This is a genomic window from Pseudalkalibacillus sp. JSM 102089 (assembly GCF_041366475.1).
In the GTDB taxonomy this organism is placed as follows: domain Bacteria; phylum Bacillota; class Bacilli; order Bacillales; family Guptibacillaceae; genus Guptibacillus; species Guptibacillus hwajinpoensis_B.
Genome location: NZ_JBEWYW010000001.1, coordinates 1 through 115,343 on the forward strand (window position 1 = coordinate 1; position 115,343 = coordinate 115,343).

Consider the following 115,343-nt stretch of genomic DNA (forward strand, 5'->3'; position numbering starts at 1 on the left):
CAGGAAGGATGCAAAGATAGCAGCAATTATTTCTTTATGTTTTGTGATTTTTCTTTAGCTAACGGATACGCTAGTTTAATATTTGTGTCAGAATCTCTCGGAATCGAGTCTTCAACATTTTCGGAGCATTAATCTAAAAAGGAATGCGCTCCTTTTTGTTTAAGTTAATAAAAGGGCAGTTTAACGGAATAAGAGGTTGTTATATTTAATCCATAAAAGGGCCAGAGATTGTTGAAGAAAAACCTGTTCAGTTTATGCTAGAAACTAAATGGAATACTAATCATAAAATACATTAAAAAGTGGGGATATCAGTGGTTGCAAAAACTAAAAAGGATTTTGAAGGATTGAAAATAATTGGTGGAATTTGTGGAGCGATTCGTGATGAATTGGTCCTTAGTACAAAACCCGGAATTACCACAAAAGAACTCGATGAAATGGGAAGAGAGATGTTTGAAAAGGCAGAAGCTCAATCTGCGCCAAAAGGAGAATACAATTTTCCTGGGTATACGTGTATTAGTATAAATAATGAAGTGGCGCGTGGGATACCGAAGAGAAAACGGGTCATCCATGAAGGAGATTTAGTGAATATAGACGTTTCAGGTTCAAAAAACGGGTATTATGCAGATACTGGAATTTCATTTGTCGTAGGGAAAGGAGACGCGGCATTACAAAAAATATGTGACGTTTCTAAAGAGGCATTCCATGCTGGACTTAAGCAGGCAAAGCCAGGTTCAAAAAAAGTGCTCTTGGAAAGGCTGCACATAATGTAGCGAAACGCCATGGGTTAACAGTAATAAAAAATCTTACAGGACACGGTATTGGACGTTCGCTTCATGAAGAACCTGAACATATTTTTAATTATTTCGCTAGTTGGGATGATGAAATTTTAAAAGATGGTGCGGTAATTGCCTTTGAGCCTATGATCTCTACATTTGAAGAGGAAGTTTTCCAATCTGAAGATGGATGGACCTTCTTAACCAATGAAAGCTTTGTGGCTCAATACGAACATACGGTTATTCTTACAAATAAAGGACCCCTTATTACGACATTATAAAAAGCACAACACGGCAATCGAGCGCTATTCATGAATATTAATTAAGTCCTGTTCCGATATCTCGGAGCATTAACCTAAAAAGGAATGCGCTCCTTTTTGTTTAAGTTAATAACAGGTCAGGGTGCTTTAGGAAGGATTAATGCTCATTTATGTGAAATATACTAGATAATGAAAGACAATTAACTTTCTACAAGAGTGGAGGGGTATCAAATGCAGAAATGCAAAAACTGTGGTAGAGATTTATTTGTAAAAATACCAGAGTATGAAAAAGAACTCACTGTCTGTTTGGAGTGTGGGGAGGTGGGTTCAATAAGGTTCGTAAACCCAAGTATATTAAAGAAATATGCTAATTCAGATATTGTAAAATAAACATATATTAACATAGATAGATTTGATATTATAATTGCCTTTTCTAAATAAAATGGTCATTATAACCAAGAAATATTCTATAATCGAGGCAACTTAAGAATATTGAATTGAATCCATTGTTCTATTAAATAAGAGCTATAGCTTATTTTGCTAACGAAGCAGGTTAAGCTAATGATTATGTTCATTAGCTTTCAAAAATCGGTTCAGTTTATTGTTTTGCTTATTAACTAAAGCAATAGGTTAATTAAGTGGAATATCATTTCCTCTCAATCATTGAAGATATCCTTCATTTCATTTTTTTCTTTTTTTAATCGTTGAAAATGCCTTTCTATTCGTCTTGCTATAAAAGGCAGAAATATAACTATTAACATAAGCCAAAGCATAAAAGTCCACCTTCATTTAAGATTTTCCCAGTCAAACTCCCCTAATCCTTCCGTTTAAGGAAAAAAGAAATGTTAGATATTGAACTTATTTAATCTAAGTGTATCATAAGTTTTGTACGAAATTTACCATCAGACTTAAATTGATATAACTCCATCCTTTTTCAGTGGCATAAGTTTTAAGGTTACGCCAAGAGCACAAGACATTTTTCTGGAAAGCTTATGACCGATGTTTTATTTAATTGATCTTTTGTTAACCGTCCCATACCCATTGTCTAAAAGAAGGTCATCTTATCACGGTCTCTTGCAACTAAAACACATACTTGCTTATTACTTATACCATGTTTTTTGCGATGTTCTTTTAAGCCGTTAACTATATTATAACTACGATTATTATATATGGTAATGTACAGTAGTGGACTGTTAGGATCGTTATTTACTATATTCTAGTATCTGGGAGTTCATCTGTAATAAGATGGGCTCCTTTTTGTGAAATAAGCATTGGATTTATTAGAACTGTTTTGAAATAATTGGGATTGACGAGTAGAGCAGGATTATCTAAGAGAGTTGTTACTGTTTGAATAACAATTGTAACATTTACTAGAGGGGTATATTTGTGATTAGTTTATTAGAGATTATATTTCAAGTATCAGGAGTTGTGTTGCTCATATGTGCAATTTATTATTATTTTCATTTTAAGAAAATCAAACGGGAAAGGAAACTGACTCCAGTTGAGTTAACAGTTTTCGCTGTAACTCAACTGGCATTTCTTCTTTTAGGAAGTAGCTATTTACTACTACTTTTGAATAAAAATTATTAAACAAACTCAGAACTTTTGTGTAATAAGGCAAGTTTAATTCTTAATGAAGAAATGGGATGGAGGGAACTAGATTGATTGATGAATAAAAAAAAATCGTAGAAAGTTCTACCGAACAAGAAGTGAAATCATTGTTATTTCAATTTTTATTGCGGATGAATATGGCTGAAGAAGTAGAACAATACTCTGATACACAATTGGTGAAGGATTTGAGAAAGGCTTGTAACTCGTTTCTGGAGTATAAAACAAATCAAATCAACAGGGAAGATGTAATCCGGTATCAAGCAGTTCATATAGTGTTTGGTGCTTCTCTCTCAGGAAGTTTAAACATAGTTTTCAAAAAAATGAAGTTAAAAGATACCGAAAAAATCATTTCCTTTTCGGACTTGTTATCTATTGGTCCAGTGTGGCGTTTACATGAAAAGATTGGTCTTAGAAAAAGGTATGAATGGTTAAAGAACCATATAAATTTTGATGATGAAGATATAGATAATTATCAAAAGAATTTCAACGATACGACTTTGGAAATTAGCGCTATCCCTGAAAATACGCCAATTATTATCTGGATGGGTCATAACGCACATGAACAAACAGCTCTAAGGTACGTTCTTTATCTTTTAAAAGGAAAAACTAATGATGTCTCTTTAATAGATGCAACTACAAAATTCAAAGATCTATTTGTTACAACAGATACGAAATATACTTTGTTACATACAGGGGAAATTCCACCTGAGAAATTAGAGTTGATTTATAAAAGCAATAGCCAGAATTCACCGTTGTCTCAAGAGGAAAGGAAACAATTTGAGGAGCAATGGGAAGCGTTATCTACTAAACAAGAATTACTTAGGATTTGGAAAAATAGTGAGATATGTCATGTTGATGAAGCCTATTACGATGACTATATAATAAATGTAGCCAAAAGGTTACATAACGAGCAAGAGCAAGATGGATTTATGAAATCAGCCCGAGTTATTGGAGAGATCATTGGACATTTAGATCAGTATATCGGTGATCAGTATATTGAGTACAGGTTAAGGAATTTAATATTAGATGGTTCCTTAGAAATCCAGGGTATTCCAAAAGCTATGAGGTATTATAGTGTGAAACCCAGATAAAATCTTATTTAACTGTAATAGATTATTTTGATAACAAGTCTTCAAGAATCGCGGAGCATTATTATTAATAAGCTAGTCTGCGGCCGCTTTGTATAAATAAACACGGCTTAACAGGTTGGCCATGTTTATTCAGTTATCAATTATAATTTTTCTTAGAAAACATTAAGATTTCCTAGGTATTCAGCTGTATACTATAGGCTGATCGACTGTATTGCGTCTTCTGTAGATGCTTAATAATAAACCGACAGCAGTCATTTCAAGTAGTATATGGAAGCCGCCGAAACTCATGAAAGGCATGGCAGCGGTAGGGACCCCGGATAAACCGAGGTTTATAAGTATGCTTAGAATGAACTGAACCGAAAATGTGGTTGCTAGACCGATAGTAAGAAGTCGTCCATAGGAATGAACCATGTTCCTGCCCGTACTAATGATTCTCCAAATGAAATATACAATCAGCACGAAAACGATGCTGGCGCTAGATACGGACATAATGGCAATGGATACGATCAGGGTGATGAATGAGGCGGCCACTGCCCCGTTCGTTGAAAGCAAAAGGATCGGTACGGCAAGAAACCTTGTGATGATGGAATGAAATGGCAGATTTGAGGCGTTTGTTTAGAGAAGGATGGAAAGAGAGATGTACTTCCTTTATAATGAGGGATAATTCAACTGGAATTGGAGAACTTCTATGACGTACAACGATGAATATTTCATGAAAATAGCTATCCAACAGGCTTCAAAATCAAGAGCAGAAGGAAACGAACCTTTTGGTGCAATCCTGGTTAAAGGCAATGAAATTGTAAAAGCTGCTGAGAATAAAGTACATACCCAATCAGATCCTACCTACCATGCAGAAATAGGTCTAATCAGAGATTTTTGTTCAGAGAATCAGCTATTTGATTTGGAGGAATACACCCTGTACACTAGCTGCGAGCCTTGTGTAATGTGTTCAGGTGCAATGGTTTGGTCAAATCTAGGTAAATTAGTATATAGCGTTACACATGATCAATTAGCACAAATAGCAGGTGGCAACATAATGATTTCCTGTAAAGAAGTATTTACTAAAAGCCCACTAAAACCTTCAGTAGTAGAACAAGTATTGAATGAGGAAGGTTTGAAGGTATTTGATAGATACACGTTTAGATAAAACAGCTTGATTGTAAATAACCCCAGGCAAAAAATCTTTTGTCTGGGGTTTTTAACGCAGCAAGGGAGCGAATTAGAAGAAAGGATTGTAAAGTAGTATCATAGTTTCATAGTTTTCAATAAACTCGGAGCATACTTGTATTAAGATAAGTTCCATTTATCTGAAATAAAGATTGAGTTCTGTTCCCTGATTCGAAATATTTGGAATTAACACCTAGGAAAGTTTACTTTAGAAAAATTATGGAGGTGTCAAATATGTCTAAAGATGTTATTTTTATCTTAGTTCTAGTATCTATTGCTATATGGGTTACGGTTTCTAAAGAGGCTGTAAAACCTTCAAAGGAAATAAACTGGTGGAAAATGATAACATTACTGTCTGCTGGTTCTTTATCTACATTAGTTATAACTCTTACTCTTTTTCAAAGTCTGTCGTTTTAGTTCCGTTTATTCGGAAAATTGCTGTTATAAAGGAGCAAAGAAGAGGTTGAAGACCGATCTTCATTAATCGTGCGCTCAACGTTTTTTTACATATCAGATCAACTTAAAGAAAACACTAACCTTTCTTTTTGGTGATAAGGATACTTTCTACTATCTATGTGATCATATAAAAGTTGTTTTAAAACCTAATGATTTTTCTGAGAAGGAACAGGGAGTATTTATGATAAAAAATGGATGATGTTGGTGTCCACATACTCATACTTGTATCGCTCGATGAGGAATCATGAAAAACAGCGTTAATTCATTCACATATTGATAAAGCAAAGGTATTTGGAGAGGAAGTAACTGCACCATCGCCTAAAAACTTCAAACAAGTTAAATGTTAACGTGATAATAGATCAGGGGATTGAAACGTTATCATATGGTTTAAAACATAATAAAGTCATGAAAATGAAAATAAGTCTGCCGTTCAAATTGGATGGCGGGCTTATTTTCATTTTTATATTTATTACAGTACCTTAATCATTTTTTAATTATCTTAAAATAACTTAATATTTGAAATAGAAAAATATTTTTGTTTATAATAAAGAGTTTAAAACTTTTTTTGACTTTATTAAAATATTAAAATATTTTAGTAAAGGAATAAGGGAGGTAGTAACATGTCATCAATGAATAAACAGAAAATTGTGGATAGCGTCCCTCAAAAAGGTTTCTTTGGACATCCGAAGGGATTATTCACTTTATTCTTCACAGAATTTTGGGAGCGCTTTTCTTATTACGGAATGCGTGCCATCCTTGTATTCTACATGTACTATGAGGTTTCAGAAGGCGGTTTGGGTCTAGAGCAAAACACAGCTTTAGCAATCATGTCGATTTATGGTTCACTTGTATATATGTCCGGAGTAATCGGAGGCTGGTTGGCAGATAGGATATTCGGAACTTCGAAAGCCGTTTTCTACGGTGGAATATTCATCATGTTTGGTCATATTGCATTATCATTTCCAGGAAGTTTAGCTATGTTCTTTGTTTCCATGGTATTGATCGTTGTGGGAACAGGACTATTAAAACCGAATGTTTCAACTGTGGTTGGAGAGATGTACAGTGAAAGTGACACGCGTCGCGATGCAGCATTCAGTATTTTCTATATGGGTATCAACCTTGGTGCATTCATTGCTCCGCTAATCGTTGGTAAACTTATGGAAACAAAAGGATTCCATTGGGGATTTGCGGTTGCAGCCGTCGGTATGTTCGTAGGTCTTGTTGTATTTATGATAACAAAGAAGAAGAATCTTGGTCTTGCTGGTACTTATGTTCCAAACCCGCTTGCCCCATCTGAGAAAAAGAAATATGGATTAATCGTAGGTTTAGTTATTGTTGGTCTTACTATCGTTTTAGGTATTACGATTCCTGCGGGCTTATTTACATTAAACGTATTTATTAATTTAGTAGGTATCTTCGGAATCGTCGTTCCAACCATTTACTTTATCGTGATGTACTATAGTCCGAAAACAACGCAAACTGAACGTTCCAGAGTCATCGCTTATATTCCATTATTTATTGCAGCTGTTATGTTCTGGGCAATTCAAGAACAGGGTTCAACCATCCTTGCAGTTTACGCAGATAAACGAACTGAACTGGAATTCATGGGAATCAGTATATCCCCAGCTTGGTTCCAATCGTTAAACCCTTTATTTATCATTCTATTAGCTCCAGTATTTGCTTGGATGTGGGTGAAACTTGGCAATCGTCAACCGTCGATTCCGAAGAAGTTTTCATTTGGTCTATTGTTTGCCGGTTTATCATTTTTAGTGATACTACTGCCTGTATATTTGGGAGGAGAAGATTCACTAGTAAGTCCATTATGGCTCGTGCTTAGCTATTTTATCGTTGTACTTGGTGAGCTATGCTTATCACCTGTAGGTCTTTCTGCCACAACTAAATTAGCTCCAGAAGCTTTCTCTGCTCAAACTATGAGTCTATGGTTCTTAGCTTCAGCTGCCGCACAAGCATTGAATGCACAACTTGTCCGTTTCTATACACCAGAAACAGAAACGCTGTACTTCGGGGCAATCGGAGGTATGGCAATCATATTGAGTATTGCACTATTCCTACTTTCACCTAAGATCCAGAAATTGATGAAAGGTGTAAAATAATTGATTTAACCCTCTGAATGTTTTCAGAGGGTTTTTATATACTTGAATGGGGAATGGAGTGGCTTCTTCAATGCCAGTAAAGTAGAAAAGAATTCCGCTATCTAACAATTAGTAAAAGTCCCAATCACATGTTCTTTTACGTCTTCTTCTATGATTATCTTTAAAAAGATAGGCTTCTTTTAACAGGAATTAAAGATTGAGTTATGCGGAATTATTTGAAATAATTGGTATTATAAATTTGGGTAGTTTAGTAAAACAATTTACTTTCCTATCCTTAGATTGGACGCAAATAAATTGAAAGTTTGTAATGGAGGTATGAAAGGTGAAAGTTGAAGTTCTTATATTTGTGATAAGTGTATCGTTAATGGCTTACTTTTTGTTTGAACTTTTTAGTGGCATTAGTAATCAAGCAGGAATTAAATCACTAATCTCCTCAATTTTTATGTTGCTATTGTTAGTTTCCTCTGCAAGCCTTATTGTAAGTCATTGGAAAGAGAAAAAAGAGTCCAGAATGTAACATTGAAGGGAAATAAAAAGTATTTAAGCTAACAGGGGCGTTAGCAATAAGACAATAATATCAAACAGAACTTCCGTTTTATGGAGGTTCTGTTTTTTCTATAAATATCAACATTATACTTTCACAGTGCCTATGAAATATAGATTGATATAGTCTATGCGGTTTGAAATAAGTGGCATTAAGTTGTTGAGAAGGTTTTAGCGAATGCTAAAAAGAGTTCTCTTAATTGCATAAGTGCAGGGAGTATCATAAATGTATCTTTAAGGGGGTTACGAAGTGTTAAAAAGCAAGGTTTTCTTCATTATTGCAGTTTTAGCTATTACTATGATAGGTTGTTTACAGGTTGAAGAAGCAACATTTATGAAAAATCTATATTAAAAACCATGTTGCAAAAGTTGATTTACATCATACTCTGCCCTGTTGTAGTAGGAATTGTTATTTATATTATTACACTGATGGAAGGCGAGCCGTTTCGGTTAAAAGCTGAGTTGCCATTAGTGCTTGGAGTATCGATACCACAATGGATTATTATTCTGTTTTTTCCTCATTTTTACGGTTCACTAGGAAAGGAAGAAAGGCAAAAAAAGAATCAAATTCTGAGGAATACCATCTTTTGTTTGTTAATTTTAACTATCATTCTACTTATCATTTTGTTATTTAATTAACTTTAGGAGTGTAATAATTATTCTACAGTCTGCGGTTTTTTAACATCACCGAGTTAAAAGGATTGTAAAAGAAACGTCAGCAAGGGGGATGAACGGTGAGAAGGTTGCAAGCTGTAGATGTAGTCGAATGATCAGATTCTTTTTGATGAAGGAATAACCGAAATGTATGGGGAAGAATCACTTGCATTTGTAAGAATGGGGAAGGGGGATGTAAATACTGTTTACTCAAGAGAGGAAAGTTCATATAACGTTTACATTAGGCGTTTAAAGGTGAGTTTTATTGAGCGGGAGATCAAATGACAATAGAAGAGCTAAAATGTTTGAAGATTTGTTATGATAATAGCACGCACATGTATGTATTTATCTAATTGATTATCCATTAAAAATCGGAAAAAAGAACAACTATTGACTGTTTCTCTTTTCCGATAAGTAACATACTAGGTAGCAAGAAAAGCGGTGCTCTCTTTTAATTAACTAAATCGATCTGAAGAAAGTTTTCAACTGTAAAGGCTACTACGCCTAGGGCAGAAGAATGAGTTGAATGCTCAGAAAAATCAATCCTAAGTCCTTTCTGTTGAAATCTTTGTGTATGATCATTGATATGTTTGTTTACTGGTTTTTTTAGCCATTTTTTGGCTGAAGCGAGACGATTTCCTATGATAACTTGTTCTGGATTGAATATATTTATGATATTGTTAATGCCGATTCCAAGGTAAGTTCCTATTTCTTCAAACAAATCAGCAGAACGCTGATCCGTATTAGCCAGTTTAATCAATGCATCTAAACAAAGTTCTTTTCCTTGGTGTGGGTTTAACTTTAATTCTTTAGCTTTTTTAAGCAAAGTATTCTCTGAAGCATATAATTCCCAGCACCCCTTATTCCCGCAGCGACATTCGAGACCATTCACATCAATTGTCATGTGGCCCATCTCTCCTGAAAAACCCTCATGACCCTGATAAAGTTTACCGTTCAAGAGTAAACCAACGCCAATTCCAATTCCAGCACTAACATATACAATATTATCAAATGCCTGACCAACTCCGAATTTCTTTTCGCCATATGCTCCAGCATTTGCTTCATTCTCGATGATAACAGGAATGGCAAACTCATCTTCAATAATGGTTTTTAACTTAATGTTCTTCCACCCCAGGTTTGGAGCTAATAAAATTTCGCCGTCTTTATTCACAATTCCTGGTACGCCAATTCCAATTCCTATTACACCGTATTTGCATGAAGGAGTGTTCATTGAAAGACTCTTGATCATGGCAATGAGTTGAGACTCAATTTTATTATATGTTAAATCATAGAAATTCAACTTTTCCTCTTTGACAATGTTGCCATTTAAATCTGTTAAGATGCCTAACATATAGTTTACACCTAGATCAATTCCAATTGAAAAACCGGCAAGCTCGTTGAACAGAAGCATAACGGGTCTTCTGCCACCACTCGATTCTCCAGGGCCAGATTCATATATCAATTCTTCGAGAAGGAGCTCGCTGACAAGAGAGGAAACAGTACTTTTATTAAGCCCGGTCATTTTCGCTATATCCGCTCGTGAAATCGGAGTATTGTCTTTTATTACTTGTAGTACGATCGATTTATTCCCTCTTTTTACAACGTGTTGATTCCAAGTGTGGTTTAGTGTCATTTTCATTTTGTTCCCCTTTTCGATTAACTTCTTACCAATATTCTAACACAAACTTAGTTTATCCAGTAGACAAACATAAATGTATTTGCTATTCTGAATTTACGGAAAGCGGTTTATTAATTATAAGGGGGGATTTTAGATGGGTTATAAGAAAGCGTTTACATTTTTTGTGATGGTTTTATTCACGGTCTTACTAGCTACAGGTTGTGCTTCTTCAAGTAGTAATGAAGAATCGAGTGGTGATACGAAAACGATTGATTTCATGCACCTTTGGCCTGAAGGAAGTTCTAAAGATCACAACAGAATTGTAAGCGAAATCATTTCGGATTTTGAAAAAGAAAACCCGGATGTAAACGTTAACCTTGAGGTGCTTAGTAATGAACAATATAAAGATAAGTTAAAAGTATTATCTACGTCAGAACAGCTACCAGATGTAGGAATGACGTGGCCAGCAGGATTTTTGGAACCTTATGTGGATGGTGAGATGTTTACACCACTAGATGATGTTCTGGATGATGGATTAAAAGATCAATTCGTCTCAGGTACAACTGAGGCATATGAGATTGATGGAAAGACGTACGGACTTCCACTTGAATTAAATATTGCAACTGTCTTCTATAACAAAGCGATTTTTGAGAAGTATGGTCTTAAGGCGCCGAAAACGTATGAAGAATTAAAAAACGTAGTAAAAACATTGAATGAAAATAATGTGGAACCAATCGCATTAGGAAATAAAGATAGATGGACTGGCTCATTGTGGTACATGTATCTTGCAGATCGAATTGGTGGATCAGACATGTTAACTAAAGCGATTGATCGTTCTGGCACTTTTGAAGACCCGGCCTTAGTGTCAGCAGCAGAAAAGGTTCAAAACCTTGTAGACATGGGAGCGTTTGAGAAGGGGTTTAATGGCCTGTCAGATGAAGAAGCCAAAAGTATGTTTATGAACGGACAAGCTGCTATGTATTTAATTGCAACTTGGGATCTACCAAACTACACGACGAATGAAGATGTTCCTCAGGAGTTTAGAGATTCAGTTGATTTCTTTAAATTTCCAACAGTTGAAGGTAGTGGTGATGAGAATAGTTTCGTTGGTGGTCCAGGTGTTGGGCTTTTTGTAGCGGATAATTCAGATGTTAAAGAAGAATCGAAGGAATTTGTTAAATTCTTCGTAGAGAAATGGGGAGAGAAGTCTGTAGAAGAAGCGGGCGTAATCCCTGCAACAAAGGTGAATAGTGAAAATCTTGAGCTTCCAGATATGTACAACGATGTACTGAATGAATTAAATGAAGCTAGTAGTATCACGTTGTTTGCGGATGTGCAAATGAAGCCAGAGGTGGCCCAGGTTCACCTTGATGCCATTCAGGCGCTTTTCGGAGGAGAAATTACACCTGAAGAGTTTGCGAAGTTGCACGAGAAAGCACTCTCGGATTCTGAGTAATGGGAAATAAAAGTATAGCTGGCCTCTATTTCAAGTGAGGCCAGTTTCTTTCCTTTCTAATAACAAAAATAGCAAATAAAGAAGCGCCTCTTATTTCCTTTGTATTTTGGTTAAACATATTAATTTGTTTTTCATTGAAAATAATAAAGTCGTCCTCTCTAGCGAGTAGGTAGCATTTTCTAATCTGAACAGTATGGAGTTGTGGTTATGAATAAAGTTATGTCGAATAAGTTTGTCATTGCGTTATACGTTCTACCATCTCTGTTACTTATAGGGCTTCTCATTTTCATCCCTCTACTATTGAGTGGTTATTATGGGTTAATGGATTGGGATGGTATAAGTGCGATGAAATTTATTGGAATGGATAATTATATTAATGTTATTCAGGAGGATAAGTTTTGGGATAGTGCTCTACATTCTTTTCTCCTTGCATTGTTTTCAACACTCAGTTTGATTATCTATCTGGCCATTTCTCTTATCCTCGTATCGAAGATAAAAGGTGCCGATTTATTGAGGAAAATTTATTTGATCCCTATGCTTTTATCTTCTGTTGCAATCGCACAGCTATGGATTAAAGTCTACAATCCTAATAATGGTATTCTGAATAGTATTCTTATAGGGATTGGAATTGATAATCCGCCTTCGTGGTTAGCGGAGCCTTCGCTTGTATTATACGCCATTTTCATCCCAATTCTATGGCAGTATGCAGGGTTTTACATATTGATCTATTATGCTGCGCTCAAGAATATTCCAGATTCGATTATTGAAGCTGCAAGGATTGATGGGGCATCTGCTCTGCAAATCGCTTATAAAATAAAACTTCCACTTATTATGGGCGTCGTAAAAGTGACTGTCGTACTTGCCATTGTAGGTTCTTTAAAATATTTTGATCTCATTTACGTTATGACTGGCGGAGGGCCGAACGGGGCTAGTGAAGTTATGGCTTCCTATATGTATAAGCTAGCATTTTCAAATTATGAGTTTGGCTATGGAAGCGCGGTAGGTTTTATGCTTCTTCTAATTACGTTGATCGTGACACTCATCATTCGTAAACTGACGGAATCGGATGAAAATATCCAGTACTAGGAGGGCTTCTTTTATGAATCGTTTAGGTTATGTCTTGCTCTATCTCTGCTTAGGGATATTAGGTTTATTTCAAATATATCCAATCATTTGGTTGTTCTTATTCTCTCTGAAAGATAATCAAGAGATTTTTTCGGGATCTCCTTTTTCCTTTCCCAGCAAGTTTAATTGGGAAAACTACCAGAAGGTTTGGGATGGAGGGGTTGGCCTATATTTCTTCAATAGTGTATGGATTACAGCGGTAGCCATCCTATTAACAGTACTATTAGCCAGTATGGCTACTTTCGCGATTACGAGGCTGAATTGGAAATTAAGTAAACTAGTACTGGGGTTGTTTATGATTGGTTTGATGATCCCGATTCATTCAGCTCTCATTCCGTTGTTTAATATGTTTTTAAATGTGAATTTGATAGATAATCCATTGTCTATTGTTGTCACTTATACGGCATATAACTTACCGATCACAATGATGATTTTACTAGGATTTTATTATACGTTGCCCCGTGAGATTGAAGAAGCAGCGATTATTGACGGTTGTTCCATTCATCGATTGTTTTTTAGAATTATTTTGCCAATGACGATTCCAGTTATGTCTACAACCGTAATTATTAATATGATCTATAACTGGAATGAGTTTGTATTTGTTAACACGTTTATTAGCTCAGATAAGTACAAGACGTTAACGGTTGGTATTCAGAATTTCATTGGTCAGTACATGACGGATTGGGGGGCAATCGGAGCTACTTTGATCATTAGTGTGTTACCGATTTTAATTGCATTTATTTTTTTCAGTAACAAGGTTGTAGAAGGAATATCATCTAGTGCAGTTAAGGGATAGCTTATTATAGGAAAAGAGAGGGATAGTTATGCCAGAAAACAATTTTTATAATGCTCATCATTCACCGATCGGTGCTTTTTCAAGTTTTACATTAGGTTATGGGGGTAATGGAGGTGGACTCGATTTAGAACTAGGGCGTTCACCGAGGAAGAACATATACGTTGGACTGGAATCACTGAAGCAAAAAGGTCATTATGATGCTCTTCCATTCTTTGATGCGAATGACGATGAGAGTAAGCGGTATGATATTGAGAACCCGGATCCTAACCCAGACAATCCTGACATCATTCATTCCTTTCCCAAAGACCAAGTTGAACGAGATTTTCAACTATGTACAGATACCTGGAAAGCAGGTGATTTAACATTTACGGTGTATTCCCAGGTTCATCCAGTAGAGAATCCAGAAACAGCAAGCGAAGAGGAATTGAAACGAACGCTTGTCCCGGCAGTTCTAGCAGAATTAACCATCGATAATACAAAGGGAGAGAGAAAGCGTCGAGCCTTTTTTGGATACGAAGGAAGTGACCCGTATTCTTCAATGCGGCGATTGGATGATACGGCAGAAGAATTGGCAGGTATCGGTGAAGGAAGAATAACGGCTATTGCAAGTAAGAAGGCTGAAACGAAGTCAGCTATGCACTTTAGTATGGAAAATATCCTAACTACTCCTTTAGAGGAAAATTGGACGTTTGGTCTCGGACCAGTAGGTACGCTTATTGCCGATGTGCCACCAGGGGAAAAAGCCACGTATCAATTTGCCATCTGCTTCTATCGAGGGGGAATTGTGACAGCTGGTATGGATACTTCTTATTTTTACACAAAATACTTTTCAAACATAGAAAGCGTAGCAAACTTTGCTATTGAAAACTTTGATGAGCTGAAACAACGGGCACTGCAAAGCAATGGGATGATTAGTGAAGCAAATTTATCGAACGATCAGAAGTTCATGATGGCTCATGCGGTCCGTAGTTATTATGGAAATACTCAATTACTTGAACATGAAGGGAAGCCTTTCTGGGTAGTTAACGAAGGCGAATATCGAATGATGAATACATTTGATTTAACAGTGGATCAGTTGTTTTTTGAGTTGAAAATGAATCCTTGGACAGTGAAGAATGAATTGGATATGTTCATTAATAGATTCAGTTATGAAGATCAGGTTCGTTTTCCAAATGAAGAAGAATTGTATCCAGGTGGAATCAGTTTCACTCATGATATGGGCGTAGCGAATACGATCAGTCGTCCACACTACTCTTCTTATGAAGTGTACGGGATTGATGGATGTTTCTCTCATATGACAGGGGAGCAGCTGGTTAACTGGGTACTCTCTGCGTCAGTTTATATTGAACAAACCCATGACGAACAATGGTTATTAGACAACTTAACTATTTTTAAAAGCTGCTTCGAGAGTATGTTAAATCGCGACCATCCAGACCCAGTTAAGCGCAACGGGTTGCTAGGGCTGGATTCAAGTCGTGTTATGGGCGGAGCAGAAATTACAACGTATGATAGTTTGGACGTTTCCTTAGGACAGGCTAGAAATAATATTTACCTTGGAGGGAAAATGTGGGCGGCCTATGTCGCGCTAGAAAAGATTTTTTCAGATCAAGGGGAAAAAGAGCTGGCTACAATAGCTGGAAGACAAGCAGAGAAAAGTGCTCATACGATGGCAAGTCATTTGACGGATTCTGGCTATATCCCTGCTGTGATTGGGGAGAATAATGATTCTAGAATTATTCCTGCTATTGAAGGACTAATCTTTCCATATTATACGAATTGTAAAGAAGCTCTTGATACAGAAGGAAGATTTGGGGAGTACATTAGGGTTTTAAAAACACATCTCGATACGGTCCTAAAAGAAGGCGTGTGTAAGTTTGATGATGGAGGGTGGAAAATTTCCTCTACTAGTAACAACTCCTGGCTTAGTAAAGTGTATCTTTCTCAATTTATTGCTCGTGAAATATTGCATCACGTTGATGAAAACGGAGCAAAAGCGGATGCGGCGCATGTGAAATGGCTGACACATCCAGAATTGTCAGTTTGGAGCTGGAGTGACCAAATTATCTCTGGTGAAATAACAGGAAGTAAATATTATCCCCGAGGAGTTACAAGTATTCTATGGTTAGAAGAAAAGGAATAATACTGACAAAAGGACGAAACCGATTAGGTTTCGTCCTTTTGTTTTGCTAAGTGTGGGAGCATTACAATGAACAAGCTCCCCGCGAAGCGAGGAGCTTTCATGAGATTACGCCAATTTCTTTTCCTTAATACCTTTTTTTCGTAAAAGCATTTCTAATTCTTCTAATGATTTTCCTTTTGTTTCAGGAACAAACTTCCATACAAAAATGGCTGATAGAATACTCATAATTCCATAAAAAGAGTATGTCAGACCACCGCTTACTTCCATCATCATAGGATAAGTAGAAGAGATTAAGTAGTTAGCCGCCCATTGAGCAGCAACAGCGATTGCGACGGCTTGTCCTCGGATTTTGTTCGGGAAAATTTCTGAAATTAATACCCAAACGATCGGTCCCCAGGACATCATAAAGGAAGCTGTATAAATAATAATGAAAACTAACGTGGCTATACCGATAATGCCAGAGAAAGCCATTCCAGCTACGCCGAACATTCCGATTGTCATACCGATTGAGCCGACAATGAGAAGAGGTTTTCTGCCCCACTTATCAACCGTTAAGATGGCGATAATCGTAAAGATCACATTGACTAATCCCATGATAATCGTCTGAACCATTGAGGCGTCTCGTGCTGCTCCCATACTTTCAAATATTCGTGGTGCATAATAGAGAGCTACATTTATTCCTACAAACTGTTGAAAAATAGATAGCAAAATACCTACAAATACGATGGTTTTCCCAAAAGCAAAGAGTTTTGCTTTATTCGTGTCAAATGAATTTTTTATCTCATATAGGGTTGCCTTAGCCATCGTTTGATCATGAATTTTTGAAAGGATAGCAAATGCTTCTTCATTTTTATTTATAGATACGAGGTACCTTGGTGTCTTAGGCACCGTAAACAATAGCAACAAGAATAGTAGAGCCGGGATAGCTTCAGAAGCAAACATATACCTCCAGCCTATATCATTCATCCATTCTAGGGGTTGCCCCTTAGCGATGCCCCAGTTAACGAAATAGACGACGAGCATCCCGAAAATAATAGCGAATTGGTTAAGAGATACTAACGTTCCTCTTATATTAGATGGAGCGATTTCTCCAATATACATTGGGGAAACAGCTGAGGCTAAACCAACTCCGATCCCACCTATGATTCTATAAAGATTAAACATAATTAACAAAGAGTAAGTCGGCTCCTCACCATAGCCAAAAAACAAAAATTCGGGATAAGCTGAGCCGAGAGCTGATAGTAAAAAGAGTACAGCAGCTAGTATAAGAGAATATTTTCTGCCAATCTTTTTGGAAAAGTAACCTGATAAAACCCCACCGATGATACAGCCAATTAACGCACTTGATACAGTAAGTCCGTGAACCAGAGAGCTAAGCTGTAAATGATCTGAGAAGTATGTCTGTAGTGACCCTTCTGCCCCAGAAATTACTGCCGTGTCGTAACCGAATAAAAGTCCTCCTAAAGTTGCAACAAGGGTGATTAACATAATGTAAATGCTTCGGTTTAGTTCCATTTTTTACAGAGTAGAGAATATCTACTCTTTCCTCCCTTCGAATGAAATCGCTTGCAATGTTTTCATTTTATCAGAGGTTTCTTAGTTTGTATAGTGGATAAACTAACTATGGATTTTTTATTTATGATAGAAATCACTAGAGCATGTTTGTAGGTTCTCATAGATGTTTAATCGAATTTTTACTGGTTACTTTAGAAAATGCATGAAGAGATAGCCACATAAGAATGAAAGCTGTTGCACTGCCTCCAAAGATAAACGCTAGTGCGGGTAATAGTTTAATTATAAAATAGATAGACGTTAGACAAATAACCATCATTATCGTAGTTAAAGGGCTAAGCAACATTATAAAGAAAGTATTTTTGAAGACAGTGCTCAGCTTAATTTCGAAATGAACAAAAGTAGGGAAAATGTATAAGAATAGTAGTCCAATCAATAGAATAAAAGCGAACAAAGGAATATAAGTCCATTGATCTGGATGTATGTGCTTGATATAAAACAAATCAAGACAGATAAAGCCAATCAAGAAATATAAAATTGCTCCTAGAATATTTCCTTTCCAAAAATCTGCTTTATAATAGTGCCAGAATGATTTACTGATTGATAACTGTGTATTTCCTTTTAACCATTGTCTAATAACAGCAAACATAGCAAGCGTAGAAGGGAAGATCCCAAGTAGAATCCCTCCTCCTAATGAAAATAGTAACCAAAGCAAATTAAGAAGAGCGAGTTTCGTTATCCACTCAAAGGTACTATAAAAAGCATTAAATGTATTTGTCATTTCTATACCCCCGATAGCTATTAGCTTGTGTGCTTAGATTACTATAAGCTAAAAAAAAGTATATCACAATAGCCTGATACTCCTCGTTATTTGTTAACTGTTCTCGTAGTGTTTGAAAGGAATTTTCTATGAATTTGAGTAGGATAGATGAATGTTACATCGTCGTCTAAGTTAATATAGCAGCATTTACGACTTTCTGATTTGGGGGGAGGGATATAATGAACTCCGATTACTATAAGAACGTTGAGGCAAGCAGAATCAATATTGGAGGAGTATATATGGCTAGAAATACAAATATTTACAGAGGGGGCGAATAGCAGTCCACTTTTTTAAATAAAGAAGTCCGGTAGAAGCAGAAAATTGCGTTGAGTGTAAGTGCATTCGTGAAAGAGAATTACCATTGGATGAATAATCTCTTACTAGTGAAAATGTCTTATTTCTCCAAATCAACTATTAATGATATAACTGCCTCTACAAGTAGCATCTATTTGAGTAAATTATTAATATTGTTCACTTTAGTAATTATGAACTTTGTTTATCTAATAGACAAACTAATTTAGGGGTGCTATACTTTTGAATGAAAGCAGTTACATAAAGTCATTAGAAAGTAGATTAGTATTAAGGATTTTTTAACTATAGGTGACATCATGTTCTCTGCTTTACATCATGAAGTTCTTATCTAGTAACAAGTAGGGTTAAGCATTGGTTAGCTAATTTTATTTGAGGAGGAGATTATTTTGGGTTATTTTAACAACATTAATCGTATTCAGTATGAGGGAGCACAATCCACAAACCCATTTGCATTCAAATATTACAATCCTAATGAAAAAATTGGTCATAAAACGATGAAAGAACATCTTCGTTTTTCGGTTGCTTACTGGCATACATTCACTGCAGATGGTGCTGATCCATTTGGTGCTGGCACGATGATACGTCCATGGAGTGAATACAGCGGTATGGATCAAGCAAAAGCAAGGGTCGAAGCTGCATTTGAACTGTTTGATAAGCTAGATGCGCCATTTTTCTGTTTTCATGACGTAGATATAGCTCCTGAAGGAGAAACACTTAAAGAGTCATATAATAACCTCGATACTATCGTTAAGATGATAAAAGACTACATGAAAACAAGCTCTACAAAGCTGTTGTGGAATACGGCAAACATGTTCACCCATCCGCGATTCACTCACGGAGCTGCGACCACCTCTGAAGCAGACGTGTTTGCTTATGCATCAGCGAAAGTGAAGAAAGGACTGGAAGTTGGGAAAGAACTTGGCGCAGAGAATTATGTATTCTGGGGTGGGCGTGAAGGATATGAAACTTTGCTTAACACAGATATGAAGCTGGAACTCGACAACCTAGCACGCTTTTTCCACATGGCGCTTGATTATGCAAACGAAATTAATTTTACCGGACAATTTCTTATTGAACCGAAACCAAAAGAACCATCAAAGCATCAATATGATTTTGATGTAGCTACATCTCTATCATTTCTTCAAAAATATGATTTGCAGAACCATTTTAAATTCAATATCGAAGCGAATCATGCGACGTTGGCAGGTCACACGTTTGAACACGAACTTCATACCGCTCGAATAAATGGCATGCTAGGATCTGTGGATGCTAATCAAGGTGATACGCTTCTTGGGTGGGATACTGATGAATTCCCAACGGATTTGTACGCTACTACTCTCGCAATGTATGAAATATTAAAAAATGATGGACTTGGAAAAGGTGGCTTGAACTTTGATGCTAAGGTTCGTCGGAACTCCTTCGATCCTGACGATCTTTTCCACGCCCATATTGCTGGAATGGATAGCTTTGCAATTGGATTAAAGGCGGCTCATCAAATGTTAGAGGATCGAATTCTTGAGAATTTTATTTCGGATCGCTATCGTAGTTTCTCAGAAGGTATTGGGAAAGAAATTATCGAAGGAAAGACGGACTTTCATAAGCTTGAGAAATATGCTTTAGGACTTAATGACATTGAGACAAAATCAGGACGTATGGAAAAACTAAAAGGTGAGATTAACTCATACTTACTAAATGCTTTTTCAAATGTTCGTGTATAAGTTAAAGAATGAAACTTAAAGTAAAAGGTTGAGAGAAAGGAGGAAGCACCATGAGCTACGTTATTGGAGTTGATCTAGGCACAAGTGCAGTTAAAGTCATCGCTGTAGATCGAACTGGGCAAGTTCAAGCAGAAGTATCAAAGACATATCCACTTCATCAACCGAAGTCTGGATACAGCGAGCAAAAACCTGAAGATTGGGTGGAACAAACCCTTCATGCTTTGGAGGAGATTACCCGACAACTTCCTTCCTCGGCTATTATTGAAGGAATGAGTTTCTCTGGGCAAATGCATGGGCTTGTCTTACTGGATCAAGAAAATAAGCCTCTTAGGCAGGCCATTCTCTGGAATGATACAAGAACAACTGCACAATGCCGAACGATTGAGAAACTTGTGGGGAAAAAGAGGTTGCTTGAAATCACCCATAACCCTGCGCTCGAAGGATTTACACTTCCTAAATTACTTTGGGTGAAAGAGAATGAACCAGATTTATACGCTAGAACTAAGGTTTTCCTCCTTCCAAAAGATTATGTACGTTATCGTTTAACAGGTGAGCTCCAGATGGAGTATTCCGATGCAGCCGGGACCTTGATGATGGATATTAGTGGGAAGAAATGGAGTGAAGAAGTCGCTTCCAAGACTAACATCAGTCTATCCCTATGCCCACCGTTGATTGAATCTACTGCCAAAGTCGGTAATATAACAAAGGGATTAGTGAAAGGCTTGGATAATGTAGAAGTTTTTGCTGGTGGTGCTGACAATGCATGCGGGGCTATTGGAGCTGGGATTCTTAGAAATGGTAAAACCCTCTGTAGTATTGGAACTTCTGGCGTCATTTTGTCATATGAAGATCGCAATCAACTTGATTTTGATGGTAAGGTTCACTTTTTCAATCATAGTAAGCCGGGTGCTTATTATACAATGGGGGTCACGCTTTCCGCAGGTCAGAGTCTGAACTGGTTTCGGGACCAATTTGCCGAAGGAGCGACATTCGATGAATTGCTTTCTTCTATCGACAAAATCCCTGCAGGTGCGAATGGATTGCTCTTTACGCCATATTTGGCCGGAGAGAGAACGCCGCATGCGGATTCATCCATACGAGGAAGTTTTATCGGAATGGATGTTTCACACACTAGAACTCATTTTGTAAAAGCAGTATTAGAAGGGATCACTTTTTCGCTGAAGGAGTCACTTTCTATTTTTAGAGAAAATGGAAAAGACATTCATGAAATTGTTTCTATTGGTGGTGGGGCAAAGAATGACTCCTGGCTTCAAATGCAGGCGGACATTTTTGATGCTACTGTTGTAAAGCATGAGAGTGAAGAGGGGCCAGCACTTGGGGCGGCGATGCTAGCAGCTGTGGGTTGTAACTGGTTTTCTACACTTGAATCCTGCAGTGATTCCTTTATAAAAGTGAAAGAACGTTTCACTCCGAATCAAGCTAATGTAAAAGTATATAGAAAACTATTTTCGATTTATCAATCCGTATATGTTCAGACAAAAGAATTGAGTGAGCAGTTAAAATCAATTCGTCAATAAAAAATGAGTATGAGTAAACATTAGCTTAAATTGAATAAAAAAAAGGTCCCGTTCATCAGTAATGGATAAACGGGACCTTTTTGCCGAGTTTGTTCCTATTCTAGTATGTGCACTAAGGGTTTCCTAATACCTTCATCTTTTTTACACGAGTATAAAACCAGGCTGTTATATATGAAAGACGACACCTGATCCACTAAGGATTTAAGTGTCGTCTTTCTTTTGTATAAGATCTACTAGTCGATTCTGATACATCATATCCAACGAACTTAAGCAACTAACAGAAAAAACTAAATGTTGATATCTTTCTCTGAAGGAAAAAATGATGGCAAGATTCGTGAAATGCTGTTAAACCGTTTCAAAACATTACATCAAACGGGGAGGCTTTGGTAGATTAACGCTATATTTGAGAGTCTATGTCTGTTGATAAGAACCTTTGTCATCTGGCAGGAAAACTGGTGTAGAGGTATGGAATAACTCATTATAAAATCAACGGGGAGGAATGATGAAGATGAATAATACTTTGATGATTTCCAGGGTGGCTTCCATGTTGAACGTGTCTCGTCATACATTGAAATTATGGGAAGAGCAATTTGCTCCGTTTTTAACTATACCACGTGATGAAAATAACGCTCGGACGTATACAATTGGTGATATTGAAGTGCTTCAATTAATTAAGAATATGAAGGAAAGCCATGCCGAAGATGAGGTCATTATTAATGCATTGGATCAACAAGGAAAAGGGATTGAAAATACTCCTGAACCGATTAACAATCCTGCTGATCAGACTGATATTCAATCATCTCTCTCAAAAATTATCTCCTTTGTTGAATCTGATGAAGTGAAGAAACTACTGAAAATCGATGAAACGGTTAAACGATTGGAAAAGGATATTGTCCATCAGGTTCATGAAATTGTTCATGAAGAAATCGCGACTGCATCAGATGCACATGCAACCATTAATCAAATGGAACTCAATTCTATCGGTAAAAAAATCGATAACCTTGCTGATATTTCAGTTGATGAGCGTGAGTTTTATCAATTTGAAGTGACAAAAGAAAGAAAGATCGCTGAAGATCATATGTCAGCTCGAGAAGAAAGACTGATGGCAGTGGTACAGGATCGTTTCCGTGATGAAAGCAGATCACATGATCCTAAATGGGGCGTAACGAAAATTAAAAATATTTTTGGATTTGCAAAATAAGGAATCGTAATAGAGTAGAGAGAAATCCGAATGGGGGAAGATGAAATGGATCAGGTTAAGGTGATGTTTTCCATACTCAGTCTCCTCGTCGCTGCTACATTCGCGGCTCTCTATATTTATATTTTCTCACTGCATACCGCAGTGAATGGTACAAAGGTGAAAGCGCATGATCAAGTAGTATCTGCTGCATCATTCCCGGCCGAATATAAACAAGTGGAAGAGTTTGTCGGAGATTTTCATGCTTTTTACAATCGAACAACGGGTTATGGCATGATTGATCGTCCGATGGACATAGAAGCCCAACAAGTGCAAGCGGATGCTGCTGTAGCATATATCAATGTGTTTTTAGAAACTGGTGTAGATCATGACGATCTTAAGAAGGACTTAATGGCGATTAAGGGTCTTGCTGGTATGGAGATTACGAGGTCAGAGGTTCGAGAAATTCACAGGTATTTTCATGACCTTGATAAAGCACTGAACAACTACGACCACGAAGATACCTTTGGTGTCACCGTTACTTTAGGAGATCAATAAGATGAACCATTCCACTCATGCTGTATAGCCAAAAGCGATATCGATTAGCTTATGAGATATCGCTTTTGTTGCGTTAAAGATCAGAATAATAAGGGGAGGCTATGTCGTGATGAATACCAGACTAAGATTCATCATACTTGGTCTAGCTACAATAGGTAGCTTGGCCCTTACCATTTATGCCCTATTTTCTATAAACGAAAATGTGCAAACTTCAAGTAAGGAACTCGTATCGCCGGTTTTGGAGGATAGACAAGTTTATTCGAAGGAAGAAATGAAGGATATTGCCTCTCTTCTTCCTGAAAAGACAGATTTCGAAAACGTGAATGCATTTATTGCAGCGAATCATGCCTATTACAATCAGACAACAGGATTTGGAGAAATAACAAATTTGAATACAAATGATCAAACCGATAAAGCTATTGAAATCGTATCTTATATAAATTTTTATGCAAACAATGAGGAGAAGGATCTTGAAAGAGATCTTCAGGAGATCAAATCCATCGCGCTTCGTTACGTTGAGCATGCAAGTCAAAAGGATGTGCAAATGCTGCATCGCTATTTCCACGACCTCGATATTGGGTTAAATGGCTACGGAGCATACGATAAAGTATGGGGTGTCACTGCTGTGCTTGGTAAAGGTGAATGAAGAAGTCTTAGACTTATAATGGGGGATAAGGAGGATTGCTAAGTGACTAGCATGTCCTTTTTTTGTTTTGTCATAAAAGAGTTTATATGAATGATGAAAAAATATTGTGATATGTACATTATTTTGACAAAATGAATAATAAAGAAAGTTGAAATAAGTGGATTTGTTAACAAGTGATGATCCGCTGATGATGTAAGGTTGTTTAAACGAAATGGTAAGTAAAAAGTAGGTGAGAAAGGTCTATGTACAAACTATTAATTTCAGACCGTGATTTACAAGAACTGAGCGGATTAGAATGGTTAATTTCAAAGTATTCCTTTCCTATTTCCTTATTCATAACTGCGAACCATCTAACAGAAGTGATGTCTATGTTAGAAAGGGAATTACCAGATGTGTTTTTCATTGAATTAGATATGATTCCCCGGGGGAAGTGGGGTCTTATGAGAACTTTTATTAACCGGTATGCAGGTGAAGTTATTGCGATGACGGCAGAACCAACGTTTGAACGGGCAAAAGAAGCAATTGATATCGGTGCAATAGACTTAATTGTGAAACCGCTTTCTCCTCTAGAGGTGAAAACTTCTCTGCAAAAAGCTTTTCGTAATGCTAAAGCGGGAAATAGGAAACTGTCAGGAGAAGAGGCATATGAAAGAGTTTGGTATAAATCATTGTTTATTGATGATCAAGTAAACTATCACTTTCCAGTATATTTAATGAAGTTAGAGAAGAGCGATTATCTTGAGGATTTGCGTCAGTTTATTGATCAATTTGATTTTTATGACAAACCACTTGTCTTTTCAACGAGTGACCGAATCGTTGTTGTGTTTGAGAGTACCATTCCAGATTCAAATAGTCAGGCACAGCGCTTCTTACGGGAGTGGGAGCAGTTGAATGAATCGCCCCTTGTCATAGCCGTGCATCTTGGTAAGTCAGATCTGTCACTACACCAAATTTATATGAAGTTAAAAAAAGTTATGGAAATGGTGTTCTTCACTGGTTATCAACAAATCCTTCGTGCTGATCAAGGTGAAGCGTGGGAGGAGATAGATCCATTTTTGACGATTACAGAACAGCGGAAGTGGGTGTTCATGCTAGATGAATCTCGAATAGATGAAATGAAAAAGTGGATGTATGAGCAATTTTATGGAATGGAACCTCCATATCCAGAGCCAGGATTGCTGCGAACACGTTTAACAAGCATTCTTGCTCAAATTCGAAGGTTTATGGTTCGAAAAGGGCTAACGGATGTCCGTAATGAAACTTTGTATAAAGAAGTGTTTGAATCGATATTATATAGTTCTGTTCTTTACCGAATTGTACAGGACTTAATATTATTCATCACACAACTTCTTCATCAATTAGCCGATAACCCGCCTTTAAAAAGAAATATCATTGAGGAAACGCTCGCTTACATTGATGATCATTCCAATGATCCTAATCTATCATTAGAAGAAGTAGCTAATCATGTCCTTCGCAATCCAGCTTACCTAAGCCATACATTAACACAAAAATATGGGAGGTCATTTCGGGAAATATTAACGTCTACCCGTATTCAAAAAGCAAAAGAGTTGCTCATTACGACACAAGAATCTATTCAATTCATTGCGAGTGTATCAGGATTTAAGAGTGCGAACTATTTTAGTCGAGTTTTTAAAGAAGTCGCAGGGCAAACTCCAGGAGAGTATCGACGGCTTCAGTCAAATGAACCGAAAGTGAAGAAGTTCTCCACATAACAAACGGGTGCGAATACATTCTCGTATTCACACCCGTTTCGTATTGATCAGAAGAAATAAACTACTATATCTACTTGTTACTATTTTTTATTAACTGATGCATCATAAATGGAATCAACCGCACTTTGCAACGCTTCATTAAATTCTGCATCAGACTGATTCGCATTTAAATCAGCTGCTAATGCTCTCGAAAAGCTTGCGATCAGACCATCATTTTCTTTCAGCTTTTCATTGGCTTCATCACGAGAATAACCGCCTGAAAGTGCTACAACGCGAAGAACGCGAGGGTGTTCAATCAATTCTTTGTAAGCATTTGCTCGTGTTGGAATTGAAAGCTTTAGCATGACATTTTGATCTTCAGTTAAATCATTGAGTTGCTTCATAATTTCATCGCGCAAAATCTCTTCAGATTTTTCTTTGTTTTCACTATGGATATTAACTTCTGGTTCAATAATTGGCATAATATCAGTCGCTAAAATTCGTTTGGCAATTTCAAACTGCTGATCCACGACTGCTTTAATGCCACTTGGATTAGGCTCATGGATGACAGAGCGCATTTTAGTCCCGAAAATCTTTCGCTCAGATGCACGACCTAGCGTCTCATCTAAATCATGAATTGGTTTCATAAGCTGTACGCCATTCTCTTGATCTGCTAGTCCTTTATCCACTTTTAGGAAAGGAACGATCCCTTTGTCTGCAAGAAAGTCTGCTGTATACTTTCCTTCGATTTCGCGATCCATTGTTTGTTCGAATAAGATAGCACCTAGAATTTGATCTCCACTAAAAGCGGGTGAAGTAATAATTCTTGTACGCATTTGATGTACTCGGTCAAACATTTCATCTTCGTTAGAGTAGGAATCTTCAGGAACGCCATATTCTGCGAGCGCCTTAGGAGTACTACCACCACTTTGGTCTAACGCTGCGATAAATCCTTTTCCGTTCTTGATTTTGTCAAATTGACTGTTATTCATGTTCTCCACTCCTTTTTGATTCTAAACTATAAAAGCAACCACCTATACTCTTCCCATTATTACGTCATACATAACACGGAATTTCTTCGATAACAGAATACTAATAAAACCGATATAAAATATCGCTTTTTCTATTTTCATAGACTTTCATAAACAGATGGTTCCCTACATTCATGAAACTTACCCGACTGGGCTTACTTTTAATCATGTAATGGAAATAGCTTAATTACTCTTTACAAAATAATTACTATTCGTTTTGATAGCAGCATAAACTGATATTGTTTTTTATAAATAATTTGCTATTATTCGAAAATTGGTCATCTATTTCCATAGTGATAGTCATGCTACGATTTCAATATGAACGCATTTCGAAAGGATGGGGATTATGTCGGATATCAAATCAAAAAGAGTGACGCAGTATAGAGGCACAGAGCTTCATACAAAAGGCTGGGTTCAGGAGGCAGCTTTACGGATGCTTAGTAATAATCTACATCCTGATGTGGCAGAAAATCCAGATGAACTTGTTGTATATGGAGGAATAGGAAAAGCAGCACGTAACTGGGAGTGTTATGAGGCGATCGTGAATTCGTTAAAAGAGTTGGAAAATGATGAAACGTTGTTAATACAGTCTGGAAAGCCGGTTGCTGTTTTCAGAACTCATAAAGATGCTCCGAAGGTATTGATTGCTAACTCTAATTTAGTTCCAGCATGGGCCAATTGGGAGCACTTTCATGAGCTCGATCGAAAAGGGTTAATGATGTATGGCCAGATGACGGCTGGCAGCTGGATCTACATTGGAAGTCAGGGAATTGTACAGGGGACATATGAGACGTTTGGTGAATGCGCCAAACAGCATTTCAATGGAACTTTAAAGAATACGATTACCCTAACAGCTGGCTTAGGCGGGATGGGGGCTGCTCAACCGCTAGCTGTAACTCTTAATGGTGGGGTTTGTATTGCGATAGAAATGGATCCAAAGCAAATGGAGCGGAGAATTGAAACAAACTATCTTGATACTTCTACTAATAGTCTTGCTAAAGCGATTGAAATGGCGAAGAATGCAAGTGACAAAGGAGAAGCGCTTTCAATTGGTTTACTTGGTAATGCAGCAGAGATGTTACCTAAAATGATCGAAATGGATTTTATTCCAGATATTCTAACAGATCAGACTTCGGCACACGATCCCCTTAATGGATATATTCCAGTGAAATTAGATCTAATAGAAGCGAATAAATTAAGGATAGAAAATCCAGTCCAATATAACAAATTGGCAAAGAAAAGTATCGCTACACACGTTCAAGCTATGCTCGAAATGCAAAAACTCGGAGCCATCACCTTTGATTATGGAAATAACATTCGTCAAGTGGCAAAAGACGAAGGGATTCAAAATGCATTCGATTTTCCAGGTTTTGTACCGGCTTATATTCGCCCGCAATTTTGTGAAGGAAAGGGTCCATTTCGCTGGGTAGCTTTGTCGGGAAATCCAGAAGATATTTATAAAACAGATGAAGTGATTTTAAAAGAGTTTAGTCATAATGAACACTTGTGCAATTGGATTCGAATGGCAAGGAAGAAAATTAGTTTCCAGGGACTTCCCTCACGTATTTGTTGGCTCGGCTATGGGGAACGAGCTAAATTCGGAAAAATTATAAACGATATGGTAGCGAGCGGAGAATTGAGTGCACCAATTGTGATTGGACGTGATCATCTTGACTCTGGCTCTGTAGCTTCACCAAATCGAGAAACAGAAGCCATGAAAGATGGAAGCGATGCTGTAGCCGACTGGCCCATTTTGAATGCCATGATTAATAGTGTAGGTGGAGCAAGCTGGGTCAGCGTACACCACGGTGGCGGTGTTGGAATGGGATACTCTCTCCATGCAGGGATGGTCATTGTAGCAGATGGCACGAAAGAAGCGGAAAAACGTCTTGAACGTGTGTTAACAACTGATCCTGGTATGGGTGTCATTCGACACGTTGACGCGGGGTATGAACTAGCAAGGAAAACAGCAGTAGAGAAAGGGATTCAAGTCCCGATGTTACGAAAGAAATAGGAGGTGGATTGTAATGAAAAAGCGACTATTAATAAAGAATGCGGCCCAGCTAATCACGATGGAAGGTTATTCCAATCATCCTGCTAGAAAAGAAGAAATGTCGCAAATTGGAATGATTGAAGATGGTGCGGTTTATATGGAAAATGGAATTATTATTGAAGTAGGACCAAGCGCCGACATAGTTGATAAGTATCAAGATTCTATTCATGATGCGTCAGAGATCATCGATGCAATAGGGAAAGTGGTAACTCCAGGGCTAATAGACCCTCATACGCATTTAGTTCATGCAGGGACGAGGGAAAATGAATATGCGATGCGATTACAAGGGATGACGTATATGGAAATCATGGAAGCAGGCGGGGGGATTCATGCAACAACTCGCGCGACTCAAGAAGCGAGTCATGAAGAACTTTTCGAACAGTCTAAAAAACGCTTGAACAAATTTTTGTTACATGGTGTGACAACACTTGAGGCCAAAAGTGGTTACGGGCTAACGCTAGATCATGAGATAAAGCAATTAGAGGTAGCTAAACAATTAAATGAGTCGCACCCTATAGATATCGTTTCAACCTTTATGGGTGCTCATGCTGTTCCTTTATCAGAGAAAAACGATCCTGAAGAATTCGTCTCGAAAGTGATTACTGAAATGATCCCTGAAGTAGCGAAGCGGAAGTTGGCTACTTTTAATGATGTTTTTTGTGAACGGGGTGTTTTCACACCGGATCAATCAAAGCGAATCCTTGAAGCAGGTAAAGCACATGGACTAATTCCCAAAATTCATGCAGATGAAATTGAACCTTATGGCGGAGCGGAACTAGCTGCATCCGTTGGGGCCATTTCGGCAGATCACCTTCTCAGAGCATCGGATCAGGGGATAAAGGACATGACAGACGCTGGAGTTATTGGCGTATTACTTCCGGGAACAGCATTTTTCTTAATGGCTGATTTTGCAGAGGGGAGAAAAATGATTGATGCAGGAATAGCCATTGCGTTGTCTACTGATGCGAATCCAGGGTCATCTCCCACACTTTCTCTCCCATTTATTATGAACTTAGGCTGTTTGAAAATGGGAATGACACCTGAAGAAGTGTTAACTGCGACTACAATCAATGCAGCCCATGCAATTGGTTGTGCAGGTGTGGCTGGAAGTATTGAGTCTGGAAAAAAAGCAGATTTCACAATATTTGATGTTCCGAATTATCTAACTCTCTCCTATCAATATGGAATGAATCATGTCGATACCGTCATTAAAGGGGGAGTGCCACTCGTAGTAGGAGGCCATCTGCAATGAACGATTATCCATACCCAATGTTAAATCGCCCTAGTATGATTTGGTCAAAGCAAACAGATAAACGAGTTGACCTAAAAGTCCATGAATGGATTGAGACAATAGGGGAGATGAAACCACACTGGGAGGATTATGACGTTACCATTCTCGGGGTACCTTTATCTAAATCGTCTATTAGTACGTCTGCTGCTAGTGAAAATCCTGATGCCATGCGAAGAGCATGGCGGGCATTTGGCACTTATAACCTTGAAGAAGAGGTTGATCTAGCTCGTTTAAAAGCAATAGATCTTGGAGATGTCAAGCAGCATGTGACGGATATCAGGTATACACACCAGCAAATTCAGCAAGCGATGGTAGCCATGAGAGAATACCATCCACATACTATACCATTAATGATGGGTGGGGATCATTCGATTACTGCTATGTTAATTAAAGGCTGGAAGCAAGTTCATAACAACGAAACGATTGGCATTTTACAATTGGATACACACTTTGATTTACGAGATTTAGCACATATCGGTCCAGCAAATGGAACGCCGATTCGTCAATTAGTAGAAAGTCACACAGTTGAAGGAAAGCATGTTCATACGATCGGATTGCATGGTTTTTTTAATAGTCATGAGTTGAAGAATTATGCTGATCAACACGGCGTTCACTATACTACGATGAAGAAGGTAAGAAAAAACGGGATTCGACACATTGTGACGGAGGCCTTAGCTCAACTAGAAAAAGTGGTTGATACGATTTATTTAACGGTTGATATGGACGTCCTTGATATCGCTTATAACCCGGCAGCACCAGCAGCAACGCCTGGTGGTATGAGTACGGAAGAGCTGTTTGAGGCTGTTCAGTTAGCTGGTGAGCATTCGAAAGTAAAAGCAATGGACATTGTGTGCTTGGATCCTAGAAAAGATGTAGGGGAGATGGGGGTGAAAAGCGCCGTTCATACGATGCTCTCATTTTTAACAGGCGTTTGCAGAAGATATTGATCATGATCAAAACATCCTAAATCATCTTGACCGCACATATTGGTAGCGCTTACAATTAAGTGAGATATTAGTGAATAGTAGAATGATAGACAGGTGAGAGTATTGGCACAAAAAATTTTGATTGGAAAATTAGCGATGCTTGTGGCTTCTTTAACTCCTGAAGAGTTAGAACCATTTTTAGCTCAGCTAAAAGATGTTGATTACTGTCAGGGAAAGTCAGGATCTATGAGCATGCAAAAAGTAATATCAGCTGTCGAAACATCCGCAAAAAGGAATAATATTATTTCGGAAGACCTCTATCGAGAAACGCATGCGTTATATCATGCCATCTTAGAGGCATTAGAAGGGGTCATGCGGGGGCAAATTGGAGCAGGTGACATGATGAGGACTGTAGGATTGCGCTTTGCTATTGTACGCGGCTCTCCTTATGAGCATTATGACGAAGGTGAGTGGCTTGCGGTAGCATTCTATGGAACAATTGGTGCTCCGGTGAAAGGTCTTGAACATGAAACTTTTGGACTAGGGATTAATCATATAGGTTAAAAGCTGCCTAAAGCCATTAGCGATGAGGAGGCGGCAATGGAACAGTCTGTTCCATTGTCGTCTCTTTTTTTTGGCGATCAAATTACTGAAAGAAGGGGATCGACATGATTCAATTAAACGGATCTAATTTAACATTAATCGAAATGAAACAACTTATTTATGATGGAGAACAGATAACGATTGATCCAGTCAGCATGAATAAAGTGAAGCGGAGCAGAGAGGCTGTAGAAAGGATTGTTGCTAGTGGAAAGACCGTATATGGGATCAATACAGGCTTCGGTAAATTTAGCGACGTTCGTATACAGGATAAAGATGTTGATACACTTCAGCTCCATCTCATTCGTTCTCATGCGTGCGGGATAGGTGAATACTTCCCAGAATCAGTGAGTAAAGCAATGGTTGTACTCAGATTGAACGCTTTACTCAAAGGATATTCTGGCGTGCGTCCTTGTATTGTGGAGCGCCTTTGCCATCTTGCGAATGAAAATATCATTCCAGTTATACCAAGTCAAGGTTCTCTTGGTGCTTCCGGGGATCTAGCACCCCTATCTCACCTTGCGCTAGTTCTGGTAGGGGAAGGAAAAGTGCACTATAAGGGCAGCATCGTTCCTACAAAAAGTGTGTATGATGATCTCTCTTTGCCTGCTCTTTCCTTAAAGGCAAAAGAGGGGCTTGCACTAATTAACGGTACACAGGCAATGACGGCGATGGGAGTCATTAACTATATTGAAGCAGAGCGCTTAATAAATCAGTGTGATTGGATTGGAGCAATGACGTTTGAAGCGCTTGAAGGTATAGTAGATGCCTTCCATCCAGCGATACATGAAGCGCGTGGGTATCCAGAACAAATGGAAGTTGCAGAGCGAATACGAGCGCTCACGAACGATAGCAAACTCGTGACACATCAAGGAGAGAAACGAGTGCAGGATGCTTACTCGCTTCGCTGTATCCCGCAAGTACATGGAGCTTCTAGACAAAGTTTAGTGTATATTAAAGAAAAACTTGAAATCGAAATGAATGCTGCAACAGATAATCCTCTCATCCTAGAGGATGGACAAACGGTCGTGTCCGGAGGGAATTTTCACGGTCAGCCCATTGCAATTGCGATGGACTTCTTAAAAATAGCTGTAGCCGAAATGGCTAATATTTCGGAACGACGAGTGGAGAGACTCGTTAATCCTCAGCTAAATGATCTCCCAGCATTTCTAAGTCCGGACCCTGGTTTGCAGTCTGGCGCCATGATCATGCAATATGCGGCTGCTTCTCTTGTATCAGAAAATAAAACACTAGCACACCCAGCAAGTGTTGATAGCATTCCATCTTCAGCAAATCAGGAAGACCACGTAAGTATGGGGACAATAGGGGCTCGTCATGCTTATCAAATTATATTGAATGCCCAAAAGGTAGTCAGCATTGAAATGATTTGCGGGATGCAAGCATTAGAAATTCGCGGAATCTCGTTAGCTTCTAAATCAGCTCAGAAGCTTTATGAAGAAGGTCGATTAGTTGTCTCTTCCATCAAGGAAGATCGTGTTTTCTCCGAGGATATCGAAGCTCTTACAAAATGGTTAAAGACAGATCAGTTTGATTGGTCCATTAATCGTCAGTTAATTCCAGGATAAGGCGTAGCTAATCAGAGGAGAAAATAGTGAAATAAGCTAAAAAGGACAATGCCTATTAAATAGGATTGTCCTTTTCAATGTCATCTCTTAATCTTCGTAAAATTCGTGGTCCGTTTCAAAGAGAACTTCTTCCTGACAGGATACACAGTCATTGAAGCATCGTGTGAAGTCTAAAGGAAATAAACGACGACAAACGTTAGAGCAGTATCTAGAACAGCTCGGACCTGTTTGGCGACCTCTTGTGTCACTATCTCTTGATCCACATCCTCTAGATCTACGATCAGTTGTTTCACCTTCTGTTTGGTTGTTTCGTTTAACATATGTTCTAGGGTTACTTGTATTACGGCGATTTCCCATTTTAACACCTCCTGTCTCTCAATACTTTATGTCGAAAGAGCTGGACATGCTTATCCATTAGCCTAATAAAACATGCAAATATTCAAGTTTCGAATAAATTTTCAGAAAATAGTTTATTAACCTTGTATTTTTAGAAATGTATGTAAAAATAGGTATAAATGCCCTTTTGGACTTACAAAACGTTAAATCTAATCAATCCCTTTCCGATTTAAGAAGGATCGATTTGTTTAAGGAGTTGGAACAGTCAATGCCATCTACAAAAACATTAATCATTTCCATTTCTATTATTTTGGTCTTCATATTTGGATACACTTACTGGTTTATTTCTGATTTAGGTTGGGATTTAAAAGAAACAACGAATGAAGCGGATACCGTTGATGAAGCGACTGGATCATCTGTTGACCCTGCGCGCTATGTAAGTGACAGTGAAGAACCGATTAGCGCTGATGGCATACCAAAGGAAAGCAAATTTCAGGATTACATTCACGGTATGACTCATCAAAAAGTGGTTGCTAAAGATAAATGGGGAATCTATCAAATTTCAGAGGAACGCATCGATAATATGTTGGAAGTATTAGAGAAAGTACAGGGAACGAATGAAGAATATAAATATCAAGATTTTTACGTTGAAACATTAGAAGAATGGGACGAGGGAGATTTTTCTAATGCGGTAGAAGTTCATAATTACATATGGGATTTAAATGGAGGAACAATTGGAAAAGCAAAAAGATTAATGACAACCGAAGAAGAGCAAAAATATATTGATCAAACATATGATAAGCGGTAATTCCGCTTATTTTTGTTTTTTAGGATTATAGAGCCCATTTTGGTACACTGAAGATAGATAAACCAAGAAACGGAGGGTGTAAACGTGAAAAATCAAGCCAATCAGCCATACGAAAATAAGTTAATTCATGAAAAATCGCCCTATTTGCTTCAACATGCTCACAATCCAGTAGACTGGTATCCATGGGGAGAAGAAGCGTTTGAAAAAGCGAAGCGGGAGGATAAGCCTGTTCTCGTTTCGATCGGGTATTCGACCTGTCATTGGTGTCATGTAATGGAAAGAGAAAGCTTTGAGGATGAGGAAACAGCAAAGCTTTTAAACGATCGATTTGTAGCGATTAAGGTCGATCGCGAAGAGCGTCCAGAGATTGATTCAATATATATGAAAGTTTGTCAGGGATTAACGGGTCAGGGTGGGTGGCCATTGAACGTTTTTCTAACTTCTGATCAAAAACCATTCTACGCAGGAACGTACTTCCCGAAAGAAAGCAGATACAATATTCCTGGGTTTAAAGATGCTATCATACAGCTTTATCAGCAATATAAGGAAAACCCTGATCGAATTACAGGAATCGGAGATAAAATTACAGCCTCCTTGCAGGAGCGGATGAATGCAGAAGGTGGGGAATTAACAGAGGAACCTTTACATAATGCTTTTGAGCAGATGCAAAATTCCTTTGATACCATTTTTGGTGGTTTTGGTCAGTCTCCTAAATTCCCCTCACCTCATATGCTGATGTATTTACTTAGATATTATCGACAATACGATAATGATCTCGCATTAACAATGGTTACACGAACGCTTGACGCGATGGCAAAGGGCGGGATATATGATCATGTTGGCTATGGCTTCGCAAGATATGCGGTAGATCAGGAATGGCTAGTGCCTCACTTTGAGAAGATGTTGTATGATAACGCCATGCTTGCCCTTACCTACACGGAAGCTTATCAAGTAACGGGAGAAGAACACTATAAGAAAGTCGCTTGTGATGTTCTCGAGTATGTGACGCGAGATATGACTAGTGAGCAAGGTGGCTTTTATTCCGCTGAAGACGCTGACTCAGAAGGAGAAGAGGGGAAGTTTTATGTTTGGACAGAGAGTGAGGTCCACGACATCCTTGGCGATAAGCTAGGCTCCCTATATTGCAAAGCTTATGACATCACGTCAAAAGGGAACTTTGAAGGGAAAAACATTCCGAACTTGATTCAAACCGATCTTTCAAAGGTAGCTAAATCATTTAGCATGACAGAAAAAGATGTTAATAAGCAGTTAGAAGAGGCTAGAAAGAAGCTGTATGAGGTTCGTGAAAAACGGATTCACCCCTATAAGGATGATAAGATCCTTACAAGCTGGAATATGCTTATGATTGCAGCTTTCGCTAAGGCAGGAAGGGTGTTCGCTGAACATACCTACACACAAACTGCTGAGGAATCATTCAGATTCATCGAAGAAAATCTCGTCATAGACGGTAGATTAATGGCTCGTTACCGTGATGGTGAAGTGAAATTTAAAGCATACCATGATGATTATGCTTATGGATTATGGGCATTAAACGAATTGTATGAAGCTACGTTTAAGTCAGAGTACCTCCTCAAAGCGAAAAAACTGTCAGATGAGATGCACGATTTATTCTGGGACGATAGCGCTGGAGGTTTCTATCTTTACGGCCATGATGCAGATGAATTAATTGCACGACCTAAGGATGTGCATGATGGGGCGCTACCGTCTGGAAATAGTGTAGCTGTTCTTCAACTGCTCCGTTTGTCGAAGTTAACGGGGGAGGCAAAGTATGATGTGTGGGCTAACAAGATGTTTACCGCTTTTTCAGGTGATGTATCTTCGTATTCCAGTGGACATGCTTATTTCTTAATGAGCAAGCTTTATACTTTATCCTCTCCAAAAGAAGTTGTTATTGTTGGGGATAATGGTGATACAAGCAAAGAAAAGATTGAAGAGTTTTTACAGCAGAACTTTTTCCCTGAACTTACAGTGATTAGTACTGCAGATCCTACCTTGTTAAAAGAAGCAGCTTCGTTTGCAGCTGAATTTGAAAAGACAGATACGACAACGATCTATGTTTGTGAGAATTTTAGTTGTTCGCTTCCTGAGACGAATGTAGAGAAGGTAATAAAAGAATTGGATAATTAAACAAAGAAGCTACCCAGGTTGTGAGACCATGGTAGCTTCTTTGTCACTAATTAGGTTGTCGGATGAGAAAAAATATGGTGATGAAACATTTTCGATAGAAAACTTCTATTGCACCCTTAGTTGATATGTTTATATTTTGAAGATAAATACGCGTGCCTTAAGAGAAAAGTGTGTTCTCTTAAAGAAAGATATGAGCTCGATTCTAATAGCATTGGCGAAGGTTTTCGATTATTAGTTAGTAGGTAATGGAAAAGCTTTACTTTCAAATCAAAACGGTATCCATTCGAACGCATATTCGCTACAATAGAAATAGAATAATTTTTGAGGTGATCGGATGGAAAGAAAAAAGAAACTGCCCCAGCTACTGGAGATGTTTCAGCAGGAGGAAAAGTATCGATCCAATATTGTTAATTGGAAAACGATTGAACCGAAAGAAGCTAAAACAGCGTCATATCCTGCAGGATTGCAGCCTGAGTTAAAGAAAGCACTTGAAGATAGAGGAGTGCAACAGCTATATACTCATCAGGCTACAGCATATGAAGAAGCTTCAAAGGGGAACAGTTTTGTCGCTGTTACACCAACCGCCTCTGGGAAAACTTTGTGCTATAACTTGCCTGTTTTGGATACGATCTTGAAGGATCCGTCAAGTCGGGCACTGTATTTATTTCCTACAAAAGCCCTTGCACAAGATCAAAAAAGTGAAATTAATGAATTGATTGATGAAATGGAAGTGGATTTAAAAGGGTATACGTATGATGGGGACACTTCTCCAACCATTAGACAAATCGTTCGAAAAGCAGGCCACATTGTGATGACGAATCCAGATATGCTGCATTCTGCTATTCTCCCACACCATACGAAGTGGGTTTCTCTTTTTGAGAACCTTAAAGTGATTGTCATCGATGAGCTACATACGTATCGTGGTGTTTTCGGGAGTCACGTAGCCAATGTGATTCGAAGATTGAAAAGGATTTGTCGATTCTACGGAAGTAATCCCATATTTATTTGTACTTCGGCTACAATTGCGAATCCAAAAGAGCTTGCAGAGGAGCTTACTGGTGAAGGAATTACGTTAATTAATAACAATGGGGCTCCTACTGGACGAAAGCATTTTGTTCTTTATAATCCCCCTGTTGTAAATCAAGCCTTGAACATTAGACGATCGGCTACACTTGAAGCACGAAACTTAGCGGCGGAACTATTAAAAAACAACATTCAAACAATTGTTTTCGCACGTAGTCGTGTTCGGGTTGAGATCCTTCTCACGTACTTACAGCAGCTAGAACAGCGTGAATTAGGACCGCGTTCTATTATGGGATATCGGGGTGGTTATTTACCGAAGCAGCGAAGGGAAATTGAAAGAGGACTTCGAAATGGAGACATTAAAGGCGTGGTAAGCACGAACGCCCTCGAACTTGGTGTGGACATTGGACAGCTTCAAGCGTGCGTGCTGACAGGCTATCCAGGCACCATTGCGAGCACGTGGCAGCAGGCTGGACGTGCAGGTCGCCGTCAAGATGAGTCTGTTGTATTTGTTGTCGCTAGTTCTAGTCCGCTTGATCAATATATGATTACACATCCGGATTACTTTTTTGAACGGAACCCAGAAGAGGCGCGAGTGAACCCTAATAACTTAATTATTCTTGTGGATCATGTTAAATGTGCAGCGTATGAGCTTCCGTTTCAACAAGGGGATACGTTTGGTGGGGAAGACATTGAGGATGTTCTTGAGTTTTTAACAGACGAACAGCTGCTTCATCATCGGGCAAATCGCTGGTTCTGGATGAACGATGCATTCCCGGCTCATAACGTAAGCCTTCGTTCTGCCTCGCAGGAAAATGTCGTTATTATTGATCAAACAACGGTTGCTAATGTAAAAGTCATTGGAGAAATGGACAGATTTAGTGCCATGACGCTTCTTCATGAAGAAGCGATTTATCTTCACCAGGGTGTGCAATATCAAGTGGAGCTTCTTGACTATGACGAGAAAAAAGCTTGGGTAAGGGAAGTTGATGTGGATTACTATACGGATGCTAATCTTGCTGTTCAACTGAAGGTTCTAGAAGAAGATAAGCGTGAACCGCTCCCACACACAACCGCAACGTATGGAGAAGTTATGGTAAATGCTATGGCAACTATTTTTAAGAAAATTAAATTTGAAACTCACGAAAATATTGGATCAGGTCCGATTCACTTACCAGAAGAAGAGCTTCACACGAATGCTTGCTGGTTCGACTTTCCTGAAAGCTTTGTTCAAACAATGGGAGAAAATCGCTTAGAGGAGGGATTGTTAGGGCTTGGTAACGTTCTTCGTAACGTTGCTCCGCTGTTTGTCATGTGCGATGTATCCGATCTCCATGTGACACCACAAATCAAAGCTGTCCATTCAAACAAGCCTACCGTTTTCTTCTATGATCGCTACCCTGGGGGCATTGGGCTATCGGAGCGAGTTTACAAAGAGCTAGGGGTTGTATTAAAAGAAGCCGAATCCATTGTTGTTAATTGTGAATGTGAAAGTGGCTGTCCTTCGTGTGTGGGCGTTTCCGGTGAAACGGGTGAAAATAGTAAGCAAACAGCCATCTATTTACTTGAATATTTAAGAGGTGAACATTCTGATGTCACTGAAAGCTAAATTAAATCGAATGAAAAAGCATATGAACTTGAACGAAGGAGAAGAAGTGGAAGCGAAAGTAGAGCAGCCGATTCACGAAGTTCCTCATTTGAATAAGTGGCGTGATCTAGATGCTCATCCGTTTTTCTTTGACGGAGAATATGCGCTAGTGAGAAAAAAACAGTATCCAACTTCCTATCAGCATGGACGTTACACTTTCCAAGAACTTGAGCAAGTTGTCGAACGCTGGAATCGTCACTATCGTGCACATCCACTCTCCTCAAAACACCTTCAGCCCTCCGATTTATTGTTTTTTGATACAGAAACAACTGGCTTAGGAGGTGGGGTTGGAAATACTATCTTTCTACTTGGATATAGCCAGTATACAGAGGAGGGAATTTCTGTAAATCAGTATTTTTTGCCTGGCCCAGGTGCAGAAGTTCCGATGTATCAAGCTTTTCTAGAAGATGTAAAAGAATTGAAGAACCTAGTTACCTACAATGGCAAAGCGTTTGATTGGCCACAGGTGAAAACACGTCATACGCTTATTCGTGAACAAGTCCCTAAGTTACCGCAATTTGGTCATTTCGATCTGTTGCACGGAGCGAGGCGATTCTGGAAAAATGATATGGAGTCTGTTAGACTCGCGAACGTAGAAGAACAGCAGCTAGGTTTTGAACGGGAAGAAGATATTCCAGGCTATTTAGCTCCTATGCTTTATTTCGAGTTTGTAAAAGATCCAGATCCAGAGCTGATCGCAGGCGTGATGAAACACAATGAAGAAGATATCTTATCTTTAATCACGCTATATACTCGTTTGTCTAATCTCCTTCTTGATGTGGAAGGAAAGTCCTTAACAGCTGGTGAACAATACCAGTCTGCTCGATGGTGGGAAGCTGTTGGAGAAGAGGATCATGCGGCTTTACTATATGAAAAGACAACTGGTCGTCATGAACAGGACGCCAAAAAGGCGCTTGCTCGGATATATAAGAAGCAGGATAACGTTCAAGAAGCCATCGAGATTTGGCTGTCGCTATCACAATCCACAAATGATGAAGAGTGCGATATTGAATTAGCTAAATATTATGAGCATAAAGCGAAAGACTATGAGAAAGCCCTTCACTATGCTCTGTCTGCATACCAAAAATGGAAAGAGAAGAAACGGATTCTTAAAGATAAAGAAGAGAACGAGCGGCTGCAATATATGAAGCGAATCGAGAGAATTGAGCAAAAAGCAGCTCGCTAACGATAGGAGGTTGTTATGCAGGATTTCTATGAAGTGTTGAAGAAAAAGGAACCATTTCATTCTTTGAGCGATGCTGAAATCGAAAGTCTAATGGAATCAGCACATTTCGCAACTTATCAAAAGGGTGAATTTTTATATCACGAAGATGAAGATACGAATACGCTTTATCTCCTCGTCTCTGGTATTGCTAAAAACATTGTGCACAAAGCGAATGGGCAACAAACGACAATGCGTTTCTATTATCCCGGAGATCTAGTTGGGCTCATGATTATGCTTACAGATGAGTCTATGACGTTTTCTGTGCAAGCTAATGAAGATTGCCAGGTTATTCGAATCAAAAAAGAAGTCATGCTAAAGATCATGACAGAAAACCCTGCCTTTTCACATAATGTACTCGATACCATTGGTGAACGTATGAGAAGCCTCTATGATGAAATTAAGCAAGAGCGAGATCGGGAGGCTGATGGTGAAAACATCGCCTTGTATAGAACACGAGTGAGCTCGATTATGGATACGAAAGTGACGATCCCACCAACTTATACGGTATTAGAAACCGCGGAGCTCTTTCGAACGAAAAATTATGACGGTGTGATAGTAAGCGAAGATCGTGAAAGTGTTCTTGGTACAATAACACCGCTAGAGGTCATAAATGCACTTACAATGGGACAATTTCAAGATCCTATCCATAAGTGGATGTATCAAAAACCTAATATGGTAGAAGAGGATGCCTTTAGTTATGAAGCATTGGCGTATTTAAAATTTCACAAAGTCTCTTCGCTACCTGTTGTAAAGCGAGATCGTATTGTCGGAATGGTTTCAGCAAAATCTTTCTTAGGAATTCAGGAATCGGCCTATTTAGATCTGTCCTATCGACTATCACGAGCTAAAGAGCTTAATGAAATAATGAATCTTTCACCACCAATACATGAAGAATTTCGCTCATTTATTCAAGAGTTACTTGACGCGAATACGTTGGGTTATGAAATATGTGAGATGATGTCCAATTATAATGATGAAATGCATCGACGCATTATTTTACTTGCAGAGAAGGAAATGATCAGTGAGGGATATGGACGGGCGCCAGTGAACTTTTGCTTCATCGTTATGGGGAGCGAAGGGCGCAAAGAACAGGCTTTTAGTACAGATCAAGACAACGGACTTATTATTGATGATTATGAACACCTCGAGCATAAACAGGAAATTGAAACGTATTTCTCGATATTTGCAAGGAAAATCAATACGATGCTTACGACATGTGGTCTCCCTGAGTGTGAGGGGGGGATAATGGCGAAAAATGAGAAATGGAGACGCTCCCTTTCTAATTGGCAAACAGAAGTAAATCGTTGGATTACTGAAACAGATGCTGAAGAGATCCGGAATTTTACAATTTTTATGGATTTTCGTCCTGTTTACGGAGATTTTGATCTCGCACGAACATTAAGAAGTCGCATTACTGCGCGAATTAAGAAAGCTCAAACGCTTCAAATGCTGTTAATGAAGGATACGATTCGTTTTCGCGTGCCGTTAAATCCTCTTGGAAAGCTTCAACTTCGTGGGAAAGAAAAAACGCTTGATTTGAAAAAAGCTGCTATTATGCAAATCGTGAACGGTATTCGAATATTTGCAATGAAATATGGAGTGGAAGAAGTTAATACAATTAAAAGGCTTCATGAGTTAAAGAAAAAAGAAATTTTTCATCATCGTGATGTGATCAATATCGAAACATCTCTTCATTACCTTTATACGTTCCGTGTTAGACAAAACCTTTATCAACTAGAAAAAGGGGTAGAGATTTCGAATCAAGTAAGGCCAATCGAATGGGAAAAAGAAGAGAGAAGGAAAATGAGGGAAGCGTTGCTTGTAGCAAAACGGATGCAGCAGGTAAGTGAATTAAGCTTTCGAAGGAATCGGAGTATTTAACAATGTCGTCCATAGGTTTGAAATTATTGCGCTATTATCTATATGATCGTGTGAAATGGCAGAAAAAGATCAAAAGGGACAAGGATTTACCAGTTTATGATCGCTTGCAGGAGTCTCTGTTATTATATCAAGAATCAAGCAGTCGATATTTTACCGTTTACGATCTCGAAACGACGGGTTTTTATCCAGCTATCGGGGATGAAGTAATCTCGATCGGTGCGGTGAAAATCGATCTTGTGGAAGGAAGGATCCTCGAAGAAACTTTCTATCGAATTGTTCGCCCTATTCATAAAGTACCGCGGGTTGTTAGACAGCTAACGGGTCTATCCATTGATGAAATAAGAGCGGGATGGACATTTATTGAAGCGTTTGAAGAATTTATGGCGTTTAGTAAAGGGACGACTCTTATTGCTCATCCCGTTAAATTTGATGTTTATTTTCTACAAACACTCGTTCAAAAATGGGGGTTGCCAGATTATTTACCTCCTTATTTGGATTCGGAAGCACTGGCGAAGGAATTATTTCCTCGCAGTAATCCGCAGCTGGATTCGTTGATAAGGAAGTTGAATATTGAACGTCATGAACGTCATCATGCCCTAAACGACGCAAGAATGACAGCGGAGCTCTGTTTGAAAATGTTTCACAAATTGGACATGAAAGACGGTCATGAACAAGAAATAAGACGGCGAATTGCGAGAGATAATCTCGTATTTGGTAGGAAATAGCTTCATTTACCTAATTATTCCCCGGGCAAGCGCACAAAGAGATGATATTCGACGATTTCTTTTAGAAAACATGTAGAAACACCGTTTACAATTGTCGTCTCTTGTTGTAACTTTGAGTAGTATATTGAAGTTTCTGTTTTTTTTAGAAAAGGATTCAGATTTGATGTAATGGAGAGATGGTAATTGAAGCAGGTCATTATGGTAATGTTTTTTATGGTAATTGCGTTAACAGTGGTCGTTATGAGTCAAATTAGTGAGTCGGCCCAGATTTATAGTGACAATGAAGTAGTCGTACAAAAATAGGCGTGGAAATTGCGTTTGTATTGAGGAAATAAGGACGAATACACAGTACATGTACATTGTGATCAACATAGGCTAGTAGGGAATTCACCAATTTAAGAAGGGGGAACCTACACTATGTTTCATAGACATCATCGCATGGGCCCGAATGGAAATATGCCAAACCAGGTAAGTCCAGCAATGCAGGGACCTAATGCGAATATGCCAAATCAAGTAAGTCCAGCAATGCAGGGTCCAAATGCGAATATGCCAAACCAGGTGAGTCCGGCCATGAAAGGCGGCATGCCAGGGCAGGTAAGTCCAGCAATGCAAGGTCCTGGAGGTCCATGTCCGACAAGTCCTGTTGTTTATCCGACAAAGTGTTGTGTCAAGAATCACTATTATAAGCACAACGTAGATCATATTCATCCTACGCATATTAAAAACGTCCATCATCACATGTATGAGCACAATCATAGTTATCCTTTAACAGAGTCAGAGGAAGTGCTAGCTTCACACATGAACAATTATCCGCCACCACGCCCGACAGGCGCAATGCCGGCTGGATACGCACCTACTAATCCTTCCCAAGTAGCAGGAGCTATGCAAGGACCAAATGGCAATGGTATGCCAGGTCAAGTAAGTCCTGCCCAAAAGAGAAGAAAATAACGAAATAATGAAACGAACTGGTCTTCCAGTTCGTTTTTACATAGGAGGTGTCTAAGTGGCAAACGTTTTACTTGTTACTGGCTATAAGGCACACGAACTAGGAATCTTTAACGACGATCATCCTGGACTTCCAATTATAAAGGCAGCCCTTCAGAGTCGCATGTCTCAGCTTATCGAAGAGAGAGATTTTGAGTGGATACTAATCAGTGGGCAAACTGGTGTTGAGCTCTGGGCTGCTGAAGTCGCACTTGATCTAAGAGAACTCTATCCCGAATTGAAGCTAGCCGTTTTAACGCCATTCCTAGATCAAGAAAGTAAATGGAAAGAACCTACTCAAGAATTTTATCATATGATCATGGGAGAAGCTGACTTTGTTGAATCAATCACAAGTCGACCTTACGAAAATCCAGGGCAATTGAAAGCAAAGAATGAATTTCTCGTTCGTAAGAGTCATGCTATGCTCGTATTATATGACGAAGATACGCCTGGTTCTCCTGATTATTACTTGAAAGAAGCAAAGAACAGACAGAGAACTGATGAAGGTTACGAAGTTTTTACCATCACACCTATTGACCTTGATTTATTAGAGCAGGATTTACGTGAAAGTAATCCCGATTTCTACAGTCAATAAGGAGAATAGAAGAGATTCCGATTGACAAGAGGAAGCTCTTTTGGAAGAATAAAATAAAGACAATAACTGCATACATACAGAGGTGATAAAATGGCAGAGCAACAACCGACTCAATTAACAGCTAAAGATATTCTTGAAAAAGATTTTAAAAGCGGATTTCGCGGTTATGATCAGGATGATGTCGACAAGTTTTTGGACGTAGTAATTAAAGATTATGAGCGTTTTGAAAATGACATTGAACAGCTGAGACAAGAGAATACGCGTCTTAGAAGAGAGATGGATCGTATGTCTGAGCAACAAAAGCGACAGCAGACGCGTTCTCAAACGCAGCCTGGAAATACCAATTATGATATCCTAAAACGACTATCAAACCTAGAGAAACACGTTTTCGGGAGTAAGTTGTACGAATAAACCACCAAACGGCGGTTTATTTTTTACAGTTTTAAAATTTCAATTACCGTACTATATTAATAAACATAAACATAACAATTCTTTAAGCAACCTTGCATCATTGTAGAATATAAGATATAATTGCTTTTGCTGTCCTAACAATGATAACGTTCGGGTAGTCGCTGTATGTCGCAATTAAGCGGCATGTAGAGGAAAGTCCATGCTCGCACGATCTGAGATGATCGTAGTGTTCGTGCCTGATGAAACAATAAGTCAGGGTAGTCCAATTGGGCTAACGGCGGGGAAACGGCCTAAGTTCTTCACGGATAAGGCCCGAATACTCTGAAAGTGCCACAGTGACGAAGTCTTAATGGAAACATTAAGAGTGGAACGAGGTAAACCCCACGAGCGAGAAACCCAAATTATGGTAGGGGAGCTTTCTTGAAGGAATTGAACGGAGAGAAAGCCAGGCGGTGAGGACGCGTCTGGAGATAGATGATTACCACCTGAGTACGAGGGGAGACCCGTTCGCAGTACGATGGAACAGAACATGGCTTACAGAACGTTATCATCTTTGATGAAAAGCCCTTAAGGGGCTTTTTTGTACGTTAAGGCTATGAATGCGCATGGATTGGAAAGCATAATAAAAAGACTTAAAAGAATACATTCTCTTCTCCACGCGAAATAGGTCTAACATGAAACGATTAATTTTGTATGATAATAGGGTAAACCTACGTTACATAAAAGAGCAAAAGATTGGAGTGGGTAAAATGGCGAAAATGGAACTAATTGCAACGGCCACCATGGGGCTCGAATCATTGGTTGCTCGTGAAGTAAAGGATCTTGGTTTTGAAAATGTACGTGTCGATAACGGAAAAGTCACTTATGAAAGTGATGAGATTGGAATATGTCGATCGAACTACTGGTTAAGAACAGCTGACAGGGTTAAGCTTAAAGTTGGGGAATTCAAAGTAACGACATTTGATGAGCTTTTCGAAGCAACGAAAGCACTCCCGTGGGGAGATTTACTACCCGAAAATGCTGAGTTTCCCGTAAGTGGTCGATCTGTAAAGTCGACATTATATAGTGTTCCGGACTGCCAGGCGATTGTCAAAAAAGCGATCGTAGAGAGCATGAAGGAAAAATATAACGTTTCGTGGTTTGATGAAGATGGACCACTATTTAAAATCGAAGTTGCGATTCACAAGGATACGGCTATTCTTACAATTGATACGAGTGGCAAAGGCTTGCACCGTAGAGGGTACAGGTACCTCCATAGTGCAGCTCCACTTAAGGAAACTATGGCAGCAGCAATGGTGATGCTCACAAATTGGAATGCAGATAAACCATTCATGGATCCATTCTGTGGATCAGGAACCCTTCCAATTGAAGCAGCTATGATCGGCCAAAACATCGCACCCGGTTTTAATCGAGAATTTGCTTCTGAAGATTGGGAGTGGATCGGGAAGAAGCGCTGGGAAGAAGCTATGATTGAAGCGGAGGACCTTGCAAATTACGATCAACCTCTTCACATTTTTGGTAGCGACCTTGACCCTAAAATGGTCGACCTTTCTAAGAATAATGCTCTTGAAGCTGGATTCGGAGATATGATTCAATTTAAGCAGATGCAAGTTACGGATGTTAGCTCTAAGTTTGAGTATGGAACTCTCATCGGAAACCCACCGTATGGTGAGCGTCTTGGTGAAAGAGAAGAAGTGGAAGACATGTATAGAAAGATGGGGAAAGCCTTCCGTGAGCGTCTTGATACATGGTCTGTTTATATTCTAACGTCACATCCTCGCTTCCAAGAAGTTTATGGAAAGAGATCAACAAAGAACCGCAAACTCTACAATGGTGATATCAAAACGCATTACTATCAATACTTTGGACCGAGACCGCCAAAGAAAGATTAATATAATAAGACTGTAAAAACACCTCTCTAGTGACGAGAGGTGTTTTAATTTGGATTTTTTGATAGTAATTATCTTTTATAACAGGTCATTATACTTTTTCAACAACATAAGCACGTTTATCCCGAAAGTACTTCTCACCTTCATCAGAAGAATGTTCAAAAAAACCTTCCACTTCATGGGTCACCTTATACTCACGTTCCGGATCAGAAAAAAGTTGTGAAGCATTACTTGAAAGTAAAAGAACATCCGTAGTTGATACAAAGCTATCCAGTTCTTTGGCGGTATAGTGTTCACCTGGTTTTAGCGTATTGATTCGATGTTGTCTCATTTTCATTTTTCCTCCCCTTAACTTATGATGTACTTATTTGTTCCCACGTCTAATAGACATTTAAACGGAATAATATGTATATGGTATAAAAGAGCTAAAGAAACAAGAGAGGGGTGAAATGAATGAAAAAAACGATGTCTATTATCATCGTCGTATTGGGGTTCGTAATGTTTCATACAAATCCTAATCTGACTGATTATAGTAGGTGGGTAGGGGATCAACTTAAAAAAGACCAAAATGCGCTTATGGAAATAGGCGTCGATTTGGCTGTCATTCCATATGTTGAAGCAAATACCACTAGAACGAATAGGTACGTGTTTTCTGTATATCGAACAAAGTTATGGAATGATAAAGAAATAGTAGCTTATGGATTATTTAATCATTTTTACATAAATAAAGAAAAATTAGAAATTATTATAGACGAATCATAAAATATCGTGTATTCTTTCCGGGTCGGGAATGACGGAAGGAGGGTTTACAATCGAGTTTATTGGTCTTATTGTACCTATTGCAGTCGCCATATTTCTAATAATGGACGCCCCAAAGCATGATAAGAATCCCTGGTTATGGGGAGTATTAGGATTCCTATTTACATTTCTTACACTTGGAATTTATCTACTTAAAACGGGACGTAAAGTAGCTGGATGGATTTTTATAGCGCTTTCTATATTATCAATTATTGCAACAATTGCTCTTATTGGTGTGGTGATTGCAATTATTATGAATGCTGTATAAAGGAGTTGGAAATGTAGAAAAGCCATGGGCAGCATTGCCCATGGCTTTTCATGTACGTATCACTAGAAACTTATGGTAGGATAGAACAAGAGGGATTAAAAGGCTTTCATTTCTTCATGCGTGAAGTACTCTGGTTTCTTTGCGCCTTGTGAGTGGAGCTCTTTAAAATAGGTTTGATACTCATATAAAGAAATCGAACCTTGTAAATAATTCACCTGGATAAAGTCGAGTAGTTCGTCTGCACTAGCAGGCTTTCTTCCTTTTACTTGATCAAATGTGTTTATCAGATTTTGAATTGACACCTGAATCCCTCCTTGAACTATTGAGCTTATCCAAAGGATAACATGAGATAGTTCATATCCATTATTTTAGAATTTTTTAACTTCCGACAAATCCTTACATAGTTAAACGAGATATGTCGAATTTATTGTTATGAAGGAAATTACTTTTTAAGGAGTTGAACGATTTGGCAACAGAAATCAAACAAACCGAGCAGGAATTTTTAAATTATGTAAAGAAAATGACGAGTTTTAATGAAGCGATTGGTGTTATGTATTGGGATCTCCGCACTGGCGCACCAAAAAAAGGTGCTGAACAGCGCTCTGAGGTTATTGGAATGATGTCTTCTGAAGTTTTTGAAATGTCGGTATCTCCTGAAATGAAGGGGTATCTTGATGAGCTTACAAAGGAAGACCAGCAAACTGAATTAAGTGAAATCACTCGTAAAACGGTAGAAGAGTGCCGTAAAGACTACGATCGGAACATAAAAATTCCTGCAGAAGAGTACTCTGAATATGTCATTTTAAGTTCGAAAGCAGAGACGATCTGGGAAGAAGCGAAGGAAAAAGCTGACTTCGAATTGTTTAGACCGTATCTCGAAAAGCTTGTGGCATTCAATCAGAAATTTGTCGAATATTGGGGATACGATGAAAATAAATATGATACGCTGCTTGACCTATTTGAACCAGGTGTAACAGTGAAAATGATTGATCGCGTATTTAACCAACTTAGAGAACATATTGTGCCACTTGTAAAACAAGTTGTTAATGCGAGTGATCAGCCCAAAACTGACTTTTTGTTTGAACATTTCCCACAAGATAAGCAACAAGCCTTCAGTATGGAAGTATTGAGGAAAATGGGGTATGACTTTGACGCTGGTCGTCTTGATACGACGGTTCATCCATTTGCAACAGGACTGAATCCTGGTGATGTGCGTGTTACGACGAAGTATGATGAAGGTGATTTTCGCACAGCAGTATTTGGTACGATTCATGAGGGTGGTCATGCTTTATACGAACAGAATTTATCACCCAAATTGATTGGCACGCCTTTATGTACGGGTACGTCTATGGGGATTCACGAATCACAGTCTCTTTTCTGGGAAAACTTTGTTGGTCGTCATCAATCATTTTGGAAAAACAATTACGACAAGCTTAAAAGCTATTCAACTGGACAATTTGATGATGTTTCATTAGAAGATTATTACCGTGCCATTAACGTTGCAGGTCCTTCTTTGATTCGAATTGAAGCAGATGAAATGACGTATGCGCTGCATATCATGGTTCGTTACGAAATTGAAAAAGGATTGATTAATGGAGAAATTGAAGTGAAGGATTTGCCAACGATCTGGAACGAAAAAATGGAGGAGTATTTAGGTATTACTCCAGATAACGATGCGGTCGGCGTTCTTCAGGATGTTCACTGGTCAGGTGGCTCATTTGGTTATTTCCCTTCCTATGCGCTAGGTTACATTTATGCGGCTCAAATTAAGAATGCTATGTTAAAAGACATCCCACAATTTGATGAGCTATTAGAACAGGGTGACTTGATGCCTATTAAAGAATGGTTAACAGAAAATATCCATCAGTACGGTAAGCTAAAGCAACCAATTGATATTATTAAAGACATTACTGGCGAAGGGCTAAATGCTGAATATTTAATTCAATATCTTGAAGAGAAGTATTCACAAGTTTATCGCCTGCAAAAATAATAGATGAAAAATCCTGCCGGCAAGGCAGGATTTTTTTCAATTAATCTGTCGATAGAGCATCATAATCGTTCTCGTTAACACCAACGAATCCATTAAGTATGACCGCTGCAAATAGCGGAGTACGCTCTTTCAATTCTTCTACTGTATATAGTCCTGAGAAATATTGGACGATTAATCCATCAATCATCGCCACAAATGCGCTAACGCCTTCACGGTAGTGAAGTGGCCAATATTCTTTGTCTGGATCGAGCGCCACAAAGCGATCTCTTAAATATAGGAGCATTTCATCAAATGCTCTTTTAAATTCTTCGGGTTCTTGATTCTGAGCTTGTTTCCCCATTTCTTCCGTTAGCTTAGGAAGGTTCTGTTCGTTGTAGTCCATTGAGCCATATATGAAATTCTCTACAAATTCTGGAACAGTTTCCCCTTTGCAGTCATCGGTGAATTTTTCATATTCTTGTGTGAGCTGGTATAAGTTTTTATTCATCTTCATTCTTCCTTTCAAAGTGATAAAACACTATTTCCCAATTTTATCTATGTAAAACATGAATTTTATATTGAATAGTGAGAACGGCTACATGTATGATAAATGAAAGACATACCATACGGTCAGTATGAAGGAGGCTATTATGAAAAAAATGAAAACGAGTTGGCCAGAAGCTGTTCCAGTAACGTTAGAATACTTAAATGGAAAAAAGCCGCTTCATGAATATCTTGCATTAAATGCCGAAGTTTCACCAAATCAAACAGCAATCCATTACTATGGTTACGAATTGACATGGAAGGAATGGAATGAGCGATCAAATCAATTGGCTAATTATTTGGCAAGGATAGGGGTAACGAAAGGCGATCACGTGGCAGTATTTATGCAAAACTGTCCGCAATATCTTATTTCCCATTATGCGATCCAAAAGCTCGGGGCAGTTGTTGTACCATTAAACCCAATGTATAAATCATCAGAGCTTTCATATTTAATAAGCGAAGGAGATATCAAAGGTATCGTATCTGGCCTAGAACTGTTGCCAATGCTTCACGAAATGGAAGATAGTCTCTCCTTTATTGTTACGGTTTCTTATCAATCGCTTATTCAGCAGGACACACACTCTCTCGTACCGCAAGAATTACTTAACTCCGAGGAAGCCTCAAGGTTTACGACTCTTGAATCACTTTTTGAAACAGAATCGAATCTATTTCATTCTTCTAATGTTCAATTAGATGACGTTTCTCTGATGGTGTTTACATCTGGCACAACAGGAAGACCGAAAGCAGCTATGTTAACTTATGAAAACGCTTTATATAAAACCGCTGCAACAATGACATGTAATCAAGTAGGGGAAGGTGAAAAGCTACTGGCCAATGCCCCGTTATGTCATATTGCTGGAATGGTTATGGGCGTCAATCTTCCAGTTTATAGTGGCAATGAAACGGTGTTACTAAGTCGATTTGACCCAGAAACCGTAGTTCGTACAATTGAGGATCATCGTATTACAATGTGGTATAGCATTGCTCCAATGAATGGAGCGATCATGCAAATACCAAATATTGAACAGCGTGATTTTACTTCCCTTCGACTAAACTTAGCGACGAGTTTCGGGCTCCAAGTAACTGAAAAACTAGCAAATCAATGGAAAGAAATAACGGGCGGTTTGCTTTATGAAGCTTCTTATGGATTGAGTGAGACACATACATGTGACACTTTTATGCCAAAAGAAAACATTAAGTATGGGAGTTGTGGCATTCCGATTCATCATACTACCATTAAAATCGTCGGTCTTGAGAGTGGGGATGAGCTACCACCTTATGAAGAAGGAGAAATTATTATTCAAAGCCCTGGTGTGTTTAAAGGGTACTACAATCGACCCGAAGAGACTGCGGCTACGCTTAAAAACGGATGGGTTCATACAGGCGACATTGGTCACCTTGATGAAGAAGGATATTTGTATTTTAAAGGTCGAGTAAAAGAAATGATAAAGAGCTCAGGATATAGCGTTTTTCCAGAAGATGTAGAAGCACTAATGAATGAACACCCAGCCATTATGCAAACAGCTGTTATCGGAATACCTGATCAGCAAAAAGGAGAAATCATTAAAGCTGTCATTGTCCTTGACCCTAACGATTCAAATCGATCTATAGAAGAATTATTAGCATGGGCTAAAGCTCATATGGCAGCTTATAAAGCACCAAAAGTGATTGAAATTCGAAAGAGCTTACCCGCAACATCTTCAGGTAAAGTATTGAGAAGACTGTTAAAAGATAGATAAGGAGAGTGAGATTATGGAGAATATTGTAGAAGAGTTAAAGAATCGTAGAGTTTTTGCAGAGCGGATGGGGGGACAACATAAAATCGACGCGCTTCATGCAAAAGGTAAAAAGACAGCTAGGGAGCGAATTGCCCTACTAGTGGATGAAGGGTCCTTTCTTGAACTTGGTAAATTAACCTCGTCTGATATTCCAGGACTCGAGGAAAAAAGTCCAGGTGACGGTGTGATCTGTGGAGTTGCTCGGGTAGATGGACGCCCGGTAGTAGTTCAAGCTGGTGATAAAACAGTATTTGCAGGTACAGAAGGTGCTGTCCATATTCGAAAAACAAAAGCTGCTCATGCGTATGCATTAAAGAGAGGTTTACCATTAGTTAATTTAAGTGAAGGGGGAGGTCTCCGAATGCCAGATGGAATGGGCTCTGATGGTATTAGTGATAAGCTTTTCCCTCAAGAAATGTTAATGCATCACCGTGAAGTTCCGATGGTCACAGCGATTTTAGGTGATAGTTTCGGAGGACCAACATGGCTAGCGGTGTCTTCGGATTTTGTGACACAGCTGAATGGGACGTGCATGGGGGTAGCTGGTCCAAGAATGCTTGAGATTGCAACTGGAGAGAAAATAACAGAGAATCAGCTAGGAGGTGTTGAAATTCATCATAAGCACACAGGTCAGATTGATCAATCTGCAGACTCGGAAGAGGAATGCATTGATCAATTGAAGTTATTCTTAAGCTATCTTCCTTCGCATAGTGAAGAGGAACCACCATTATGTCACAATGAGGATTCGCTCGAAAGGCGAGTTGATCAGCTACTTTCAATTGTTCCAGAGAAACAGAATCGTGCGTACAACATGAAAAAGGTGTTGAAAGAGTTAGTCGATAACGGGGAGTTCTTTGAACTTAAACCCGAGTTTGGACCTGCTCTCTTAACTGTTCTATCAAGAATAGGAGGAAGGACAGTAGGGATTATTGCAAATCAACCGATGAAATATGCAGGTGCTGCTGGTGTACAGGAATGTGAAAAGGCGACTGATTTTATCTGTATGTGTGATTCATTTCATATACCTTTGATTTTCCTTCACGACATTCCAGGGTTCCGAGTAAGTTCCGAAGCAGAAAAGGGAAAAATCCCGACGAAAATTATGGTGTGGAATCAGGCTCTAGCGCAGTCCACGGTTCCGAAACTTTCCGTAGTCATCAGAAAAAGTGTAGGGGCAGCTTACGGGAATATGTGTGGCCCAACAATGGGAGCGGATTTTGTCGTCGCCTGGCCATCAGCAGAAATTAATTTTACTGGACCAGAAGTTGGTGTGAATGTCGTTTATGGCAGAGAATTAATGCAATCTGAAAATCCTAAACAAGATCGAGAGAAGCTTTTAGAGAAATGGAGCTTTGATAGTTCTCCTTATAAAGCAGCCGCGAAGCATTTAATCGATGATGTCATTGATCCAGGGGAAACGCGGGTGTTTCTTGCCAGAACCCTTGAACTGGCGTGTTATAAAAACGGTTCAAAAAGCAATAGAAATTTAGCTAATTGGCCAACAGGATTTTAAATTCTAACATTTGTATTGAATATTTTGAATAATAAATTTATACTTATTACAAGAACATACCAACCGGTTAGTTAGATAACTGGTAAAAGGAGCTAACAAATGATGAATTTCGACTATTCAGAGCGGTGCTTATCGTATCTTGAAAAATTAACCGCATTTATGGATGAGAATGTATACCCTAATGAAAAAGTCTATGAAGAACAGCTTTCAGCGCAAGATAGTAGGTGGTCTGCCATTCCACCAATTATGGAAGAGTTAAAACAGAAAGCGAAAGATGCTGGATTATGGAATCTTTTTCTTCCAGATAGTGAGTATGGCGCAGGTCTTACCAATGCTGAATATGCTCCTCTTTGTGAAGTAATGGGGCGTTCTATGATTGGGCCTGAAGTATTTAACTGTGCGGCACCTGACACTGGAAATATGGAAGTATTAGTCCGTTACGGAACAGCGGAGCAAAAGAAACAATGGCTTGAACCTCTTCTTTCTGGGGACATCCGCTCCTGCTTCTCAATGACAGAACCTGATGTTGCGTCATCTGATGCTACAAATATTCAAGCACGAATCGAACGTGATGGTGATGAGTACGTTATCAACGGAACTAAGTGGTGGTCGTCAGGTGCAGGTGACCCTAGGTGCAAAATTGCTATTGTAATGGGCAAAAATGATCCGAACGCATCAAAGCACGAACAGCAGTCGATGATTCTTGTTCCTCTTGATACGAAAGGCGTTACAATAAAACGTGTTCTTCCTGTCTTTGGGTATGACCACGCACCGCACGGACATGCTGAAATTGAATATAAAGATGTTCGAGTACCTGCTACAAACATGCTATGGGAAGAAGGGAAAGGTTTTGCAATTGCTCAAGGGCGACTTGGTCCTGGTCGAATTCATCACTGTATGAGATTAATCGGTACGGCAGAGCGTGCACTTGAAGATTTATGTAAGCGCGTACAAGAACGAGAAGCGTTCGGGAAGAAAATATCTGAGCAAGGTGTTGTTCGAGAATGGATCGCTGATTCTCGTATTGAAATTGAACAGGCAAGACTTCTTACCTTAAAAGCGGCATATATGATGGATACAGTTGGGAACAAAGAAGCGAAAGCAGAAATTGCGATGATCAAAGTAGTGGCTCCTAATATGGCGCTTCGTGTTATTGATCGCGCCATCCAAGCTTTTGGCGGTGCTGGAGTTAGTGATGATTATACGCTAGCTGCTCACTGGGCTAATGCGAGAACGCTAAGACTGGCTGATGGTCCGGATGAAGTGCATCGTAGCGCAGTAGCAAGACAAGAATTGAAGAAGTATAGATAACGAGGGGGATATAGGATGAACGTTATGCAACTGTTTGACTTAACTGGTAAGACTGCGATTGTTACAGGAGGTGGAAGAGGACTTGGTAAGCAAATCGCAGAAGGATTTGCAGAAGCTGGAGCTAATGTAGTTATTTGTTCAAGGAAACGAGAGGCTTGTGAAGCTGTTAGTGAGGAGCTACAGAAAGCCGGAGTAAAGTCTCTAGCTTTTGAATGTGATGTAACGAATCAAGAGCAAGTTCAGCATATTGTAGATGAAACGATGAAAGAATTTGGTCGCATTGATATTCTTGTCAATAACAGCGGTGCATCATGGGGTGCGCCAGTCGTTGAAATGCCACTTCAAGCATGGCATAAAGTTATGGAAGTTAATGTAACTGGGACATTTCTCTTTGCACAGGCCGTTGGAAAAGAAATGATTAACCAAAAAAGTGGAAAAATTATTAACATTGCTTCTGTCGCAGGTCTTGGTGGTGCTGATCCACGCTATATGGACGCGATTGGTTATAACACGAGTAAAGGAGCCGTTATCACATTTACAAAAGATCTTGCTGTAAAGTGGGGTGGCTATAACATAAATGTTAATGCGATTGCACCAGGATTCTTCCCTACAAAAATGTCGAAGGGATTGATTGATGCAGGTGGCGAAAAAATGTTAGAAACGACGCCACTTAATCGCTTTGGTTCAGATGATGATCTAAAAGGTGCAGCACTATTTCTAGCATCAAATGCTTCTAATTATGTAACAGGAGATATTTTAATTGTTGATGGTGGACAACATGCAATGTAATGGGGGAGGAAACTAATATGAAACGTGATGCAGTTATTGTCTCAAGCGTAAGAACACCTATTGGTAGGCAAGGAGGAGCGTTTGCTGGGATTCAAGCACACGAGCTTGGGGCAATCGCTCTTAAGGAAGCCGTTGCTCGAATCAATTTGGAGGTTGAATCAATCGATGATGTGATCTTTGGAAATGTTATTGGCGGTGGCGGAAATATCGCTAGGCTGACAGCATTGCAGGCTGGTCTTCCGCTTTCTATACCAGGTTTAACAATCGATCGACAGTGCGGATCCGGACTGAATTCGATTAATCTTGCTGCACAGGCGATTAAATCGGGAGACGGAGACGTTTATATTGTCGGAGGGGCAGAAAGTATGAGTCAAGCGCCTTATTTAATGGAAAAGCCTTCAAAACCATATAGTACAATGCCACCACGCTTTATGAAATCCAGGCTTTCCCCTGATGAAATTGGAGATCCTCCAATGGGAATTACAGCCGAGAATTTGGCAGAGAAATATCAAATTTCTAGAGAAGAACAAGATGAGTTTGCACTAAGAAGTCAGGAACGAATGGGTAAAGCTATGGTAGAGGGATATTTTGACTCGCAGATTGCTTCTGTTCATGTTCCTGTTCGTAAGGGTGACCCAATTGAAGTGACAAAGGATGAACATCCTAGACCTGAAACTACTTTGGAACGGCTTTCTTCCTTGGCACCTGTCTTTAAGAAGGGAGGATCGGTGACAGCTGGATCTAGCTCAGGCTTAAATGATGCGGCATCCGCTCTCATTGTCATGTCGCGTGAAAAAGCAGGGCAGCTCGGTTTGAAACCACTTGCCGTAGTTAAAGGATATGCTGTAAGCGGAGTAGATCCTAATATTATGGGAATTGGACCTGTTCCTGCTACAAATAAAGTTATGCAGCAAACTGGATTATCTCTTGAGGAAATGGATTTAATTGAAATTAATGAAGCGTTCGCTGCACAGGTACTTGCATGTGATCGAGAACTTAACATGAACCATGATGTGCTGAACGTCAACGGAGGAGCTATTGCTCATGGTCACCCATTAGGTGCAACAGGAGCGATTTTAGCCACAAAGGCAGTTTATGAGCTTGATCGTAGAGATGGAAAATATGCGCTGATTACAGCTTGTATTGGTGGAGGTCAGGGGATCGCTACAATACTTGAAAGAGAATAAGGGAGGCGTAAAATGAGGCTGCAGGATAAAATCGCGATTGTTACTGGAGGCGGAGGAGGAATTGGAAGAGCGACTGCCATTCGCTTTGCAAATGAAGGGGCGAAAGTAGTTATCTCAGATATTCACTCTGAAACTGGAGAGGAAACTGTCGAACAAGTGAAGAAAATGGGAGGTGATGCCATTTTTGTAAAAACAGACACAGCAAATGAAGGAGATATGAAAGCGCTTGTAGAAGAATGTGGAAAGCATTATGGTGGACTCGACATTCTTTTTAATAATGCTGGTGTTAGTAATGAAGAAGTAAAGTTAGCTGATATGTCCGTTGATGAATGGGACCGTGTCGTGTCGATTAATTTACGAGGCGTTTTTCTAGGAATGAAATTCTGTATTCCGTTAATGGAAAAAAGAAATGGTGGTTCCATTGTTAATACATCTAGCCTTCTAGGACTAAAGGGGAAAAAATTCATGGCCCCTTACAATGCCTCTAAAGGCGGGGTGATTACATTAACGAAAAATGCTGCACTTGAATACGGAGGTAAGAATATTCGAGTGAATGCTGTGTGTCCAGGTGTTATCGATACGAATATTGTTACACCATGGAAGGAAGACGATCGTAAATGGCCCATTATCTCAAAAGCCAATGCACTAAAAAGGGTAGGACAACCAGAAGAAATTGCAAACGCCGTGCTGTTTCTAGTCTCGGATGAGGCCTCATACGTAACAGGAACTAGCCTTCTTGTTGACGGAGGAGGATTAACGTTTTAATTATTCGGAGGTGTAAGCATGAACGAGCATAAGAGTTGGTTTAAGCATTACCCTGAATCGATTTCCAGTACGATTGATATCCCGAACATTTCACTTCAAGATATGTTAATGAAAACAGTGAACGATTATCCAGATCATGTTGCGCTATCTTTCTATCAGAAAAAAATAACGTACCGTGAGCTTGGGCACTTTTCTTCAGCATTTGGTTCTGCGCTTCAGAATACCTCACAAATGAAACCAAAAGATCGTGTCGCCCTCATGCTGCCAAACTGTCCACAGTTTGCTATTAGCTACTATGGTGTATTAAGAGCAGGAGGAACCATTACACAAATTAATCCAATGCTCGTTGAACGCGAACTTCAGTACATATTAGCGGATTCAGGTGCGGAAACGATTGTGATCTATGATGCCCTTTATCCAAGATTAAAAGCGATACAGAATGAAACGAGTGTGAAAAACGTTATTGTTGTTTCCCTTCAGCCTACTGAGGCATCTTTCGCTCCAGATATGCCTTTTGACCAATTTATTCAAAGCTCAACTCAGCAACTAAACGAAATTTCTGTCGATCCAAAGGAAGAAATCGCTGTTCTTCAATATACTGGCGGGACAACTGGGAGATCAAAAGGAGCAATGCTCACTCATCGTAATCTAATTGCAAATGTAGAGCAAAGCCTTGAATTCTTTAAAGGAGAGTTTATCTTTGGTGAAGAGAAGTGCCTAACGGTCATTCCGTTATTTCACGTTTTTGGAATGACGTCTTGTATGAATTTATCAATTCGAATTGGTGCGGAGAGCGTGATTTTACCAAGATTCGATGTTGATGAAGTATTGAAGACGATCGAAACTGAAAAACCAACAATGTTTCCAGGCGTCCCAACGATGTATGTAGGACTTACAAACCATCCTGATGCAGAAAAGTATAATCTCGGTAGCATTCGGACCTGTAATAGCGGAAGCGCCCCAATGCCCGTTGGATTAATGAAGGAATTTGAGAGGAAAACTGGGGCCAAAATACTCGAAGGATATGGATTGAGTGAAGCTTCACCGACGACTCATGTAAATCCCCCATTCGGTGAACGTAAGCCTGGTAGTGTTGGAATTGGTTTTCCTTCAACGGATTATAAGGTTGTCGACCTAGGTGAAGGGAAAACAGAGCTTCCGTTTGGTGAGTCAGGGGAGCTGGTGATTAAAGGACCACAAATTATGAAAGGGTACTGGAACATGCCAGAAGAAACGGCTAATACATTGCGAGATGGTTGGCTATATACAGGCGATATTGCAAAGATGGACAGCGATGGGTATATTTCCATTATTGATCGCAAAAAGGACCTTATTATTGCTAGTGGGTATAATATTTATCCGCGTGATATTGAGGAGGTTCTATATGAACATCCTGCTGTTATGGAAGCTGTCATAGTAGGTGTTCCGGATCCTTATCGTGGTGAAACTGTCAAAGCGGTTATCGTTAAGAAGCCAGGAGCTGAATTAACAGAGCAAGAAGTTGTTTCTTATTGTCAGGATGAAATGGCTCCATACAAAGTGCCAAAGATCGTCGAATTCCGTAGCGAGCTCCCTAAAACTAGCGTAGGGAAAATTTTAAGAAGATCCATTCGCGATGAAGCACGTCAAGTATAGCTAAGGATGCTTCTGAGTAGCCTCCATATGATATAATCTTAATCAATGAACATTGATAGATTGAGAGGGTACTAGCATGAAACACAAACTGACTGTCAAAAGTATTGAGCTTTTTGAGAAGCAAGGCTTTAGTGAAACGTCAATTCAAGATATTGTCGATGCCATTGGCGTAACGAAGGGCACATTTTATTACTATTTTAAGAGTAAAGAAGAACTGCTGATGGATATTCACTCTTCTTATATCGACGGAATGATTAAGCAACAAAAGGAAATTTTAGAAGATGTGTCGAAAGATTGTAAAACTAAGCTATACGATATGGTGTACATGTTAATTCACAACGTCGAATTAGAAGGTCATAGTGCACGAGTTTTCTTCCGTGAGATGAAAAACTTGAAAGAAGAAAACTTAGCCGAAATTCTTCCAAAGCGTGATCAAATTCGCTATTACTTTCAGGATCTATTAAAACAAGGTGTTGAAAACGGAGAATTCAAAAGTGATCTCAATATTGGGATTGTGACGTTTGCCATTCTTGGCATTACAAACTGGACGTATCAGTGGTATAAACCAAACGGTCCAGTTTCAGATAAGGAAGTAGCTAGCATTTTTGTGGATATGGTACTAAACGGAATAGAGGAAAGCGAATAAGCTTTCCTTTCTCATTTCACTATAATGTAAACGCTTTCGATCCAAACATTCTAACCGGTTAGTTAATTAAGGAGGAAAAGGTATGAAAATCGATGAAGTCAAGAACATCACAGTATTGGGAGCAGGTTCAATGGGTCACCAAATTGGGATGCTTTGCGCACTTGGTGGCTATGAAACAACCATTCAAGATATCAATGAAAAAGCACTAAAAGAAGCTGGAGAAAAGCTTGAAGGAATTATGTCAAAGTGGGTTTCAAAAAGGAAGATAACCGAAGAACAAAAATCAGCAGCATTTGAACGCCTGCAATTCACGACTAGTCTTGAAGAAGCTGCTGTTCGAGCTGATTTTATCATTGAAGCAATTGTAGAGAAGTTAGATGTGAAACGAGAGGTATTTGAAAAGCTCGATCAACTAGCTGATCCGAATACAATTCTTGCTACGAATAGTTCAACGATTGTGAACTCGTTAATTGCGTCCGCAACGAATCGTAAAGATAAAGTTGTGAATATGCACTTTTTCTTCCCACCACTAGTGATGGATTGTGTGGAAGTTGTTATGAGCGATGCAACGTCGGAAGAAACAGCTAAGCTTACAATGGCTGTTTGTGAGCAAATTAATCGAACAGGTGTATTGTTAAAGAAAGAGATTTCCGGTTTTGTTGCGAATCGCATTCTTGGTGCCTTACAAAAAGAAGCGATGTATTTATATGAGGAGGGCATCGCTGATTTTGAAGATATTGACCTCATCTGTAGAAAAGCCTTAAATCATCCGATCGGTCCGTTTGAATTGATGGATTTATCAGGAATTGATGTAGGTTATTACGTGATGCAGCAACGCTATAATGAAACAGGTAATCCAGAGGATAAACCTTCAAAGGCGATAGAAGATAAAGTGAAAGCTGGAACATTAGGAAGAAAAACAGGTAAAGGCTGGTATGACTATACAAAAGAAGGAGTGAAGAATTAATGAAAATGGTAACGTATGAAATTCATGAGAAAACAGCGGTTGTGACGATTAATAATCCCCCTTTAAATGTGATGAGTAAGCAAGTATCTACAGAACTTTTTGAAGTATTTACAGAGTTAGAAGCCAATCAAGATGCTGTGGCAGTGATTTTAACAGGTGCTGGTAATAAAGCATTCATGGCTGGTGCAGATATTAAGGAATTTCCTGAGTGGATTGGACATACAGGGTTTAAAGATATCGTGATGGAAACTCATCAGGTATTAAACTATCTTGATCACTTTCCTAAGCCAACAATTGCGGTTCTTAATGGTTTAACATTCGGCGGTGGATGTGAACTTGCGATGACATGCGATATGCGTATTGCTGAAGAGCATGCTCAACTCGGACTTCCTGAAATAAAGCTAGGTCTTTTCCCAGGTGGTGGGGGAACTCAGCGGCTCCCTAGACTGATTGGAGAAGCAAAAGCAAAAGAAATGATGTTTACAGGAGAACCGATTTCTGCAGAAGAAGCCGATCGATATGGCCTAGTAAATCACGTTGTACTGTCGGGCCAGGGAATGGCTTATGCGCAGGGCCTAGCTGCCAAAATAACCGGACAATCCCTACAGGCTTTATCACGAATTAAGCACGCTGTGAATAAAGGAGCTCATCTTCCAATTGAATCAGCTGTTGAGCTTGAGGCGGAATTGTTCGAGGAAGTTTTCCAAACAGATGACATTAAAGAAGGCGTTCAAGCATTTATCGAAAAGAGAAAACCTGCTTTTACTCATAAGTAATAGAAAAGAGGAATCGATATGAGCGTTCATACAAGTGTGAGAGTAAGATTTTGTGAAACGGATGCGCTTGGCCATGTTAATAACACAAGCTACTTTATATACCTCGAGGAAGCACGTGTACAATTTTTTGATTATCTAGGTAAACGTTCTGGAACAGATGATTGGCCATTTATTCTCGTTTCTACGAAATGTGATTTTCTAAAACAAGCTTATTTTAAACAGTCACTTCATGTAGAAACGACTGTTAAGCGAATTGGCACAAAAAGCTTTACACTCATGCACTATATAAAGGATACGGAGAGTGATGGTGTAGTAGCTGAAGGTGAAGCGACTGTCGTCTATTATGATTTTAAGAAACAAGTAAGCGAAGTTATACCGGATGAATTGCGAAGTAAGCTTGAGGAATCTTATCAACTGCTATAAGCGTGGTGTTTTTTAAGGGTAAATGACTGAATATTACGTAATCAGGAGAGTGGCGTATGACCTATTCACACGATACGATACCTGTCCGAGATGGAGAACAGCTCGATCTAAATAAACTAGAGAGGTTTATTAAGGAAAACATTGAACCTCTGAGTGATGATCCTCTCATAGTTGAACAGTTTGGAACAGGTCACTCAAATTTGACGTATCAACTATCGATTGGTGAGTGGGAAGCAGTTCTCAGAAGACCGCCTCTTGGTCCAGTTGCTCCAAAAGCGCATGACATGGAACGAGAGTATACGATTTTAAGAGAATTACATCCCGTTTTCCCACTAGCACCAAAACCATACATCTATAATGAAACTTTACTTGATGCCCCATTCTTTCTTATGGAAAGAAGAAGGGGAATTGTGCTTGACACCTCGTTTCCTGATGGCGTTCAACCTACTGAAGAGTTGTGCAGAAGGATCTCAGAAACGATGGTAGATACGCTAGTTGATTTGCACAGTGTTGATTATCAGAAGACAAATTTAAGTAAAGTAACTCACCCTGATGGTTTCATGGAACGTCAGGTGCACGGCTGGATCAAACGATATAACCGCTCGAAAACAGATGATATTCCTGGTATTGATGAATTGACGACATGGATGGCTTCGAATATCCCTAAATCACAAAGCCCTACTGTGATTCACTACGACTATAAATTAAACAATGCGATGTTTGATCAGGAAGACTATAGCAAAATGGTAGGTTTATTCGATTGGGAAATGACAACTGTTGGTGATCCTCTGGCTGATCTTGGTGCCGCAATGGGGTACTGGTTGCAACAAGATGACCCAGAAATCTTAAAAAAGGGCATGGGTAAAGCACCGGTAACTGTTATGAATGGATTTATGACGAGAGAAGAATTTATTGCGTCTTATGCTACTAAATCAGGGCGTGATGTCTCGCAAATGAACTTCTATTTAACATTTGCTTATTTCAAACTTGCTGTCATTTGTCAGCAAATCTATTATCGCTGGAAAATGGGTCAAACATCGGATGAACGCTTTCGTCATCTTAATCAGTTTGTAGCGAGTTTAATTGCACATGCTCGTGACAATGCCAAAGTAAAGCGTTAGGAGTTCATATGGGAAAAATACATGTCGTTTTAAAAAAGGAAGATATTGATCAGGCAAAAATTAGTGAAGAAAAAATTGCGGTTGTGCTTGATATTCTTCTAGCAACATCAACCATAACCTCAGCACTTGAATTTGGTGCAGAACGGGTTATTCCTGTTCTAGATCAACACGAAGCATTGCAAGAAGCGAAAACGTTACCTGAAGGAAGTTATTTGCTTTCAGGTGAGTATGAAGGGCGAACAATTGAAGGGTTTCTAGATCCTAATCCATTGCAATTAAAGAAAGCTGTTAAAGGAAAAACGTTAATTTTATCAACTACAAATGGAACCGTAGCAATTAAACGAACGAGAGAAGCTAAACGAGTGTATGTGGCTTCATTACTGAACGGTCATGCCATTGCAAAAAAGCTCAATGATAGTCACCGAGAGGAAACGATTGTGATTGTTTGCTCGGGTTCATCAGGCGAATTTGCCTTGGAGGACTTCTACGGTGCTGGATATCTTATACATCAAATGCTTACTACTCACGATTGGGAGCTTACTGATTCCTCACGTGCTGCTGTTTCATTTTATGAAGGTAGTTCGAAAAGCGGTGAGGACGTGTTACTTTCCTCGCGAGTCGGTGAAATGATTAAGAGGTACGGATTTGAAGAAGAAGTAAGTTTTGTTGCTTCCGAAGGGATTTTCTCAATCGTCCCTTATGTGAAGGCGCAAAAAACGGTGGTTCGAGAGGAGGTTCATCATGACACAAACCAAGTCTAGTCATTCTGGTGCGGATTTTATGTTTCAACATTCTAGTTCAGAAGATATATTCACACCAGAAGATTTTACCGATGAACATAAAATGATTGCAAAAACAGCTCACCAGTTTATTACTAAAGAGGTTGAACCGCATAGAGATTCGATTGAAAATCAACAGTTTGACAAGGTTGTAACTTTGATAAAAAAAGCTGGTGATCTTGGTCTTCTCGGTCATAGCATTCCTGAGAAATATGGTGGTCTTGGACTAGATAAAGTTTCAAAAGGGATCGTAGGAGAAGTGGTTGGCCGGACAGGTAGTTATGGCGTCGCTCAATCCAACCACACCTGCATCGCTACGCTTCCAATTACACATTTTGGAACGAAGGAACAAAAGAATCACTATTTACCGAAACTCGCTTCAGGCGAATACATTGGTGCTTACTGTTTAACTGAACCTAACGCAGGCTCTGATGCCCTTGCATCCCAAACAACGGCTATTTTAAATGAGGAAGGCACTCATTATATTTTAAATGGGACAAAGCTTTATATCACGAATGCGGTCTTTTCAGATACTTTTATTATTTATGCCAAAATAGAAGGAAAGCACTTCTCGGCATTTATCGTAGAAAAGAATTTTCCAGGTATTTCTCTTGGGCCAGAAGAAAAGAAGATGGGTATAAAAGGATCATCGACAAGATCGGTTATTTTAGAAGATTGCCTAGTTCCAATTGATAACCTTCTTGGTGATAAAGGGAAAGGTCACGTTATTGCTCTTAATGTCTTGAATTTGGGAAGGTTTAATCTGGGATCTGCTTGTACTGGAGGAGCAAAACATGCTCTAGGACTGGCGTTACAACATACAAGTGAGCGTAAACAATTTGGTCGAACCATTGCCGGTTTTTCAGCTACTCAAGAAAAAGTAGCGATGATGATGGCTAAAATTTATGCTTCAGAATCACTACAATATCGGACAGCCTCTCTACTTGAAGGTGTGATGGAAGGTTTATATGACGAAGAAGACCACAGGATTGTTGGAAAGCAAATGATGGAGTATGCCGTGGAGTGCGCTATTTGTAAAGTATTTGGATCTGAAACGCTCGATCAAGTTGTTGATGAGTCATTACAACTTCATGGCGGGGCAGGATTTATTCAGGAATACCCAATTGAGCAGATGTACCGCGATTCCAGAATCAACCGAATTTTTGAAGGAACGAATGAAGTAAATCGTTTGTTAATACCAGGAAATTTATTTAAGAAAGCGATGAAAGGCGAAATTCTTCTTGAAGAGCACATTGAAAAAGCGAAGCAGGCATTAATGCAGGCGAACAATCGTTTATTAAATGAAGAAGCGGCTATTCAAAGCATACGAAATGTATTTCTTGTATGTGCAGGTGTAGCCTACAAAGAGCATGGTAAAGAACTGATGGAGCATCAAGAATCCCTTATGAAGCTTGCGAATATAGCGATTATGCTTTATGCAAGTGAGGCTGCAGTTCTCCGAGCATTTAAGAAGGATGAATCAGCCGGTGATTTGAAGCAGATGCTAGCTAGAACTTTCCTTGAAGAAGCTCTTTTGCAAGTAGAAACGTCGGCTCGCAAACTGGTTATGAGCGTACTCTCTCAAGATGAAAAGGAACAAACATTAGGATTAATTATTCAAGAACTTTCGAAATATGACTTTGGAAGTTCGCTAGAACGAAATCGACTAATTGCAAAACAAAGCTACAATAAATTAAAGTACGAAGTTTAGAAAGCGGTGAAAGAAATGGGAAGGTTTTCAGGACGAACGGCAGTGATAACCGGGGGTGGCAGCGGAATCGGAGCCATGACTGCAAAGCGGATAGCGAGTGAAGGAGGAACGGTTATTCTTGTTGGCCGTACAGAGGCTAAGCTGTTGCAAACGGCTAACGAGCTTAAAGAACTTGAAGGAAAAGTTCTTACTTTTGTAGCTGACGTAACAAAGCAGGAACAAATTGATCACCTAACAACATTCGTTAAAGAAAGTACTGAAACTCTTCATGTATTAATTAATAATGCTGGAGGGTCTCAAGGTTCCCCCATTCTTGAAATGACGGAAGAAAATTGGGATCATGCACAAAATGTGAATTTAAAAAGTGTTTTTCTCGTTTCGAAGGCGCTGGGGAAATTAATGCTAGAAACCGCAAAGAAAGAGGAAGAAATAGTAGATTTCTCTATCGTGAATGTAGCCTCGTTATCAGGGCATAAGGCTGGTGCACAAATTCCTCATTATAGTGCAGCGAAAGCAGCCGTTATTAATTTTACAAGAGCACTGGCGGTAGAACTTTCCCCATACATTCGAGTGAATTCAGTTTCCCCTGGATTTGTTGAAACTCCGTTAACAGAAGAAGGTTTGAAGAATGAAAGGTTTGAGGCGTCAATTAAGCGAAATACCGCTTTGAATCGAGTGGGACAGGCTGAAGAAATTGCAAACGTTATTTCATTTGCTGCTTCAACTGAAGCGAGTTATATGACTGGATCTGATCTATTAGTCGACGGTGGCTGGCTCATCGTATAAATAATAAGGAGAGTGTTTAAAAATGGAAACAACAGTAAAAACGGATCATCTTAAAGTAAATGTGCATGGTGCTGTGCTTCATCTTACACTTAATCGACCTGAAGCGCTAAATGCGTTTAGTCCCGAAATGATCTTAGGACTAACAAAAGCGATTCAAGATGCGAAAGAAAACGACGACATTCGAGTTGTTATGCTTTCAGGTGCCGGCCGTTCTTTCAGTGCCGGTGGTGATGTAAAAACGATGGGGGATACTTCTTCAACAGAAGTTTATGAACATATTGGTAAGTTAAATGAACTGGTTCTTACGATGAGGGACCTTGAGAAGCCGATTATTTCAGTTATTCATGGTTTTGCTGCTGGAGCAGGATTTAATCTAGCGCTCGCTAGTGACATTATTCTAGCAGCAGAAGATAGTAGTTTCGTATTAAGTTTCTCTCAGGTCGGATTAATTTCAGATGGTGGGGGACTATCTTTCCTTCCGCGTTTAATCGGTCCTTATAAGGCGAAAGAGCTTTTCTTCTCTGCCCAGCCTATTACTGCAAAAGAAGCGAAACGATTAAATATTGTAAATCAAACTTATCCTTTAGCTAGCTTAGAGGAAGAAGCAATGGCATATGCTGATAAGCTTTCTAGAGGTCCTGGTAAAGCATATGGTTTTATTAAAAAGATTGCCGATGCTTCACTCACTTCATCTTTATCTGAAGTGCTTGAACAAGAACGTATTACTCAGGCTTTAATGGTAACGACAGAAGATCACAAAGAAGGCGCAAATGCGTTTAAAGAAAAACGTGCTCCTCAATTTAAAGGTAAATAAACTTGTTAATCTGGATTGAAGATTTCTTCAATCCAGATTAATTCCCACATCTTGAATCCTCTTCATAAGTCCGCCGTCCCCTTAGTCTGGATCCTATCTAATAGAGGAGGAATAACATGGAGCTCCTTTTCCAGCAGATTTTTAACGGACTTACAATTGGAAGCGTTTACACGCTTGTTGCCCTTGGTTTAACACTGGTTTTCGGTATTTTACATGTTCCCAATTTTGCTCATGGTGCTTTTTATATGGTGGGTGCTTACGTTACTTTAATGATGATGGTAGGTTTTGGTTTTTACTATTGGATCGCTATCATTGCATCGATTGCTGTCGTTGCTCTTCTTGGAGTAGTGACTCAACAGCTTATTTTCAAAAAGTTAGAAGGCGCTGATGGGATGAGAATGATGGTTGCGGCCATTGGTATCCTTCTTTTTCTAGAAGCATTTGGTCAATTTATGTGGGGAACAGAATACCACAGAATGGACACCCCATATGGTTCTGTCGTTAACTTATTCGGTTTAACGGTAACTCTGCAAAGACTCTTAATTATCGTGGCAGCCGTGATCCTTATGCTTGCGCTTCATTTTTTCTTAACCAAAACAATGATTGGGGCAGCTATTATTGCCATGGCTCAAAATCGAGAAGGGGCCTTTCTAGTAGGAATTAATGCAAATCAGGTAGCATGGCTCACGTTCGCGATTGCTGGTGGTTTAGCGGCTGCAGCAGCTTCACTTGCTTCGCCAATTAATCTCGTATTCCCTACGATGGGAAACCTCGTCATCATGAAAGCATTTGTCATCATCATCATTGGCGGAATGGGGAGTATCCCTGGTGCCATACTTGGAGGTTATTTACTTGGATTAACGGAGAGCATTGGAGCAACGTACATATCCTCTGACTATAAAGATGTGATTGCGTTTCTCTTACTCGTTGTGATTCTCACAGCCAAGCCGACCGGGTTGTTTACTAAGGGGGTTCAGTAATGCTAAATGTTCTTTCAAAACGAACCCTTTTACTTTTGATAGCGTGTGTTGCTGTTCTTTTTCCGCTAGTTTTCCCAAATATGTATGTGCTGCAATTACTAACACTTGTGTTTATTTGGTCCATTGCAGTCTACGGTTTTAACATCATTTCGGGCTATGTGGGTTATTTATCTCTCGCTCATGCAGGATTTTTTGCAATAGGAGCATATGGACTTGGATTACTGACGACAAAAGCTGGAATGCCTTATTGGATGGCTTTATTTCTTGCTGTCGCGATCACCTCTATAGCAGGCGCTATTGTCGGTGTGGTTGCTCTTCGGACGAAATCACATTTCTTTGCTATTTACACGATGTGTGTAGGCGTTATTATCTATCTCCTAATAGATAAATGGGATAGTTTAACTGGAGGAGTGCGAGGGTTAATTGGAATTCCCGCTCCTGGGAGTATCGGTCCCATCACTTTTGATACGTTAACATCTCAGTATTATCTGGCTCTATTTTTTCTATCATTTACGATTTTTCTTTGTTATCGCATCGTACATTCATTACTTGGTAGGACATTTATTGCGATCCGAAATAGTGAAGAGCTTGCGAAAACGATTGGTATTTCTATCATGAAAAATCAGTTGCTTGCTTTTACCCTATCAGCATTATTTGCTGGATTATCTGGGGCTTTGTACGCGTCTTTTATTCGGTTTATCGGACCACAAATCTCAGCTATTACCGTTACGTTCGAGATGTTGATGTACCTTCTTGTGGGAGGGATTGGAACTCTAGCAGGTCCGATTGTTGGCACTCTCATTGTCATCTCTCTTACGCAATCATTGCAGTTTCTTGAAGAGTATCGAATGCTCATTTTCGGTCCTGTAGTTGTTTTATTAGTCTTATACTACCCTCGTGGAATATCAGGTAGTATTCAAGCGTATATGCAAAAAAAGCGGCAGAAAAAGGTGGAAACCGCTAAGGAAGAGCGTGATGTTAAAAGGAACGTTGGGGAGGCAGGCTAATGTTTTTTTCAACGGAGGGAATCACGAAGCGCTTCGGGGGACTAGCGGCAGTTGAAGATGTGAATGTGTCTATAGAAAAAGGGACCATTACAGCAATCATTGGACCTAACGGCGCCGGGAAGTCAACTTTTTTTAACTTGATTAGTGGGATACACCCACTGACATCTGGAAGAATTAATTTCAAAGGAAAAGAGATTACAAAGTTACCTCCACAGCAAATTGCAAGACTAGGAATAGGAAGAACTTTTCAAACAACAAACTTATTTGAACAATCGACTGTTCTAGATAATGTGCTAATCGGCCATAGGCTTCGTACCAAATCCGGAATATGGGATGCGCTTTTCCGTACGAAAAGAGAAAAAGATGAAGAAAAAAAGTCCTACGAAAAGGCATTAGAAGCGCTAAAGTTTGTTGAAATGATGCATGTTGTTGAACATCCTGTATCTCTTATATCACAGGAAGAAAAAAAGAGACTCGCATTTGCTCTAGCTTTAGCGACTGATCCTGAAATGGTTCTTCTTGATGAACCAGCTGCCGGAGTGAATCCAGATGAAACAGATGGACTTGCGTATTTAATGAGGAAGATGGCTGACCACGGCATTACGGTTTGTCTTATTGAGCATAAGATGCCGATGATTATGAGTCTAGCAGATCAGATTGTGGTCTTGAACCACGGGAAGAAAATTGCAGAAGGGCGACCAGAGGAAATTCGCCAAAATGAAGCTGTGATTCAAGCTTATCTAGGGGGTACAGCTCATGCTCCAGCTATCCACAATTAATGTCAACTACGGTGCATCGAACGTTCTTCACCAGATTTCCTTAAATGTTCACGAAGGAGAAACGGTTGTTTTACTTGGAGCTAACGGGGCAGGTAAGAGCACTATATTTAGAACGATCAGTGGTTTGATGAAACCAGTATCTGGTGATGTTCTGTTTATGGATCGCAAGGTAACGGGAAAACCGCCTCACTCTCTTGTGAAGGAAGGCATAGTCCAGTGTCCTGAAGGGAGAAAGTTATTTCCACAAATGTCTGTCTATGAAAATCTGAAGATGGGTAGTTATGTTCATCGAAAGCATCGAAAGGAAATGGAAAATCAGTTAAAGGAGGTGTATTCTCTTTTTCCTATTTTATTCGATAAGCGCCATCAAGCAGCTGGATCTCTAAGTGGTGGTCAACAGCAGATGCTTGCCATTGGTCGCGCATTAATGGCCAAGCCGAAAGTCCTTCTCCTTGATGAACCATCATTAGGTCTAGCGCCATTGATCGTTGAGCAAATGTTCCACATTATCGAGGATATCAATGAGCAGGGAACAACGATTCTGTTGGCAGAGCAGAATGCAAATGCAGCACTCCAGATTTCTGATCGGGGTTATGTCATTGAGAGTGGCAAAATTGTACTAGAAGGAAGCAAGGAAGAACTTTTGTCTAATGATGAGATTCGAAAAGCTTATATTGGAGCATAATTGGAATCGATTAGTATAGGGGGGATAGCGATGAAAATTGGGAAAAAGCTTTTTGTATTTATGATGGTGTTAATTGGACTGATGGTTGTGGGCGGTTGTGCGGCGGGATCCGTTAGTAACTCCAGTAATTCAGAAGGATCTTCTAATGAAAATAAATCAAAAGACACTAGTACAAATGCAGATGCAACATCTTCTGCAGAGAACACGGTCAACATTGGGTTTAGTGGCCCACTAAGTGGACCTGCAGCATATTATGGGGAAAATACGTTGAGCGGATTAGAAATGGCCGTAGATGAGATTAATCAAGAAGGTTTCGAAGTGAATGGCAAACAATATGGCATTAACCTTGTGACACTAGACGATCAATATCTACCGAATGAAACAGGTACAAATGCAAGAAGACTTGTACAAGAAAATGATACGCCAATTATTTTTGTTCCTCATAGTGGAGGCGTATTCGCTACTCAAGTATTTAACGAACAAGAAGACTTTCTTATTGCAGCCTATACGAGTGAACCGAAAATTATGGAACAAAATAATTCGCTGACATTAGGGGTTCCGCCAGCTTACAATGCTTATCCTGAGCCTTTTACAGACTATCAAATGGAGCGATTTGGAAAGAAAATAGCTCTTCTGCCTACTTCCTCTCAATATGGTAAAGATTGGACAGAAGCATTAAAGCCGGTATGGGAAGAAAATGGGGGAGAAGTTGTATTTGAAGGCTCTATTGATTTTAGTAAGGATACAGATTTCTTCTCCATCGTGACAAAAGCATTAAGCAACAATCCTGATGTAATGTTTGTAGGAGGACCTTCTCAGCCTACAGCGCTCGTGATTAAACAAGCAAGAGAGCTTGGTTTTGAGGGCGGTTTCATGCTGATGGATCAGTCAAAAATCGAAGAAATTGAGCCAGTACTAGGCGGGCTTGATCAGTTAGAAGGTACGATAGGTGCTCTTCCAATTATTGATAGTGATGCTCCAGGGGCTGAGAATTTTATTCGTCAATACAAAGAACGATTCGAGCGGATTCCAACTGCTGAAGGTGCTTTTAACTATCAAGCGATGCATGTCATCGTAAATGCGATGAAAGAAGCCGGGTCAGTTGACGATCCAGCCAAAATCATGGAAAGCATGGATGCAGGTGTTCAATCACTTCCCGACGAGCAAATGGTTTGGCATTTAACTGGCATTTATAACGGTGGTGCATTTGACTGGAAACCAGCTATCGGAGCTGTTGAAGACGGAAAAGTAGTTAAGATAGAAAATTAAGTGGACTTGAAAGGGGATCGAAAAAATGCAAACAAATCATTTTAAATTCTGGCCTAAACGAGTACCATATTCACTTACCGTTCCTGAAACGACAATCTATGATAACCTCGTTGTTTCGGCCAAAAGATATCCGAATAAAGAAGCAATAATTTATTACGGAGCAACACTAACATACAAAGAGCTACTAACGGAAGTTGATCGTACGGCTGCTTTTCTTGAGCAGTTGAAGGTCACTGAGGGTGAAAACGTTCTTCTTTTCATGCAGAACTCTGCACAGTTTGTCATTTCCTATTATGCGATCCTAAGAGCGAATGCTGTCGTTGTTCCCATTAATCCAATGTTAACAGCAGAGGAACTCTCTTTCTATATTAAGGATTGCGATATTAAAACCGCAATCGTAGGTCAGGAGCTCTATGAAAAGGTAGAACCTCTAGTAGGGGCAACCACACTTACTAATGTTATCACGGCAGCTTATTCTCACTATGCCGGTAACGAAAGCGATATACCAGCAGAAGTTTCACTAGAAGCTAGAAGAGTGGACAAGGCGAATCATAATACGTGGGAAGATGTAGTCAATCACCAATATTCACCTGGAGAATATGTAAGATCTATTCATGACGTTGCGGTCATGCCCTATACATCTGGTACAACGGGTCTTCCAAAAGGATGCATTCATCCAAACCGCACGCTTCAAGCAAATGCTGTAGGAGCATCTCAATGGATGAATATCACAGCAGATGGCATGCATCTTGTAACGCTACCTTTATTTCATGTGACAGGTATGCTCCATAGCATGCATGCTCCCATTTATAGCGGGGCTCCAATGGTAGTCATGACACGTTGGGATCGGGATTTGGCTGCTAAATTTATTGAAAAATATGAGGTTGCTAACTGGGTTAATATTAGTACAATGCTGATTGATTTTCTATCAAACCCTAATCTACCAAACTATTCAATTTCATCACTAAAAATACTAGCTGGGGGCGGTGCTCCTTTACCAGCAGCTGTTGGGGAGAAATTATATAACTTAACAGGCTTACGATTTATAGAAGGGTATGGTTTATCTGAAACGATATCTCACACTCATTTCAATCCACCTGATTTTCCAAAACTTCAATGCTTAGGCGTTCCTTCATTCGACGTGGATGCTCGTGTAATCGATCCTAATACAATGAAAGAGCTTGGACCAGGTGAGCCAGGTGAAATCGTAGTGAACGGCCCGCAAGTGTTTGATGGATACTATAATCGAGAGGATGAAAATCGCAATTCGTTTATAGACCTTGATGGGAAGTCTTTCTTCCGAACGGGTGATATAGGACGCTATGATGAAGAAGGATACTTTTTTATGATTGATCGCGTAAAGCGAATGGTCAATGCTTCGGGTTTTAAAGTGTGGCCAACAGAAGTCGAGTCAATCTTATATAAGCACCCAGCTGTTCAGCAAGCTTGCGTTGTCGGTGTTCCTGATCCTCGTCGAGGTGAAACAGTTAAAGCTTTTGTCATTCTAAACGAGGGTGATAAAGGAAAAGTCACGGAAGAAGAGATTATCGAATGGTCCAAAGAACAAATGGCAGCTTATAAATATCCAAGAATGATTGAGTTTATGGATGCATTTCCAACTACGAGTAGTGGAAAGATTTTATGGAGAAAACTCCAGGATAACGAGCGTCAAAAAGCAGAAGGAGTGAAATAATATGGGGAAAACAGTAGAAACAGTGACGGGTCCAATTCCGGTAGAGCAGCTCGGGAAAACGCTAGTTCATGAGCATTTTGCATTTGGTTATCCTGGTTTTAGTGGGGATGTTTCTCTTGGAGCATTTGATTTTCAAGAAGCACTTCAGGTAGGTATATCAGTTGCCGAAAGTGTCATGGCACACGGTGTGAAAACGGTAGTGGATCCTACGCCGAACGAGTGTGGTAGAAATCCGGAACTTCTTCGAACAATATCAACTGAAACAGGACTACAAATAATTTGTGCGACCGGATACTACTATGAAGGGGAAGGTGCGACCCCTTATTTCAAATTTAGACAGGGTCTTGGAACGGCAGAAGAAGATATTTATGAGATGTTTAGCAAGGAAATTTCGGATGGGATTGGAACAACTGGAATTAAACCAGGGGTTATTAAACTAGCCTCTAGTAAAGATCAAATTACAGATTATGAAATGATGTTTTTTAAAGCCGCTGCACGTGTCCATAAAGAAACGGGCATTTCAATTTTAACGCATACACAAGAGGGGACAATGGGGCCTGAGCAAGCACAGCTTTTGATTGAAGAAGGTGTCCACCCACAATCCATCATCATTGGTCATATGTGTGGAAATACAGATGCTGCTTATCATTTGAAGACTTTAGAAATGGGGGTAAATATCGGTTTTGACCGCTTTGGCATACAGGGACTCGTTGGTGCTCCTTATGATAAAGAACGTCTTATTACGTTAATTGGATTATTGAATAGCGGATTTGAAAACCAAATCATGCTATCACATGATACCGTAAACTATTGGATGGGGCGCCCACCAGTTCTTCCAGAGGCAGTGGAAAAAATCATGGCTAATTGGCAACCAGCGTATATTTTTGAAGAAATCATTCCTAAATTGAAGGCAGCTGGAATATCCGACGAAACGTTGACGATTTTATTTGAAGAAAATCCAAAGAAATTATTTTCCTCAGAAGCAAAAGTAAAAGCATAAGAAAAAGCGAGGATTCATCCTCGCTTTTTCTTATGCTGGTTTATTTTTTTTGAATTTCGTACGGTTTTATTAAACGATAAAGCGTTTCTGTATAAGGAAGTTTCAGCTTTACCTGCTCAGCAAGACGAAGCGCCCCTCCTTGAAGATGCTCGACTTCTAGCTTGTTCTTTTTTCTTTTATCTTGATGCATGGAAGAAGTCGCTTCGTAAGGAAGGGATTGGAATGACTTCATGCGGCGATCAATATCTTCTTGATTGATGTGTATGTCATACTGTGATGCAAGTGTTCTGATCTCATTCATCACATTTTCAACTAGTTTGAGGGTTTCGGGTACATCTCTTATGATGCCCGTGTGAAAATCCCCAGCCGTAGTTACACCAGACATCGCTGAAATGAACATATACTTTTTCCACATCTCTTCTTCGATGTTTGAAGTTAATTGAGAATTAAAATTCGCATGCTCATTCATTTTGCTTATTGAAGCACAGATCTTTTCTTGGGAAGGGTGGAGCGGACCGAAGATTAGGTCATGTAGTTCACTCGTATGTTGTACGTGCCCGTGGTCATCAAGAGTAGCAATAATATATGATAATCCACCGAGTACTGATTCTTCCCCGAGTTCATCTTTGAGGATGGAAATATGTTCAATTCCATTTAGTATAGGAAGAACCTTTGCTCCTTTCGCAACAAACTCTTTGAGAACTGGAAGACTATCTTCAAGGTGATACCCTTTAACGCCCAGAAGAACAAGGTCAACCGAAGATACTTCAGACGCATTTGTGATGAGTTTAGGAGAGCGCATCTTCGTATTACCTTTTACACTTATTACTTGCAACCCCTCTTGTTCAATTTGCGCTTTTCTTCCTTCACGAACATAAAAGGAGACGTTTTCCCCAGTTTCAGACCATCTTAACCCGAAATATGTACCAAGTGCACCAGCACCAAAAATAATAATATTCATAAGCATCCTCCTTGTCGAAATCTTCTTTCTAATAACACTCTACTTATTCTTACAAATAAATTCAAGTAGGGATAAAAGGAAATGACAACGTTGTCCAGAAATTAGCTATAAGTGACCGAAAAGGTAGAAAGGGTTGATTAATGTGAAGATATTATCACAAGACCGTTTTGAAGCAGCATGTTCCTTTGTACGTAATCATGCGAGGCCGGTTGATCGAGAGTATTATGCTTTTTGGAAAGGAAATGGCGACAAAGAAAGTGTGCTCAAAGAACTGGAAGAATTCCGAAATAAAGATGGGGGATTTGGGAACAATCTTGAACCTGATTTTCGCCTGAAAGAGTCTTCTCCTATGGCCACCTCAGTTGCTTTTCAATACATGAGTCAGCTTGACCTCGATTCTGATCACCCGTTTGTTAAGGATGGTCTTCACTATTTGAGAAGTACATATCAAGTTGATAAGCAGAGTTGGCAAGCTGTACCTCATTCAGTGAATTCAGTGCCACACGCTCCGTGGTGGAAGGTAACGGAAGGAGAAGTCACTTATTCTGCCAATCCCGATGCAGAAATTGTAGGGTATTTTTTACACTATGGGAGTAATTATCCGATCACTTCAAAATCATTGGCTAAAGTGATGAATCACCTGGATAGCCTAAATGAATACGAAATTCACGAGGTACAGTGCTATCTTCGTTTAGCTCAGTTAGCTGGTGGTGAGATCAACAAAAAAATTCACGAGAAAATTAAGCAGAAATTGCCATATATCATAGATCGTCCTGAAAAATGGGATCATTATGGTGTACAGCCCGTTGTTCTTGTTGAGTCTGATCAATCCCCTTTTGCTAAAGAGCTCAATCAAGAGCTTCAAGTGAATTTGGATTATTTAATTCAAAAACAACTTTCTAATGGCAGTTGGGAACCAAGTTGGTCATGGGGACAATACGAAGACAGTTGGGAAGGCGCAAAAAAAGAATGGCAGGGATTTTTAACAGTTCAGAACTTAATAACACTCTCTAAATTCGGACGTATTGAAAGTTAGTCTGTTTAGAATGAGGGATATAACGGGAACATAGTAGAGAATCAATGATTGAGAGGAGTTTCTACTATGAAAGCAGTTGTTATTGAACAGTATGGAGGAAAAGATCAGTTAGTTGAAAAAGAGGTAGCCTCACCTTCTCCAGGAGAAAACCAGGTTGTTGTAGAGAGTTATGCAACGTCGATCAATCCAATTGATTGGAAATTGAGGGAAGGCTACTTGAAAGAAATGCTCCCTTTTCAATTTCCAATTATCCTTGGTTGGGATATTGCAGGTGTCATAAAAGAAGTAGGCTCAGCCGTAGAAGGTTTCAAAGAAGGAGATCGAGTATTTGCAAGACCCGCAACAACTGCAAATGGTACATATGCAGAAGAAGTCGTGGTAGATGATCATTTGCTTGCCTTCATTCCAGATAATATTTCATATGAAGAAGCAGCATCGGTTCCGCTTGTAGGTTTAACCGCATGGCAGTGCTTAATTGATTTCGCTGATCTTCAAAAAGATGAAAAGGTGTTAATTCATGCTGGGTCCGGTGGTGTCGGTAGTTTTGCCATCCAGCTTGCAAAACACAAAGGGGCATATGTTGCGACAACAGCGAGTGGCAAAAACGAAGCCTATCTAAAGTCACTTGGAGCAGATCGAGTTATTAATTATCGTGAAGAGGACTTTTCAGAAGAATTAGAAGAATATGATGTAGTTCTTGATACGATGGGTGGCGAAATTCAAGAAAAAAGCTTTACAGTTCTCCGTGGTGGAGGTCGATTGGTTTCGATTGTAGGAGAGCCTGATAAAGAGAAAGCGAAGGAAAAAGGTGTTCGCTCAGGAAACGTATGGCTTGAACCAAATGGAGAACAATTAAAAGAAATTTCTTCATTAATGGAAAACGGTCATATTAAAGCGACGATCGGTCACCGTTTCCCATTTAGTCAAGAAGGCATTCAGGAAGCACACGAACTAAGTGAATCACATCATGCTAAAGGAAAAATTGTTATTTTGTTTGATAAAGAATAAAAAAACGCGGCTAATATGCCGCTGTTTTTTTACGCAAATTAAAAATTTCATATACCGTATTTATAATAAAAAAATATAAAAATGCTATTTAAAAGTATCAATTATATAAATAATAGCAAGAAACAAAATAAAAAATCCGGAACTATTTGTCCCGGATTTACTAATTTAGAAAATAATATGTGCCATGACTACGATAATAGGTAAAGAAATAATCGTACGTTCAATGAAAATAATAAATAGGTCAATAAATCGTACAGGAACTTTTGATCCTAAGAGCAAGCCACCAACTTCAGACATATAAATTAGCTGAGTAACAGACAGACTAGCGATAACAAAGCGAGTAAGGTCGCTTTCGATATCTGCACCAATTATGGCTGGTAAGAACATATCTGCAAAACCTATTACCATAGTTTGAGCTGCTTCAGCAGCTTCAGGAACTTGCATTAAATTTAGAATAGGAACGAACGGAGCACCAAGATAACTGAATAGTGGTGTTGTTTCAGCAATAATTAAAGCAATGGTCCCGATCGCCATAACAATTGGAATAACGCCCATCCACATGTCGAGTACATTTTGAAATCCGCCTTTGATAACGTTCGAGGCACGATTATCTACCGCTGTTCTTGTTGCTTGGATTACTCCCCACTGAAAACGAGATTTGCCTTCAGGTATCGTATCATCAGGAGCATCTGCTTCTGTTTCGTAAGTAGTATCGGGTTTCCTTGAGAGGGGTGGGATTCTCGGCATAATAACAGCTGCCACAATTCCAGCTAATACGATCGTTAAATAATATTGTAAGAAGTATTCCTCAAGTTTCATTTGTTGCAGTACAACAATACTGAAAGTGATCGATACTACCGAGAATGTTGTGCCAATGACGGCTGCTTCTCGTTTCGTATAATAACCATCTTCATATTGTTTACTCGTTAAAAGAACACCGATTGTACCATCACCCATCCACGAAGCAAGACAATCAATTGAAGAACGACCTGGTAGAGTGAAAATCGGACGCATTATTTTCGTAAGAAGGGTCCCGCAAAATTCCAACAAACCGAAGTTTAGTAGAAGAGGTAAGAAAAGCCCTGCAAATAAAAATACAGAAAAAAGAATAGGAATGAGATCATTTAGTAATAATCCTCCAGTTGCGTCTGACCAAACCCATTCTGGACCAATTTTAAATAGTGTTAATATCGCGAAAATCATACCCAGAATACGAGCAAGTAACCAAATACCTGATACTTGTAATAGACTCGTCAGGAAAGAACTCTTCGTAATCCAATCAGGTTTAGCTACTACTGCTAGGAAACTAAGTACTGCTGTAATTGTAATAACAATGGTCATAATTGCGGGAAGAGAGAAAGGGATAGCTGTCCCAAATAGGCCCTGGAGCCAACCAGCTAGTTTTGCTATTGGAATCGTAACACCTTCATCATTTGGTATGGGAATCATGAATAAGAAAATACCAATGAGAGATGGGATAATAAATTTTAATAATCCTTCTGAAGTTACTTTTCTTTGATGAGTACTGTTCACGTAGTGTCACCTCTGTCGTTTTGCAACGGATTTTCTATCAACTAAAACGTATTTTTATAAAAACATAGTTATGAATATAACATATCAACCCCCTTTATGTAACATGAAAATACAAACTCTTGAATAGAAAAAGTGTTCAGAAAAGAGCGACCAATTGCATTATATCTTGAAAACGCTCACAATAAAAGAGTGAAACAGATATATATAATGCTTCTTTCAAATTAATCAGCCTTAAACTTGAGAAATGAACGATCATATGTAACTATTCCAAAATAAAAAGACAGGGATCAGCTGATCCTTGTCTTTGACAAATTTATCTATTGATTTATTTGCTTTATATAGTCAATGAACGTTTATACGTATTTTGGAGGATTGTCAAATTCATAATGTTCTTCAAAAGTTGAGCCAAAGAAACAGGATGCACATTTGCGATAGCCTTTTTGTCTAAGAAAAACGAGAAGTTCTTCTTCATGGTTGGCTTCTGAACGATCTTTGATCGGCGTCTCGGGTAAATGACACTCATCACCAGCGTAGGCGGTCCTATGGACAATTTGTTTTTGGTGGTCAATCATGTATTTTCCCATATATGTTTATCAAGTTCCATCTCTAATAAGTTCCTATAAGTGTAACATACTCATCTTGATATTGATACAACCTAAACTTACTAGTATACCCTAAATAGGGGAGAAGTATTACTCTTTATGCGTATTTTTTTATTTTTTTTTAGAATAATCATCAATCAGGCATTCACTCTAGTGTAAAAAGTACCGATAGTAGTATGGTTAGGGGTTTGCATCAGTTATAGAATGAAGCGTGTAATGGAGGTTGAAAAGATGAATTTCATTATCAAACATGATGAGTTAAGTATTCGTTATCTTCAAGAAGGGGATGAACTTTTTCTATTAAAGTGGTTAACAGATCAACAAGTTCTTGCTTATTACGAAGGAAGAGACCGGCCATATACAAGAGAAAAAGTTTTGGAAGATTTTTTTATAGAAGACGATGAAGTAAGATGCCTTGTGTTGTTTCATAATATTCCGATCGGATACATACAGTTTTATTTGTTAGCAGAGGTAGAGAGGATCAAGCTCCCTGATCATTCATATGGAATGGACCAGTTTATCGGGGAAACCTCATATTGGAATAAAAATATTGGGAAAAAGCTCATTCAATCAGTTGTGTATTATATTGAAAGAACTTTAAAAGGTTCTCTTGTTGTTATGGATCCACAGCACTGGAATAAGAGAGCGATACGGTGTTATCAGCAGGTGGGTTTTGCGAATTTAGGTATCCTTCCTAAACATGAATTGCATGAAGGTTCTTGGAACGACTGCATCCTAATGGCTTATGATTTTGCTGGATACCGTATTTTGCCCATTAATCATTGTAATAGAGAGACGTTGTCCCGATTGTTTGTTCAATTGTGGGGCAGCACAGAAATGGTGATCTCTACCGGAACGTATATATTACATGAATTAGATGGATTCATAGCTTATGATTCAGATGGAGAGATAATAGGTGTTGCAACCTATCGATTGTATGAAGATCACGTTGAAATCATTTCACTTGATAGTTTGATTGAAAAGGAAGGGATTGGCGGTCGGTTATTGATGAGAATAGAGCTTGTGGCAGTCGAGAATGGATGTTCCGAAATGAAGGTGATCACAACCAACGATAACCTTAGCGCTTTTGAATTTTATCAGCGAAAGAGATACAGAATGAAAGGAGTTGCTAGGGGAGCGGTTGATTTAGCTCGTCAAGTAAAGCCTGAGATTCCATTAACTGGCCATCAAAACATACCAATTCATGACGAAATACTCCTTAGTAAAAAGCTCTCTTCTAATAAGCATCGTAATTGATAAGACTTTGATTGAAAGGGCGAGTGAGGATTGGAAATAAAACGAGTGGAAAATAACCGATTATCAGAAGAAGTTCTTGAAGAATGGGACACTAAATTTGTGTCCGATAATGATCTTTTATTCTTTGGAAATAAACCGACGAAATTCACAGCTGTTATGAGTTTCTTTCCTCTTTAGAATCGAATGGATATAAAAAAGTGAGTAGTCGAAATACCGTGCATTCTGAGGGTGTGCTTGTTTGGTTCAACAATAACATGCTTGTTCATAACGTATTGGATGATTGGTCTAATAAAGGATTTAATCATTTATAGAAAATAAACAAGCCCCGGACGAAAGATCGTCAGGGGCTTGTAAAGCGATTTATGCTTTTGTTACGTTAGCTGCTTGTGGTCCGCGGTTACCTTCTACGATTTCGAAGTTAACTTCTTGGCCTTCGTCAAGTGTTTTGAAACCTTCACCATTGATTGCAGAGAAGTGTACGAATACGTCGTCTCCACCTTCAACTTCGATGAAACCGAAACCTTTTTCAGCGTTGAACCATTTTACTTTACCGTTTTGCATAAAAAATTGCCTCCTAATGTACCTCATCGTACATAATTTAAAATTCACCATTTACCATTGTAATACGTTTACATTAAAAAACTGCAGCTTTTTAAGAGGATTTAACTTTGTTACCCTCTTTCGAAGCTACAGCTAATTTAAATCCTAAATATATTAATAGTAAAATGGTTTAAATATATAATAGCATCGCCTCTTATAAATTGCAAACCATTCTGGAAATTTATTTACCGATTTATTAGACTGGATCCCAGTTTTGCTCGCCTTTTATTGATTTGAACTGGAAGAGTTGATCCTATCAGTGCGACAATGGCTGATCCGATGAGAATACCCTGAATGCCGCTGGTTGCAAACAATGTTAATAATGTGAAGACAACTAAATCAAATACAGAATCTAATATGGATAGCAAAGAGATCGTAGTTGCTCTTATGTGAGAAGGGATGAGGTCATTACTCAACTTGGAATAAATCGGATATCTAATGGCGCCTACCCATCTTAAAAACAAGACGACAAACAAAATAACCCAGAGCTGATTCTGAAAAATTGCAGCGACGACTAGCCCGCATGCTGAAAGAAAACCAGAAAAGTACATAAGCACCCTATAAGAGAAATTCCTATGAAGCATATTGATACTTCTAGATGAAAAGAATGCAAGTAATGCACCAACAGCATAAATAGGCCCAATGATGTAGACAGGCAGACCAGCATTAATCATCAATGGCTGATCAAATTTTTGAAACACCGCAACGGTAGGAATGAAGACGAGCGTAAAGTTTAGGAACAGGAATAACAGTTGAGGTGCTTTCTTAATCACCTGAATCCCTTCAATTACATTTTGTAAAGATGTCCCTTTAACTTCTACCTTGCCTGATGGTTCATGGATGAATAGCAGGAGAATGAATTCAATAATATAAGAAATGATGCTGAAGAGAATAAGTAGCTGAAATTGTTCGCTCTGTAAATCTTTAGCAAGAAATGATCCAACTAGAACAGCAATCATCATAGCTATAAATCCCGCTGATTGAATTTTCCCCATGACTTCATCCATTTTGTGATGGTTTTTATCTTTCTTTAATGACTCATAAATTAATGCTTCGTCTGCACCAGAAAAAAAGGTGACCGATAATCCATTTAAGATGCTAAACAGCATAAACATTGTTAAGCTATCTGCCATTAAAAGAATGCCGATACTGCTTATCTTGATGATGGATCCTATTAGAAATGCATTTCTAGCTCCATATGCATCCGCGAAAACTCCTGTTGGGATTTCACCGATAAAGACAGCGCCGCTCCAGCACATCAAAATGATGAGGATATCAGCTTCATTTAATCCGTTTTTTACATAAAAAAGCGTAAGAACCGGTTGCAAGAAACTGATGGTACCAAAAAAGTTCACCCAGAATAAAAGGGTAAGATTTCGTGTTGAATGAGATGACATGTTCCTCCAACTTTCAATGTAAGTTCCGATAATAGAAAGATAGGAGGGGGTACAGTTAAATTAAAGTCATACGTCCCTCCCGTTTGATGAGATCAATCGTAGGATTTTTGACATATTGAAATCTCCCTTCAGTTAATTAAGAAAATTATAACAAATAGATAAAATAGAAGCGAGGCTACTAAGAAGCAAAATATGTAAATCTAGAGCAGGTTGGATAAAGAAATAGACCACTTACGCAAAAATGACGAAAGAAGAATTGATCGCAGAAATTCAACCAGAGTTGCCGGAACTATTCTGTAAATGGGAGAATGATATTCAATCAGCTTTGTTGGATCATGATACAAGTCCTGATTTGTATCGTGCTGTCGGTAGCGAGATTCGCAACATGGTTTCTAGTGCCAATCAATTAGACAAATTCAATTTCCCAAATCTTCCTCTTACTGTCATTGGAAGAGATGGAGAACGTGCTTCCAAACAGCAGATAAAAGCAGGGACTCCTGCAAATGAAGCTGTCACTTTTGAGAAAGTTTGGGAGGAACTAATTTTCGAACAAGCGCAACTCGCTAGTGGTTCACGATACATAAAGGCAAAAGATGCGGGGGATAATATTCCTTATGACTGAGCTTGTAATAAAAGAGATGTCTTGGCTCTCACAAGAGCTTTGAGCGAAATAGTTTTTCTCTGCTCATACATCTTCTATAATAGAGATATACCATAAATTGCAAAGGGGAGAACTACATGGCAATTGAAAACCCGACTCGAGAAGAAATCGGCAAGATCCTAAAAACAAATAAGCGAATTGCCGTCGTTGGTTTATCAAATAATCCAGGGCGTACTTCATTTATGGTCTCGCAGGCCATGATGGATGCAGGTTATGAAATCATCCCGGTTAATCCAACAATTGATGAAGCGCTCGGCAAAAAAGCGGTAGATTCATTGAAAGATATTAAAGGTCACGTAGACATCGTGAATGTATTTAGAAGAAGCGAATTTCTTCCTGATATTATGAAAGAAACCGTGGAAATTGGTGCGGACGTTTTCTGGGCACAGCTTGGCGTAATGAATGAAGAAGCTTATGAATATGGGAAAAAGCATAATATGAAAATGATTATGGATCGCTGCATTAAAGTTGAACATGCGATGACAAAATAGGGCGTTGATACGCCCTGTTTTTATGAGGTAAGAAGAAAAATTAATGTCACCTGCGCACTTATTGTTAATTGACCAGGTTGTATTTGCGTACTTTGCATTTCGCTAAACATGCGAGGTGATGGTGCTGCAGAACCAGTTTCAATGATTCGGTGTGGTGTATTTGGTAGAGAGATGTGGAGAGACTGAGCGATTGTTTGAGCCTTTTGATTGGCTTTTTCCATAGCGGCACGTAACGCTTTCTGATAGTAAACATCAGGTTCTTTTATCTCAAAACGAATATCTGAGACGACATTTGCGCCAGAATTTACCGCAACGTCAATGACTGCTCCTGCTTTCTTCACTGGCTCAACTGTAACTGTCAGCATGTGTGTAACTTTGTATCCGAGAAAGATTTTCGTGTTGTCATCATATCGGACGTTTTCTTCGATCCTGTAATCAGACGTTTGAATGCTTTCTGTCGGTATTCCGATTGATCGCAATGACCATACAATCGCAGCGATTATTTCTGCGTTTTCTTCTTGAGCTTCTGTAACTTGCTTAGAAGTTGTGGTAGCACCTGTAATAATAGTGGCGATATTAGGAGTTGCACTCACTTCACCCGTTCCAAATACCGTTATGGTATTGTCGCATTGACACTCACTATTTATACTTACATTCGATTTTGTCATTTTTCACACTTCTTTCTATTAGTCTAAACAAATCATTGCGATTAAGAGGACAGAAAGCTTCTCTTTTGTTAAAATTTTAGTAGTCGTTTCGATACTAAGGAGGAATGCATGTTGCCAGAAAAAATCATGTTAGAAAAGTATGCAGAACTTGCTCTTAAACGAGGAGTAAATTTACAAAATGATCAAATGCTAGTTGTAAACGCTTCTATTGAAGGAGCTGATTTCGCACGAATCGTCGTAAAAAAAGCCTACGAAATAGGCGCTAAGACTGTACATATCAATTGGAGCGACGATGATCTTGACCGTTTATGGTATGAAAACGCAGCCCAGGATGTGCTTGAAAACGTACCGGAATGGCGTGTGAAAATGTTTGATCATTTCGCAAGTGAAGGGGCAGCGATACTATCAATCCGCTCTACAAACCCTGATCTACTAAAAGGAATTGAATCTTCTCGTATCTCAGCATCGAATAAAGCGAGCGGAGAAGCGATGAAGAACTTCCGTAAATACACGATGAATGACAAAATTACGTGGTCAATTGTAGCTATTCCAAATAATGAATGGGCAAAAAAAATCTTCCCTGATTCATCAGAGGAACAAGCTGTTGAAAAGCTCTGGGATCAAATCTTCAAAATTACTCGTGTTGATCAAGAAAATCCAGTAGCAGCCTGGAATGAACATAATGCCACTCTTGCAAAAGCAAGAAAAGTCTTGAATGACAGACATTATAAAAAGCTCGTCTATAAGGCTCCAGGGACGGATCTTGAAATTGAATTGCCTGAAGGGCATATTTGGAAAGGTGGTTCATCTGTTTCTGAGCAGGGCATCGAATTTAATGCTAACATGCCAACAGAAGAAGTGTTTACGTTACCACACAAATATGGCGTGAATGGTACCGTTTCAAGTACAAAGCCACTAAGCTATGGTGGTAACTTAATCAATGATTTCTCACTTACTTTTAAAGAAGGTAAAGTGGTAGACTTCTCTGCAAAAGAAGGATATGAAACCCTTGAGAATTTATTGAACATGGATGAAGGCTCTCGTCGACTCGGTGAAGTCGCCATTGTGCCACATCAATCTCCTATCTCTCAATCAGGACTTATTTTCTTTAATACCCTGTATGATGAGAATGCTTCCTGCCATCTTGCTCTGGGTAAAGCTTATCCAAGCAGCGTAAAAGGTGGAGCTAACATGGACGATGAAGCATTAGATCAAAATGGGGTAAATAACAGCGTAACTCATGTTGATTTTATGATGGGTTCTGGAGAACTCGATATTGATGGTGTGAAGGAAGATGGATCTACAGAAGCGATTTTCCGTGATGGAAATTGGGCAATTGATGTGAACTAACGAAAAAAACGCTCTATCTGGTTTAATCAGATAGAGCGTTTTTTATCTAGTTTAACCTGTTGAAAATTGAAAGTCTTATGAAGATCTTTCTATAATAAAGAAAAACAGTGAGTGGTGATATATGATGGGAACTGTTGAGAAGCTATCTGGGATTCGTTTAAAAAATTACCTTGATTTTCGTAAAGATCCATTAGGTTTCTTATTGAAAACGAGGGAAGGGGCTGATTTTGTAGAATTAGGAGCTTCCTCTTATGTTGTTCATCAACCAGAGGCGATTAAGCAAATACTAGTTACAAACGCAGCATCCTTTCAAAAAGGAAACTCCGCTTCATTACTCAGTCAAACGATTGGTAGAGGCTTGCTTACTTCTGAAGGGAAAATCCACGAAAGCCAGCGAAGATTGATTATGCCCGCTTTTCATAAAGAGAAAATGGCGCAATATGTAGAAATTATTCTAGATGAAACAAATCAGTTTATCAAAGCATGGAATGACGGAGATGTTATCTGTATTAGCTCCGAAATGATGAAGTTAACACTACGGATTATTATGAAAACAATGTTTGGACAAGATGTCTCAAAACCAGAAAGTGCTGAGCTAGTTAAAGCAGTTACTCATATTATTGAAAAATCAGCCGGAGATTTATTCTTACCTTTTCCTATTCCATCCTTTATTCCTTCAGAACGTAATAGACGCTATCAAGTTGGAAAAAAGAGATTAAACGAATTGGCTGGTCGACTTATTGTCCATACTCCAAAAGGTGATCATTTATTAGCTCTCCTTCAGGAAACCACGTATTCTGATGGCTCGCCGATTTCAAGAGAAGAAATAAGGAGTCAGATTTTGACGATGTTAATCGCGGGGCATGAAACAACAGCCAATGTCCTCTCCTGGATGTGGTATGAACTCTCTGTACATCCCGAATTAGAAAAACAATTGGTGACTGAATGGCGATCTTTAGACGAGCATGACCTTAAGAATCGACCATTAACAGACCAGTTTTTTAAAGAAACGTTAAGGCTTTATCCTGCAGCATGGGTATTATTAAGAGAAGCGTTAGAACCTGTTGAGATAATGGGCCATCCGTTCAAAGCTGGATCGTCGTTTTTAATCAGTCCTTATATCATGCATCGTAATCCTGCTTTTTTTGAAAACCCCGAGCAGTTCTCTATTGATCGAATGAAAAGAAAACAAGTTCCGTTCACATACATCCCGTTTGGCGGCGGTCCGAGAAGCTGTATTGGTAGTCAGTTTGCTACATATGAAGCTCAACTCATTTTCGCTACAATTGGGAAAAAGTTTCACCTTCAACAAGCTTCGAGCGATCAACGTGTGGAAGCCGAGCCGCTTGTGTCTTTACGAATTAAGAATGGGCTATTAATGAATGTGCATAAACGAAAAATTAGGTGATAAGATGAATGAAATGATTAATGTATCCGTTCGACCTCTTGTCGAGTATGCGTTTCGGAGGGGAAGTATCGATGCTCGTTTCCGTACAGCCACAGCGATGACGGAAGGAACTCGACTTCACCAGATGATTCAGAAGACTTATGGAGAACATGATAAAAAAGAAGTACCGTTTGAAACGAATTTGATTTATGAAGAGATGACTTTTCATATTGAAGGTCGATGTGATGGCTTACTTAAAAACGATGAACAATTTATTGTCGATGAGATTAAATCCACGTCACTCCCGCTTACTGAAGTGGATGAAGGGACACACCCAGTTTATTGGGCGCAAGCGAAATGTTATGGATACATGGCTGTTGAGGAATACAACTTAGAGAAAATCACGATTCAATTAACATATATTCAGTCAGAAACAAATGAGATCATCCGGTATCAACAGGAAACAACTGCGTCTGAGCTAAATAACTTTATGAAATGGGTTGTCGAACAGTATGCTCCATTTGCTAGATGGAAGCAAAAGCATATTACCATGCGTGATGACAGTAGCAAATCACTCACTTTCCCGTTTGATTCCTATCGAGAAGGTCAGCGAAAGTTAGCAGCGAGCGTCTATAAAACGGTTCAAGATGAATCGACGTTGTTCGCTACGGCGCCTACAGGAATAGGAAAAACAATTAGTACGTTATTTCCAGTTATTAAGGCAATGGGAGAAGGGTATGGTAATAAAATTTTCTATCTCACAGCCAAAACGATAACGAGAGAAACCGCTCAAGAAGCTTTTGAATTAATGGAAACGAAAGGACTTCATGCTTCATCTGTGACCATTACCGCAAGAGATAAAATTTGCTTTAAGGAAAAAACCATTTGCGAGAAAGATTATTGCGAATATGCCAATGGCTATTACGACCGAATTAATGATGGAATGCTTGATATTTTGCACCATGAGACGCGTATCACTCGAGAGGTTATTGAAAAATATGCTCATAAGCACCGACTATGTCCGTTTGAGCTATCTCTAGATTTGTCTTACATGGCTGATGCGGTTATATGCGATTACAATTACTTATTTGACCCTCGCGTTTCTTTAAAGCGACTTATTGAAGAACAAAAGAAACAAACGACGGTTCTTATAGATGAGGCGCATAATCTCGTTGATCGGGCTAGAGAAATGTATTCTGCCGAATTAATGAAGTCACCCTTTCTTGAGTTGAAGCGGAATTACAAAAGACAAAATAGTGAAGTATCAAGCGCAGCAGCATCAATAAATAACACGTTTATTGCGTACAGAAAATCGACGCAGAATGGTTCGTTAGTTCTATCCGAAATTGATGAAGAGCTTATTGTTCAGCTTGATACGTTTGTGCAAGTGAGTGAAATCGAGTTGCTTCAGCAAGGAAGCGATGAGCTTTTACTTGAAACATATTTTTTAGCACAGAACTTTATTCGAATTGCAAAACTTTATGATCAGCGATACATGACGTATGTAAAGGCAGGAAAGTCCGAGGTGAAAATCAAGCTCTTTTGTTTCGATCCTTCGCATCTCCTTCAAAAAATGCGGAAAGGGTTTCGATCGAACGTTTTTTTCTCAGCTACTTTTACACCTTTCTCTTATTATCAAAACATGCTTGGTTGGAAAGAAGAGGATTACGCTGTGAAAATACCTTCTCCTTTTCCACGTGAACATGCGAATGTTTATATTGCTCCTCTTTCGACGAAGTACCGCGATCGTGAGCGCACACTACCAAGACTTGTTACACTTCTTCAAAAAGTGCTTCATGAAAAACCCGGTAATTACTTGTTCTTTTTCCCATCATATGGCTATATGGAACAAGTTTTTGAGGCGTTCACTTCTCCAGACGAAGTGGAAACGATCATTCAACAAAGCGGGATGACGGAAGCAGAAAGAGAGTCGTTTTTAAAAAAATTCACATCTGATCGAAAAGGTAGCTTAGTTGGGTTTGCTGTTGTAGGTGGCATCTTCTCAGAAGGGATAGACTTAAAAGGGAATCGTCTTACAGGAGTGGTGGTCGTTGGAGTAGGGCTCCCTAATTTTGATACCGAGCGGCAGCTAATGAAATCTTACTTTGATCAAGCTGGAAGAAATGGTTTTGACTACACTTACGTTTATCCAGGGATGAACCGTGTTCAACAAGCAGGCGGTCGACTCATTCGAACAGAAACTGATCGAGGTCTTTTATTACTAATTGATAATCGTTATTTAGAAAAACGCTACCTGCAATTACTACCGTATGAGTGGCAACACTTTGAACTAATTCAGGTACCTTAGTTTTCGAACTGCTTGCTCACAACTATTCATTTAACAAAACCCCCGCTCTTTAGGAGTCGGGGGGGTTATTTTCCCGGTCACCATGCCTAAATTCCTTCTTAATAACTCATGTCCCAAAACATATACCCATACCTTGGAAATCTCACTTGTTAATGCAATTATGGAACATTACATTTTCGAGTCATTCTATTTATTATGGTTTAGTATTAACTTGGGAAGGAAATGGTGAACAAGGAAATCGAACGTATTAAGGAGATCATCTATGAATTTAATATTTACAATTCTACTATTTATTTTAGCGGCGATTGCCACCTATTTCGTTGCTACTCGACTTGCTATGTATGGTGATGCCATTAGTGAGAAAACAAAAACGTCTTCAGCGTTTATGGGAATTATCATTGGTGCTGCTATATCATTGCCCGAACTAACATCAAGCGTGACGGCAATTGTTATTGATAGTCCAGATCTTGCAATCGGGAATTTGCTTGGGAGTAATTTATTTAATCTATTAGCCCTCGCCGTTCTTGATATGGTCTACCGTCGCGAACAGATTATGGGACAAACAGATGTAGGGAGTAAGCTATACATCTATCTTGTTATCGTGATGACGTTAATTGTTGTAGGAGGTTTATCCTTAACACTACCAGCGAGCATTTATCATATCGGATATAGTTCGATCATTCTTGTTCTTGTGTATTTTGCTGGTGTGAAGTGGATTAACAAATTAACAGAAGAGAAAGTGAAACGGAGAAGTCGAAAGAATGAAAAATACGGTGAGTTTTCATACCAAAAAGTTCTAACGATGTTCATCTTATCCGCTGTCGGTATTATGATTGTCGGAACGGTATTAACATTAACTGCCGATCGAATTGCGGAAAGCACAGGATTAGGAGCTTCGTTTGTTGGATCATTTCTTGTAGGAGCGAGTACTTCTTTGCCTGATGCTGTAAGTGTTGCAACAGCGTTGAAACTTAAGAATTACAGTATGGGAATAACCTCCCTTCTAGGAAGTAACGCATTTAATATCATGCTGCTTTCGTTTACAGATGCTATTTATCTTAAGACAAACTTATTTAGGCATGCTAGCATGTCTAATATTGTGACAACCGTATCATCAATTGTGGTGGTGCTCGTCATTTTATATAGTATTACAAGAAAACAGAAACGTAGCACGCTTTTTTATATGGTTCCATCCACATTAATTGTTTTGATCTATTTTGTCGCTACGTATTTCGTCTATCAGATGAAGTAAGTTGCAGAGAGTTAATACTCTCTGCAACTTTTTTTCTTATCTAGAATACTCAATGTGACAGAGATGGTAACGCTACCGAAAAATAGTCCGAAAATATTAGCAAGTTTTAAGTTAAATATACCGTGGAATCCCCTGTGATAGATTAATTTATGGAGGTACGAGCAATGTCAAAAGGGAAAAGTATTCACGCGTTAATTATTTTATTATTTACCCAGTTCGTTTCTGGAGGGGTGACGAATACAAAGGGGATTGTGCTTGATAAAGTGGAAACGGATATTGGACTTGATATGAGTCAATTCGGATTAGTTGTCTTGATATTCCAACTAGGATTTACGCTAGCGAGTTTGATTTTCGGTTATTTAACAGATAAAAAAGGGTTAAGAATAATGGTGATCTTTGCAACGATTGTCATGGGACTTGGTTTTGCAGGTACCGGATTTGCCCCAAACATTACATTCTTCTTAGGTTTCTATATGTTAATTGGGTTCGGGCTTGGAGCGCTTGGTGTTGCTTCCAATGCGATTGTACCGGCTGCATATCCTGAGAAGCAGAATCAAATGTTCAATTTAGCGATGGGGATCTATGGACTTGGGATGATCGTCTTTCCACAAATCCTTAATTACATGTTCCAATTTGCATCATGGCGATATTTCTATCTTGCTATTGCCATCTTAAATATTCTCGTTATTTTTTATGTCACATCGGTTAAATTCCCTGATGGAAAAGCAGAAAAAATCAATTTAAAAGCATTTGTACCAATGTTAAAAGATGCACAAATGATTTTCTTAATGTTCTTCTTAATTTTCGAAGTATCTGCAGAAGTTTCGTTTACTAATTTCTTCCCGCCTTACTTAAAATCACTTGAATTAGGAGGCATATCTACCGAGGCAAAATCGGATATGGTTGCAACGATTCTATCACTCTTCTCAGTATTCTTTATGATTGGGCGCTTAGGAGTGGCTTATCTTGCGAATAAAATCAACGAACGATTGATTATGATTTCTTTCTCATTAGGATCCGTCATTATCGTAGCGGTCAGCTTCTTCTTTGCGAACCAGGTACCTTATTTATTTGCTGGAGCAGGACTTTTCTTCTCTACATTGTTTCCAACCGCTACGGCATTTGGAACGACTATTTCAAAAAATCCCGGTACTGCACTAGGTTTAATCTATGTAGCATCTGGTATTGGTGGTGGTATCGCAGGATACATCATTGGAATTGTTTCAGAAGCTTTCGGAGAGAAAGGTGGATTTGGTCTCGTCATTGTTTTCCTCGCACTAATGTTTATCGTTTCTCTATTCTTAAATTCAAATAAGACAAAGCAAACTGCAAGTGAATAATGCTCACACATAAAAAAGCCGCCGGTAGTTATACCGGCGGTAAATTTATATTCATCTATTGGGAATAGAGGAATGCAGTGTTAAGCTACTTGCGCTCGCTTTGCTGTTTTCGTAACAGCACTGTAGATGCGCGGTGAGATGAGAGCAGCTACTATTGATAAAATCACGTCTTTCGGCAGTGGAGCAACCATCCACATCCATGCCATTCCATAAGTAAATCCTTCAGGCGCTTCAGCCCAAAACTTGTATGCGTAGTACATATAGTTTGTTCCTAGAACATAATTCAAGATAAATCCAGTAAAGCTTGCGATCATAAATGTTCTTATAGTTGGTTTAGATTTTGATTCTACGATTTTCCCTGCAACATAAGCAACTAAAATGTAAGATAAAATAAATCCAAATGTTGGTTTAAATAAGACGGCAGGACCACCAGTAAACTGTGCAAAAACTGGTGCACCGGCAAGACCAACTAAGGCGTAAACAGTCAATGAAATAGCACCAAGTCGACTACCGAGTAGAAGGCCAGCTAAAATAGCGAAAAAAGTTTGGAGTGTAATTGGCACGCCACCGACAACAAGGAATTGAGCAATATTTGCTCCAACGGCCATTAATGCGGCGAACATTCCTGCGTAAACTAAATCAATTGTTTTCATTTTTCTCATGACTGATCCTCACTTTCGTTATCACTATAATGAATCGTAAAAGAAAAATCTATTTATGTCAACATAAATTTATATTCAGTTAACATTAATATTTGTGAGTGAATAAATCTAATTGGTTTTAAAGTTATTCAGTATTTAAATGGTTGATAAACAATTAAACGACACCCTTTATTTATTTATAGTTAACATATTTTTGTTTGTGGAAACGAAAACTTCATTCAAGATCTCTTCAAGTGCGGTCAATGAATTGTTATTTTAACGAAATGTTTTTTGCGGGGGAATGAAGACGATTATGAGAAAACGCACTACTCAACAAAAAATCTATGGTAAACTAAGAGCGAAAGTATGTTGAAAGGAGCCTCTGTATGAACTTGTTAAGAGGAACTCTTCTGTCTATTTTATTGCTATGTTTCGTACTTGCCGTTAGCACTGCTTTCGCGAATGGACAGGATGAACAGCTTGAAAATGTAACAGGTGAGGTTCAAAAAAAGATGATCCGCTATGAAGAACCAAAACTTACGAATGAGACGGATCAAAAAGATGAAAGTATTGCTGAAAATGAAGAAGATGTAACAAGTGAAAATGCAGAAGAGGCGACAAATACGCCAGTTGAAAAACCTTATTATTATCTTATTGTTAACGAAACTCCTTATTTAGCCGATAAATCTGATTGGGAGTCGGTTGAAGAAGGTCATATCGTTACGCTTGGTTATGAAGAAGGTAACGTGCATGTCGTGAAAACAATTGATGAAGAATAGACAATAAGGTACAATACGGTTCGATGTTTTTTTCTCTCCTGCCACTGTGCAGGATTTTTTAATACGGAAATAATCGTCGTTCTCATAGTGGGAAAACTTGAATGATCAAATAAAATCTTTTGCTAATAAAGCTTAGAGGAATCATTCCTTTTCTATTGAGACGCATTCAGTAAGAAGCTGTAAACCACTGCCTGGCTATTAAAATGACTGTGATGTGGCAATGCTTTAAAAAAAGGATAGGGTATAAGAAAATATAGAAACACCCGTTCTCATATGGTAGGCTAGTCTATACAGCAAGTTGAAAGGGGAAAAACATGGTAACAAAACAAAAGCAAGAGTATAGTGACGATTCAATCCAGGTTCTTGAAGGCCTTGAAGCGGTTAGAAAGCGTCCAGGTATGTATATAGGAAGCACGGACTCAAGAGGTTTGCATCATCTAGTTTATGAAATCGTTGATAATTCAGTGGATGAAGCTCTTGCAGGTCATGGGAATGAAATCAACGTTACTTTATATGAAGATAATAGTGTCAGTATAGAAGATAACGGTCGAGGTATGCCAGTTGGAATGCACAAACTTGGCAAACCAACACCAGAAATTATCCTTACGATTCTCCACGCTGGTGGTAAATTTGGACAGGGTGGTTATAAAACGAGCGGTGGACTACACGGTGTAGGTGCATCTGTAGTAAATGCTCTCTCTGAATGGCTTGAAGTGACCATTCATCGAGATGGATTCATCTTCAAACAACGTTTCGAAAATGGGGGTAAACCGGCAACAACTCTTGAAAATATTGGAAAAACGCGCAAAACGGGAACGACGATTCATTTTAAGCCGGATACATCGATGTTTAGCACGCTAAACTATAACTACGATACCCTTAGTGAACGTTTACGTGAAGCTGCATTTCTACTTAAAGGACTAAAGATTGAGCTGAATGATAAGCGTCATGACCGTAAAGAAGTCTTCTATTATGAAACCGGTATCGAGGCATTTATCAACTATCTAAACGAAGATAAAGAGACGCTTCATCCAGTTGTCACCTTTACCGGTGAGAGCAATGGTATTGAACTAGATTTCTCTTTCCAATACAATGATGGATTTTCAGAGAATGTTCTCTCATTCGTAAACAACGTCCGAACAAAAGACGGTGGAACACACGAATCTGGAATGAAAACAGCCATTACGCGCGTGATCAATGATTACGCTAAGAAAGTGAACCTCCTTAAAGAAAAGGATAAAAATCTTGAGGGGAACGATATTCGAGAAGGATTTACGGCCATTGTTTCTGTTCGTATTCCTGAAGAATTGCTGCAGTTCGAAGGGCAAACAAAAAGCAAGCTAGGGACAAGTGAAGCACGTTCAGCGATTGATGCGATCGTATCTGGTCAGATTTCGTATTTCTTAGAAGAGAATCCGTCCATTAGTGAAATGCTAATAAAGAAATCCATTAAAGCCGCTCAAGCTCGGGAAGCTGCAAGAAGAGCGCGAGAAGATGCACGATCTGGTAAGAAAGGTAAACGCAAGGAAACCATCCTAAGCGGAAAACTGACTCCAGCGACTTCGCGTAATCCCAAAAAGAATGAGCTTTACTTGGTTGAGGGAGATTCAGCTGGAGGCTCAGCTAAACAAGGACGCGATCGTCGTACGCAAGCAATCCTTCCACTACGAGGGAAAGTTATCAACACGGAGAAAGCGAAGTTGCAGGATATTTTCAAGAACGAAGAAATCAATACGATTATTCATGCTATTGGAGCGGGAGTCGGACCTGATTTTACTATAGAAGATTCAAATTACGATAAAGTAATTATCATGACGGATGCCGACACCGACGGCGCTCATATTCAGGTGCTTCTATTAACTTTCTTCTATCGCTATATGAAGCAGTTAGTTGAACACGGAAAGGTATTCCTTGCTCTTCCACCGTTATATAAAATTAGTAAAGGTAAAGGCAAGAAGGAAGTTGTGGAATACGCCTGGGATGAAGATGGCATGAAAGAGGCTATGAAAAAGGTTGGTAAAGGCTATACGATTCAACGCTATAAGGGTCTAGGTGAAATGAACGCCGATCAATTATGGGAAACAACGATGAATCCTGAGAGCCGCACATTGATTCGCGTAAAGATTGAAGACATTGCTCGTGCAGAACGACGCGTCTCTGTTCTTATGGGAGATAAAGTCGAACCGCGAAGACAGTGGATTGAATCCAATGTGGCATTCGGATTAAATGAAGAAACAAATATCATCGAGAATGAGAACATTTCCATTATTGAAGAGGAGGCGTAACATTGGCTAACGCAGAAAAATTCTTAGATCTCCCACTGGAAGATGTCCTTGGAGACGCTTTTGGTCGCTATAGTAAATACATTATTCAGGACCGTGCCCTGCCCGATGCAAGGGACGGTCTGAAGCCTGTACAACGTCGTATTCTTTATGCGATGCATCATGAAGGTAACACAGCAGAGAAAGCATTTCGAAAATCGGCTAAAACAGTCGGTAACGTTATTGGTAACTACCATCCACACGGAGATACGTCCGTGTATGATGCAATGGTCAGAATGACGCAGGATTGGAAAGTAAGGAACATCCTTGTTGAGATGCATGGTAATAACGGTAGTGTCGATGGAGATCCACCCGCTGCGATGCGTTATACAGAAGCTCGTCTTGCAGCAATTTCATCAGAACTTCTACGAGATATTGATAAAGATACAGTTGAGTTTGCTCCAAACTTTGACGATACACAAAATGAGCCTATTGTTTTACCAGCACGTTTTCCTAACTTGCTCGTTAACGGCTCAACGGGTATTTCAGCGGGTTATGCAACGGATATTCCTCCTCATAACCTTGGAGAAGTTATCGATGCTGCCGTTATGCAAATGGAGAATCCTGACGTAACACTTCAAGAGCTAATGGGCGTTATAAAAGGACCTGACTTCCCAACTGGTGGCATTGCTCAGGGAACAGAAGGCATTCGAAAAGCATTTGAAACGGGTAAAGGAAAATTCATTCTACGTGGCAAGGCAGAGATTGAAGAAGTTCGTGGAGGACGTCAACAAATTGTTGTGACGGAAATTCCATATGAAATCAATAAAGCGAACCTTGTCAAGAAAATTGATGAACTAAGAGTAGATCGAAAAATTGAAGGGATCTCAGAGGTCCGTGATGAAACGGATCGTACAGGTCTTCGATTCGTTATTGAGTTGAAAAAAGAAGCAGATGCTAACGGTATATTGAAATATTTATACAAAGCGACTGACCTTCAAATTACGTATAACTACAATATGGTGGCCATTTATAACAAAACACCGAAGCAAATGGGCTTAAAACAAATTCTAAAGGCTTATATTGAACATCAGAAGGAAGTTGTTATTCGTCGCTCAGAATATGACTTAAAACGTGCGAAAGACCGTCAGCACGTTGTAGAAGGTCTCATTCGTGCCATTTCTATTTTGGATGAGGTTATTGCAACGATTCGTTCCTCAAAGGATAAGCGCGATGCTAAAAACAATTTAATGGTTCAATACGAATTTACAGACGCTCAGGCCGAAGCGATTGTAAACTTACAGCTATATCGCTTAACAAACACGGATATCACAACGCTTCAAAAGGAATCTAAGGAGCTTAGCCAGCTTATTAACAAACTTGAAACGATTCTTGGAAGTGAGAAAAGACTCGTCAATCTTATCAAAAAAGAATTATTAGAAATCCGTAAGAAATATGCAGATGGTCGGATGACTGTGATCGAAGATGAAATTGAAGATATCAAAGTTAATCTTGAAGTCATGGTTCCATCTGAAGACGTGATTGTAACGGTGACAGAAGATGGCTATGTTAAGAGGACGAGCCCTCGTTCTTACGCGGCATCGAATGGAAAAGACTTCGGAATGAAAGAAACGGATACGCTGCTACGGCAATTTGATAGCAATACGACTCACACAATTTTGCTATTTACGAATAAAGGAAGCTATCTTTATTTGCCTGTCCATGAGCTACCAGAAATCAGGTGGAAAGATTTGGGGCAGCACGTTGCAAACATTGTTTCCATTGAATCTGACGAACGAATTATTGAAGCTATGGAAGTCAAAGAGTTTAAAGATGATCAATTCCTCGTCTTTGTGACTAAGCAAGGGATGATTAAGAAAACAGAGCTTTCTCAGTACAAAGCTCAGCGTTATTCAAAGCCTCTTATGGCTCTTAAGTTAAAAAAAGAAGACGAATTGATTGATATATACCGGACAAATGGAAGTAAAGAAGTCTTTCTAGCAACACACTTCGGCTACGGTCTTCGGTTTAAAGAAGAAGAGATAAGTCTTGTCGGGCAACGGGCAAGCGGAGTGAAGGGCATTAATTTAAAAGAAGATGATTACGTTGTGAGCGGAATTATTTATGAACCAACAGCTAAGCATGATATATTCCTTGTCACTCATAGAGGGGCAGTCAAGAAAATGCAGTTAAGTGAATTTGAGATTACCACAAGGGCCAAGCGTGGTGTCGTGATGCTAAGAGAATTAAAATCAAATCCTCATCGTGTCGTTGGTGTGGCCGCGACAACTAAACAAGACTTGATTATCGTTCGAACGAAAAAAGGTGAGCCGGTAGAAGTCGATCCATCTACGTACAGACCTAATGATCGCTATAGTAATGGTTCTTTTGTTTTAGATATAAGTGAAACTGGCGATGCCATCGAGATCAAAAAAATCGACAAACCCGAATAACCAACCAAAAGATCCGCTTCAGAGCGGGTCTTTTTTTAGTATTTGTGGTGATCGATTTGTGTTATACTTAATGATATGCGAACATATGATTGCACCCCCTCTAAAATGGCACTTTCCAACAATACGAACAAGAAAACACAGATAAAGGAGGAATAAAATGGAGGGGAAAACACACGCCATTGGTGGTATATGTCTTGGCGTAGCCGCTCAAAGCTACTACATAACAGATAAATTAGATGCACCAGGAATGATCGTCTTTTACGGAGCGTGTCTTTTTGGTTCACTTCTTCCGGACATATGTCATCCGGGATCATGGACGGGACGCAGGGCCAGGACATTATCCAAAGGGATAAGCAGGTTTTTTGGTCATCGTACCATCACCCACAGTATTCTTTTTATCATTCTAATCTACTGGCTTATGTCAACATTCAGCTTTCAATTCGACCACTTGATTCAAATTGGACTTCTAGTTGGCATCGTTAGTCATATTGTGCTGGATGCGATGACAGTGAGAGGTATTCAATTGTTTTATCCAATCCCTCTTCGCGTAAGGTTTCCGCTTTATCTGAAAACGGCATCGAAGGGCGAAGGTGTCGTATCAAGTAGTTTGATCATCCTAACGCTTTTTCTAGTATACAAACAAATGATGTAAGCCATGTTACAGCTAATTTCATGTTATTCAGGTAAGGTAGACATGAGAAGTGTTGAGAGAGGATGGGGAGATGAAACATCCAAAGGTATGGTTCAAGTGGTTTGCGATAGTCATCATTGTTGGTTTATTAATTTGGTTCAGCCGATCGTACCTTGATTTTAAAGTAGAAGAGATCAGGGATTGGATATTATCGTTTGGTATACTCGCACCGATTGTTTATATGGTAATTTACACCATTCGTCCTCTTATTTTTTTTCCAGCCTCTGTCTTATCAATTGCAGGGGGGCTAGCATTTGGCTCATTGTTTGGAACCTTTTATACAGTGATTGGGGCAACAGGAGGAGCGGTGTTGTCATTTATTGTAGCAAGAAAGCTAGGTAAATCGATCGCAAATAAAGATTGGCAGGGAAAAGGACGTAAATTACAAGAACAGCTTGAGAAAAACGGATTCTTTTATGTATTATTCTTTCGGTTCGTTCCTCTTTTTAACTTTGACTTAATTAGTTATTCAGCAGGACTATCTAAAATTCGTTTTGCATCATTCTTTTTTGGTACGCTTATTGGTATCATTCCAGGGACATTCGCATACAACTTTTTAGGTAGTAGCCTAGTCTCAGGCGATCCAAAGATTATTGCCATTGCGGTAGGAGTTTTTATTTTACTTTCGGTTATTCCAATCCTCATTCGGAATCGAGTAACCAAAAAGGATCCGACGCTTGACGAGAATACAAAATAACAAAAGGAGCAGGTCGTTTACCGACGCTTGCTCCTTTTTTATTATGATTGAATTTCTTTACTTCGAGCATCATTTAACACTTTCTTTGTACGGCGCCGTTCCAGGATAAGGTAGATGATCGTTGATACAAGAACAATACCATGAGTAATACTAAACTCTGTACCATAGTAATCACGATTCCAATAAGAAACAACTCCAGGGATTACGGTATTGTTAATAGGATAGAAGATCGGCACAGCATCACTCACATGTGTAAAAAAGTCCACAAAAACATGTAAAAACCATCCCCATATAAACCCAGACAGAGGGGTCAGCTTAAAACCTCGATGAATGATCATGAGAAGAATAAAGGCAATGAACCAGATCACGATGGAATGACCAAGTTTCCGCAATACATCAACGACAGGGTGTTCAAACAAGCCGTGGATAAAATAATGGAGGGACAGTTGTATTTCTGGATTGATGATTTTCTGGATACTTCGTTCAACTAATAAGTACAAAAACATCACATAATAAATGATATCAGGTGCAATGCCACCTATAACAAGATACTTAACAGTACGCCTATTTTTTTTCCGAAAGAAAAAATAGCTCCAGAAGGCATGGTGTAATGTATTCATAATGAATTAACCCTCACTTTAAACATAGTATCTCAGTTATACCTTATTGAAATGGATATAAGCTATAACTATTCTTACTTTCATTCATTCTACCATCAACCTATGTTACTGTCTTTTTAAATTAAATGTACGATAAGATAGAGGGAAGCGCCGTCTCTGACAGATCGGATAAGTTTTGATAAAGTAAAAGATGGACTATTGAACAAATGGAGGCACACTATGAGCGTATTTGATGAACGAATTAACCGATTTGATACACATTCAGTAAAGTGGGATCACACAGATACCATATTTGAAAAGGAAAACTTGCTGCCAATGTGGGTAGCAGATATGGATTTTCGTGCTCCACAGGCAGTAATTGATGCTCTTACAAAGCGAATTCAGCATGGGATATTTGGTTACTCAATGCCGACAGAAGACACGAAGGGAGCGGTGCAAAGCTGGCTTAGTCGACGTCATAATTGGTCAATTGAACAGGATTGGATCGTTTTTACGCCAGGAGTTGTTCCAGCGCTATCCGCTGCTGTTAACACGTATACGAACAAGGGAGAGAAAGTGGTTATTCAATCGCCTGTCTACTATCCGTTTCGTGATATGGTTGAAAAGAGCGAGCGGGAAGTCGTTGATAATCCTCTCATACAAGAAAATGGCAAGTATGCGATGGACTTTGATGACCTCGAAACAAAGCTTAAAGATCCTGAAGTGACCATGTTACTACTATGTAATCCACATAACCCTGTAGGAAGAGTGTGGAAGAAAGATGAGCTTAGACAGCTTGCTGAGCTTTGTTTAGCGAACGATGTGCTAGTCGTTTCAGACGATATTCATTTTGATCTTATTTTCAAAGGGTATGAGCACACGCTTCTATCAACTCTTTCAGAGGAGATCGCAGCAAATACAATTACGTGCATCGCACCAAGTAAAACATTTAATCTTGCGGGCATGCAGCTATCGACGATCATTATTCCAGATGAGAAGAAACGGGAGCAATTTAACGGCTATATGGGGAAATTGGGTCTGTTTGCACCAAGTCCATTTGGTATTATTGCTGTAGAAGCGGCATACACTCATGGCGAGAAATGGCTTGAAGAGTTGATGGAGTACTTACAAGGTAACCTGTCGTATCTTACTCAATTTATTAATAAACGTCTACCAGAAATAGAAGTGATTGAACCAGAGGGTACTTACCTTGTGTGGTTGGATTTCAGTAACCTGTCGATGACACATGAAGAACTTGAACAATTCGTTCAGGAAGAAGCTAAGTTGGCTCTTGATGAAGGTTATATATTTGGGGAAGGTGGAAAAGGCTTTGAGCGCATTAATATTGCCTGTCCACGTTCAGTATTGCAAGAAGGCTTAGAACGTTTGGAGAAAGCCTTGAAATCAAAATAATGATTCAAAAAACGCCCTGGATCATCACGGGCGTTTTTTTGATTTAGAGGTAGCGGCTAACCTTAATACAGTTTGTTTACTGGACGTAAAGGAAGTTCAAGAACAGGTGTATAAGTTTTGGAGGCATTCACTGAAAAAATATGAATGGATTGAACCAAAAAGGGCTCGAATTCGTCTAGTGTTTGTTCTGCATCTCGTTTTATCTCATTGAATTGAATGGGATCTATTGGTTCATGTTGCTGAGTAATCGTTAAATGAGGAATAAAATCAGTTACTTCATAATACATTTTTTGTTCTTGTAGTGAAGGCTTAATAGCATCAACTAATAGTAAATGAAGCGAGATGATCTCCTTAGATAATACGCTGCTAAACAAGACATTTGACCCGAATGCAGCTGGAGCACCTAGCTTCAATTCAAAAGCGGGAAAGGTCCGACAAATATGCTCGATTTTTTCAAGCCAATCACTGGTTGCTGTTAAACCACTTTGAGCTTTTACTGTGATATGTGGTGGCGAAGGTTCATGATAATCCCATTTCTTTCGAAAGGAATGAATTCTCTCGATAATCTGGTGAGGAGGGAGGACTGCAATAAAAAATGGCATGGAATAATCTCCTTCGTAAGTAGATGAATAGAAGTGCTATACCGATTTAACAAGAATAGATGTACTATGCACTAATTCGCTATCCATTGTTTTACCCCTTTAATAGGATAAGATGATTACGAAAATAAAACAAAAGTACTATTAAAACGCTAAGAAAATTATAAAAAAACTCCCATAATTGAATGAAATATAATAAAATTTTGTTATGATGAAAGAGGTGAAGTGTTTAGGCATTTAACCACAGCATTAGCTGGAAAAGGAAAGCGGGTGATTTGTATGAAAAAAGCAACAAAAGGACTTCTAACCATCCTACTTTTCTCTGTTCTCGCATTTGGATATCTAAAAACAGCTGAAGTTTATATAGACTACAAAAATGATAAATATGCGCATACTGCAAGTGCCACAAGTCTTGAAAGCAGCTTGCATCAAAAGATCGATGAACAGAACATCTATGAAATACAGGTACATAGAAGCGATCAGCAAGAAAGTGAAGTTATCACGTCAAATGAGGATGAATCAACATTAGTTAGTTGGGTAAATAAACTAGATAACAATGATTTAACACAGTTACCGAATCATCGTGTTCAAGTTAAAGATGCTGATTTCATCATTTATTTAAAAACTGGCAAAGAACTTAGAATCAACCTAGATGAAGATACTGTTATTATTTCTAGAAACGATAATGAAAATAAAGAATTTCATTCTTATTTAATTAATAGCTATGATTTAAACGATGATCTAGCGCGTATTTTAAAAATCGGATAAAATTTCAATTCCGTCTCACTATCTTAAGTTTACTTAACGAATGAGACGGAATTCACTATTTCGAATTAACTTCCTATAATATATATTATGTAAACTAAAATAAAAATTTAGCAAAGGAGTACAAATGAACTTTTGTGTACTCCTCTACTTGCTTCATTTGGATTCATATCAATTCATTGAACGCTTATTTGCGATCTCGGTTTCGTTTTCGATCATGCAGTTCATCAGCTGTAAATGTTTCCTGAGCAAAAGCTTCATATTTACGTTTTAAATAAAGTGGCTTGTCATGATAAATCCAATCGGCGAATTGTTTAATTGGTTTCCTGCCAGTAATAAAAACTCGGTAGTGTTTTCCATTTTCACTCATATATGGATCAAATCCATACTGCGTTAGCGTTGTTAGCAAAGTCTCCATATATTTACGTGACCATCGCCGTCAAAATATCCTCTTATAAAATAATGAATATATTGTTCTGATACAATCGGAAACGTGATATTGTAACTTTTCTAAGATGTAATATTAAATAGCGTTCGAAGATCGTTTTTCATAATTTTGCTGTGAAAAAGCAAACTGTATACCCCGATATTTTTATATAAAGGTTGAATTGAATCGAATACGTTCTTGATTTCTTCCAGAATAGTTGGATCTTTCTGCGTAAAAGCAATAGATTGTGATTGAGAGGCAATATATCCATAAACGAGTATTTCCTTTTCCAGCTCCCTCTTGCTCGCTTTTCAACGCCATTAGTGGTCAGTAGCTGCCGAGAATGTGTCTGTAGAAACTCCTGCTAATAAGCTTATTTCGCTAGTACTAGAACCGCTCTCTTAGAGAGATATCACTTCATTCAAACTGAGTTTCATTTTAGACATTTTATAACCTCCTTTTCATCTATTTTATAGTATAAACACGCGATAGAACAAACGTTCGCCACCTCGTAAAATTGGCACTTTTGTATCGAGAACGTCATATTTTACTAAATTCCACTCGTTTTTAGTAAAATAGCTCACCTTCACAAACTACTAAACAAATCCGACTAAGAACAAATGTTCTGTGTTCGTGAAAATGGCACTTTTTGATCTTATATCCTTCATATTTGTTATGAATTACAGTTCTTTTTCCAAAAAAGGTGCTTAGAAAACAAAAAAAGTCACTTATCTCTATTAAAATAAGTGACTTCCGCATTTATTAATTTCTATTTCAACACTGCTACATGCTTATGTACCGTCAATTCGTTAATATACTCTAGATCAGGCTCAAATCCTATACCCGGACCTTCAGGGATGTCGATATAACCATTGTTCATTGCTACTTCTGGTTTAATAATATCCCTCTTCCAGTAATGAGCTGATGGAGCTGTATCTCCTGGCAATGTAAATTGACTGAGTGAAGTGATGGCGAGGTTATGGGCTCGGCCAATCCCTGCTTCCAACATCCCGCCACACCACATAGGAATATGATGCTTTGTACATAGGTCATGGATTTTCTTAGATTCAGTTAAGCCTCCAACGCGACCGATTTTAAGGTTAATGATTCGACAACTTCCAAGTTCAATGGCTTTTCTCGCATCTTCATAAGTATGAATGCTTTCATCCAAACAAATAGGTGTATCCAATTGAGCTTGAAGTTTGGCATGATCAATGATGTCGTCGTGAGCAAGAGGCTGTTCAATCATCATTAAATGGAACTGATCTAGCTTCTTAAGGTGTTCAATGTCATCCAGTGTATAAGCGCAGTTCGCATCGGCCATTAACTCGATCGTTGGGAATTTTTTGCGTATCATAGCTAGAATCTCAATATCCCAACCAGGCATGATTTTAATCTTAATGCGTTTGTACCCGCTCTGGAGATATTCATCTATTTGCTTTAAAATGTTTTCATGTGAAGATTGAATTCCTACGCTGACGCCAACTTCTATTTTATTCTTCACCCCGCCAAGTGCTTGAGCTAACGGTAGATTGTTTTCTTTAGCATATAGATCCCATATCGCACATTCAATCGCCGCTTTGGCGTTATAATTGCCGCGAATTTTCTTGAAACGTTCTGATACCTCATCAGGGTGAGTGATGTCTAGTTGATGAAGCAGCGGAATTAAATGGTCATTCATCATGTGCCAATTGGTACGAACGGTTTCTTCGTTATAAATTGGTTCCATAATGGCGACCGATTCGCCCCATCCTGATTGGCCAGAATGAGATCTTGCTTCAATTAGTATAATATCTTTGTCTCGCTCGGTTCCAACACTTGTTGTAAAAGGATGAAGTAGGTCCATCTTGATTTGTCTTAAGATAATGCTACTAATTTTCATTGTTTTGATCACCTTTCTCTAAGAGGTATACATAATGATGTGGATACTCTTCCCTTTTTAGTAAATCAGTCACTTTCCACCCTCTCTTTAGGTAGTTAGAAAAAACAAGTCCTGTTTGTTCTCTCCAGTCAATAGCTAGTGATAGATCGCACTTTTTGATTTCTTGAAAGTTTCCTGGAACAGGTACAAATATCTTACTAGCATTAAGGGAAAGGTCTAGTTTTTCAGGCTTGCTAAAAAGGTTATCTCCACCTGGTATAAGAGCATAAGGTATCGTTGGAGTCGTTTCAGTACTTCGCTTCATCTCATTCGTATCCCACTCAACTAAAAAGCGATCAGTTGGTATCCCTGCATTGAGATTATCATCCATGAGACCGTAGACATTTGGAAGGTACGTGCTCACGACTGCCCCTAACTTGTGTAAGTTTAGCGTGCCGTTAACCGTCTCTAGCGGATCATACGTCCACGTAATGAAATCGTATCCCATGTTTGACGCTGTTTTTCTTTGTTCGATTTTCAGTCTTTCACCAATTCCTAGTCTTCGATAATCTGGATGAATGCCTAAACTTTGAGAAACAAGATACACTTTCTCACCATTAAATCCTGGAAAGCTATATTGAAAAGCGATAAGTCTGTCTTGATAAAAGGCTCCTAATATAAATCCACCGTTTTTGACAACGGCCATACTTTGATTCACTGGTACGGAATCATCAAAGCTCCATACGATTGTTTCTAAGCGTCTCACTTCCTCAAGCTCTTCAACCGAATGAAGGGTGCGGATCGTTACTGATTTAAGTAAGTTTGCTTTCAACTCGTATCCCTTCTTTCTTACCATTCATATTGATCGGCTTCTACCAACAATTGAATGAGGATTTTCGTGCCATCGATCAATGCTTCCTTGTTGAATTGCATATCAGGATGATGTAATCCAGGCGTTAAATCACATCCTAGCCCAATCATGGTTGCAGTAAGATGAGGATACTTTAATGAATAGAAATGAAAATCCTCCGCTCCTGGTGACACACACTCATCCACTACATTGTTAGCACCTAAAGAAGAAGTAATCGCCTTTCTAGCGAGGGTAATGGCCAAATCGTTCTTAACAGCGGCTGGAGAATATTCGGCTATTTCAGACGCTATTTCTGTTTCTGTTAGCTCTCCTACTTTAGAAATGATGTATTTCGTTTGATCGATCAGTTTCTTCATTGTTTCGTTGGACCTTGACCTTAAGTCCAGTGTGAAGCGAGCTTTAGCGGGAATCGAATTAGATGCTTCCCCGCCATGAAGCTCAGTAATCTTCACTGAAAAAGGATCAGGAACATTTAACCGAATACGCTGGATTTCCTGAATTAAAACCGCTGCTGCTTCAAGCGGGTTATTACCTGTCTCAGGTCTAGCCGCGTGTGAAGGCACGCCTTTGATCCAACCTTTTATACTGGTGGTTGAGCCGTGCGAAATAATCGGTGCGGCTTTGCCATAAGAAATCTCCATCGATGGACGCAAATGAATCCCTGCTAGAAACATAACGTCTTTTAGCACATTCTCTTCTATCATTTTTAGTGCTCCTTCAGCCATTTCTTCCGCAGGTTGAAAGATAAAGCGAATGGTATGCTGCATCGGCTCTTTTATGAGTGATAATGCGGCAAATAGCACCATTGTGCTATGCGCATCATGACCGCAGGAGTGATTGGGCTTAACAACCCCCTCTACCTCTTGAACAAGCGCATCCATATCTGCACGAAGAGCGATCACATTAGCCTTTTTTCCTTTAAACTCTGCAATAAATCCAAAGTGCCCATGAAAGGTTTGGATGTGATAACCGACTTCCGCTAACTTTTCCTTTAAGTAATGAGCTGTTTTCTCTTCTTGCCAGCTTGGCTCAGCAAGTTGATGTAGCTCATGATATGTTTTTAAAATCTTATCATGGTTTTCTTCTACGAAATTCACATTCGAACTTCCTTTCTTTTAAAAGATAAGGTGAGCGATAGCAACAACGATCGGCAGTGTAATACATGTGCGAATTAAGAAAATGATGATTAAATCGACAATGCTGATAGGAAGTTTAGATCCGAGGAGTAATCCACCCATTTCAGACATGTATATTAATTGTGTTACAGATACACAGGCAATGACGAAGCGGGTTAATTCACTTTCAATGCCACTACCAATCACAGCTGGTAGAAACATATCCGCAAATCCGACAACCATTGTTTGAGCGGCTTCACCAGCTTCTGGCACTTGCATCCATGTTAGGATCGGTTCAAACGGCTTCCCTAGAATCGTAAAGAATGGGGTGAATTCTGCTGTAATCAAAGCAATGGTACCTATAGCCATTACGATTGGTAAAACGCCTAACCACATGTCTAATACGTTCTGTACGCCTTCTTTTATTACGCTCATCGGTCCTTTATTCTTTTGGGCTTTTGAAACCGCTTGATGAAAGCCCCATTTAGCGGGTGAAAATTGTTCTGGAATCCCCGTTTCTTTCTTTAATTCTGTATGTTCATATGCTTTATTTGACTTTCGAGACAATGGTGGAATGCGTGGCATGATGAGTGCCGCTACAAGTCCAGCAAATATGATGGTTGCATAGTAATGTAGAAAATACTGCTCCAAATTCAAATAGGAAATAATGACGATTGTAAATGTAATGGAAACAACTGAAAAAGTGGTTGCAATAACAGCGGCTTCTCTTTTTGTGTAATACCCATCTTCGTATTGCTTTGTTGTGAGAAGAACGCCGATTGTTCCGTCTCCTACCCATGATGCAAGACAATCAAGAGATGATCGACCAGGCAATTTGAAGAGCGGTCTCATGATTTTAATAAGCAATGCCCCAAAGAATTCAAGAAGTCCAAAGTTGAGAAGAAGCGGCAACAATAGCCCAGCTAGTAAAAATGTTGAAAATAAGATTGGGATTAAGTCGTAAATTAAAAGCCCACCAGTATTTTCGGAGTAAATCATTTCTGGTCCTAGTTGGTATAGCGTCATGACAGCAAATATTGTTCCGAGTAAACGCGCAATTAACCAGAATGGACGAACGTGTAATAACGTATGTAAAGCTGGGTTTCTTGCTAAAAATTGAGGGTTAATCGTTACTGCTACAAATGATCCTACTGTCGCTACTACCATAATGAAAACCGTTATAGCAGGTATGAGTTCGCCGATTGAAGCGTTAATTTGTCCCGCTAAAAACGCCACAGGGATCGTGATACCCCCATCTTGTGTTATCGGCACAATAAATAAGAGGATCCCTATTAATGACGGAATTAAAAAGGTTAAGATATCTTTTGTAGAAAAATGTGATACCTTAACTGTTTCGTTACGTTTTGATAATTCATTCATTCCCATTCCACCCTTATTCTCAAAGTTTATTCCACAAACCAATGACGCTCACTATAAAGTTGTTCCAACGTTTGTTGGCGAAGACTTATTCGTTCTCGATCTTTGAATTGCACCCCTTGAATGATCACTTCTAGAAGACTAATGACCGAGGCAATGGAATGGTGTCCTGAGTCCATCTTCTCTTCGGTTGTTAACGTTATTGTAGAAAGCGGACCAATTGGAGATAAATGCCGATTTGTAATAGATACGACAGGAATTCCTAGCCTTTGAGTAAATGTAGCAAGTTCGATCGCTTCTTTGTGATAACGCGGGAATGAAAGAATCACAACGACTGAATCTTGCGTAAGGTCACAAAGATCTTCAGGAGAAAAAGCCATGGGTTCAGATAGAAATACACCTGCTCTGAATTGCTTTAAGTTATAATACAACCAGTACGCCGCTCCATAGGAACTCCCAAATCCTGCAATGTATACACTTTTTGCCTCAATGAAATGATCGACTACCTTCCAGACCTCTTCTACATCCAATTGTGCTAATAATTGTTTTAAGACAGATGTTTCTTTTTCTATCGCCTGTTTGAAAAGAGTCTGCTCCGTTGGTTCTTGTACGTGTGAAGGAATTTCTTGATGATCTTGCTTTTTCTCTAACCAATGACGCCGCACGGCTTCTTGCATTTCGGAATATCCTTTAAATCCTAGTGCATAGGCGAATCGAATGACCGTTGTTTCACTTACATCTACTTTCCTCCCCATTTGAAAAGCAGTAAGCAATGCTCCTTCCTCATCATTTTGAGTAATCCATTCTGCGACTTTCTTCTGACCTGGAGAAAGTGATGAATAGTGTTTTTTAACCATTTGATTGATTGATAAATGCTTCATAACTACTCCTTTGATATTGTGAAGTATATCCTTCTTGGATGTTATTATAATGCATTAAATACTTCAAATCTAGTTTATTTTCGATTATTCTGATTTTAATCACCGTCCTATATAAGATTCTGTTTCATTACATCAAAAAAACACCATCGAGTAGTCGATAGTGTTCGTCATAAAACTGTGTGAGGAGAAGGTCTTTCTTTTATGCTTTGCTTCGCTCCATAACCGCGAAATAGTGATTTTCTGGATCTGCAAAGTTAAAGATTCGTCCTGAAGGCATCGATACGATCTCTCCAACAGTTATTTCCTTGCCTTTAAAATCTTCATATAGCCGATCTATATCGTCAGTGAAAAACATAAGGGATGGTGTTCCGAGATTTAACTCGGGTTCCATCTTCGCAATAAACGCTTTATCATGAAGGACGATACTCGTCGCTCCCCCTTCCAAAGTAGGCGCAACCTCCATCCATTTCATTGGACTATCGTTATCTTCTTTCGAAACTAAGCGAAAACCGATTTTTTCCGTCCAAAATGTTAGTGCTTCTTCCTGATTGTCCACGTAGAGCATGATTTGACCGATTTGATTGATCATTTAAACACTCCTTTTTGTTTAAGGGAAATCTCGTACTATCTATCTATTCTACATAAGAATTGGCTGACCTTTAGTAATTGATAAAAGAACATTGCCTTCTCTTGAAACATCATTTTTTCTTAACTTTATAGGGGATTCAGTTGATCCGTTCCCTTCAATCAACAGTATAAGCTAACATAGGTAATTCGTAAGAAAAGCACCCCCAAGTGGGAGTGCTTAAATTAGCGCAAATCGTCTTTTATTGCGTTTGTAAATTGGGCAATGGCATCATTATCGATTCCTTGAGCGGAAGCCATTTGCTTCAAAGCTTCTGGATCTTGATGTTGAGAGTGCGATTGAGGTTGATGGGAAGAATTTTGATGAGAATGATGCTGTTGCATGCCCATAAACCCGTCCTGCATCCGACTAGTTAGTGCGTAGGCAGCCGCTCCTCCTAATGCACTTAATGCCATGACGGTAGCGGTTTTCCCTTTCCCTTTTTGATTACGCTTTTTATTGTACACTTCAGGTCACTTCCTTAGATAAAAGTTTAAAGGTGTGTTTCTAATCAATTGTTAGTCACACAGGTTAGTTTAAGTCAACTCGGACTTAATATACTGGTGCGTATTCCCAAGTGTAAATACACCTTATATGTAAAAGGATAATGATTAGTACTATGGAAAATATAAATGAACTCCGTTATATCAATCAATTTTTAAGTTTTTTCCACTTATACCCTACCCCCCATATGGTCACTAAATATTCGTCGATCTGGAAGTTAACAGATCGACATTTATCCCGTAAATTCCGTATATGTGAGTCAATCGTGCGTCCTTCTGTACTTGATTCAAATCCCCAAATCATTTGAATCAGGTGATCACGACTAAAAACTTTTTCAGGATTTTTCAAGAAAAGTCCAAGAAGCTTAAATTCAATAGGGGTAACAGGGATAAGGGAACCGTTGTAAGAAACAAGATGTTTATCTGCATCCCACGTGAGTCCTTTAAACACCAATTGATTTAAATCAACCTGCTTTAAGCGTCGAGAGACTGCCTCCATTCTAGCAAGGAGAACTCGTTCATCGAAAGGTTTAGTGATGTAATCATCTGCACCTAGCTTTAGTCCTTTTACAATGTCTTCTGATTGTTCACGTGCTGTTAGCATAATAATTGGAACATCTGACTGTTTTCTGATCTCTTCACATGTTTTCCAACCATCCATATCTGGCATCATAATATCTAACAAGACCATATCCACATGAGTTTTCTTTAGTTTATTAAGTGCATCTAAGCCTGTGTTTGCTTTATATATACAATATCCATGTGGCTTTAAGTAGAGAGAGATTAAATCAACCATTCTTTCTTCGTCATCTACAGCTAGAACATATTTCAATTTATTCAACTCCTGCTAAGGCGATTGTCATTGTCGTGCCTTTCCCTTCTTCACTATTAGCAGATATGCTCCCACCGTGCCTTTCAACAATTTCTTTGGCAATAGCAAGACCGAGTCCGGAGCCACCATACTTTCTTGATCGGGATTTATCAACACGATAAAGGCGTTCAAAGATGAAAGGTAAATCCTTCATAGGAATCCCCTCTCCTTCGTCAACCACTTTTATGATGACTGTCTTTTGAGAGACGCTGACATCGATTAATACATATTTTCCTTGTTCACTATAGTGTAAAGCATTATCTAACAGATTTAACATCACTTGAGAAAACCTCGCAGGGTCAATCGTTAAGCGAATATCGTTCTGACATGATACTTTCAAATCAATTCCTTTTCGATCAAAAGCAGGCTTCACTTTCTCTCTAATTTGATGAATTAATGGACATAAATCGACTGATTCACGATCAATCGAAAATCCTTGTTGATCCATTTGGGCCATATCAAATAAATCTCGAACGAGCGAGGTTAAGTTTTCGGATTCTTCTTTAATAACGGCTAGATAAGTGTTTCTCTCGTCGAGCGATAACGCTTCTCGCTGAGCAATGTCAGCGTAGCCGTTAAGATAAGTTAATGGTGTTCTAAGTTCATGGGCAATATTAGCTAGAAAATCACTGCGATCGTTTTTTAATCGTAGCAAATCGTCGGACAAACTCTGGATCGCTTTGGCTAATTCACCTAATTCGTCGTTTCGATCTACTTTTAATGAGACATCATGATTCCCTGTACTCATTTTCTGTGTGGCTATTTTCATATCAATCAATGGGCGTGTAATGATTCTTGAAAGGTAAATAATTGTAATAATTGTAAGGAAGAGTGCTAGTCCACTAATAATCAAAAATTGGGTCGTTAAGTGGTCTCGTACGTCGCGAATACCTTGTGTATCAAGAATCATATACACGTTTCCAACAAGCTCATCATCAACAAAAATCGGAGAACCAGTTGTAACAAAAGGTTCTTCACCCCAATCTCCTTCCACAATAGCTCCTGTTACAGGGAGGGGGTTTGAGGAAGCAATTTTTTCTTCAATAGTAGGCATGACTTTATTAGAATGAACAAGGATGGTATTCTTTTCATTTGTTATGACTACCTGCGTCTCAGCTTCAGATTCCATAAGTGCAACGTGTTCCATTGTCTCACGATTGAAATGCTTCGCTAGTACATCTCTATGGCTATTCCCTCTTGCTAGAAGGGCATCCGTTTCTGCCATAATGCGTTCGTTTAAAAAACCGAAGTACAGCACCATGAACAAAATACCTTCGAGTAGTAAGATGCTTATGAGAAAAAATAGACCTAATTTTGTTGCTAATTTACTTTTCCTCTTTATTCTCATGTCTTTCTCCTTTATGAACAGCTAGTGTAACAGTATTATATCGAGAAAGTGTGCAGGCTGTCTGCATTGTACAAAACAGCTGCATAAAAAAGAAGCCTGTGTTAGTAAACAGACTTCCTCACTATCTTGATTATGATGCTAATTTCTTGCATTCTTCTGCACATTTGAAACAAGCTTCAGCGCAATCCTGACAATGTTTGTGTTCATGCTTCTTACATTCATTCCCACAAGCTTCACAAATGGTCGCACATGCTGTGGCAAGTTCAGCAACAAATGGTGTTCCTCTCACGAGAGCTTGTTCGAGGTAACCGCAAATATCAGAGCATTCTCTGTCCATGCGAATACATTCCGCCATCATGTTGACATCATCTTCTTTTAAACAAGAATCGTAGCAGTGATTACAGGCTGTCATACATTCATGAAGTGTTTGAATAACCGATCCGTAATTTTCTTGTGACATTCGCTCATTCCTCCTTAAAAGTTAAGTACACTGTCATATTTTCCTATTTGATCCAGATTAAACGTCATTAGCAAATAAAGTTGAAGGATAGGAAATTTCATTCTTTCTGCACAAATTCTTGATAAACGAAGGGAATAGAATACGGGTTCTTCTCCGAAATCAACTTATTTCTTGATTTGCCTTTCATTGATTAAAGTAGTCCACGATTCCCCATTGTCAGTTGTTTGATAAAGACTACCACTTATTGTATGAAAGACAACCTCATCCTCATTTTGTGGATTGACTGTAACATAATCAATGGCGTCTAAAGATTGATTAGGCATAGTCACTTCTTCCTCTTCACCGTCTTGCAATGATTGAACAATGAGCTGATTCCTAGGTTCCTGCACTGCATAAATAAAGCGATCCTCTAGAAAAACCATTGTACTAACAGCTACTTCTTTCGTGATTCGAGTTAACGACTCACCTTGATTACGAGAGAGATATAACCCGGAAGGAGAGGTTATAGCAACAAGGTTCGTCTTACTTGGATGAGTGAATAACCCACTTATTTGATTGGGAGTTCCTTTTAACGCGACATCCACCCACTTCTTAGCGTCCTCACTATAATAGACGCCTATTTCCATTTCGCTATTTCTTTGTTGATTTACTGCATAAATGGCGTTCGTTTCATATCCCACAGCTAAATAATGAAAATCAGCTTCGCCTTGAAAACCTAGCTTTTCTATTGTCTTGCCTCGGTCTGTACTTTTGATTAATCCAAGTGGATTTGGTAACGCAGATCCTTCTCCAGGGTGTCCACTACTATAAAATCCATCAGCTACAGCTTGGAATCCCATATAATCATTTTTGTTTGTAGTCGCTTCGTACCAGATTTGATTATGATAAATTAGAGGACCGTCGTGAGTAGCCACTAGCAGTTCATTACGGTTACCGGGATAACCGATCCCGTGGACATGATCGATTTGCTTTCTATCAACTTCTTTATAAATGGCAGAGTTACTGATGGATGCGAGATTTGTTTCTTTTTGTTCTGTATCATTTGATTGACTTTCATTTGGTGGCGATTGATCATTTTGACAAGCAGATAGTATTACAGTGAGAATTAAACCTATTGTATAGAGCGATATTTTCTTCAAAGCTTTTCATCCTTTTCTACTTGTTTGTGACGATAGCGTTAGAAAATCAAGTGGAAGACCGGCAGATATCAGTGAACCTCTTTAAAATAACCCGAACCTAACGAGTTCGGGTTATGAATGGTCAATTATTCAGTTACGGTTAATTCGTCTTCCGTTACCCATTTATG

General features: G+C 39.1%; 107 protein-coding genes, 1 other RNA gene and 2 pseudogenes (1 of these 110 running past the window's edge). 78 read left to right on the forward strand and 32 right to left on the reverse strand.

The window, feature by feature from the left end; translation table 11 throughout:
• The first annotated feature begins 311 nt into the window (after positions 1-311).
• Both map and ABVF21_RS00010 read left to right on the forward strand, forming a co-directional pair.
• Positions 312-1,054 (forward strand): annotated as a pseudogene (map, locus tag ABVF21_RS00005) (type I methionyl aminopeptidase).
• Between the two features lie 210 nt (positions 1,055-1,264).
• Positions 1,265-1,423: a hypothetical protein gene (locus tag ABVF21_RS00010; protein ID WP_371017203.1), complete on the forward strand. Its 159-nt coding sequence runs from the start codon at positions 1,265-1,267 to the stop codon at positions 1,421-1,423.
• Between the two features lie 478 nt (positions 1,424-1,901).
• On the opposite strand, the pseudogene ABVF21_RS00015 reads toward ABVF21_RS00010, so the two are convergent.
• Positions 1,902-2,153, reverse strand: a pseudogene (locus tag ABVF21_RS00015) (IS1595 family transposase); the annotation flags it as partial.
• Between the two features lie 628 nt (positions 2,154-2,781).
• On the opposite strand from ABVF21_RS00015, the gene ABVF21_RS00020 reads away from it, so the two are divergent.
• Positions 2,782-3,735 carry a DUF1835 domain-containing protein gene (locus ABVF21_RS00020; RefSeq protein ID WP_371017204.1) on the forward strand — a complete coding sequence of 318 codons (954 nt, stop codon included), beginning with the start codon at positions 2,782-2,784 and terminating at the stop codon, positions 3,733-3,735.
• Positions 3,736-3,915: 180 nt separating this feature from the next.
• On the opposite strand, the gene ABVF21_RS00025 is transcribed toward ABVF21_RS00020, so the two are convergent.
• On the reverse strand, positions 3,916-4,224 hold the full coding sequence (locus ABVF21_RS00025; protein WP_371017586.1) for an FtsW/RodA/SpoVE family cell cycle protein: 309 nt from the start codon (positions 4,222-4,224) through the stop codon (positions 3,916-3,918).
• Between ABVF21_RS00025 and ABVF21_RS00030 the strand changes: the two genes are divergently transcribed.
• The 5 genes from ABVF21_RS00030 (at position 4,175) to ABVF21_RS00050 (ending at position 7,989) form a co-directional block, all read left to right on the forward strand.
• Positions 4,175-4,327, forward strand: a complete 153-nt coding sequence (locus tag ABVF21_RS00030; RefSeq protein ID WP_303533577.1) for a hypothetical protein — start codon at positions 4,175-4,177, stop codon at positions 4,325-4,327. The genes ABVF21_RS00025 and ABVF21_RS00030 overlap by 50 nt on opposite strands.
• 96 nt (positions 4,328-4,423) lie before the next feature.
• Entirely contained in the window at positions 4,424-4,882 is a 459-nt protein-coding gene (locus tag ABVF21_RS00035) for a nucleoside deaminase (protein ID WP_371017205.1), read from the forward strand.
• A 254-nt stretch (positions 4,883-5,136) separates the two neighbouring features.
• Positions 5,137-5,319, forward strand: coding sequence for a hypothetical protein (locus ABVF21_RS00040; protein ID WP_371017206.1), 183 nt, complete (start codon positions 5,137-5,139; stop codon positions 5,317-5,319).
• A gap of 659 nt (positions 5,320-5,978) precedes the next feature.
• Entirely contained in the window at positions 5,979-7,472 is a 1,494-nt protein-coding gene (locus ABVF21_RS00045) for a peptide MFS transporter (RefSeq protein WP_371017207.1), read from the forward strand.
• 322 nt (positions 7,473-7,794) lie between these two features.
• Positions 7,795-7,989: a hypothetical protein gene (locus tag ABVF21_RS00050; RefSeq protein ID WP_303533570.1), complete on the forward strand. Its 195-nt coding sequence runs from the start codon at positions 7,795-7,797 to the stop codon at positions 7,987-7,989.
• A gap of 1,131 nt (positions 7,990-9,120) precedes the next feature.
• Here the strand turns inward: ABVF21_RS00050 and ABVF21_RS00055 are convergent.
• Positions 9,121-10,302, reverse strand: a complete 1,182-nt coding sequence (locus tag ABVF21_RS00055) for an ROK family protein (RefSeq protein WP_371017587.1) — start codon at positions 10,300-10,302, stop codon at positions 9,121-9,123.
• A 139-nt stretch (positions 10,303-10,441) separates the two neighbouring features.
• Here ABVF21_RS00055 and ABVF21_RS00060 point away from each other — a divergent pair, with 139 nt between their 5' ends.
• From ABVF21_RS00060 to ABVF21_RS00075, 4 genes are all read left to right on the forward strand, one after another.
• Entirely contained in the window at positions 10,442-11,743 is a 1,302-nt protein-coding gene (locus ABVF21_RS00060; RefSeq protein WP_303533564.1) for an extracellular solute-binding protein, read from the forward strand.
• Between the two features lie 207 nt (positions 11,744-11,950).
• Positions 11,951-12,829, forward strand: a complete 879-nt coding sequence (locus tag ABVF21_RS00065; protein ID WP_371017208.1) for a carbohydrate ABC transporter permease — start codon at positions 11,951-11,953, stop codon at positions 12,827-12,829.
• A gap of 13 nt (positions 12,830-12,842) precedes the next feature.
• A complete protein-coding gene (locus tag ABVF21_RS00070) occupies positions 12,843-13,664 on the forward strand; it encodes a carbohydrate ABC transporter permease (RefSeq protein ID WP_303533562.1) in 822 nt (273 codons plus the stop codon).
• Between the two features lie 28 nt (positions 13,665-13,692).
• Positions 13,693-15,804 (forward strand): glycoside hydrolase family 52 protein, encoded by a 2,112-nt coding sequence (locus ABVF21_RS00075; RefSeq protein ID WP_303533561.1) that lies wholly within the window; start codon positions 13,693-13,695, stop codon positions 15,802-15,804.
• A 105-nt stretch (positions 15,805-15,909) separates the two neighbouring features.
• Here ABVF21_RS00075 and xylE read toward each other — a convergent pair whose 3' ends face one another.
• Both xylE and ABVF21_RS00085 read right to left on the reverse strand, forming a co-directional pair.
• Positions 15,910-17,319 (reverse strand): D-xylose transporter XylE, encoded by a 1,410-nt coding sequence (gene xylE / locus ABVF21_RS00080; RefSeq protein WP_303533558.1) that lies wholly within the window; start codon positions 17,317-17,319, stop codon positions 15,910-15,912.
• A gap of 157 nt (positions 17,320-17,476) precedes the next feature.
• Positions 17,477-18,097 (reverse strand): YesL family protein, encoded by a 621-nt coding sequence (locus ABVF21_RS00085; RefSeq protein WP_303533556.1) that lies wholly within the window; start codon positions 18,095-18,097, stop codon positions 17,477-17,479.
• Between the two features lie 737 nt (positions 18,098-18,834).
• On the opposite strand from ABVF21_RS00085, the gene xylA reads away from it, so the two are divergent.
• From xylA to ABVF21_RS00115, 6 genes are all read left to right on the forward strand, one after another.
• Entirely contained in the window at positions 18,835-20,166 is a 1,332-nt protein-coding gene (gene xylA / locus ABVF21_RS00090; RefSeq protein ID WP_371017209.1) for a xylose isomerase, read from the forward strand.
• A gap of 50 nt (positions 20,167-20,216) precedes the next feature.
• Positions 20,217-21,704 (forward strand): xylulokinase, encoded by a 1,488-nt coding sequence (gene xylB / locus ABVF21_RS00095; RefSeq protein WP_371017210.1) that lies wholly within the window; start codon positions 20,217-20,219, stop codon positions 21,702-21,704.
• A gap of 508 nt (positions 21,705-22,212) precedes the next feature.
• A complete protein-coding gene (locus tag ABVF21_RS00100; protein WP_303533550.1) occupies positions 22,213-22,905 on the forward strand; it encodes a MerR family transcriptional regulator in 693 nt (230 codons plus the stop codon).
• A gap of 45 nt (positions 22,906-22,950) precedes the next feature.
• Positions 22,951-23,439: a hypothetical protein gene (locus ABVF21_RS00105; RefSeq protein ID WP_371017211.1), complete on the forward strand. Its 489-nt coding sequence runs from the start codon at positions 22,951-22,953 to the stop codon at positions 23,437-23,439.
• Positions 23,440-23,548: 109 nt separating this feature from the next.
• Complete coding sequence (locus ABVF21_RS00110; RefSeq protein WP_371017212.1) at positions 23,549-24,085, forward strand: hypothetical protein; 537 nt, start codon at positions 23,549-23,551, stop codon at positions 24,083-24,085.
• Positions 24,086-24,327: 242 nt separating this feature from the next.
• A complete protein-coding gene (locus tag ABVF21_RS00115) occupies positions 24,328-25,818 on the forward strand; it encodes a helix-turn-helix domain-containing protein (RefSeq protein ID WP_371017213.1) in 1,491 nt (496 codons plus the stop codon).
• 80 nt (positions 25,819-25,898) lie between these two features.
• Here ABVF21_RS00115 and ABVF21_RS00120 read toward each other — a convergent pair whose 3' ends face one another.
• The gene (locus ABVF21_RS00120; RefSeq protein ID WP_303533542.1) at positions 25,899-26,789 is read right to left on the reverse strand and encodes a fructose bisphosphate aldolase; all 891 of its coding nucleotides are present in this window, start codon (positions 26,787-26,789) and stop codon (positions 25,899-25,901) included.
• 385 nt (positions 26,790-27,174) lie between these two features.
• Between ABVF21_RS00120 and hutU the strand changes: the two genes are divergently transcribed.
• From hutU to hutH, 5 genes are all read left to right on the forward strand, one after another.
• Positions 27,175-28,842: a urocanate hydratase gene (gene hutU, locus ABVF21_RS00125; RefSeq protein ID WP_371017214.1), complete on the forward strand. Its 1,668-nt coding sequence runs from the start codon at positions 27,175-27,177 to the stop codon at positions 28,840-28,842.
• A gap of 13 nt (positions 28,843-28,855) precedes the next feature.
• Entirely contained in the window at positions 28,856-30,133 is a 1,278-nt protein-coding gene (gene hutI / locus ABVF21_RS00130; RefSeq protein ID WP_371017215.1) for an imidazolonepropionase, read from the forward strand.
• Positions 30,130-31,119 (forward strand): agmatinase family protein, encoded by a 990-nt coding sequence (locus ABVF21_RS00135; RefSeq protein ID WP_371017216.1) that lies wholly within the window; start codon positions 30,130-30,132, stop codon positions 31,117-31,119. The genes hutI and ABVF21_RS00135 overlap by 4 nt, the downstream gene beginning before the upstream one ends.
• Before the next feature lie 102 nt (positions 31,120-31,221).
• The gene (gene hutP / locus ABVF21_RS00140; protein WP_226613503.1) at positions 31,222-31,662 is read left to right on the forward strand and encodes a hut operon transcriptional regulator HutP; all 441 of its coding nucleotides are present in this window, start codon (positions 31,222-31,224) and stop codon (positions 31,660-31,662) included.
• A 104-nt stretch (positions 31,663-31,766) separates the two neighbouring features.
• Positions 31,767-33,284, forward strand: coding sequence for a histidine ammonia-lyase (hutH, locus tag ABVF21_RS00145; protein WP_303533528.1), 1,518 nt, complete (start codon positions 31,767-31,769; stop codon positions 33,282-33,284).
• 87 nt (positions 33,285-33,371) lie between these two features.
• Here the strand turns inward: hutH and ABVF21_RS00150 are convergent, their stop codons facing one another.
• Positions 33,372-33,641: a hypothetical protein gene (locus tag ABVF21_RS00150; protein WP_371017217.1), complete on the reverse strand. Its 270-nt coding sequence runs from the start codon at positions 33,639-33,641 to the stop codon at positions 33,372-33,374.
• A 247-nt stretch (positions 33,642-33,888) separates the two neighbouring features.
• Here ABVF21_RS00150 and ABVF21_RS00155 point away from each other — a divergent pair, with 247 nt between their 5' ends.
• From ABVF21_RS00155 to ABVF21_RS00205, 11 genes are all read left to right on the forward strand, one after another.
• Positions 33,889-34,428: a DUF6241 domain-containing protein gene (locus ABVF21_RS00155; RefSeq protein ID WP_303533523.1), complete on the forward strand. Its 540-nt coding sequence runs from the start codon at positions 33,889-33,891 to the stop codon at positions 34,426-34,428.
• Between the two features lie 84 nt (positions 34,429-34,512).
• Positions 34,513-36,576 carry a thioredoxin domain-containing protein gene (locus ABVF21_RS00160; RefSeq protein WP_371017218.1) on the forward strand — a complete coding sequence of 688 codons (2,064 nt, stop codon included), beginning with the start codon at positions 34,513-34,515 and terminating at the stop codon, positions 36,574-36,576.
• 334 nt (positions 36,577-36,910) lie between these two features.
• Positions 36,911-39,208, forward strand: a complete 2,298-nt coding sequence (locus tag ABVF21_RS00165) for a DEAD/DEAH box helicase (protein ID WP_303533516.1) — start codon at positions 36,911-36,913, stop codon at positions 39,206-39,208.
• On the forward strand, positions 39,192-40,433 hold the full coding sequence (locus tag ABVF21_RS00170) for a ribonuclease H-like domain-containing protein (protein ID WP_371017219.1): 1,242 nt from the start codon (positions 39,192-39,194) through the stop codon (positions 40,431-40,433). Before ABVF21_RS00165 ends, ABVF21_RS00170 begins: the two co-directional genes overlap by 17 nt.
• Positions 40,434-40,448: 15 nt before the next feature.
• The gene (locus ABVF21_RS00175) at positions 40,449-42,353 is read left to right on the forward strand and encodes a DUF294 nucleotidyltransferase-like domain-containing protein (RefSeq protein WP_303533510.1); all 1,905 of its coding nucleotides are present in this window, start codon (positions 40,449-40,451) and stop codon (positions 42,351-42,353) included.
• 2 nt (positions 42,354-42,355) lie between these two features.
• The gene (locus ABVF21_RS00180) at positions 42,356-43,078 is read left to right on the forward strand and encodes a 3'-5' exonuclease (RefSeq protein ID WP_303533507.1); all 723 of its coding nucleotides are present in this window, start codon (positions 42,356-42,358) and stop codon (positions 43,076-43,078) included.
• Between the two features lie 417 nt (positions 43,079-43,495).
• On the forward strand, positions 43,496-44,026 hold the full coding sequence (locus tag ABVF21_RS00185; RefSeq protein ID WP_194221819.1) for a CotD family spore coat protein: 531 nt from the start codon (positions 43,496-43,498) through the stop codon (positions 44,024-44,026).
• Positions 44,027-44,081: 55 nt separating this feature from the next.
• A complete protein-coding gene (locus tag ABVF21_RS00190) occupies positions 44,082-44,657 on the forward strand; it encodes an SLOG family protein (protein ID WP_194221818.1) in 576 nt (191 codons plus the stop codon).
• A 90-nt stretch (positions 44,658-44,747) separates the two neighbouring features.
• On the forward strand, positions 44,748-45,068 hold the full coding sequence (gene gpsB, locus ABVF21_RS00195; protein ID WP_048309322.1) for a cell division regulator GpsB: 321 nt from the start codon (positions 44,748-44,750) through the stop codon (positions 45,066-45,068).
• 146 nt (positions 45,069-45,214) lie between these two features.
• An RNA gene (gene rnpB / locus ABVF21_RS00200) (RNase P RNA component class B) lies at positions 45,215-45,610 on the forward strand.
• Between the two features lie 207 nt (positions 45,611-45,817).
• Positions 45,818-46,960 (forward strand): THUMP domain-containing class I SAM-dependent RNA methyltransferase, encoded by a 1,143-nt coding sequence (locus ABVF21_RS00205; RefSeq protein ID WP_194221817.1) that lies wholly within the window; start codon positions 45,818-45,820, stop codon positions 46,958-46,960.
• Positions 46,961-47,048: 88 nt separating this feature from the next.
• Here the strand turns inward: ABVF21_RS00205 and ABVF21_RS00210 are convergent, their stop codons facing one another.
• Positions 47,049-47,294, reverse strand: a complete 246-nt coding sequence (locus tag ABVF21_RS00210; RefSeq protein WP_371017220.1) for a hypothetical protein — start codon at positions 47,292-47,294, stop codon at positions 47,049-47,051.
• Positions 47,295-47,410: 116 nt separating this feature from the next.
• Between ABVF21_RS00210 and ABVF21_RS00215 the strand changes: the two genes are divergently transcribed.
• Positions 47,411-47,719, forward strand: a complete 309-nt coding sequence (locus tag ABVF21_RS00215; protein WP_303533501.1) for a hypothetical protein — start codon at positions 47,411-47,413, stop codon at positions 47,717-47,719.
• Positions 47,720-47,747: 28 nt separating this feature from the next.
• Positions 47,748-48,023 (forward strand): hypothetical protein, encoded by a 276-nt coding sequence (locus ABVF21_RS00220; protein WP_371017221.1) that lies wholly within the window; start codon positions 47,748-47,750, stop codon positions 48,021-48,023.
• A 95-nt stretch (positions 48,024-48,118) separates the two neighbouring features.
• Here the strand turns inward: ABVF21_RS00220 and yppF are convergent, their stop codons facing one another.
• The gene (yppF, locus tag ABVF21_RS00225; protein WP_194221813.1) at positions 48,119-48,325 is read right to left on the reverse strand and encodes a YppF family protein; all 207 of its coding nucleotides are present in this window, start codon (positions 48,323-48,325) and stop codon (positions 48,119-48,121) included.
• A 164-nt stretch (positions 48,326-48,489) separates the two neighbouring features.
• Here yppF and ABVF21_RS00230 point away from each other — a divergent pair, with 164 nt between their 5' ends.
• On the forward strand, positions 48,490-50,013 hold the full coding sequence (locus ABVF21_RS00230; protein WP_371017222.1) for a carboxypeptidase M32: 1,524 nt from the start codon (positions 48,490-48,492) through the stop codon (positions 50,011-50,013).
• 40 nt (positions 50,014-50,053) lie between these two features.
• Here ABVF21_RS00230 and ABVF21_RS00235 read toward each other — a convergent pair whose 3' ends face one another.
• Complete coding sequence (locus tag ABVF21_RS00235) at positions 50,054-50,500, reverse strand: hypothetical protein (protein WP_303533493.1); 447 nt, start codon at positions 50,498-50,500, stop codon at positions 50,054-50,056.
• A 142-nt stretch (positions 50,501-50,642) separates the two neighbouring features.
• Between ABVF21_RS00235 and ABVF21_RS00240 the strand changes: the two genes are divergently transcribed.
• The 23 genes from ABVF21_RS00240 (at position 50,643) to ABVF21_RS00350 (ending at position 74,949) form a co-directional block, all read left to right on the forward strand.
• The gene (locus ABVF21_RS00240) at positions 50,643-52,274 is read left to right on the forward strand and encodes a class I adenylate-forming enzyme family protein (RefSeq protein WP_371017223.1); all 1,632 of its coding nucleotides are present in this window, start codon (positions 50,643-50,645) and stop codon (positions 52,272-52,274) included.
• Between the two features lie 13 nt (positions 52,275-52,287).
• Positions 52,288-53,826 carry an acyl-CoA carboxylase subunit beta gene (locus ABVF21_RS00245; protein ID WP_303533488.1) on the forward strand — a complete coding sequence of 513 codons (1,539 nt, stop codon included), beginning with the start codon at positions 52,288-52,290 and terminating at the stop codon, positions 53,824-53,826.
• 102 nt (positions 53,827-53,928) lie between these two features.
• The gene (locus ABVF21_RS00250; RefSeq protein WP_226613399.1) at positions 53,929-55,137 is read left to right on the forward strand and encodes an acyl-CoA dehydrogenase; all 1,209 of its coding nucleotides are present in this window, start codon (positions 53,929-53,931) and stop codon (positions 55,135-55,137) included.
• Positions 55,138-55,152: 15 nt separating this feature from the next.
• Positions 55,153-55,926, forward strand: coding sequence for an SDR family oxidoreductase (locus ABVF21_RS00255; RefSeq protein WP_371017224.1), 774 nt, complete (start codon positions 55,153-55,155; stop codon positions 55,924-55,926).
• A gap of 17 nt (positions 55,927-55,943) precedes the next feature.
• Positions 55,944-57,113, forward strand: a complete 1,170-nt coding sequence (locus ABVF21_RS00260; RefSeq protein ID WP_303533483.1) for a thiolase family protein — start codon at positions 55,944-55,946, stop codon at positions 57,111-57,113.
• Between the two features lie 12 nt (positions 57,114-57,125).
• A complete protein-coding gene (locus tag ABVF21_RS00265) occupies positions 57,126-57,878 on the forward strand; it encodes an SDR family NAD(P)-dependent oxidoreductase (RefSeq protein ID WP_303533480.1) in 753 nt (250 codons plus the stop codon).
• 18 nt (positions 57,879-57,896) lie between these two features.
• On the forward strand, positions 57,897-59,513 hold the full coding sequence (locus ABVF21_RS00270) for a long-chain-fatty-acid--CoA ligase (protein WP_371017225.1): 1,617 nt from the start codon (positions 57,897-57,899) through the stop codon (positions 59,511-59,513).
• Positions 59,514-59,589: 76 nt separating this feature from the next.
• Positions 59,590-60,159, forward strand: coding sequence for a TetR/AcrR family transcriptional regulator (locus ABVF21_RS00275; RefSeq protein ID WP_194221803.1), 570 nt, complete (start codon positions 59,590-59,592; stop codon positions 60,157-60,159).
• An 82-nt stretch (positions 60,160-60,241) separates the two neighbouring features.
• Entirely contained in the window at positions 60,242-61,126 is an 885-nt protein-coding gene (locus ABVF21_RS00280) for a 3-hydroxyacyl-CoA dehydrogenase family protein (RefSeq protein WP_303533473.1), read from the forward strand.
• The gene (locus ABVF21_RS00285) at positions 61,126-61,902 is read left to right on the forward strand and encodes an enoyl-CoA hydratase (RefSeq protein ID WP_371017226.1); all 777 of its coding nucleotides are present in this window, start codon (positions 61,126-61,128) and stop codon (positions 61,900-61,902) included. Before ABVF21_RS00280 ends, ABVF21_RS00285 begins: the two co-directional genes overlap by 1 nt.
• A gap of 18 nt (positions 61,903-61,920) precedes the next feature.
• Positions 61,921-62,325, forward strand: coding sequence for an acyl-CoA thioesterase (locus ABVF21_RS00290; protein WP_194221800.1), 405 nt, complete (start codon positions 61,921-61,923; stop codon positions 62,323-62,325).
• Between the two features lie 56 nt (positions 62,326-62,381).
• Positions 62,382-63,446 carry a phosphotransferase family protein gene (locus ABVF21_RS00295; protein ID WP_371017227.1) on the forward strand — a complete coding sequence of 355 codons (1,065 nt, stop codon included), beginning with the start codon at positions 62,382-62,384 and terminating at the stop codon, positions 63,444-63,446.
• A gap of 8 nt (positions 63,447-63,454) precedes the next feature.
• Positions 63,455-64,207, forward strand: a complete 753-nt coding sequence (locus tag ABVF21_RS00300) for a 2-phosphosulfolactate phosphatase (protein ID WP_226613382.1) — start codon at positions 63,455-63,457, stop codon at positions 64,205-64,207.
• A complete protein-coding gene (locus ABVF21_RS00305; RefSeq protein ID WP_371017228.1) occupies positions 64,188-65,936 on the forward strand; it encodes an acyl-CoA dehydrogenase family protein in 1,749 nt (582 codons plus the stop codon). Before ABVF21_RS00300 ends, ABVF21_RS00305 begins: the two co-directional genes overlap by 20 nt.
• Before the next feature lie 15 nt (positions 65,937-65,951).
• Positions 65,952-66,722: an SDR family NAD(P)-dependent oxidoreductase gene (locus tag ABVF21_RS00310; protein WP_371017229.1), complete on the forward strand. Its 771-nt coding sequence runs from the start codon at positions 65,952-65,954 to the stop codon at positions 66,720-66,722.
• Positions 66,723-66,744: 22 nt separating this feature from the next.
• A complete protein-coding gene (locus tag ABVF21_RS00315; RefSeq protein WP_303533461.1) occupies positions 66,745-67,536 on the forward strand; it encodes an enoyl-CoA hydratase/isomerase family protein in 792 nt (263 codons plus the stop codon).
• A gap of 116 nt (positions 67,537-67,652) precedes the next feature.
• Positions 67,653-68,516: a branched-chain amino acid ABC transporter permease gene (locus ABVF21_RS00320; protein WP_371017230.1), complete on the forward strand. Its 864-nt coding sequence runs from the start codon at positions 67,653-67,655 to the stop codon at positions 68,514-68,516.
• The gene (locus ABVF21_RS00325) at positions 68,516-69,523 is read left to right on the forward strand and encodes a branched-chain amino acid ABC transporter permease (protein ID WP_303533456.1); all 1,008 of its coding nucleotides are present in this window, start codon (positions 68,516-68,518) and stop codon (positions 69,521-69,523) included. The genes ABVF21_RS00320 and ABVF21_RS00325 overlap by 1 nt, the downstream gene beginning before the upstream one ends.
• On the forward strand, positions 69,523-70,302 hold the full coding sequence (locus tag ABVF21_RS00330) for an ABC transporter ATP-binding protein (protein ID WP_371017231.1): 780 nt from the start codon (positions 69,523-69,525) through the stop codon (positions 70,300-70,302). The genes ABVF21_RS00325 and ABVF21_RS00330 overlap by 1 nt, the downstream gene beginning before the upstream one ends.
• A complete protein-coding gene (locus ABVF21_RS00335; RefSeq protein WP_371017232.1) occupies positions 70,280-70,987 on the forward strand; it encodes an ABC transporter ATP-binding protein in 708 nt (235 codons plus the stop codon). The genes ABVF21_RS00330 and ABVF21_RS00335 overlap by 23 nt, the downstream gene beginning before the upstream one ends.
• 30 nt (positions 70,988-71,017) lie before the next feature.
• On the forward strand, positions 71,018-72,256 hold the full coding sequence (locus ABVF21_RS00340; RefSeq protein WP_303533450.1) for an ABC transporter substrate-binding protein: 1,239 nt from the start codon (positions 71,018-71,020) through the stop codon (positions 72,254-72,256).
• A 25-nt stretch (positions 72,257-72,281) separates the two neighbouring features.
• Complete coding sequence (locus ABVF21_RS00345; RefSeq protein WP_371017233.1) at positions 72,282-73,949, forward strand: long-chain fatty acid--CoA ligase; 1,668 nt, start codon at positions 72,282-72,284, stop codon at positions 73,947-73,949.
• Between the two features lies 1 nt (position 73,950).
• A complete protein-coding gene (locus ABVF21_RS00350; protein ID WP_303533446.1) occupies positions 73,951-74,949 on the forward strand; it encodes a phosphotriesterase family protein in 999 nt (332 codons plus the stop codon).
• A gap of 40 nt (positions 74,950-74,989) precedes the next feature.
• On the opposite strand, the gene ABVF21_RS00355 is transcribed toward ABVF21_RS00350, so the two are convergent.
• The gene (locus tag ABVF21_RS00355) at positions 74,990-75,910 is read right to left on the reverse strand and encodes a ketopantoate reductase family protein (RefSeq protein WP_303533443.1); all 921 of its coding nucleotides are present in this window, start codon (positions 75,908-75,910) and stop codon (positions 74,990-74,992) included.
• 142 nt (positions 75,911-76,052) lie between these two features.
• Between ABVF21_RS00355 and ABVF21_RS00360 the strand changes: the two genes are divergently transcribed.
• Positions 76,053-76,946, forward strand: coding sequence for a hypothetical protein (locus tag ABVF21_RS00360; RefSeq protein WP_371017234.1), 894 nt, complete (start codon positions 76,053-76,055; stop codon positions 76,944-76,946).
• Between the two features lie 66 nt (positions 76,947-77,012).
• Positions 77,013-77,954, forward strand: coding sequence for an NADP-dependent oxidoreductase (locus ABVF21_RS00365; protein WP_303533438.1), 942 nt, complete (start codon positions 77,013-77,015; stop codon positions 77,952-77,954).
• 165 nt (positions 77,955-78,119) lie between these two features.
• Here the strand turns inward: ABVF21_RS00365 and ABVF21_RS00370 are convergent, their stop codons facing one another.
• Both ABVF21_RS00370 and ABVF21_RS00375 read right to left on the reverse strand, forming a co-directional pair.
• Complete coding sequence (locus ABVF21_RS00370; protein ID WP_303533437.1) at positions 78,120-79,487, reverse strand: YjiH family protein; 1,368 nt, start codon at positions 79,485-79,487, stop codon at positions 78,120-78,122.
• Between the two features lie 353 nt (positions 79,488-79,840).
• On the reverse strand, positions 79,841-80,059 hold the full coding sequence (locus ABVF21_RS00375; protein WP_303533435.1) for a hypothetical protein: 219 nt from the start codon (positions 80,057-80,059) through the stop codon (positions 79,841-79,843).
• A gap of 261 nt (positions 80,060-80,320) precedes the next feature.
• Here ABVF21_RS00375 and ABVF21_RS00380 point away from each other — a divergent pair, with 261 nt between their 5' ends.
• Entirely contained in the window at positions 80,321-81,346 is a 1,026-nt protein-coding gene (locus ABVF21_RS00380) for a GNAT family N-acetyltransferase (RefSeq protein WP_303533434.1), read from the forward strand.
• Positions 81,347-81,376: 30 nt separating this feature from the next.
• Complete coding sequence (locus ABVF21_RS00385) at positions 81,377-81,523, forward strand: hypothetical protein (RefSeq protein WP_303533432.1); 147 nt, start codon at positions 81,377-81,379, stop codon at positions 81,521-81,523.
• 183 nt (positions 81,524-81,706) lie between these two features.
• Here ABVF21_RS00385 and cspD read toward each other — a convergent pair whose 3' ends face one another.
• Positions 81,707-81,907: a cold-shock protein CspD gene (gene cspD / locus ABVF21_RS00390; RefSeq protein WP_048309367.1), complete on the reverse strand. Its 201-nt coding sequence runs from the start codon at positions 81,905-81,907 to the stop codon at positions 81,707-81,709.
• A gap of 224 nt (positions 81,908-82,131) precedes the next feature.
• Positions 82,132-83,343, reverse strand: coding sequence for an MFS transporter (locus ABVF21_RS00395; protein WP_371017235.1), 1,212 nt, complete (start codon positions 83,341-83,343; stop codon positions 82,132-82,134).
• Positions 83,344-83,599: 256 nt separating this feature from the next.
• On the opposite strand from ABVF21_RS00395, the gene ABVF21_RS00400 reads away from it, so the two are divergent.
• Both ABVF21_RS00400 and ABVF21_RS00405 read left to right on the forward strand, forming a co-directional pair.
• Entirely contained in the window at positions 83,600-83,965 is a 366-nt protein-coding gene (locus ABVF21_RS00400; protein ID WP_371017236.1) for a hypothetical protein, read from the forward strand.
• A gap of 116 nt (positions 83,966-84,081) precedes the next feature.
• Positions 84,082-84,495: a CoA-binding protein gene (locus tag ABVF21_RS00405; protein ID WP_303533424.1), complete on the forward strand. Its 414-nt coding sequence runs from the start codon at positions 84,082-84,084 to the stop codon at positions 84,493-84,495.
• Positions 84,496-84,515: 20 nt separating this feature from the next.
• Here the strand turns inward: ABVF21_RS00405 and ABVF21_RS00410 are convergent, their stop codons facing one another.
• A complete protein-coding gene (locus ABVF21_RS00410; protein ID WP_371017237.1) occupies positions 84,516-85,163 on the reverse strand; it encodes an SIMPL domain-containing protein in 648 nt (215 codons plus the stop codon).
• Between the two features lie 126 nt (positions 85,164-85,289).
• Here ABVF21_RS00410 and ABVF21_RS00415 point away from each other — a divergent pair, with 126 nt between their 5' ends.
• The 5 genes from ABVF21_RS00415 (at position 85,290) to ABVF21_RS00435 (ending at position 92,800) form a co-directional block, all read left to right on the forward strand.
• Positions 85,290-86,513 (forward strand): aminopeptidase, encoded by a 1,224-nt coding sequence (locus ABVF21_RS00415; RefSeq protein ID WP_371017588.1) that lies wholly within the window; start codon positions 85,290-85,292, stop codon positions 86,511-86,513.
• Between the two features lie 124 nt (positions 86,514-86,637).
• Positions 86,638-87,921 carry a cytochrome P450 gene (locus ABVF21_RS00420; RefSeq protein ID WP_371017238.1) on the forward strand — a complete coding sequence of 428 codons (1,284 nt, stop codon included), beginning with the start codon at positions 86,638-86,640 and terminating at the stop codon, positions 87,919-87,921.
• 4 nt (positions 87,922-87,925) lie between these two features.
• Positions 87,926-90,208 carry an ATP-dependent DNA helicase gene (locus ABVF21_RS00425; RefSeq protein WP_303533416.1) on the forward strand — a complete coding sequence of 761 codons (2,283 nt, stop codon included), beginning with the start codon at positions 87,926-87,928 and terminating at the stop codon, positions 90,206-90,208.
• 262 nt (positions 90,209-90,470) lie between these two features.
• Positions 90,471-91,460, forward strand: coding sequence for a sodium:calcium antiporter (locus tag ABVF21_RS00430; protein ID WP_303533414.1), 990 nt, complete (start codon positions 90,471-90,473; stop codon positions 91,458-91,460).
• Between the two features lie 164 nt (positions 91,461-91,624).
• Positions 91,625-92,800: an MFS transporter gene (locus tag ABVF21_RS00435; RefSeq protein ID WP_303533412.1), complete on the forward strand. Its 1,176-nt coding sequence runs from the start codon at positions 91,625-91,627 to the stop codon at positions 92,798-92,800.
• A gap of 80 nt (positions 92,801-92,880) precedes the next feature.
• Here the strand turns inward: ABVF21_RS00435 and ABVF21_RS00440 are convergent, their stop codons facing one another.
• Positions 92,881-93,462: a biotin transporter BioY gene (locus ABVF21_RS00440; protein WP_303533411.1), complete on the reverse strand. Its 582-nt coding sequence runs from the start codon at positions 93,460-93,462 to the stop codon at positions 92,881-92,883.
• 365 nt (positions 93,463-93,827) lie between these two features.
• Here ABVF21_RS00440 and ABVF21_RS00445 point away from each other — a divergent pair, with 365 nt between their 5' ends.
• From ABVF21_RS00445 to ABVF21_RS00465, 5 genes are all read left to right on the forward strand, one after another.
• Entirely contained in the window at positions 93,828-94,220 is a 393-nt protein-coding gene (locus ABVF21_RS00445; RefSeq protein ID WP_371017239.1) for a hypothetical protein, read from the forward strand.
• 314 nt (positions 94,221-94,534) lie between these two features.
• Entirely contained in the window at positions 94,535-96,505 is a 1,971-nt protein-coding gene (gene parE, locus ABVF21_RS00450; protein WP_194221771.1) for a DNA topoisomerase IV subunit B, read from the forward strand.
• A gap of 2 nt (positions 96,506-96,507) precedes the next feature.
• Positions 96,508-98,934, forward strand: a complete 2,427-nt coding sequence (parC, locus tag ABVF21_RS00455; protein ID WP_303533407.1) for a DNA topoisomerase IV subunit A — start codon at positions 96,508-96,510, stop codon at positions 98,932-98,934.
• Between the two features lie 157 nt (positions 98,935-99,091).
• On the forward strand, positions 99,092-99,586 hold the full coding sequence (locus ABVF21_RS00460) for a metal-dependent hydrolase (RefSeq protein ID WP_303533405.1): 495 nt from the start codon (positions 99,092-99,094) through the stop codon (positions 99,584-99,586).
• Positions 99,587-99,656: 70 nt separating this feature from the next.
• Positions 99,657-100,322, forward strand: a complete 666-nt coding sequence (locus tag ABVF21_RS00465) for a TVP38/TMEM64 family protein (RefSeq protein WP_303533403.1) — start codon at positions 99,657-99,659, stop codon at positions 100,320-100,322.
• A gap of 41 nt (positions 100,323-100,363) precedes the next feature.
• Here ABVF21_RS00465 and ABVF21_RS00470 read toward each other — a convergent pair whose 3' ends face one another.
• On the reverse strand, positions 100,364-100,942 hold the full coding sequence (locus ABVF21_RS00470) for a DUF4184 family protein (protein WP_303533402.1): 579 nt from the start codon (positions 100,940-100,942) through the stop codon (positions 100,364-100,366).
• Between the two features lie 219 nt (positions 100,943-101,161).
• Here ABVF21_RS00470 and ABVF21_RS00475 point away from each other — a divergent pair, with 219 nt between their 5' ends.
• Positions 101,162-102,334: a MalY/PatB family protein gene (locus ABVF21_RS00475; RefSeq protein WP_371017240.1), complete on the forward strand. Its 1,173-nt coding sequence runs from the start codon at positions 101,162-101,164 to the stop codon at positions 102,332-102,334.
• Between the two features lie 62 nt (positions 102,335-102,396).
• Here the strand turns inward: ABVF21_RS00475 and ABVF21_RS00480 are convergent, their stop codons facing one another.
• Positions 102,397-102,936 (reverse strand): 2'-5' RNA ligase family protein, encoded by a 540-nt coding sequence (locus ABVF21_RS00480; RefSeq protein WP_303533398.1) that lies wholly within the window; start codon positions 102,934-102,936, stop codon positions 102,397-102,399.
• A gap of 222 nt (positions 102,937-103,158) precedes the next feature.
• Here ABVF21_RS00480 and ABVF21_RS00485 point away from each other — a divergent pair, with 222 nt between their 5' ends.
• On the forward strand, positions 103,159-103,701 hold the full coding sequence (locus tag ABVF21_RS00485) for a hypothetical protein (protein WP_194221764.1): 543 nt from the start codon (positions 103,159-103,161) through the stop codon (positions 103,699-103,701).
• Between the two features lie 184 nt (positions 103,702-103,885).
• Here the strand turns inward: ABVF21_RS00485 and ABVF21_RS00490 are convergent, their stop codons facing one another.
• The 13 genes from ABVF21_RS00490 to ABVF21_RS00550 all read right to left on the reverse strand — a co-directional run.
• A complete protein-coding gene (locus ABVF21_RS00490) occupies positions 103,886-104,116 on the reverse strand; it encodes a hypothetical protein (RefSeq protein ID WP_371017241.1) in 231 nt (76 codons plus the stop codon).
• Between the two features lie 778 nt (positions 104,117-104,894).
• Positions 104,895-106,007, reverse strand: a complete 1,113-nt coding sequence (menC, locus tag ABVF21_RS00495; RefSeq protein WP_371017242.1) for an o-succinylbenzoate synthase — start codon at positions 106,005-106,007, stop codon at positions 104,895-104,897.
• On the reverse strand, positions 105,997-106,818 hold the full coding sequence (locus tag ABVF21_RS00500; protein WP_371017243.1) for a GNAT family N-acetyltransferase: 822 nt from the start codon (positions 106,816-106,818) through the stop codon (positions 105,997-105,999). Before ABVF21_RS00500 ends, menC begins: the two co-directional genes overlap by 11 nt.
• Before the next feature lie 17 nt (positions 106,819-106,835).
• Positions 106,836-107,954: an amidohydrolase gene (locus ABVF21_RS00505; RefSeq protein ID WP_371017244.1), complete on the reverse strand. Its 1,119-nt coding sequence runs from the start codon at positions 107,952-107,954 to the stop codon at positions 106,836-106,838.
• 18 nt (positions 107,955-107,972) lie between these two features.
• Entirely contained in the window at positions 107,973-109,352 is a 1,380-nt protein-coding gene (locus ABVF21_RS00510; protein WP_303533386.1) for a YjiH family protein, read from the reverse strand.
• 26 nt (positions 109,353-109,378) lie between these two features.
• Positions 109,379-110,230: a MurR/RpiR family transcriptional regulator gene (locus ABVF21_RS00515; protein ID WP_371017245.1), complete on the reverse strand. Its 852-nt coding sequence runs from the start codon at positions 110,228-110,230 to the stop codon at positions 109,379-109,381.
• Positions 110,231-110,429: 199 nt separating this feature from the next.
• On the reverse strand, positions 110,430-110,819 hold the full coding sequence (locus tag ABVF21_RS00520) for a VOC family protein (protein ID WP_371017246.1): 390 nt from the start codon (positions 110,817-110,819) through the stop codon (positions 110,430-110,432).
• Between the two features lie 221 nt (positions 110,820-111,040).
• Positions 111,041-111,322, reverse strand: coding sequence for a hypothetical protein (locus ABVF21_RS00525; protein WP_371017247.1), 282 nt, complete (start codon positions 111,320-111,322; stop codon positions 111,041-111,043).
• A gap of 184 nt (positions 111,323-111,506) precedes the next feature.
• The gene (locus tag ABVF21_RS00530) at positions 111,507-112,190 is read right to left on the reverse strand and encodes a response regulator transcription factor (protein ID WP_303533378.1); all 684 of its coding nucleotides are present in this window, start codon (positions 112,188-112,190) and stop codon (positions 111,507-111,509) included.
• A gap of 1 nt (position 112,191) precedes the next feature.
• A complete protein-coding gene (locus ABVF21_RS00535; RefSeq protein ID WP_371017248.1) occupies positions 112,192-113,577 on the reverse strand; it encodes a sensor histidine kinase in 1,386 nt (461 codons plus the stop codon).
• 130 nt (positions 113,578-113,707) lie between these two features.
• Entirely contained in the window at positions 113,708-114,037 is a 330-nt protein-coding gene (locus ABVF21_RS00540) for a four-helix bundle copper-binding protein (protein ID WP_371017249.1), read from the reverse strand.
• Positions 114,038-114,201: 164 nt separating this feature from the next.
• A complete protein-coding gene (locus tag ABVF21_RS00545) occupies positions 114,202-115,176 on the reverse strand; it encodes a F510_1955 family glycosylhydrolase (RefSeq protein WP_371017250.1) in 975 nt (324 codons plus the stop codon).
• A gap of 125 nt (positions 115,177-115,301) precedes the next feature.
• Positions 115,302-115,343 carry the 3' end of a YdhK family protein gene (locus tag ABVF21_RS00550; RefSeq protein WP_371017251.1) on the reverse strand. 534 nt of this gene lie beyond the right edge of the window, so 42 of the gene's 576 nt are visible here — the last part of the coding sequence; the start codon falls outside the window, past its right edge; its stop codon occupies positions 115,302-115,304.

Bases quoted from the DNA above. Each gene is read 5' to 3' on its own strand.
- ABVF21_RS00065 (WP_371017208.1), top strand. From the start codon at position 11,951: ATGAATAAAGTTATGTCGAATAAGTTTGTCATTGCGTTATACGTTCTA.
- ABVF21_RS00250 (WP_226613399.1), top strand. From the start codon at position 53,929: ATGAATTTCGACTATTCAGAGCGGTGCTTATCGTATCTTGAAAAATTA.
- ABVF21_RS00475 (WP_371017240.1), top strand. From the start codon at position 101,162: ATGAGCGTATTTGATGAACGAATTAACCGATTTGATACACATTCAGTA.
- ABVF21_RS00420 (WP_371017238.1), top strand. From the start codon at position 86,638: ATGGGAACTGTTGAGAAGCTATCTGGGATTCGTTTAAAAAATTACCTT.
- ABVF21_RS00480 (WP_303533398.1), bottom strand. From the start codon at position 102,936: ATGCCATTTTTTATTGCAGTCCTCCCTCCTCACCAGATTATCGAGAGA.
- ABVF21_RS00290 (WP_194221800.1), top strand. From the start codon at position 61,921: ATGAGCGTTCATACAAGTGTGAGAGTAAGATTTTGTGAAACGGATGCG.
- ABVF21_RS00245 (WP_303533488.1), top strand. From the start codon at position 52,288: ATGGAGAATATTGTAGAAGAGTTAAAGAATCGTAGAGTTTTTGCAGAG.
- ABVF21_RS00170 (WP_371017219.1), top strand. From the start codon at position 39,192: ATGTCACTGAAAGCTAAATTAAATCGAATGAAAAAGCATATGAACTTG.
- ABVF21_RS00415 (WP_371017588.1), top strand. From the start codon at position 85,290: ATGTTAGAAAAGTATGCAGAACTTGCTCTTAAACGAGGAGTAAATTTA.
- ABVF21_RS00240 (WP_371017223.1), top strand. From the start codon at position 50,643: ATGAAAAAAATGAAAACGAGTTGGCCAGAAGCTGTTCCAGTAACGTTA.
- ABVF21_RS00270 (WP_371017225.1), top strand. From the start codon at position 57,897: ATGAACGAGCATAAGAGTTGGTTTAAGCATTACCCTGAATCGATTTCC.
- ABVF21_RS00020 (WP_371017204.1), top strand. From the start codon at position 2,782: ATGGCTGAAGAAGTAGAACAATACTCTGATACACAATTGGTGAAGGAT.
- ABVF21_RS00175 (WP_303533510.1), top strand. From the start codon at position 40,449: ATGCAGGATTTCTATGAAGTGTTGAAGAAAAAGGAACCATTTCATTCT.
- ABVF21_RS00030 (WP_303533577.1), top strand. From the start codon at position 4,175: ATGAAATATACAATCAGCACGAAAACGATGCTGGCGCTAGATACGGAC.
- parE (WP_194221771.1), top strand. From the start codon at position 94,535: ATGGTAACAAAACAAAAGCAAGAGTATAGTGACGATTCAATCCAGGTT.
- ABVF21_RS00345 (WP_371017233.1), top strand. From the start codon at position 72,282: ATGCAAACAAATCATTTTAAATTCTGGCCTAAACGAGTACCATATTCA.
- ABVF21_RS00220 (WP_371017221.1), top strand. From the start codon at position 47,748: ATGACGGAAGGAGGGTTTACAATCGAGTTTATTGGTCTTATTGTACCT.
- ABVF21_RS00025 (WP_371017586.1), bottom strand. From the start codon at position 4,224: ATGTCCGTATCTAGCGCCAGCATCGTTTTCGTGCTGATTGTATATTTC.
- ABVF21_RS00035 (WP_371017205.1), top strand. From the start codon at position 4,424: ATGACGTACAACGATGAATATTTCATGAAAATAGCTATCCAACAGGCT.
- hutI (WP_371017215.1), top strand. From the start codon at position 28,856: ATGAAAAAGCGACTATTAATAAAGAATGCGGCCCAGCTAATCACGATG.
- ABVF21_RS00210 (WP_371017220.1), bottom strand. From the start codon at position 47,294: ATGAAAATGAGACAACATCGAATCAATACGCTAAAACCAGGTGAACAC.
- ABVF21_RS00110 (WP_371017212.1), top strand. From the start codon at position 23,549: ATGAATACCAGACTAAGATTCATCATACTTGGTCTAGCTACAATAGGT.
- ABVF21_RS00355 (WP_303533443.1), bottom strand. From the start codon at position 75,910: ATGAATATTATTATTTTTGGTGCTGGTGCACTTGGTACATATTTCGGG.
- xylE (WP_303533558.1), bottom strand. From the start codon at position 17,319: ATGGAACTAAACCGAAGCATTTACATTATGTTAATCACCCTTGTTGCA.
- ABVF21_RS00335 (WP_371017232.1), top strand. From the start codon at position 70,280: ATGCTCCAGCTATCCACAATTAATGTCAACTACGGTGCATCGAACGTT.
- ABVF21_RS00460 (WP_303533405.1), top strand. From the start codon at position 99,092: ATGGAGGGGAAAACACACGCCATTGGTGGTATATGTCTTGGCGTAGCC.
- ABVF21_RS00535 (WP_371017248.1), bottom strand. From the start codon at position 113,577: ATGAGAATAAAGAGGAAAAGTAAATTAGCAACAAAATTAGGTCTATTT.
- ABVF21_RS00430 (WP_303533414.1), top strand. From the start codon at position 90,471: ATGAATTTAATATTTACAATTCTACTATTTATTTTAGCGGCGATTGCC.
- ABVF21_RS00265 (WP_303533480.1), top strand. From the start codon at position 57,126: ATGAGGCTGCAGGATAAAATCGCGATTGTTACTGGAGGCGGAGGAGGA.
- ABVF21_RS00165 (WP_303533516.1), top strand. From the start codon at position 36,911: ATGGAAAGAAAAAAGAAACTGCCCCAGCTACTGGAGATGTTTCAGCAG.
- ABVF21_RS00120 (WP_303533542.1), bottom strand. From the start codon at position 26,789: ATGAATAACAGTCAATTTGACAAAATCAAGAACGGAAAAGGATTTATC.
- ABVF21_RS00330 (WP_371017231.1), top strand. From the start codon at position 69,523: ATGTTTTTTTCAACGGAGGGAATCACGAAGCGCTTCGGGGGACTAGCG.
- hutH (WP_303533528.1), top strand. From the start codon at position 31,767: ATGATTCAATTAAACGGATCTAATTTAACATTAATCGAAATGAAACAA.
- ABVF21_RS00300 (WP_226613382.1), top strand. From the start codon at position 63,455: ATGGGAAAAATACATGTCGTTTTAAAAAAGGAAGATATTGATCAGGCA.
- ABVF21_RS00135 (WP_371017216.1), top strand. From the start codon at position 30,130: ATGAACGATTATCCATACCCAATGTTAAATCGCCCTAGTATGATTTGG.
- gpsB (WP_048309322.1), top strand. From the start codon at position 44,748: ATGGCAGAGCAACAACCGACTCAATTAACAGCTAAAGATATTCTTGAA.
- ABVF21_RS00405 (WP_303533424.1), top strand. From the start codon at position 84,082: ATGGCAATTGAAAACCCGACTCGAGAAGAAATCGGCAAGATCCTAAAA.
- ABVF21_RS00375 (WP_303533435.1), bottom strand. From the start codon at position 80,059: ATGATTGACCACCAAAAACAAATTGTCCATAGGACCGCCTACGCTGGT.
- ABVF21_RS00435 (WP_303533412.1), top strand. From the start codon at position 91,625: ATGTCAAAAGGGAAAAGTATTCACGCGTTAATTATTTTATTATTTACC.
- ABVF21_RS00440 (WP_303533411.1), bottom strand. From the start codon at position 93,462: ATGAGAAAAATGAAAACAATTGATTTAGTTTACGCAGGAATGTTCGCC.
- ABVF21_RS00310 (WP_371017229.1), top strand. From the start codon at position 65,952: ATGGGAAGGTTTTCAGGACGAACGGCAGTGATAACCGGGGGTGGCAGC.
- ABVF21_RS00105 (WP_371017211.1), top strand. From the start codon at position 22,951: ATGGATCAGGTTAAGGTGATGTTTTCCATACTCAGTCTCCTCGTCGCT.
- ABVF21_RS00320 (WP_371017230.1), top strand. From the start codon at position 67,653: ATGGAGCTCCTTTTCCAGCAGATTTTTAACGGACTTACAATTGGAAGC.
- ABVF21_RS00040 (WP_371017206.1), top strand. From the start codon at position 5,137: ATGTCTAAAGATGTTATTTTTATCTTAGTTCTAGTATCTATTGCTATA.
- ABVF21_RS00365 (WP_303533438.1), top strand. From the start codon at position 77,013: ATGAAAGCAGTTGTTATTGAACAGTATGGAGGAAAAGATCAGTTAGTT.
- ABVF21_RS00380 (WP_303533434.1), top strand. From the start codon at position 80,321: ATGAATTTCATTATCAAACATGATGAGTTAAGTATTCGTTATCTTCAA.
- ABVF21_RS00180 (WP_303533507.1), top strand. From the start codon at position 42,356: ATGTCGTCCATAGGTTTGAAATTATTGCGCTATTATCTATATGATCGT.
- ABVF21_RS00055 (WP_371017587.1), bottom strand. From the start codon at position 10,302: ATGACACTAAACCACACTTGGAATCAACACGTTGTAAAAAGAGGGAAT.
- ABVF21_RS00410 (WP_371017237.1), bottom strand. From the start codon at position 85,163: ATGACAAAATCGAATGTAAGTATAAATAGTGAGTGTCAATGCGACAAT.
- ABVF21_RS00275 (WP_194221803.1), top strand. From the start codon at position 59,590: ATGAAACACAAACTGACTGTCAAAAGTATTGAGCTTTTTGAGAAGCAA.
- ABVF21_RS00490 (WP_371017241.1), bottom strand. From the start codon at position 104,116: ATGGAGACTTTGCTAACAACGCTAACGCAGTATGGATTTGATCCATAT.
- ABVF21_RS00315 (WP_303533461.1), top strand. From the start codon at position 66,745: ATGGAAACAACAGTAAAAACGGATCATCTTAAAGTAAATGTGCATGGT.
- ABVF21_RS00510 (WP_303533386.1), bottom strand. From the start codon at position 109,352: ATGAATGAATTATCAAAACGTAACGAAACAGTTAAGGTATCACATTTT.
- ABVF21_RS00060 (WP_303533564.1), top strand. From the start codon at position 10,442: ATGGGTTATAAGAAAGCGTTTACATTTTTTGTGATGGTTTTATTCACG.
- ABVF21_RS00540 (WP_371017249.1), bottom strand. From the start codon at position 114,037: ATGTCACAAGAAAATTACGGATCGGTTATTCAAACACTTCATGAATGT.
- ABVF21_RS00235 (WP_303533493.1), bottom strand. From the start codon at position 50,500: ATGAATAAAAACTTATACCAGCTCACACAAGAATATGAAAAATTCACC.
- ABVF21_RS00425 (WP_303533416.1), top strand. From the start codon at position 87,926: ATGAATGAAATGATTAATGTATCCGTTCGACCTCTTGTCGAGTATGCG.
- ABVF21_RS00520 (WP_371017246.1), bottom strand. From the start codon at position 110,819: ATGATCAATCAAATCGGTCAAATCATGCTCTACGTGGACAATCAGGAA.
- menC (WP_371017242.1), bottom strand. From the start codon at position 106,007: ATGAAAATTAGTAGCATTATCTTAAGACAAATCAAGATGGACCTACTT.
- ABVF21_RS00100 (WP_303533550.1), top strand. From the start codon at position 22,213: ATGAATAATACTTTGATGATTTCCAGGGTGGCTTCCATGTTGAACGTG.
- ABVF21_RS00280 (WP_303533473.1), top strand. From the start codon at position 60,242: ATGAAAATCGATGAAGTCAAGAACATCACAGTATTGGGAGCAGGTTCA.
- ABVF21_RS00350 (WP_303533446.1), top strand. From the start codon at position 73,951: ATGGGGAAAACAGTAGAAACAGTGACGGGTCCAATTCCGGTAGAGCAG.
- ABVF21_RS00070 (WP_303533562.1), top strand. From the start codon at position 12,843: ATGAATCGTTTAGGTTATGTCTTGCTCTATCTCTGCTTAGGGATATTA.
- ABVF21_RS00155 (WP_303533523.1), top strand. From the start codon at position 33,889: ATGCCATCTACAAAAACATTAATCATTTCCATTTCTATTATTTTGGTC.
- ABVF21_RS00395 (WP_371017235.1), bottom strand. From the start codon at position 83,343: ATGTCATCTCATTCAACACGAAATCTTACCCTTTTATTCTGGGTGAAC.
- ABVF21_RS00215 (WP_303533501.1), top strand. From the start codon at position 47,411: ATGAAAAAAACGATGTCTATTATCATCGTCGTATTGGGGTTCGTAATG.
- ABVF21_RS00515 (WP_371017245.1), bottom strand. From the start codon at position 110,230: ATGAAGCATTTATCAATCAATCAAATGGTTAAAAAACACTATTCATCA.
- ABVF21_RS00340 (WP_303533450.1), top strand. From the start codon at position 71,018: ATGAAAATTGGGAAAAAGCTTTTTGTATTTATGATGGTGTTAATTGGA.
- ABVF21_RS00295 (WP_371017227.1), top strand. From the start codon at position 62,382: ATGACCTATTCACACGATACGATACCTGTCCGAGATGGAGAACAGCTC.
- xylB (WP_371017210.1), top strand. From the start codon at position 20,217: ATGAGCTACGTTATTGGAGTTGATCTAGGCACAAGTGCAGTTAAAGTC.
- hutU (WP_371017214.1), top strand. From the start codon at position 27,175: ATGTCGGATATCAAATCAAAAAGAGTGACGCAGTATAGAGGCACAGAG.
- ABVF21_RS00325 (WP_303533456.1), top strand. From the start codon at position 68,516: ATGCTAAATGTTCTTTCAAAACGAACCCTTTTACTTTTGATAGCGTGT.
- ABVF21_RS00205 (WP_194221817.1), top strand. From the start codon at position 45,818: ATGGCGAAAATGGAACTAATTGCAACGGCCACCATGGGGCTCGAATCA.
- ABVF21_RS00470 (WP_303533402.1), bottom strand. From the start codon at position 100,942: ATGAATACATTACACCATGCCTTCTGGAGCTATTTTTTCTTTCGGAAA.
- ABVF21_RS00285 (WP_371017226.1), top strand. From the start codon at position 61,126: ATGAAAATGGTAACGTATGAAATTCATGAGAAAACAGCGGTTGTGACG.
- ABVF21_RS00010 (WP_371017203.1), top strand. From the start codon at position 1,265: ATGCAGAAATGCAAAAACTGTGGTAGAGATTTATTTGTAAAAATACCA.
- ABVF21_RS00045 (WP_371017207.1), top strand. From the start codon at position 5,979: ATGTCATCAATGAATAAACAGAAAATTGTGGATAGCGTCCCTCAAAAA.
- ABVF21_RS00465 (WP_303533403.1), top strand. From the start codon at position 99,657: ATGAAACATCCAAAGGTATGGTTCAAGTGGTTTGCGATAGTCATCATT.
- ABVF21_RS00260 (WP_303533483.1), top strand. From the start codon at position 55,944: ATGAAACGTGATGCAGTTATTGTCTCAAGCGTAAGAACACCTATTGGT.
- ABVF21_RS00305 (WP_371017228.1), top strand. From the start codon at position 64,188: ATGACACAAACCAAGTCTAGTCATTCTGGTGCGGATTTTATGTTTCAA.
- ABVF21_RS00075 (WP_303533561.1), top strand. From the start codon at position 13,693: ATGCCAGAAAACAATTTTTATAATGCTCATCATTCACCGATCGGTGCT.
- ABVF21_RS00115 (WP_371017213.1), top strand. From the start codon at position 24,328: ATGTACAAACTATTAATTTCAGACCGTGATTTACAAGAACTGAGCGGA.
- ABVF21_RS00150 (WP_371017217.1), bottom strand. From the start codon at position 33,641: ATGGGAAATCGCCGTAATACAAGTAACCCTAGAACATATGTTAAACGA.
- ABVF21_RS00085 (WP_303533556.1), bottom strand. From the start codon at position 18,097: ATGACAAATACATTTAATGCTTTTTATAGTACCTTTGAGTGGATAACG.
- ABVF21_RS00445 (WP_371017239.1), top strand. From the start codon at position 93,828: ATGAACTTGTTAAGAGGAACTCTTCTGTCTATTTTATTGCTATGTTTC.
- cspD (WP_048309367.1), bottom strand. From the start codon at position 81,907: ATGCAAAACGGTAAAGTAAAATGGTTCAACGCTGAAAAAGGTTTCGGT.
- ABVF21_RS00185 (WP_194221819.1), top strand. From the start codon at position 43,496: ATGTTTCATAGACATCATCGCATGGGCCCGAATGGAAATATGCCAAAC.
- ABVF21_RS00255 (WP_371017224.1), top strand. From the start codon at position 55,153: ATGAACGTTATGCAACTGTTTGACTTAACTGGTAAGACTGCGATTGTT.